Origin of the sequence: Microbacterium sp. NPDC056234 (assembly GCF_042267585.1) — a bacterium.
In the GTDB taxonomy this organism is placed as follows: Bacteria; Actinomycetota; Actinomycetes; order Actinomycetales; family Microbacteriaceae; genus Microbacterium.
In genome coordinates, this window is the sequence record NZ_JBHJTE010000007.1 from 1 (window position 1) to 90,722 (window position 90,722).

The 90,722-nt window shown below is 67.6% G+C and carries 90 protein-coding genes and 1 tRNA gene; 74 read left to right on the top strand and 17 right to left on the bottom strand.

The window, feature by feature from the left end; translation table 11 throughout:
- The 4 genes from ACFCYE_RS16875 to ACFCYE_RS16890 all read right to left on the bottom strand — a co-directional run.
- A partial coding sequence (locus ACFCYE_RS16875; protein WP_376178139.1) for a sugar phosphate nucleotidyltransferase occupies positions 1 to 135 on the bottom strand: 135 nt, incomplete at its 3' end.
- A 94-nt stretch (positions 136 to 229) separates the two neighbouring features.
- Positions 230 to 2,602 (bottom strand): glycosyltransferase, encoded by a 2,373-nt coding sequence (locus ACFCYE_RS16880; RefSeq protein WP_376180611.1) that lies wholly within the window; start codon positions 2,600 to 2,602, stop codon positions 230 to 232.
- Between the two features lie 16 nt (positions 2,603 to 2,618).
- Positions 2,619 to 4,943 carry a glycosyltransferase gene (locus ACFCYE_RS16885; protein ID WP_376180613.1) on the bottom strand — a complete coding sequence of 775 codons (2,325 nt, stop codon included), beginning with the start codon at positions 4,941 to 4,943 and terminating at the stop codon, positions 2,619 to 2,621.
- A 22-nt stretch (positions 4,944 to 4,965) separates the two neighbouring features.
- Entirely contained in the window at positions 4,966 to 6,168 is a 1,203-nt protein-coding gene (locus ACFCYE_RS16890) for a hypothetical protein (RefSeq protein ID WP_376180615.1), read from the bottom strand.
- A gap of 282 nt (positions 6,169 to 6,450) precedes the next feature.
- Here ACFCYE_RS16890 and ACFCYE_RS16895 point away from each other — a divergent pair, with 282 nt between their 5' ends.
- Positions 6,451 to 7,092: a hypothetical protein gene (locus ACFCYE_RS16895; protein ID WP_376180617.1), complete on the top strand. Its 642-nt coding sequence runs from the start codon at positions 6,451 to 6,453 to the stop codon at positions 7,090 to 7,092.
- A gap of 38 nt (positions 7,093 to 7,130) precedes the next feature.
- On the opposite strand, the gene ACFCYE_RS16900 is transcribed toward ACFCYE_RS16895, so the two are convergent.
- Positions 7,131 to 9,464, bottom strand: coding sequence for a glycosyltransferase (locus ACFCYE_RS16900; protein ID WP_376180618.1), 2,334 nt, complete (start codon positions 9,462 to 9,464; stop codon positions 7,131 to 7,133).
- Between the two features lie 38 nt (positions 9,465 to 9,502).
- On the opposite strand from ACFCYE_RS16900, the gene ACFCYE_RS16905 reads away from it, so the two are divergent.
- The 5 genes from ACFCYE_RS16905 (at position 9,503) to ACFCYE_RS16925 (ending at position 15,656) form a co-directional block, all read left to right on the top strand.
- Positions 9,503 to 10,669: a nucleotide sugar dehydrogenase gene (locus tag ACFCYE_RS16905; RefSeq protein ID WP_376180620.1), complete on the top strand. Its 1,167-nt coding sequence runs from the start codon at positions 9,503 to 9,505 to the stop codon at positions 10,667 to 10,669.
- Between the two features lie 113 nt (positions 10,670 to 10,782).
- Entirely contained in the window at positions 10,783 to 11,625 is an 843-nt protein-coding gene (locus ACFCYE_RS16910; protein ID WP_376180622.1) for an ABC transporter permease, read from the top strand.
- A complete protein-coding gene (locus tag ACFCYE_RS16915; RefSeq protein ID WP_376180623.1) occupies positions 11,618 to 13,411 on the top strand; it encodes an ABC transporter ATP-binding protein in 1,794 nt (597 codons plus the stop codon). The genes ACFCYE_RS16910 and ACFCYE_RS16915 overlap by 8 nt, the downstream gene beginning before the upstream one ends.
- Positions 13,412 to 13,476: 65 nt before the next feature.
- A complete protein-coding gene (locus tag ACFCYE_RS16920; protein WP_376180625.1) occupies positions 13,477 to 14,580 on the top strand; it encodes a hypothetical protein in 1,104 nt (367 codons plus the stop codon).
- Positions 14,577 to 15,656 (top strand): glycosyltransferase, encoded by a 1,080-nt coding sequence (locus tag ACFCYE_RS16925; protein WP_376180627.1) that lies wholly within the window; start codon positions 14,577 to 14,579, stop codon positions 15,654 to 15,656. Before ACFCYE_RS16920 ends, ACFCYE_RS16925 begins: the two co-directional genes overlap by 4 nt.
- A 4-nt stretch (positions 15,657 to 15,660) precedes the next feature.
- On the opposite strand, the gene ACFCYE_RS16930 is transcribed toward ACFCYE_RS16925, so the two are convergent.
- Positions 15,661 to 16,629, bottom strand: coding sequence for a glycosyltransferase family 4 protein (locus ACFCYE_RS16930; RefSeq protein ID WP_376180628.1), 969 nt, complete (start codon positions 16,627 to 16,629; stop codon positions 15,661 to 15,663).
- Complete coding sequence (locus tag ACFCYE_RS16935) at positions 16,626 to 17,753, bottom strand: glycosyltransferase (protein WP_376180630.1); 1,128 nt, start codon at positions 17,751 to 17,753, stop codon at positions 16,626 to 16,628. The genes ACFCYE_RS16930 and ACFCYE_RS16935 overlap by 4 nt, the downstream gene beginning before the upstream one ends.
- A 123-nt stretch (positions 17,754 to 17,876) precedes the next feature.
- Here ACFCYE_RS16935 and ACFCYE_RS16940 point away from each other — a divergent pair, with 123 nt between their 5' ends.
- From ACFCYE_RS16940 to ACFCYE_RS17165, 46 genes are all read left to right on the top strand, one after another.
- Positions 17,877 to 20,021 (top strand): hypothetical protein, encoded by a 2,145-nt coding sequence (locus ACFCYE_RS16940; protein WP_376180632.1) that lies wholly within the window; start codon positions 17,877 to 17,879, stop codon positions 20,019 to 20,021.
- A gap of 74 nt (positions 20,022 to 20,095) precedes the next feature.
- Positions 20,096 to 21,841, top strand: coding sequence for a DUF4012 domain-containing protein (locus tag ACFCYE_RS16945; RefSeq protein ID WP_376180634.1), 1,746 nt, complete (start codon positions 20,096 to 20,098; stop codon positions 21,839 to 21,841).
- 64 nt (positions 21,842 to 21,905) lie between these two features.
- Positions 21,906 to 23,417, top strand: a complete 1,512-nt coding sequence (locus ACFCYE_RS16950; protein WP_376180635.1) for a sugar transferase — start codon at positions 21,906 to 21,908, stop codon at positions 23,415 to 23,417.
- 62 nt (positions 23,418 to 23,479) lie between these two features.
- Positions 23,480 to 24,832, top strand: a complete 1,353-nt coding sequence (locus tag ACFCYE_RS16955) for a DUF222 domain-containing protein (RefSeq protein WP_376180637.1) — start codon at positions 23,480 to 23,482, stop codon at positions 24,830 to 24,832.
- Between the two features lie 113 nt (positions 24,833 to 24,945).
- Positions 24,946 to 25,158 (top strand): hypothetical protein, encoded by a 213-nt coding sequence (locus tag ACFCYE_RS16960; protein ID WP_376180639.1) that lies wholly within the window; start codon positions 24,946 to 24,948, stop codon positions 25,156 to 25,158.
- Between the two features lie 711 nt (positions 25,159 to 25,869).
- Positions 25,870 to 26,178 (top strand): 30S ribosomal protein S10, encoded by a 309-nt coding sequence (rpsJ, locus tag ACFCYE_RS16965; protein WP_017201594.1) that lies wholly within the window; start codon positions 25,870 to 25,872, stop codon positions 26,176 to 26,178.
- A gap of 8 nt (positions 26,179 to 26,186) precedes the next feature.
- Positions 26,187 to 26,846 carry a 50S ribosomal protein L3 gene (gene rplC, locus ACFCYE_RS16970; RefSeq protein WP_376180641.1) on the top strand — a complete coding sequence of 220 codons (660 nt, stop codon included), beginning with the start codon at positions 26,187 to 26,189 and terminating at the stop codon, positions 26,844 to 26,846.
- A 2-nt stretch (positions 26,847 to 26,848) separates the two neighbouring features.
- Positions 26,849 to 27,511 (top strand): 50S ribosomal protein L4, encoded by a 663-nt coding sequence (gene rplD, locus ACFCYE_RS16975; RefSeq protein ID WP_376180642.1) that lies wholly within the window; start codon positions 26,849 to 26,851, stop codon positions 27,509 to 27,511.
- Positions 27,508 to 27,831, top strand: coding sequence for a 50S ribosomal protein L23 (rplW, locus tag ACFCYE_RS16980; protein ID WP_376180644.1), 324 nt, complete (start codon positions 27,508 to 27,510; stop codon positions 27,829 to 27,831). The genes rplD and rplW overlap by 4 nt, the downstream gene beginning before the upstream one ends.
- Positions 27,832 to 27,852: 21 nt before the next feature.
- Positions 27,853 to 28,692, top strand: a complete 840-nt coding sequence (gene rplB, locus ACFCYE_RS16985; protein WP_376180646.1) for a 50S ribosomal protein L2 — start codon at positions 27,853 to 27,855, stop codon at positions 28,690 to 28,692.
- A 12-nt stretch (positions 28,693 to 28,704) separates the two neighbouring features.
- Positions 28,705 to 28,986 (top strand): 30S ribosomal protein S19, encoded by a 282-nt coding sequence (rpsS, locus tag ACFCYE_RS16990; RefSeq protein ID WP_018171448.1) that lies wholly within the window; start codon positions 28,705 to 28,707, stop codon positions 28,984 to 28,986.
- 25 nt (positions 28,987 to 29,011) lie between these two features.
- Complete coding sequence (gene rplV / locus ACFCYE_RS16995) at positions 29,012 to 29,410, top strand: 50S ribosomal protein L22 (protein WP_147037973.1); 399 nt, start codon at positions 29,012 to 29,014, stop codon at positions 29,408 to 29,410.
- A complete protein-coding gene (rpsC, locus tag ACFCYE_RS17000; protein ID WP_264156992.1) occupies positions 29,410 to 30,168 on the top strand; it encodes a 30S ribosomal protein S3 in 759 nt (252 codons plus the stop codon). Before rplV ends, rpsC begins: the two co-directional genes overlap by 1 nt.
- Positions 30,168 to 30,587, top strand: a complete 420-nt coding sequence (gene rplP / locus ACFCYE_RS17005) for a 50S ribosomal protein L16 (protein WP_264156993.1) — start codon at positions 30,168 to 30,170, stop codon at positions 30,585 to 30,587. Before rpsC ends, rplP begins: the two co-directional genes overlap by 1 nt.
- Positions 30,587 to 30,901 (top strand): 50S ribosomal protein L29, encoded by a 315-nt coding sequence (gene rpmC, locus ACFCYE_RS17010; RefSeq protein ID WP_376180648.1) that lies wholly within the window; start codon positions 30,587 to 30,589, stop codon positions 30,899 to 30,901. Before rplP ends, rpmC begins: the two co-directional genes overlap by 1 nt.
- Positions 30,901 to 31,224, top strand: coding sequence for a 30S ribosomal protein S17 (gene rpsQ / locus ACFCYE_RS17015; protein ID WP_264156995.1), 324 nt, complete (start codon positions 30,901 to 30,903; stop codon positions 31,222 to 31,224). Before rpmC ends, rpsQ begins: the two co-directional genes overlap by 1 nt.
- Positions 31,221 to 31,589, top strand: a complete 369-nt coding sequence (gene rplN, locus ACFCYE_RS17020; RefSeq protein WP_025102399.1) for a 50S ribosomal protein L14 — start codon at positions 31,221 to 31,223, stop codon at positions 31,587 to 31,589. Before rpsQ ends, rplN begins: the two co-directional genes overlap by 4 nt.
- Positions 31,590 to 31,591: 2 nt before the next feature.
- Entirely contained in the window at positions 31,592 to 31,951 is a 360-nt protein-coding gene (gene rplX, locus ACFCYE_RS17025) for a 50S ribosomal protein L24 (RefSeq protein WP_376180650.1), read from the top strand.
- Positions 31,951 to 32,541, top strand: coding sequence for a 50S ribosomal protein L5 (gene rplE / locus ACFCYE_RS17030; protein WP_376180651.1), 591 nt, complete (start codon positions 31,951 to 31,953; stop codon positions 32,539 to 32,541). Before rplX ends, rplE begins: the two co-directional genes overlap by 1 nt.
- A gap of 129 nt (positions 32,542 to 32,670) precedes the next feature.
- Positions 32,671 to 33,069, top strand: coding sequence for a 30S ribosomal protein S8 (gene rpsH / locus ACFCYE_RS17035; RefSeq protein WP_376180653.1), 399 nt, complete (start codon positions 32,671 to 32,673; stop codon positions 33,067 to 33,069).
- A 6-nt stretch (positions 33,070 to 33,075) separates the two neighbouring features.
- Positions 33,076 to 33,612, top strand: coding sequence for a 50S ribosomal protein L6 (rplF, locus tag ACFCYE_RS17040; protein WP_376180655.1), 537 nt, complete (start codon positions 33,076 to 33,078; stop codon positions 33,610 to 33,612).
- 2 nt (positions 33,613 to 33,614) lie between these two features.
- Positions 33,615 to 33,974, top strand: coding sequence for a 50S ribosomal protein L18 (gene rplR, locus ACFCYE_RS17045; RefSeq protein WP_376180656.1), 360 nt, complete (start codon positions 33,615 to 33,617; stop codon positions 33,972 to 33,974).
- Complete coding sequence (rpsE, locus tag ACFCYE_RS17050) at positions 33,971 to 34,660, top strand: 30S ribosomal protein S5 (RefSeq protein WP_376180658.1); 690 nt, start codon at positions 33,971 to 33,973, stop codon at positions 34,658 to 34,660. The genes rplR and rpsE overlap by 4 nt, the downstream gene beginning before the upstream one ends.
- Positions 34,660 to 34,845 carry a 50S ribosomal protein L30 gene (gene rpmD, locus ACFCYE_RS17055; protein WP_179432942.1) on the top strand — a complete coding sequence of 62 codons (186 nt, stop codon included), beginning with the start codon at positions 34,660 to 34,662 and terminating at the stop codon, positions 34,843 to 34,845. Before rpsE ends, rpmD begins: the two co-directional genes overlap by 1 nt.
- A complete protein-coding gene (gene rplO / locus ACFCYE_RS17060) occupies positions 34,845 to 35,444 on the top strand; it encodes a 50S ribosomal protein L15 (protein ID WP_376180660.1) in 600 nt (199 codons plus the stop codon). The genes rpmD and rplO overlap by 1 nt, the downstream gene beginning before the upstream one ends.
- Positions 35,445 to 35,546: 102 nt before the next feature.
- Complete coding sequence (gene secY / locus ACFCYE_RS17065) at positions 35,547 to 36,869, top strand: preprotein translocase subunit SecY (RefSeq protein ID WP_376180661.1); 1,323 nt, start codon at positions 35,547 to 35,549, stop codon at positions 36,867 to 36,869.
- On the top strand, positions 36,866 to 37,462 hold the full coding sequence (locus ACFCYE_RS17070; protein ID WP_376180663.1) for an adenylate kinase: 597 nt from the start codon (positions 36,866 to 36,868) through the stop codon (positions 37,460 to 37,462). Before secY ends, ACFCYE_RS17070 begins: the two co-directional genes overlap by 4 nt.
- Before the next feature lie 2 nt (positions 37,463 to 37,464).
- Entirely contained in the window at positions 37,465 to 38,292 is an 828-nt protein-coding gene (gene map / locus ACFCYE_RS17075) for a type I methionyl aminopeptidase (RefSeq protein ID WP_376180665.1), read from the top strand.
- A gap of 241 nt (positions 38,293 to 38,533) precedes the next feature.
- Positions 38,534 to 39,202 (top strand): DsbA family protein, encoded by a 669-nt coding sequence (locus ACFCYE_RS17080; protein WP_376180667.1) that lies wholly within the window; start codon positions 38,534 to 38,536, stop codon positions 39,200 to 39,202.
- A 164-nt stretch (positions 39,203 to 39,366) separates the two neighbouring features.
- On the top strand, positions 39,367 to 39,588 hold the full coding sequence (gene infA / locus ACFCYE_RS17085; RefSeq protein WP_005050493.1) for a translation initiation factor IF-1: 222 nt from the start codon (positions 39,367 to 39,369) through the stop codon (positions 39,586 to 39,588).
- Positions 39,589 to 39,653: 65 nt separating this feature from the next.
- Entirely contained in the window at positions 39,654 to 39,770 is a 117-nt protein-coding gene (rpmJ, locus tag ACFCYE_RS17090; protein WP_005050492.1) for a 50S ribosomal protein L36, read from the top strand.
- 135 nt (positions 39,771 to 39,905) lie between these two features.
- On the top strand, positions 39,906 to 40,280 hold the full coding sequence (gene rpsM / locus ACFCYE_RS17095) for a 30S ribosomal protein S13 (protein WP_017829190.1): 375 nt from the start codon (positions 39,906 to 39,908) through the stop codon (positions 40,278 to 40,280).
- Between the two features lie 30 nt (positions 40,281 to 40,310).
- A complete protein-coding gene (gene rpsK, locus ACFCYE_RS17100; protein WP_376180669.1) occupies positions 40,311 to 40,709 on the top strand; it encodes a 30S ribosomal protein S11 in 399 nt (132 codons plus the stop codon).
- 119 nt (positions 40,710 to 40,828) lie between these two features.
- On the top strand, positions 40,829 to 41,818 hold the full coding sequence (locus ACFCYE_RS17105) for a DNA-directed RNA polymerase subunit alpha (RefSeq protein WP_376180671.1): 990 nt from the start codon (positions 40,829 to 40,831) through the stop codon (positions 41,816 to 41,818).
- 34 nt (positions 41,819 to 41,852) lie between these two features.
- Positions 41,853 to 42,365 carry a 50S ribosomal protein L17 gene (gene rplQ / locus ACFCYE_RS17110; protein WP_376180673.1) on the top strand — a complete coding sequence of 171 codons (513 nt, stop codon included), beginning with the start codon at positions 41,853 to 41,855 and terminating at the stop codon, positions 42,363 to 42,365.
- Positions 42,366 to 42,468: 103 nt separating this feature from the next.
- On the top strand, positions 42,469 to 43,254 hold the full coding sequence (locus tag ACFCYE_RS17115; protein WP_376180675.1) for a class I SAM-dependent methyltransferase: 786 nt from the start codon (positions 42,469 to 42,471) through the stop codon (positions 43,252 to 43,254).
- A 182-nt stretch (positions 43,255 to 43,436) separates the two neighbouring features.
- Positions 43,437 to 44,228 carry a sulfite exporter TauE/SafE family protein gene (locus ACFCYE_RS17120; RefSeq protein WP_376180677.1) on the top strand — a complete coding sequence of 264 codons (792 nt, stop codon included), beginning with the start codon at positions 43,437 to 43,439 and terminating at the stop codon, positions 44,226 to 44,228.
- A 91-nt stretch (positions 44,229 to 44,319) separates the two neighbouring features.
- Positions 44,320 to 44,718 carry a hypothetical protein gene (locus ACFCYE_RS17125; RefSeq protein ID WP_376180678.1) on the top strand — a complete coding sequence of 133 codons (399 nt, stop codon included), beginning with the start codon at positions 44,320 to 44,322 and terminating at the stop codon, positions 44,716 to 44,718.
- Positions 44,711 to 46,303 (top strand): ATP-binding protein, encoded by a 1,593-nt coding sequence (locus ACFCYE_RS17130; protein ID WP_376180679.1) that lies wholly within the window; start codon positions 44,711 to 44,713, stop codon positions 46,301 to 46,303. The genes ACFCYE_RS17125 and ACFCYE_RS17130 overlap by 8 nt, the downstream gene beginning before the upstream one ends.
- A 1-nt stretch (position 46,304) precedes the next feature.
- Entirely contained in the window at positions 46,305 to 46,964 is a 660-nt protein-coding gene (locus ACFCYE_RS17135) for a response regulator transcription factor (RefSeq protein WP_376180680.1), read from the top strand.
- 140 nt (positions 46,965 to 47,104) lie between these two features.
- Entirely contained in the window at positions 47,105 to 48,547 is a 1,443-nt protein-coding gene (locus tag ACFCYE_RS17140; RefSeq protein WP_376180682.1) for an SLC13 family permease, read from the top strand.
- A 102-nt stretch (positions 48,548 to 48,649) separates the two neighbouring features.
- Entirely contained in the window at positions 48,650 to 49,852 is a 1,203-nt protein-coding gene (locus tag ACFCYE_RS17145; RefSeq protein WP_376180684.1) for a glycerate kinase, read from the top strand.
- Positions 49,853 to 49,911: 59 nt separating this feature from the next.
- The gene (locus tag ACFCYE_RS17150) at positions 49,912 to 50,358 is read left to right on the top strand and encodes a MaoC family dehydratase N-terminal domain-containing protein (protein ID WP_376180685.1); all 447 of its coding nucleotides are present in this window, start codon (positions 49,912 to 49,914) and stop codon (positions 50,356 to 50,358) included.
- Entirely contained in the window at positions 50,355 to 50,756 is a 402-nt protein-coding gene (locus ACFCYE_RS17155) for a MaoC/PaaZ C-terminal domain-containing protein (protein WP_376180687.1), read from the top strand. Before ACFCYE_RS17150 ends, ACFCYE_RS17155 begins: the two co-directional genes overlap by 4 nt.
- On the top strand, positions 50,756 to 51,892 hold the full coding sequence (locus ACFCYE_RS17160) for a UDP-N-acetylmuramate dehydrogenase (RefSeq protein ID WP_376180688.1): 1,137 nt from the start codon (positions 50,756 to 50,758) through the stop codon (positions 51,890 to 51,892). The genes ACFCYE_RS17155 and ACFCYE_RS17160 overlap by 1 nt, the downstream gene beginning before the upstream one ends.
- A gap of 65 nt (positions 51,893 to 51,957) precedes the next feature.
- Complete coding sequence (locus ACFCYE_RS17165; protein ID WP_376180690.1) at positions 51,958 to 52,353, top strand: VOC family protein; 396 nt, start codon at positions 51,958 to 51,960, stop codon at positions 52,351 to 52,353.
- A gap of 83 nt (positions 52,354 to 52,436) precedes the next feature.
- On the opposite strand, the gene ACFCYE_RS17170 is transcribed toward ACFCYE_RS17165, so the two are convergent.
- From ACFCYE_RS17170 to ACFCYE_RS17180, 3 genes are read right to left on the bottom strand one after another with little or no spacing between them, the layout of a single operon-like run.
- On the bottom strand, positions 52,437 to 53,639 hold the full coding sequence (locus ACFCYE_RS17170) for a pyridoxal phosphate-dependent aminotransferase (RefSeq protein WP_376180691.1): 1,203 nt from the start codon (positions 53,637 to 53,639) through the stop codon (positions 52,437 to 52,439).
- Positions 53,640 to 53,676: 37 nt separating this feature from the next.
- Positions 53,677 to 54,111, bottom strand: a complete 435-nt coding sequence (locus ACFCYE_RS17175) for a hypothetical protein (RefSeq protein ID WP_376180693.1) — start codon at positions 54,109 to 54,111, stop codon at positions 53,677 to 53,679.
- A 20-nt stretch (positions 54,112 to 54,131) separates the two neighbouring features.
- A complete protein-coding gene (locus tag ACFCYE_RS17180) occupies positions 54,132 to 55,595 on the bottom strand; it encodes a PLP-dependent aminotransferase family protein (protein ID WP_376180694.1) in 1,464 nt (487 codons plus the stop codon).
- Positions 55,596 to 55,661: 66 nt separating this feature from the next.
- On the opposite strand from ACFCYE_RS17180, the gene ACFCYE_RS17185 reads away from it, so the two are divergent.
- The gene (locus ACFCYE_RS17185) at positions 55,662 to 56,660 is read left to right on the top strand and encodes an aldo/keto reductase (protein ID WP_376180696.1); all 999 of its coding nucleotides are present in this window, start codon (positions 55,662 to 55,664) and stop codon (positions 56,658 to 56,660) included.
- A gap of 6 nt (positions 56,661 to 56,666) precedes the next feature.
- Here the strand turns inward: ACFCYE_RS17185 and ACFCYE_RS17190 are convergent, their stop codons facing one another.
- The 3 genes from ACFCYE_RS17190 to aceA form a co-directional block, all read right to left on the bottom strand.
- Positions 56,667 to 57,068: a hypothetical protein gene (locus tag ACFCYE_RS17190; RefSeq protein WP_376180697.1), complete on the bottom strand. Its 402-nt coding sequence runs from the start codon at positions 57,066 to 57,068 to the stop codon at positions 56,667 to 56,669.
- A 133-nt stretch (positions 57,069 to 57,201) separates the two neighbouring features.
- Positions 57,202 to 58,851 carry a malate synthase A gene (aceB, locus tag ACFCYE_RS17195; RefSeq protein ID WP_376180699.1) on the bottom strand — a complete coding sequence of 550 codons (1,650 nt, stop codon included), beginning with the start codon at positions 58,849 to 58,851 and terminating at the stop codon, positions 57,202 to 57,204.
- Between the two features lie 73 nt (positions 58,852 to 58,924).
- A complete protein-coding gene (aceA, locus tag ACFCYE_RS17200; protein ID WP_376180701.1) occupies positions 58,925 to 60,277 on the bottom strand; it encodes an isocitrate lyase in 1,353 nt (450 codons plus the stop codon).
- A gap of 124 nt (positions 60,278 to 60,401) precedes the next feature.
- Here aceA and ACFCYE_RS17205 point away from each other — a divergent pair, with 124 nt between their 5' ends.
- Positions 60,402 to 61,844 (top strand): helix-turn-helix domain-containing protein, encoded by a 1,443-nt coding sequence (locus tag ACFCYE_RS17205; protein ID WP_376180702.1) that lies wholly within the window; start codon positions 60,402 to 60,404, stop codon positions 61,842 to 61,844.
- Between the two features lie 16 nt (positions 61,845 to 61,860).
- Here the strand turns inward: ACFCYE_RS17205 and ACFCYE_RS17210 are convergent, their stop codons facing one another.
- Positions 61,861 to 62,958, bottom strand: coding sequence for a substrate-binding domain-containing protein (locus ACFCYE_RS17210; RefSeq protein ID WP_376180703.1), 1,098 nt, complete (start codon positions 62,956 to 62,958; stop codon positions 61,861 to 61,863).
- Positions 62,959 to 63,164: 206 nt separating this feature from the next.
- Between ACFCYE_RS17210 and ACFCYE_RS17215 the strand changes: the two genes are divergently transcribed.
- From ACFCYE_RS17215 to ACFCYE_RS17240, 6 genes are all read left to right on the top strand, one after another.
- Positions 63,165 to 65,069: a DUF2264 domain-containing protein gene (locus tag ACFCYE_RS17215; RefSeq protein WP_376180705.1), complete on the top strand. Its 1,905-nt coding sequence runs from the start codon at positions 63,165 to 63,167 to the stop codon at positions 65,067 to 65,069.
- Positions 65,070 to 65,125: 56 nt separating this feature from the next.
- Positions 65,126 to 66,409 (top strand): ABC transporter substrate-binding protein, encoded by a 1,284-nt coding sequence (locus ACFCYE_RS17220; RefSeq protein WP_376180706.1) that lies wholly within the window; start codon positions 65,126 to 65,128, stop codon positions 66,407 to 66,409.
- A gap of 65 nt (positions 66,410 to 66,474) precedes the next feature.
- The gene (locus ACFCYE_RS17225; protein ID WP_376180708.1) at positions 66,475 to 67,407 is read left to right on the top strand and encodes a carbohydrate ABC transporter permease; all 933 of its coding nucleotides are present in this window, start codon (positions 66,475 to 66,477) and stop codon (positions 67,405 to 67,407) included.
- Positions 67,404 to 68,327 carry a carbohydrate ABC transporter permease gene (locus ACFCYE_RS17230; RefSeq protein WP_376180710.1) on the top strand — a complete coding sequence of 308 codons (924 nt, stop codon included), beginning with the start codon at positions 67,404 to 67,406 and terminating at the stop codon, positions 68,325 to 68,327. Before ACFCYE_RS17225 ends, ACFCYE_RS17230 begins: the two co-directional genes overlap by 4 nt.
- A 2-nt stretch (positions 68,328 to 68,329) precedes the next feature.
- Positions 68,330 to 68,998, top strand: a complete 669-nt coding sequence (locus ACFCYE_RS17235) for a DUF624 domain-containing protein (RefSeq protein ID WP_376180712.1) — start codon at positions 68,330 to 68,332, stop codon at positions 68,996 to 68,998.
- A complete protein-coding gene (locus tag ACFCYE_RS17240) occupies positions 68,995 to 69,978 on the top strand; it encodes a hydroxyacid dehydrogenase (RefSeq protein WP_376180714.1) in 984 nt (327 codons plus the stop codon). The genes ACFCYE_RS17235 and ACFCYE_RS17240 overlap by 4 nt, the downstream gene beginning before the upstream one ends.
- Before the next feature lie 39 nt (positions 69,979 to 70,017).
- On the opposite strand, the gene ACFCYE_RS17245 is transcribed toward ACFCYE_RS17240, so the two are convergent.
- The gene (locus ACFCYE_RS17245) at positions 70,018 to 71,499 is read right to left on the bottom strand and encodes a PucR family transcriptional regulator (RefSeq protein ID WP_376180715.1); all 1,482 of its coding nucleotides are present in this window, start codon (positions 71,497 to 71,499) and stop codon (positions 70,018 to 70,020) included.
- Positions 71,500 to 71,590: 91 nt separating this feature from the next.
- Here ACFCYE_RS17245 and gabT point away from each other — a divergent pair, with 91 nt between their 5' ends.
- The 7 genes from gabT (at position 71,591) to poxB (ending at position 81,518) form a co-directional block, all read left to right on the top strand.
- Positions 71,591 to 72,952 (top strand): 4-aminobutyrate--2-oxoglutarate transaminase, encoded by a 1,362-nt coding sequence (gene gabT, locus ACFCYE_RS17250; protein ID WP_376180717.1) that lies wholly within the window; start codon positions 71,591 to 71,593, stop codon positions 72,950 to 72,952.
- Positions 72,953 to 73,056: 104 nt separating this feature from the next.
- Positions 73,057 to 74,433, top strand: coding sequence for a flavin monoamine oxidase family protein (locus ACFCYE_RS17255; protein WP_376180719.1), 1,377 nt, complete (start codon positions 73,057 to 73,059; stop codon positions 74,431 to 74,433).
- Positions 74,433 to 75,317, top strand: a complete 885-nt coding sequence (locus tag ACFCYE_RS17260; RefSeq protein ID WP_376180721.1) for a universal stress protein — start codon at positions 74,433 to 74,435, stop codon at positions 75,315 to 75,317. The genes ACFCYE_RS17255 and ACFCYE_RS17260 overlap by 1 nt, the downstream gene beginning before the upstream one ends.
- On the top strand, positions 75,317 to 76,861 hold the full coding sequence (locus tag ACFCYE_RS17265; RefSeq protein ID WP_376180723.1) for an APC family permease: 1,545 nt from the start codon (positions 75,317 to 75,319) through the stop codon (positions 76,859 to 76,861). Before ACFCYE_RS17260 ends, ACFCYE_RS17265 begins: the two co-directional genes overlap by 1 nt.
- A 29-nt stretch (positions 76,862 to 76,890) precedes the next feature.
- Complete coding sequence (locus tag ACFCYE_RS17270; RefSeq protein WP_376180724.1) at positions 76,891 to 78,366, top strand: NAD-dependent succinate-semialdehyde dehydrogenase; 1,476 nt, start codon at positions 76,891 to 76,893, stop codon at positions 78,364 to 78,366.
- A 22-nt stretch (positions 78,367 to 78,388) separates the two neighbouring features.
- On the top strand, positions 78,389 to 79,750 hold the full coding sequence (locus tag ACFCYE_RS17275; RefSeq protein WP_376180725.1) for an aldehyde dehydrogenase family protein: 1,362 nt from the start codon (positions 78,389 to 78,391) through the stop codon (positions 79,748 to 79,750).
- A gap of 43 nt (positions 79,751 to 79,793) precedes the next feature.
- Positions 79,794 to 81,518: a ubiquinone-dependent pyruvate dehydrogenase gene (gene poxB / locus ACFCYE_RS17280; protein ID WP_376180727.1), complete on the top strand. Its 1,725-nt coding sequence runs from the start codon at positions 79,794 to 79,796 to the stop codon at positions 81,516 to 81,518.
- Between the two features lie 58 nt (positions 81,519 to 81,576).
- Here the strand turns inward: poxB and ACFCYE_RS17285 are convergent, their stop codons facing one another.
- Both ACFCYE_RS17285 and ACFCYE_RS17290 read right to left on the bottom strand, forming a co-directional pair.
- Complete coding sequence (locus tag ACFCYE_RS17285) at positions 81,577 to 84,375, bottom strand: hypothetical protein (protein ID WP_376180729.1); 2,799 nt, start codon at positions 84,373 to 84,375, stop codon at positions 81,577 to 81,579.
- A gap of 24 nt (positions 84,376 to 84,399) precedes the next feature.
- Positions 84,400 to 86,217, bottom strand: coding sequence for an HSP90 family protein (locus ACFCYE_RS17290; RefSeq protein ID WP_376180730.1), 1,818 nt, complete (start codon positions 86,215 to 86,217; stop codon positions 84,400 to 84,402).
- 154 nt (positions 86,218 to 86,371) lie between these two features.
- On the opposite strand from ACFCYE_RS17290, the gene ACFCYE_RS17295 reads away from it, so the two are divergent.
- From ACFCYE_RS17295 to rplA, 7 genes are all read left to right on the top strand, one after another.
- Positions 86,372 to 86,444: transfer RNA gene (locus tag ACFCYE_RS17295), tRNA-Trp, on the top strand.
- A 40-nt stretch (positions 86,445 to 86,484) separates the two neighbouring features.
- Positions 86,485 to 86,748, top strand: coding sequence for a preprotein translocase subunit SecE (secE, locus tag ACFCYE_RS17300; protein WP_376180731.1), 264 nt, complete (start codon positions 86,485 to 86,487; stop codon positions 86,746 to 86,748).
- Between the two features lie 47 nt (positions 86,749 to 86,795).
- Complete coding sequence (gene nusG / locus ACFCYE_RS17305) at positions 86,796 to 87,815, top strand: transcription termination/antitermination protein NusG (RefSeq protein WP_376180732.1); 1,020 nt, start codon at positions 86,796 to 86,798, stop codon at positions 87,813 to 87,815.
- A gap of 468 nt (positions 87,816 to 88,283) precedes the next feature.
- Positions 88,284 to 88,397, top strand: coding sequence for a hypothetical protein (locus tag ACFCYE_RS17310; protein ID WP_376180737.1), 114 nt, complete (start codon positions 88,284 to 88,286; stop codon positions 88,395 to 88,397).
- 107 nt (positions 88,398 to 88,504) lie between these two features.
- Positions 88,505 to 89,188: a helix-turn-helix transcriptional regulator gene (locus ACFCYE_RS17315; RefSeq protein WP_376180734.1), complete on the top strand. Its 684-nt coding sequence runs from the start codon at positions 88,505 to 88,507 to the stop codon at positions 89,186 to 89,188.
- 141 nt (positions 89,189 to 89,329) lie between these two features.
- The gene (gene rplK / locus ACFCYE_RS17320; RefSeq protein ID WP_376180735.1) at positions 89,330 to 89,761 is read left to right on the top strand and encodes a 50S ribosomal protein L11; all 432 of its coding nucleotides are present in this window, start codon (positions 89,330 to 89,332) and stop codon (positions 89,759 to 89,761) included.
- Between the two features lie 11 nt (positions 89,762 to 89,772).
- Complete coding sequence (gene rplA / locus ACFCYE_RS17325) at positions 89,773 to 90,462, top strand: 50S ribosomal protein L1 (RefSeq protein WP_376180736.1); 690 nt, start codon at positions 89,773 to 89,775, stop codon at positions 90,460 to 90,462.
- Positions 90,463 to 90,722 lie beyond the last annotated feature (260 nt).

Sequence of the window (90,722 nt, forward strand, 5' to 3'; positions counted from 1 at the left end):
ACCCGCCAACATGAGCGTCGACAACGGGTAATAGACCATCGGCTTGTCATACACCGGGATCAACTGCTTGGAAACACCAAGCGTGATCGGATGCAGACGCGTCCCCGAACCCCCCGCAAGAATAATGCCTTTCACAAGCAGTTATCCTCCCACACACATGCAGGCCCAGCTGATCCCGCAAACCTCTCGTCAGGGGCATCGAGCTTGGGAGGTGGTACCAGACCGTCGATCAGAGTCGAAGAAGACGGCGTTTGACAGATTGCACGGTAGGCCGGAGCCATGGTGCGACGTCGAGAGCTGCTCGGACGATAGGGCGTATGCGGTTGTAGATGCGTCTGCGCCACTTCTCAGTGCTTGTGCCGCCGCCGCGTACCTCGTCCCCGGTGGAGCGCAATGCCGGTACTGACGTGCGGGTGGCCGAATACTGTTCTGATAGTTCGATGACGAGATCCACGACCTGCCGGACGCCAGAGAGCGTTGGTTCTGGCGAACGCTCACTGGGCAACGTCCCGGTGACGAGCTGCCGATACATGGCCGTGAAGTCGTGATTGAGCTCACGCTGCGCGGCAGCGATGGAGGCTGCGGACATCTGTGTGTACCTTCGCGGGGCAGCCGCAACAGTTGCGATCAGAGCGGCCAGTCGGCCCGCCTCCTGCTGAGGGACCACCGCCAGTCCGCCGTTGCCGTTAGCCAGCGCGAGCCACGGGAGGTCGTACATCGCCACCGGAAGGCCGCGCGCCTGCGCTTCAGGAATCGTGAGCGGATATCCCTCGATGATGCTCGTGTTCACGAAAATATCTGACGCGTCGATCGCAGCGACCAGGTCGGCGCCGCGTAGCGGACCGATCGCCTCGACTCGGCCGCCAAGGCCACGCTCGCGCGCCAGAGAATTCAACTGCGCCGCACTCATATCCCGCCAGTCAGGACCGATAATCCGAAGGCGGAAATCGACGCCCATGCGATCCAGGTGCTCTGCAACATCGATCAGCTCGGTCACGCGCTTCGTGCGCTGTTGCAGTCTTCCCCACCAGACGAGCTCGACCCGGCGACCCGTCGGCCCAGGTTTCGGCGTGCTGGCGATGCCAGCATTGAGAAGGAGTGACGAAGGCGGGTTCGGCAGGTACGAGACGCGCTGCATCCCACGCAGCTTCCAGAACTCCACGTCGAGTGGTGACAACACCACGAGGTGCGCCAGCAGGGGGAAGTAGTGAGGAGCGCGCTCGAGGCGATCGAGGCCGAGCAGTAGTGAGCGGCCGGCGAAGTTGTGCGACCATCCGATCGTAGGGATGCCCTCTGCTCGCGCAGCGAGGGCGAACGCATGCCACGACGTCGAGTACTGCCACTGGTGATCGATCACGAGATCGATATCATTCCGCCTGCAGATGCCGGCCCACTCAACCAGCGAAGTGCCCAGAGTGTCGGCCGATGTTTCGGCGAAGGCTGCGCCAGCGGGCACGCTGGACAGATCGCTACCTGGCTCCCGTGCTGCGATCGTCACCCGGAAGCCGGCATCCAGCAGCACCCGTGCTTGTGAGATGACGACCCCGGAGATCCCTCCGGTCCGCAGGTGATTCGTCGCCAGAAGCACGTTGCGCGTTGGTCGCGCTGGAAGGTCGATCGCGGCACCGTGCGCCGCGAGTGTGTCGATCGCCTTCGGCCAATGCAGAGCAGTCGACTGCACGATGTCGCTAGCGGATGCGCGTGAATACAAGTCGACGAACATCTCATCGAGCAGATCCGTTCGGGTGTGCTCCGCGAGATAGTGAGTCGTGTATCCGATGATCGCTCGTCGGACGGATGCGTATGTTGTGAGTATCAGTTCGGAGTCGGTGGCCCTGCTGGCGAGCTCACGGACAGCGGACTCAATCGAGTCGATGGACCGGATCGCACCTGCATAGAACGACGCGGTGTCGAGGTCGTGCACCTTTTGACCGCTGCCCCCTCGCCCGAAGTGATAGCGGTATAGACGGTCGGGGATCGATGCGAAGCGGGCTGCCAGCGTTGCGGCGAGGAACGTGATGGGTAGATCGTTGACGCGGGGCAGAACCAGGTCGGACGGCATGAGCGCGTAGGCGTCGAGCAGGAGCCGCGTCTGGAACAGGTACCGCCATAACTGCCCTTGTGCAGGACGGTCATGGGGGAACAACTTGAGTAGCACGTCGCTTCCGGAGAGCGACGAGTGCTTCGGCTGAAGGCGTGATTCGAATGCCCCACCGGACCGGCCGTCGCGGTGCACGACCTCGATGCCGAACTGCACGAGGTCTGCGCCCGTGGCAGTCGCCTTGTCGAGCGCCACTTCCGCCGCGCGTTCTGTGAGCTCGTCGTCACCGTCGAGGAACAGTAGGTGTCGTGCCCTCGCCGCAAGGATCCCGGCGCGCCGGGCTTGAAACGCCGATGCGTTGCGCTCTTGGCGGATCACACGCACGCGCGGATCGCGGGCCCGGTAGCGCTGGACGACTTCGACGGTGTCGTCGGTGGACGCGTCATCCACGACGATGACTTCGATCGCCCGCAGGGTCTGTCCGAGGCAGCTGTCGATGGCGTTGGCAATTGCCTCCGCGTCGTTGAACACGGGAATGACAATCGAGACCAGAGGAGTCACAGGCGTAGGGCTCTCGTTATCGGTGCAGCAGAAGGCGTTTGACTTTGCTCACGACAGGCCGCAGCCACGGGGCCATATCCACGACGTGATGGCCGATCGGCGTCAACTTCTGTTCGACACGCGGACCGAATGTGCGTGGCTGCGCGCGACGTCGAGGTGTGGCGCTGTGTCGCGACGGCGAACGGCCCGCCATGGCCCGTGGTGGTGGGGCACTGTGTTCGGCGAAGAAGACCAGCAGCTCGAGAATCTTGCGCCCGTCTTCGATCGTCGGTTCCGGAGAATACGCTGACGGCAGTTCTCCATGGAGCAACTGTTCGTACAGCTGGGTGAAGTCGAACGAGACCGCGCGGGAAGCGGCCGCAACAGATGCCCTCGACATCGATTCGTATCGTTGGGGATCGGTCGAAAGATCGGCCAGCGCCGCGGCGAGGGAGTCCGGGTCCTGTTGCGGTGTCGTGACGACACCGGCGTTGTCCTGGGTCAGAGACAGCCATGGGAGGTCGTACATCGCTATTGGAAGTCCGCGTGACTGCGCTTCGGGCAGCGTCAGAGGATACCCCTCGATGATGCTCGTGCTGACGAAGACATCGGATGAATCAATCGTTGCAAGGAGGTCGACACCATGCCGCGGTCCCGTGAGCTCGACGCGATCCGCGACGCCGCGTTTTGCGGCGAGATCGAGCAGGCGATCCGCCGTCATGTCCGCCCAGTCCGGGCCGACAATCCGCAGCTGGAAATCGATGCCGAGCCGTTCCAGGGACGCAGCGACTTCCACAAGCTGTGACACCTTCTTGGTGTGTTCCTCGAGGCGCCCCCACCAGACGAGCTCCAAAGGGCGCCCCTGCGGCGCCCGCTTCGCGTCACGCGTTGCGCCTGCTTCCAGCAGGAATGGCGAGGGCGGATTCGGCAGGTAACTGACATGGGGGATGCCGCGCAGCTTCCAGAACGCGACATCCAACGGTGAGAGCACGACGAGATGTGCGAGGGCTCCGAGATGCGTCTTTAACAGGGATTGAAGATCATTGCCGTTGTATGTGGGCCGCCCCGCGAAGTTGTGAACCCACCCGACAGTCGCCGCTCCCGTCGACCGCGCCGCGAGCGCGAACGCCGGCCAATCACGGGAGTAGAGGATCCGATGGTCGATGACGACGTCAACATCGTGGCGCCGACACAATTGCGCCCATTGCGCCACTCGCTGGCGTCGGGTCGTGCCTGTCAGCTGCACGAGGGCCGCGCCCTCCGGAACCAGTGACTCGGCGCTGCCCGGTCTGTGGGTCGCGACAGTCACCCGGTAACCCGCGCCGACGAGCAAGCGCGCCTGTGTGAGCAGGACCCCCGACACGCCACCTGTGGTGAGAACGTTGGTCGTGAGCAGCACACTACGAACAGGAGACTGCCCCAGCTCCCGGCGCTCTCCGTGCGCGGCGAGCAGAGCAAGCGCCTCCGGCGCGAACGCTACGGCTGCCAGGGTCGAATCGAGTTCGTCGATCCTCCTCCGTAGTCGAGCTTGCTCATCCGTCCGTGTCTCGGCGGGGAGAGCGGCGAACGCCGAGAGGGCGTCGGCTACGGCGGTCAGATACCCGGCAGTGTAGGCCTCGAGCAGCGGCTCTGGGTCAGCGCTGGAACGGGCACGCTCGTGCATCGCTATCTCGATGTAGCGGAAAGCATCGACGCGATCGAGCGCGTGACCGAATTGCATGGCATCGGTCCGGGCTACGGGCATTCGGTGAATGTATGCCACCGCGTCAACCGAGGCGTAGATCGTTGCGCACGCGTATGCAAGCAGGACGACCGCCCGATCGTCGATAAGCGCCGCTCCGCCATCGACGGCCTCTGCGTACGCCTGTCGAAGCAACTCCCGGCTGAACAGCGTGCGCCACGTATCCAGACCCGCGGGCGTCTCGCGAGGCACGAGCTTGCGGAGAATATCGGCGCCCTTGAGAGGCCCGGCCACAGGCGCGGACTTCGTGGTCTTGCCATCGGCACGGGTTGTTTCGATCGTGTAACCGATCAATTGGGCCTGTGTGTCATCCGCCTGGCGGCGAAGACGCATCGCAGCGCCTCGATCGAGCGTATCGCCGGCGTCGAGGAACAGGACAAAAGGGGCACGCGACGCCTCGACGCCCGCTCGACGCAACTGCGCCGCGAGTGCGTCCTCCGGCTGGGCGAGCACGGAGATCCGCGGGTCGTCTGCGATTGCGGCCGTGACGGGTGAGGCCTGCGTCGAGTGAACGCACACGATCTCGATCTCCGGGAACGTCTGAGCGAGACAAGATCTCAGGCTGCGGTCGACATCTCCTTCGTCATCTCCGCAGGCGATGATGAAGGAGATGAGGGGCATCGATTTAATCGGCATCAGGTGCTCACCGTCCCGACGCAGCGTTACGATACACGTCGCCGTAGCGTGCGCTAACCGTGTTGGGGTCGCGTGCGTCGAGGTTCGGACTCCCGGTCGGCGGATCAGCGCGCAGCTCTGCGAGCGCGGCCTCGAGTGCGCGGGCAGTCAATTGTCCCGGGTGCCGGCGCACCCAGGATGTCCCGACCTCGTCCGCCAGTGCTCGCGTGCGGACGGAGTCTTCGACGAGGACGGGGCGGTCCAGGGACAGGGCGAGCATCAGGACGCTCTGACCTTCGTACCCCTCGGTGGCCACGACCACCACCAGCTCGGACTGGCTGACTTCGATGACCCGGGCCGCATCCGAGAGCTCCTCGTCGCGAACTGAGATCGCGTCGACATGATCTGCAAGCGTGCGTGCGTACGAGTCCTCCAGCTCGGGTGGGATCTTCCCGGCGATGCGTAATGTCCAGCCCGGCAATTTGGCGACGCTGAACACCTTCAAGGTGGCCTCATATGCAGGATCCAGCACCTCGTTGGCGACGACGAGTACGCGCCCCGCACGAGGCTCTTCGCGGGGGAAACCGAGGAACCGGTCGCGAAGATGGCTGTGGCCGATGAGGATGGGGGACCGGCCATCAGCTGCGGCGGGGGGTATCAGCGTGATTACGCTCGCCGCGGCCTCATCAAGGATGGTCTCCGGCCGTGAGGGTGGCCGGGTCAGCTCTTCTCCGTGAGCGGTGCGCACAAGCGCGATCTTGCGGCGGCGGAGGAGCCTCGTGAAGCGTTTCGCGCGCCGGATGCGTTTACGATCTGAAATCTGTCCGTCGCCGATTACCCGCGCGATGTCGGTCAGATGGACCACGTCGACGCCGTGCGACCGCGACGGGTTCGTATGGAACTTCAATACGACGTCCTCTGGCGCTCGTCCGTTCGAGCCGTCGCCGAGGAGTTGATCCACATAATCGACACGGTGACGTGGCGGCCGCGAGGTTACGAGCACCGTCGGAACGGCGCCTGGTGAAGCGTCCCGTTCGCTCGCTGCCCCGGTCGCGGGAAGTAGCGCGGAGAACACAAAAGCCACCATATAGTGTGGGGTGCCGTGACAGTGAAACGGACCCAGCACGTCTTCGCGCACCTCAGCGGGCAGGATGACAATCTCGGCGACTCGGCGCTGCGCGTCGCCTACCTTGAGGCTCTGCGAGGCCCAGGACGACACGTGCACGTCCATCTCGGTGAAGCGACGGCAGATTACACTGCTGGGTTCGCTGCAGGCCCTGACGTCACGTACTACGCGCGGAGGGCGGACTGGGCCGAAGCCGAGGAGGCTGCGGTGCGACCGGTGCATGCGTTCAATGCCGGTGAGATCAACCCGCGGGCGGGCGGGATATTCCCGGTTCCGCGCCGAGCGGCGGAGTGCGCGCGGGCCCTCGAGGACGGTGGGGCGTTGATTTTCGCCGGGATCGGCATCAAGAACGTCGAGAACCTCGGAGGCGTCGCTTTCGACTCGGTCATGCGCGAAGCGTCGGTGATGTCGTGGCGTGACCAAGGGTCGCGCGATGGTGCCGGATTCGGGGACTTCGCTCCGGACTGGGCGTATTCCGAAGGCGCGCCGGTCGACCAATGGGCACCCGTGATCGAGCGCCCGTTCATCACGGTGACCATGCGGTTCGACCGCCCGTGGCCTGGTGAAGAATGGCTGTCCTCTGTCCGCGCCTTTGCTGTCTCGACCCAGACGCGCATAGTCACGGTTGCGCAAGTGGCACGCGACGCGCCCCGGGCGGTGCGCCTCGCGAACGCGCTCGGCGGTGAGTACATCACGCCGCTGAGCATGCGTCACGACGCGCTCGACGACTACATACGCGCTGTATACAGGCGGTCGCTGGCTGTCATCAGTGACCGCGCGCACGGACTCATCATCGGGGCGACAGAAGGCGCGTACCCGATCGGGTCGGGTAGCGACCCGCACAAAATCTCGCGTCTGCTGACGGCCGTTGGCCTCGGCGGTCTCGTCGGCCGCTATGACGAATTCGATGGGTTCGCAGCGCGGTTCGACGCGCAGCTTCCGTCCCTCGCGCCAGCGGTGAACGCTGCGCGCGCCGATATCGCGGACTTGCGGGCGCACATCCATGCGGCGATGGACGCTGTCGCGTGATATTCGATGAGGTCGCGGCGATGTAGCGAGGATGGACGTCAGCGCGCTCCGAGCCACCCCTTCGCACGGTATGCGAGAGGCTGCAGTCCAGGAATGCGTCGTAGCGTGGCGCGACCGAGCGGCGTTGCCGACTGCCACATCCGAGCACCCCAGGCTCGGGTGTGTGCGGCGCGCATTCCGGCGCTTCCGCCCGCACGTTCGGAGAAGAACACCATAAGACGGAGCAACTGTCCGGCGTCGTCGAGGGTCGGGGGCGGCGAGTACTCAGGTGGGAGCGTCCCCGCGACGACGTCGCGATACAAACGGTCGAAGTCGTGGGCTCCTGCCCGCGCCGCGGCCTCCAAGGACGCCTGGGACAATTGCGCGTATTGATCGGTGTTATTGAGGACGTCAGCGAGCTGAGCGGCAAGTCCCCGAGCGTCACCCTGTGGCACGGCGACGACACCCTGGTTGTTCTGCACAAGAGTGAGCCAGGGCAACTCATACATGAACACCGGCAGTCCACGCGCCTGCGCTTCGGCGATCGTGAGTTGGTACCCCTCGATGATGCTCGTTGAGACGAACGCGTCCGCCCGGTCGATCGCGGCGACCAGGGCCTTGCCATGTAGCGGCCCGACGGCGGAGACCGCGCCACCGACACCGCGACGACGGGCGAGCGCGTTGAGCTTCTTCGCAGTGATGTCGTCCCAGTCCGGGCCAACGATGGTGAGGCGGAAGGGCACTCCGAGAGCGCGCAGTTGCACACCCACTTCGACGAGTTCACGCACTTGTTTCGTGTGCTGCTCCAGGCGCCCCCACCACACCAGTTCCAGCTGCCCGGTCGGGGCCGTTTTCGCTCGCATGTCGCCGGCTGACTCTCGCATCAACGGCGACGGGGGGTTGGGCATATAAGCGACATGCTCTATGCCCCGCAGCCGGAAGTAGGCGACATCCAGAGGTGACAGGGTGACCAGCTGGGCGAGCGTGGGACTGCACCTTTCGATGAACGTCAACCGGTCGTTGCCGTCGTACACGGGACGCGCGACGAAGTTATGCAACCAGCCGATTGTTGAGGCGCCCTCGGCTCGTGCCACGAGCGCGAACTCCGGCCAGGCGTCCGTGTAGAGCACCTGATGGTCAACAATGACGTCGACCTGGTGGGCGCGGCAGATCTCCGCCCACTGCAGCAGCTGTGCGGGCAGTTGACGCGAGGAGAGCTCGACGAACGTGACGCCAGCGGGCAAAGCGCGTATATCACTCCCGGCATTGCGAGCAACGACGGTTACCCGGTAGCCCGCGTCGTGCAGATAGCGTGCCTGCGACGCGAGTACTGCCGAGACCCCGCCGGTACGCAGCGTTGACGTGACAAGCAGGATGCTCTGCACAGTCGTGGGAAGACCTTGCCACGTGGCATGGAACTTAAGAGCCTTCAGCGTCGCCGGATAGAAACGGGCCGCCGCATGCACGATGTCATGGCTCGTGGCGACCGTATGCAGAAGCGCTAGCGCGTCGTCAAGCAGAGACTCATCGCTGTGCTCGACCAGCTGAAAGCACACGTACCCGATAATCGACAGACGCGTCGACGCATAGATCACCTGCAAGAGGTCAGGATCCCGGTGCGCCGCGGCCAGCTGCGTGACGGCCGGACCGATGGAATCGACCGAGGTGATCGCCCCGGTGTAGAACAGTGCACGCTCGACGCTGTCGATGCGGTGACCGCTGGCGCCTCTGCCGAAATGATATCGATAGAGCCTGTCGGGCACTGCCGCATAGCTTGTTGCCAGGGTGGCCGCGAGGAAGAGGATCGGAAGGTCGTTGACGCGCGGAAGCACAAGGTCAACTGGCATCAACGCGTAGGCGTCGCGCAGTACACGTGTCCGAAAGAGGAATCGCCAGAGTTGTCCCTGCGCCGGTCGGTCGATCGGAAAGAGCGTCCGTAGGACCTCGTCGCCGCTGAGCTGTTGCTGTGGCGGTTGCAGCCGCGCCTCGTAGGGGCTGCCGGTTCGCCCGTCGCGTTCGACAACGGTGACGCCGAAGCCGACGATATCTGCATCTGTCGACTGGGCCCGCGCGAGCGCAGTCGCCACGGCATCCGGTGCCAGCTCATCGTCACCATCAAGGAACAGCACGTGATCGGCGCTCGCCGCCAGGATGCCGGTTCGTCGTGCTTGGAACGCCGATAGGTTGCTCTCGTGGCGCACGACGCGGACGCGCTGATCGCGTTTCCTGTAGCGCTCGAGGATGGCCGCGGTGTCGTCGGTCGAGGCGTCGTCGACGCAGACGATCTCGATGTCGACGAGCGTCTGGGCGAGTGCGCTGTCGAGGGCCATCGCGACGGTCGTGTCGTCGTCCGAGACTGGCATGACGATCGTTAGAAGGGGGCGCGGGGTCATCGGAGACGAGTCTATCCGCGGGCCGATAGCCTGTGAGCATGAAGATCGCTATTGCCGGGACCGGATACGTCGGCCTGTCCAACGCCGTCATTCTCGCCCAGCACCACGAGGTATTCGCCGTCGACATCGACCCGGCGAAGGTCGAGATGCTCAGCCGTCGGGTGTCTCCAATCGCCGATGTCGAACTCGAGGACTACCTTTCCACGCACGAACTCGGCCTCACACCGACGCTCGACGTCGACGAGGCCTATCGGGATGCGGAGTTCGTCGTCGTCGCAACACCGACCAACTACGACGAGGTCACAAACTACTTCGACACGTCGTCGGTCGAGGGTGTCATCGAAACCGTTCTCGCGGTCAATCCTGACGCCGCGATCGTGGTCAAGTCGACCGTGCCGGTGGGGTTCACGGCTCGGATGAACGCGGACTACCCGCGGGCGACGATCATCTTCTCGCCGGAGTTCCTGCGCGAGGGGCGTGCTCTGCACGACAACCTGTATCCGTCGCGCATCGTCGTGGGCGACCGCGGCCCGGTCGGCCAGCGCTTCGCCGAACTGCTGCTCGAAGGTGCGATCGCCACGGACGTGCCGGTACTGCTCACCGACGCCACCGAGGCAGAGGCGATCAAGCTGTTCGCCAACACTTACCTCGCGCTGCGAGTGGCGTACTTCAACGAACTCGATACCTACGCGGCGGTACACGGACTCGACACGAAGCAGATCATCGAGGGTGTTGGCCTGGACCCGCGCATCGGGTCGCACTACAACAACCCCTCGTTCGGTTACGGCGGGTACTGCCTGCCCAAGGACACCAAGCAGCTGCTGGCGAACTACTCCGAGGTGCCGCAGAACCTCATCGCCGCGATCGTCGATGCGAACAGCACGCGCAAGGACTTCGTCGCATCGGACATCCTCGCTCGTGAGCCTCGGACCGTCGGTGTCTACCGCCTGGTCATGAAGTCGGGATCGGATAATTTCCGCGCATCTTCGATCCAGGGGATCATGAAGCGCATCAAGGCCAAGGGTATTGAGGTCGTCGTTTACGAGCCCTCGCTCGAGGAGCACGAGTTCTTCCATTCCGAGGTCGTGCGCGACCTCGACGAGTTCAAGGCCCGTGCCGACGTCATCATTGCAAACCGCTCGACCGACGCGCTCGACGACGTCGCGCACAAGATCTACACCCGCGACATCTACGGTCGCGACTGAGTAGGTCGCAAGTGGGCACACGGGCCCGTGCGGTATCATCGTCCGATACGCCCGCCCTGGCGCGGGCGTATCGTGCGCCACGGTAGAGAGATAGAGGATTCCGAATGGGAGCGATGGCTGTGCCCGCGACCGACGGTCTGACCGAGGTGGGGACCCGTCCTCGTCTGGGCGACTATCTCGCGGAAACCTGGCGCATGCTTACTTTTGCGCTGCGGCTCGCCGGTAGCCGCTTGATCTCGGGCTTGTTGCCAAATCGGCTCGGTGTGCTGTGGATCGTCCTAAAGCCGCTTTCGCTTGCGATCGTGTACGGCACCATCTTCTACTTCATCCTCTCCGGTGCAGCTCGTCCGGCGAACTTCGTGCAGTACCTGATCGTCGGGGTGTTCGTCTTCGAGTTCTTCACCGGCTGCTTCGGGAGTGGATCGAAGGCAATTACGAACAACGCAAAGCTCGTGCAGAGTTTCGGGTTCCCCCGAATGCTTCTTCCGATCTCCGTCGTGTTCGAACAGGCGATGCGCATGATCCCGGTGATCCTGCTACTCGGAATCCTCCTGCTCATCTTTGGCGAGCCGATTTCCTGGTCCTGGTTGCTGATCATCCCGATCTTCATGGTCATGGGCGTCTTCAACCTCGGGCTCGCGCTCGTTGTCGCGCGAGTCGCGGTCCGCACGCGAGACATTCAGCAACTGATCCCGATCATCACCCGAATCCTGTTCTACGCGAGCGGCATCTTCTTCGATGTCGACGGCGCGCTCGCCGCCTATCCGACCTTGCTGACGATCGTGCACCTCGTGCCGACGTACGACTTCATCTCTATCGCCCGTGACGTGCTGTTGTCGGGGTACTCCGCCCCGCTGCTTGCGTGGATCGCTGCACCAGCCTGGGCACTGGTGATGATCGTCGTGGGAACGATCTTCTTCTGGCAGGGCGAGCCGAGGTACGGTCTCAGTGACTGATCTTCTGCTCCCCGGTCAGACAGTCGGAGTGCGGGATGACGGTCCCCGCGCGATGATCGTCGCGGAGGACGTGCACGTGAACTATCGCGTGTACGCCTCCGGCAAGCGCATGACGACGCGGGAGTCCATGCTGAGCCTGCGATCGTTGCGGGGTGGACGCGATCTTCAAACCGTTCCAGCTCTACGCGGAGTGACCTTTACCGCGAGCGAAGGCGAATCGATCGGGGTCGTCGGTCACAACGGCTCGGGCAAGTCGACGCTCTTCCGAGCGATGACCGGCCTCATCCCTCCGTCAGAGGGGCGCATCCTGGCTCGCGATCGCCCGGTTCTTCTCGGCGTGAATGCAGCTCTGGTACCCGAGCTTTCGGGCGAGAACAACATCCGACTCGGGCTCTTGGCGATGGGCTTCAGCCCCGACGAGGCGGCGGCGCAGGTCGACGAGATCGCCGACTTCGCCGAGCTGAACGACTTCATCTATCACCCGATGCGCACGTACTCGTCTGGTATGGCAGCGCGGTTGAGGTTCGCGATCGCGTCGGCGAAGGCTCATTCCATTCTTCTCATCGATGAGGCGCTCGCGGTGGGTGACCGGCGCTTCCGCGCGAAGAGCGAGAAGCGCATCGGCGAGCTGCGTGGCAGCGCGGGCCTCGTGATGATCGTCAGCCACTCCGTGGGCTCGCTCAAGGAGACGTGTGAGCGGGTGCTGTGGGTGCACAAAGGCGAGTTGATTGCCGACGGGCCCGCCGCCGACGTCATCGCCGAGTACGTCGCCTGGACCAAGAAGCCCGGAGCTGGTGCCGTCGGCGCCGCTTCCGCGTCGATGCCGCAGACGAAGAACGCCCCAGTCGCTGTAGGGTTTGCCGGAGTTGCCGAAGGAGACGGCGAGCAATCGCCGACAGTGCCCGCCGCGACTGTGCTTCCGGCGACAGCCGTGCCCTCCTCGATATCTGACGAGCCACGCGCCATCGCACGTCGCGAGCGCCACCGCCGAATCGAGCAGCGCCAGCGCAAGCGCAGCTTCCTGCTCATGGCGCTCACCGGTGTCGCAATCCTCCTTGCCGTCGCTGCTGGCGCGATCATCGGTACGCTTGCCAACGCCGCGTCACCTTCGGGCCCCCAGCCTTCGGCTGAGCCCGAGCCCGAGAAGACACCGACCGCAGCCGCGGCTCCTGTGATCACGAGCTTCACCGCCAACGCCACCACTGTGCAGTGTGCTGCGGACGAAGGCGAGGCGCAGGTTCTGCTCAGCTGGCAGATCGACAATGCCGAGACGGTCTCCATCGGGGTGGGTGACGCCCAGGTCGACGCGATCGACCTTCCACTGGCCGCAGCGCTGCCCGACAACATCACCGACCGCGCGGTTCCGTTCGACTGCACGAAGGAAGCAGTCGTGTACACCGTTACCGCGGAGAACGAAGACGGCGTGAGGGTGAGCGTGCCGTACATGGTCACGCGGGTGCTCCCACCCGAGCCCGAAGAGCCCGAGGAGCCCAGGGGCGACGGCAACTCCTCCGACCAGGATTCGCCGCCCCAGGAGTCCGAGCCGGAGCCTGGTGCTGGCACGGGCGCTGATGCAGGTGCGGACGCCGGTGCTGGCGCTGGCGCCGAGGCTGATGCCGGTGCTGACGCCGGCGCGGGTGCTGACGCCGGTGCCGAGACTGGTGCGGACGCGGGTGCTGACGCCGGGGCTGAGGCTGATGCCGGTGCTGACGCTGGCGCCGGTGCTGACGCCGGCGCCGATCCGGGGCCGGTGCTCCCACTGCCCACGCCGTCGACAACGTCCTGACTGTCGCAGGTTCGACGGTCGTGCCGCTCGAGAACGGCCACCGACGAACCGACTAGATTTGCATCATGCGCCGCCGGAATTCGCCCTCATCCCGAGCGCCGCGCGCTACCAGAACTTTCGTCTCTCTCACCGGCCCCGCGGGCAACATCGGTGATGCGCTCATCCGCCGAGAGACGCTCGCCTGGTCGATGGGCACGAGCGACGAACTCGTCGCATACACGGGGGAAGCCCCCGATGTCTGGTTGAGGCAGCTGGGTCTCCCGAGCGGCACGGTCGTGCTGCGTTCCAAGAGCTCGGTGCCGCGTTGGCTCTGGCTTCTCCTGATTGCTCCGCGGCATCCCGTCCTGGTGTTCGAGGCAGGCGAGATCCCTCTTGACCGCGGCAACGGGCTCAGGGAACTCGTCTTCCTCGCCGAGACGATCATCGTCCGACTCAAGGGAGGAGTCGTCGTCCGCCCGCCGCGTGGCATTCGCGCGCCATCGCAGCCCGCCCTCAGCATCCATCGCCTGGCGACCCGCCTGTCGCAGGTGACGCTGTGGCGAGACGCGTCGACGCTGGCGACCGCGCGGACCGGGCGTCTCGCACCCGACATCGGGTTCTCCGCCGGCACCCGCGACGGCCTCGCCTGGAGCGAACGCACCGAACTGCTCGTGAGCCTTCGCGGGGCGCGCCCCCTGCCGGACGCCCAGTGGCTCAGCGCGGTGCGTGAGAGCGCATCGGCCGCCGGCCTCCGCATCCGCACCGTGGTCCAGGTGCGAGAGGACGAGGACCGCGCGCGCGAGCTCGCGGAGCTGCTCGGTGGCGAGTTCGATGCCTGGGGCGACACCGATCCGCTCGTCCACGAGGAACACCTCAGGGAACGCTACGACGCGGCGCAGATCGTCGTCAGCGACCGGATGCACGTCCTCGTGCTCGCAGCGCTGAGCGGTGCGATCCCCGTCGAGTTGGTTCCGCATCCGACGGCGAAGATCACGAATGCCTTCGCAGCCATCGGCCTGGAGGGCATCTCGATGGATGCGACCGCGAGCGATTCGGAGCGCATGAGAGAGGTCCTCATCCCGACGCCGGAGCGCGCGGCAGAGGTGTCTGAACGCGTGAGCGCCGCGGGGGCGGTCCTCGCAGACATCCAGCGGCAGATCCGTGCCGCTGTGCGCAGGGCACGAGCATGACTCAGGCCCGCATCCTCTTCCTCTCGCACAGCCATCCGTTCGGTCCCTTCCGGGTCGGCAGCCACCACTACGCCCGTGTGCTCTCCGAACGCGGAGCGGACGTCGTGCACCTGAGCACTCCGATCTCGCTCGCCCACCGGGTCACGGGACGTGTCAGCCGACAGGACCTCGCCGCCGTACCGCGCCATCCGCAGCGTGAGGCGAACGGCGTGCTGCACATCGTCCCGCGTACGGCCCTTCCTGCGCCGGTGGGAGCCCCCAGGGTCGCGCGGATGCTGGAACGCGCGGGCATCCCCGCCGGCTTCGATGCGGTGCTCATCGATCAGCCGTTGCTCTGGGATGATTCCGTGCGCTCGCTCGCGGAAACGGTGGTCTATCGCCCGACGGATCTCTACCCCGCGGGGGTCAAGAATCGCCTGCAGCAGCAGATCGTGGATGCTGCCGACGGCGTGATCGCCACGTCCGACGAAGTGCTGCGCGGCCTGGGCTCGCTTCGGGTTCCTTCGCTCGTGCTGAGCAACGGGGCGGATGTCGCGCGCTTCGCCCCACCTGTCGGCGCGGACACCGCGCGGGACGCCCGTTGTGTCTACGTCGGAGCGCTCGACGACAGGTTCGACTGGGAGCGTGTCGTCGCCTGGGCGCGTGCGCATCCGCAGGTCCGGTTCGCCATCGCCGGTCCCGAAGCCAGCGCGCCGCACACTGTGCCGGCGAACGTCGAGCTCCTCGGCGCCGTGCCCTACGCCGAGGTCCCGGCTCTGCTGCACACGGCACGCGTGGGACTCCTGCCGCTGTCCGACAACCCGCTCAACGCGGGGCGCAGCCCGATGAAGCTCTACGAGTACCTCGCGGCCGGACTCGCCGTCGTGGCGCGCGAGACGCCCGGCATTCGCGAACGATCCGACGTCGGCATCGAGGTCTACACCAACGAAAGCGACGCGGATGCCGCGCTCGAGCGTGCGCTGCGGCATCCGTCTCCGAACCAGGCGGGCAGGGACGCGGCCGCCGACGCATCATGGGAGCACAGGACGGATGCGCTGCAGGATTTCCTGCGCGCTGTCCGTCGGCGCGCCGAGTAGTGCGTCAACCGGGCATCCGCCCGATCGTCTCCGAGACGATCGCCGCGGTGCGGTCCCAGTCGTAACCCTCGGGCGGATCGACCCGCCGCTGCGCGGAGACGGCGCGGACCAGCGCGTCCGACCACTCGTCCGCGTCGTCAGGCGACGCAACCGACCACCCGCGATCCCCGACGATCTCCGCGACCGATTCGCACCCGCGCCAATGCACGACCGGCACCCCGCACCGGATCGACTCCAAAGCCGGCAGACCGAACCCTTCCAGCTTCGACGGCATCACGGTCGCAGCGGCGCCTCGGTACAGCTCGGCGAGCTGTTCATCGTCGACGCCACTCACCCAGCGCACTCGGGCATCGACGCCGCGGTGCATCGCACGAGCACTCAGGTCGACGATCTCGCGCTCGGGGACGACGGCCACGAGGCGCACGTCGCGCGCTGCGGCGAGGGCGTCGAGGACGACGTCGAGGTTCTTGTGCGCGCGCCCGTTGCCGACGAACAGGAGGTAGGGGTCGGAGGTCGTCAGGGCGTCCGCGCCGGGGCGGAATGCGTCCGAGCACCCGTTGCCCGCGTTGACGATCTCGACGGTGTCGTCGTTGATCCACTCCCGCAGCGCCCGGGCGGAGGTCTCGGACACGGTGAGCACGACACCGGACCTGCGGACCACCGAGCGGACGGGCCCCGCGTAATACGCCGCGAACTTCCAGCGGGCGATGCCCGGCGCCTGCAGCTGGATCAGATCGTGCAGCGTGAGCAGCTGCCTCCGAGCACGCACGAGTGCGCCGTAGCCGGGGGAGTACACCACGGCATCCGCAGCGGACCCCGCGCCGACCGCGCGGAACGAGTCGACGGGGCTGAACGGTGAGCCGTTGAGGCCGAGCGGCTCCCACGGCACCGTCAGCCGCGGGAGGACCTCAGCGGCGTATCGGCCGATGCCGTGCGCGCCGCGGTAGCGGTCATCGACCAGGACGCGCGTCATGCGCGGCTCTCTTCCGGCGCGCTCGTCTCGCCGACCGACTCGGCGGCCCAGGTGCGGATGCGATCGGCGAAGACCTCTTCGGAGAACTTCATCCCCTGGGTTCGGCAGGCATCGGCCGAAACACCGGATGCCGTCTCGACGGCCCTGCGCAACTCATCGCGCGACCAGTGCTCGACGAGCGCTCCGGTGCTGCCGTGCACGATCGTCTCGGCCGTGCCGCCCACCGCGTTCGCGATGACGGGGCGTCCGGCCGCCATCGCCTCGACGGGGACGATGCCGAAGTCCTCGACGGCCGGGAAGACGAGCGCGATACAGCGATTCAGCAGCGCGCGGTACAGCTCGTGACCGGGGGAGCGAACGAAATGGACGCGACCGGGCGCGCGTTCTTCAGCGAACGCGCGCAGGCGGTCCTCGTCCGAGCCCGCGCCCGCCAGGACCACCGGAACGTCGGCGGCGAGTCCGGCCTCGATCACGAGATCCAGCCTCTTATAGGGGATGAACCGGGAGAAGCCGAGCAGGAAGCGGTCCGGAAGGCGCTCGAGGATCTCCTGGTCGCGCTCGTCCGGTTCCGACGGGCCGAGGAAGCCGGCCACGTCGACGGGCGGATGGATCACGGTGCTCTCGCGATGCCACGCCTGGGCGATGCGCTCCTGAACGAACACGCTGTTCGCGGCGATCGCGACGGGCTCCTGCGCCCGCCGTCGATCGAGGCTCTTCAGGGGCGCAGCCACCGCTCTCGCGATCGGCGAGCCGCCGCGCCCGTCGAGCTCGGGATTCCAGATGTACCGCGCGGGGGTGTGCGCGTAGACCAGCTTGGGCGCGTGGCTCGCGGCACCGGCGAATCGCGCGTGGTGCGCGAAGAGGTGGGAGCTGGTGAGGATCCAGTCGGCATCGACGTCGGGGAGGCCTCGCCAGGCGAGGGGCATGAGGGGCAGCGCCGCGGCCTTGTGCCCGCGCAGCGGCGTCCGTGCAAGCCACGTCTCGCCGTCGACGGTGAAGCGCCCTTCGCTGTCGTTCCAGAGGCAGTAACGGGCGGCATCCGGAAACACCCGCGTCAGCGACTCGAAGACGTTCTCGGACCCGCCTCGCCGGGCGAGCCATTCGTGCACCAGGACACCGCTCACGGGGCCGACCCTGCACGAAGAAGCATGCATCGAGTCTAGGGAAGTTCGTCGGCCCGCCGACTCCAGGGTCTGTCAGCTTCGTGCCGGTAGGTTTGATGTGACCACCCGGGGGGAAAGGACACGATGGCTCTGCGCCTGACGAAGAAGACCACGATCATCATCGCGAGTGCGGCGGCCGTGCTCCTGGCCGGAGGAAGCATCGCGACGGCCGCTGTGATCATGTCGCAGCAGCCGGAGCCCCAGGCGAGCCGGACACCCGAGCCCACGCCCGAGGCAGTCGTCACCACCCCGCCACCCGAGCCGCTGGCCGAGGTGCCGGTGACGAACGTCGCACGGGCATCGATCGACGGGTGGACGCTCGCCGACCGCACGGTGGTCGGTGCGGTGCTCCCGGAAGTCGGCGATGCCGCTACGGGCGCCGTGTCGTTGCGAGTGGATGCTCCGGCAGACGACCCCGACATCATCGCCGCCTCCGCTGCCGTCGCTCTCGCGCCCGATACGGATTACACGCTCAGCGTCGCCGTGCGCGTGCTCGAGGAGGAGAAGACCGAGACGGGTGTCCGTCTGGACGTCGCCGGCCAGAGCTTCGCGCTTCCCGAGCTGGACGCGGAATGGGAGACCATCGAGTTCGCGTTCACGACTCCGGCCGATCAGGCCGCCGAATCGTCGATCGACATCGCCCTCTCCGGTGCCGTGCGCGGCCTCGGGGTCGACGACGTCTCGATCACAGCGAGCGGCGGGGAGGAGTTCGTACCCAATGGCTCGTTCGAGGCGGTGCAGACACCCGCGGGCATCGTCAACGATTCGCTCATCATGACGGCGGAGTCCGCGCTTCTCGCCGTCTCGCTCGCGGAGGGTCCTGTGCAGTGGAGTGCGACGTCCACCTCCGGAGGCGACCCGATCACCGGCCAGGCCAGCGTCAGCGGAGCTCTGGCAGGACTACCGCTGACGGGAGTTCCGCAGGGACACTACGCCGTCTCGGTCAGCGATTCATCCGGCCGAAAGATCGATACCAGCGTCGCCGTGATCGACGCCGACAGCTTCTACCTGGCGCAGGATGCGCGCTTCGGGGTCGCGTCCCATGTCGAGAAGGAACCGTTCGCCGGCACGGGGACTCTGGCCGCTGCGCTCGGCTTCGCCGAGGTGCGCAACGACATCTCCTGGGAACGCAACGAGAAGACTCGTGGCGAATACAACTGGGACGAGAACTACGTGCGCGAGTTCTCGCGCATGCACGCCAACGACGTGAAGCTCCTGGGGCTCGTCGTATACGGCAACCGGCTCTACGGCACCAGACGCGCACCGTCCGGAGACGAGTCGATCCAGGCCTACGGCGCCTATGCGAAGGCCGTCGCCGACAGGTTCGACCTGGTCGGTCTCGAGGTCCTCAACGAGTTCAACCATCGCGAGACGGATGTCCCCTGCGGTCAGGGGCCGTCCTGCTACGTGCCGATCGCGCAGTCCGTTCGCGACCACGTCAGCACGGCTTACCCCGACCTCCCGATCGTCACGGGTTCCACGGCGCTGTACGACCGTGACTGGTTCGTCGGATTCTGGCAGGCCGGTGGCATGGCAGTCACCGACGTGGCGAGCTACCACCCCTACGAGTCCTGGATCAATCGCAACGCCGACCTGATCGCCGGAACGGTGCAGCAGTCCTATGCGGACATGCAGGAGGTCACCGGTGAGACCCGGCCGGTGTGGGTCACGGAGATGGGCTTCCCCACGCACCACGACGGTGTCACTGTGCTCGAGCAGGGGCAGATGATGGTGCGCAACGAGACGCTGGCCTTCGCGAACGGCGTCGAGAAGTACTTCTGGTACGACCTCGTCAACGACACGCCCGATCCTGTGGCGGGCGAGGCGAACTTCGGCCTCTACGAGAACCTGCCGCGCGAGGGCGTGCTCGCACTGGCTCCGAAACCGGGAGCCTTCGCCCAGGCCCTCATGATCACGCAGCTGCAGGACAAGGCGTTCGCATCGGACGAGTCCGACGATGCGAGCACGGTGGCGGTGTTCGGAGCCGGTGGCGACGAGACCCGCATCGCATGGGCGAAGGGTGCCGAGGTGCAGCGCAGCTTCGCATCGGACGTCGCGCTGGCGGTCACCGACATGTCCGGCCACACCGAACTGGTCCAGCCCGTGAAGGGCGAGGTCACACTGACCCTCGGCGCGTCTCCGGTCTTCATCACGTCGGAGGCGGATGCTGAAGCGGATGCGCAGGCCGAAGCGGACGCCGAGGCAGAAGCAGAAGCAGAGGCGGAGTGACTGCTCCCGGCTGCGTCCTAAGACGCCGCCGGTAGAATGCACCGGTTCCCTCCCGTATGAAAGGTAAGTCGTCCATGAGCGCTGACAGCAGGCGAGCGCAACGCAGCGACGAGCAAGGCGATCAGAAGACGGACAAGGTCGTTCGACGACGTCGCGTCTGGGTGATTCTCACGCTCGTCGTCATCGCCCTCCTTCTCGCCGTGTGCTGGGTCGGACTGCGCGCCATCACCGTGAAGGACGGGCTGACGAAGAGCCAAGAGCTCATCAGCGACATCCAGAACGGGGGAGACGTCGACAAAGCGCTCCCCGAACTGGCCGAGAACGCCGCCAGTGCGGGAGCTGCGGCATCCGATCCGGTCTGGTGGCTCATGGAGTGGGTTCCCGTGGTGGGGGACAACCTCAGGGGGGTGCGCCTCGCGGCGCAGTCCCTCGACGCTCTGGTCAACGGCGTGGCACTGCCCGTGATGGGTGACGAGGACGACACCGAATCGGTCACGGTGCGGTTGCTCCAGGCGACCGAGGACGAGGGCGACCACATCGTGGAGCTCGCCGACGGACTGGATGCCGTGTCGAACTCTCCCTTCCTCATCTCGGTCGTCCGTGACGGCGTCGAGCAGGTAGACGAAGTGATGTCGGCGGCGGCCCCGATGATCGGCATCATGCCGAAACTGCTCGGAGGAGACGGCGAACGCAACTATCTGCTCGTCTTCCAGAACAATGCCGAGTCGCTCGCCCTCGGCGGCAGCGCGGCAGCGCAGACGCTCGTCAAGGTCGACGGTGGCAAGATCTCGATGGGAGCGCAGGGCAACAGCGGAAGCTATCAGAACGGCGTCGCCGTGGACGTTCCCGTTCCCGACAGCGCCATCCAGCTCTACACGAGCTATCTCGTGGACCACATCAACACGAGCACGAGTCGTCCCGACTTCCCCTCCGCGGCGCAGATCCTGCGCGCCTGGTGGCAGCGTGACATCGCACCGGACGAGGTCGCAGGCGTGATCTCGATCGACCCTCTCGCGCTGCAGCGGATTCTCGTCGCGACGGGCCCGATCGAGCTCGCCTCCGGCGAGGTGCTCTCCTCCGACAACGCCGTCTCGGTGCTGCTGAGCGAGGTCTACGGGCGATGGGACTCCTACAAGGAGCCCGAACTCGTCGACGGGTTCTTCGCCGACACGGCCGCGGCCATCTTCGACACGATCGCCGCCGGCGACTTCGACATCAAGGACATGATGTGGGCGATCACGGAGAGCGCGTCCCACGGCAGCGTCCTCGTCTGGGGCGATGACAAGGAGGTCGCCGACGCGATCGACGGTACCAAGATGAGCGGTATTCTGCCCCCGCACAACAAGGACGTCACCGCGGTCGGCATCTACTTCAACAACAGCAACGGTTCGAAGATCGACTACTTCACCGAGACGGCCACCACGGCGACAGCCGTCTGCGAAGGGGATACGGCGACGTTCACCGCGAACGCGTCGCTCACGCTGCCTTTGACCCAGCGGCAGGCGGAGGCATTGCCCCGCTACGTGCAGAGCATGACCTTCGGCGCCCGCTTCCGTGACTGGATCTTCGTCTACGGCCCTCCGGGTACGACGTTGTCCGATGCGACCTTCAACGGCGACGAGGTCTCGGTGATGCACCGCGACGTCGATGACCTCGGCCGACCGGTCGTCGCGTTCGAAGCGTGGTTCGACCCGGGGGACTCCGTCGACGTCACTGCGACGTTCGTCGGAGCCGGAGGCGACTACGGCCCTCTCGAGGTCCGCACGAATCCGATGGTCAACGGCGAGAAGCCGGTCGTCACCGACGGCTGCTCCGGGTGAGAGGACCTTTCGAACGGCATCCAAGCGGGTACAATGACTCGAGTTCTGGTGTCGTCACAGGGGGGTGAGCGTCGTCGTCGTTCAGCTTGAGCGCGGCAGCTCCGATGTCTCGGGGGAGTCGGGGGAGACCTCTCGGATTCCCGTTCAGAAAGCGCGTCGGGTCGCGTGGCCGCGTCGTTACGCGAGCCGTCTCTTCTACAGCGATGTCGCGGTGCTGGCGATCACACTGGTCGTCGGATGGCTGGTCGCCATCCCCAGCATCACCACCGCCGTGTCGTGGCCGGGTGGTCCTCGCTTCTCCTATACGGCCGCGCTCATCATCATCGGCGTGCTCTGGCTCATCGCCCTCGACGCCACCGACAGCCGCGAGCGCCACATCGTCGGCAGCGGATACATCGAGTATCGGCGTCTCGTCAACGCCTCGATCGCGGTCTTCGCCTTCACCGTCGCGATGGGTTACTTCCTCGGGATGAACCTGTCCCGGGTGCTCGTGGCGGTGATCTTCCCCCTGGGCGTCATGCTCCTGCTGCTGTCGCGCTGGCTGTGGCGCCAGTGGTTGCGTGCCCGACAGAAGAACAAGCAGTATCTGCACCGTGCGGTCGTCATCGGCGAACCGTCGAAGGTCAGGCATGTCACCGGCCAGATTCGTCGTACTCCGGGCAGCGGTTACGAGATCGTCGGGGTCATCACGAACGGTGTCGCTTCCGAGGGAGTGCCGGACATCGACGTGCTCGCCGATATCGCCCATGCCGAGGGGGCTCTCGACGCGGCCAACATCGACGCACTGATCATCGCGGGTTCGGACGACATCGACCCTGAGATGATGCGTCGGCTCGGCTATGCGGTGTCCGATCGCGACATCCAGCTGATCATGGCTCCTGCGCTCACCGACATCGCCGGCCCGCGCCTGCATGCCACTCCGGTCGCCGGCCTTCCGCTCGTGCACGTCGATTTCCCTCGTATGGAGGGGGCGGCCCGATTCCTCAAGCGCACCTTCGATCTCGTCGGATCGACGATCCTGCTGGTGCTGTTCTCGCCGGTCTTCCTGGTGACGGCGATCGCGATCCGCATCGACGGTCCGGGAGGCATCCTGTACCGCCAGGAGCGCATCGGTCGCGGCGGACGGACATTCGGCATGCGGAAGTTCCGATCGATGGTGGCCGACGCCGACGACCAGCTCGCCTCGCTGCTCGATCTGCAGGGCGACGGCACCACGCCGCTGTTCAAGATCAACGATGACCCGCGGATCACCAGAGTCGGGCGATTCCTTCGCAAGCACTCGCTCGACGAGCTGCCGCAACTGGTCAACGTCTTCCGCGGGGAGATGAGTCTCGTCGGCCCTCGACCTCAGCGTGCCACTGAGGTGGCGCTCTACGACGACGTCGCCTACCGGCGTCTTCTCGTGAAGCCGGGGATGAGCGGTCTCTGGCAGGTCAGTGGTCGCTCCTCGCTGTCGTGGGAGGAGACCATTCGTCTCGATCTCTACTACGTCGAGAACTGGTCGCTCATGCAGGACATCATCATCCTGTTCCGCACGGTCCGTGCGGTCATCACCCCGGGCGCGACGGCGCACTGAGTTTCGAATATATCTTTCGAACATCTATTCCCTTTCGGATGCTGGCGGAGTAGTCTGGGGGTATGTCGAAGACGACGCATCTGGATGCTCTGCACGAGGCGGTTTCCCGTCTTGATGCGGTGTGGGCGGATGCGGGGCATGCGAGTGATCTGAGCCGGGCCGGGCTGGTCGCGGCGAACGACGCGTTGGGTGTGCTGCACCGACTCGTGGACGCCCTCGAGACCGAAGTCGCGGCCGGGATCGCCCGGGAGTCGCGCGTCGAGCTCGGCGCCGGTTCGTTGGCGAAGGAGCAGGGGTTCCGCAATGCCGCCCAATTCGTCGCGACGGTGACCGGCCGCTCGACCGGGGAGGCATCGCGGCTGGTCGCGATCGGCGAAGCCACCGCACCTCGAAGCGATCTGCTCGGGGGGCGGTTGCCGGCGAAGTACCCCGCCGTGCGCAAAGCTCTCGGTGCCGGCAGGATCGGCGCGCCGGCCGCCGGACTGATCGTCACGCTGCTGGACCGGGTCGGGGTGAAGATCGGCACCGACCGCATCTTCGAAGCGGAAGCGCTCCTGGCGGAGAAGGCGGCGGGGCTGTCGTTGAACGAGGTCCGGACGCTCGTCACGCGCGCCGAGGCGTTCCTCGACCCGGACGGCGTCGCACCGCGAGAAGAGGCTCTCAGAGCACAGAACTCGCTGGTGATGTTCGAGCGGGACGGGCGTCTGCACATCGATGGTGATGTCGATGTCGCCACCGGCGCGCCCATCAAGGCGGCCCTGGAGGGGTACGTCACCGCGGTGTTCGCGGCCCGGAAGAACACGCTGGACCCGAACGGCCCGGACGCCGATCGCCGCACGGTCGCGCAGATCCAGGCCGACGGGCTCCGCGACATCTGCGCCCACGTCCGCGGGTGCGACGACAGCACCCCCGCTCTCGCCGGCGCGACGGTGATCGTGCGCGTTGCACTCGACGACCTCAGCGACGGCACCGGCTACGGCAGTATCGACGGGATCGACCAGCGGGTCGGCATCGGCACCGTGCGGCGCATGGCCGCCAGCGGGGGTGTCATCCCGTGTGTGCTCGGCGAGGATAGCGAGATCCTCGACTGGGGGCGAGAGAAACGCTTCTTCACCCGGGCGCAGCGCCTCGCCCTGGCCGAACGAGACGGCGGCTGCGCGATGTGCACTCTGCCGCCCTCGATGACCCGCGCCCATCACATCGACTGGTGGGAACGCGACCACGGCCGAACCGACCTCGACCGAGGTGTGCTGCTCTGCGAGAACTGCCACCACCGCATCCACGACAACGGATGGGACATCCGCATCGACGGCACCGGCGTCACGGCCCGCGTCTGGTTCATCCCGCCGCCCCATGTCGACCCGAACCGCACCCCGCGCCTCGGCGGCACCGCCCGCTACAACCTCGCCGCCTGACACGAGCAGTGCATCCGGCCGCCCCCGGCATCCTGACTCTTCCCCTCCCGGCATCCGCCGGACAGAATGGGAGCGTCGGCCGACCTTGCCGGCAACGGATCGAGAGGGATGCAATGGGAATCGATGACGCAGTCAACAAGGGCAAGGACCTCTACGAGGAGCACAAGGACAAGATCGCCGAAGCCGTGAAGAGCGAGCAGGCCGAGGACATCAGCGACAAGGTGCTCGACGGAGTCGCCGACTTCGCCAAGAAGGTCGCACCCGGAGCCGCTGACAAGATCGACGAGATCCGCGACGGAGCCGACAAGGCCGTCGGCAACGAGTAGACACCGAGTTCGGTCAGGGAGCCTCTCTTCACGGAGGGGCTCCCTTTCCGCTACTATCGGGGCAGCCGCCTGGGGACCTTGCGGCTGGGATTGCGAAGGGGTTCGCGATCCCGAACCGCACGGCTGAGCCGTGCACACGACTGGGGAACGATTTTGGGGATCGATGCGTCAACGACGCCTTCTGCGCGTCGCGCGCTGCCGACACGGCAGCCGATCCGCCATGCCTCCGACGGGGATCGGGGCGTCCCTTCGCGCCCCGAACCCCGCGTTCGGCGCGCCCCCTCGCGCTGAACGCATCCCCGCGTGGGGCGAGGCATGGGGATGCCTCGCCCCACGACCTCCCCCTCGGATGCCGGCGCGACACGCCCGGGTTTGCAGAACCGAAATCACCCATGGCACAATAGATAAGTTCCACATTCCTGGGGTGCGCTATGCGTGCCTCGCGGATCACTACCAGGGCAGTGCATAGACGGCGCCTCTTCTAGAGGCAGCAGGGTTCTAGGCCGCGGGTAGAAGAACATCCCCGACACCTCTGCTGAGAGGTTCTGCCGTGCGCCGCGAGGTGCGCGGACTGACAGAAGAACAGTGGTGCGCAGATCGGCTCCCCGGAGCCTGTCGAGTGCCGAGGCGCGAACAGCGTCATCGTGCGTCCAATGCCCCTGAGTCACCCGGCCCAGGACGGTAAGACGCTTAAAGAGAGTGAGCAGACAAATGGCGGGACAGAAGATCCGCATTCGCCTGAAGTCGTATGACCACGAGGTCATCGACACGTCGGCGCGCAAGATCGTCGACACTGTGACCCGTGCGGGCGCAACCGTCGTCGGCCCCGTGCCGCTTCCGACCGAGAAGAACGTCGTGTGCGTCATCCGGTCGCCCCACAAGTACAAGGACAGCCGCGAGCACTTCGAGATGCGCACCCACAAGCGTCTGATCGACATCGTCGACCCGACGCCCAAGGCCGTCGACTCGCTGATGCGTCTCGACCTTCCGGCTGACGTCAACATCGAGATCAAGCTCTGAGGATCGACATGGCTGACATCAACGCAAAGATTTCCAAGGGACTGCTGGGCACCAAGCTCGGCATGACGCAGGTGTGGGATGAGAACGGCAAGATCGTTCCCGTCACCGTCATCGAGCTCGCACCCAACGTGGTCACGCAGGTCCGCACCCCCGAGAAGGACGGCTACAACGCCGTTCAGATCGCTGCGGGTCAGATCGACCCCCGCAAGGTGAACAAGCCCCTTTCCGCTCACTTCGAGGCAGCCGGCGTCACGCCGCGCCGCCACGTCACCGAGATCCGCACGGCGGATGCTGCTGACTACTCGCTTGGTCAGGAGCTCACGGTCGACGGTCTCTTCGAGGCGGGCCAGCTGGTCGACGTCGTCGGCACCAGCAAGGGCAAGGGCACCGCGGGTGTCATGAAGCGCCACAACTTCAAGGGCGTTTCGGCATCGCACGGTTCCCACCGCAACCACCGCAAGCCCGGCTCCATCGGCGCATCGTCGACCCCGAGCCGCGTCTTCAAGGGCATGCGCATGGCCGGCCGTATGGGTGGCGAGCGCGTGACCGTCCTCAACCTCACGGTGCACGCCATCGACGCCGAGAAGGGACTCATGCTCGTCAAGGGCGCCGTCCCCGGTGCGCGTGGCCGCGTCGTCTACGTCCGCAACGCAGTGAAGGGTGCCTGATCATGGCTGACTCGACTCTCGCGCTCGACGTCCTGAAGGCCGACGGCAAGAAGGCCGGCTCCATCGAGCTGCCCGCCGAGCTCTTCGACGTCAAGACGAACATCCCGCTGATCCACCAGGTCGTCGTCGCACAGCTCGCAGCTGCGCGTCAGGGCACCCACTCGACCAAGCGTCGCGGTGAGGTCTCCGGTGCAGGCCGCAAGCCCTTCAAGCAGAAGGGCACGGGTAACGCCCGTCAGGGTTCCATCCGCGCGCCGCACATGACCGGTGGTGGCATCGTCCACGGACCGAAGCCGCGCAACTACGCGCAGCGCACCCCCAAGAAGATGATCGCGGCCGCCCTGCTGGGTGCGCTGAGCGACCGCTTCCGCGGCGAGCGTCTGCACGCAGTCGAGACCTTCGGCATCGACTCCGCTCCTTCGACCAAGACCGCCGCGAGCCTGCTCGCTCAGGTCGCCGGCCCGAAGAACATCCTGGTCGTCACCCAGCGTGACGATGAGGTGACGCTCAAGTCCGTTCGCAACCTGCCGAACGTGCACTGGCTCACCTACGACCAGCTCAACGCCTACGACGTGCTCGTCTCCGACGACATCGTCTTCACCAAGGCCGCGCTCGAGGCGTTCATCGCTTCGAAGACCGGCGCAACCGAGGAGGTCTCGGCATGACCGAGCAGGCAACCGTCCTGACGACCGCTCTCAACAAGGACCCGCGCGACATCATCCTGAAGCCGGTCGTGTCCGAGAAGAGCTACTCGCTCATCGACGAGGGAAAGTACACGTTCCTCGTGGACCCGCGCGCCTCCAAGACTGAGATCAAGCTCGCCATCGAGAAGATCTTCGACGTCAAGGTCGCAGCGGTCAACACGATCAACCGCGTCGGCAAGGCCCGTCGCACCCGCTTCGGCACCGGTAAGCGCAAGGACACCAAGCGCGCCATCGTCAGCCTGAAGTCGGGCACCATCGACATCTTCACGGCAATCGGCTGATCCGGGGGATAAAGGACAATCATGGCTATTCGCAAGTACAAGCCCACGACCCCGGGTCGTCGCGGTTCGTCGGTGGCCGACTTCGCCGAGATCACCCGATCGACGCCCGAGAAGTCGCTGCTGCGTCCCCTGTCGAAGACCGGTGGCCGTAACAACCAGGGCCGCATCACGACCCGTCACATCGGTGGTGGCCACAAGCGCCAGTACCGTGTCATCGACTTCCGTCGCAATGACAAGGACGGCGTCAACGCCAAGGTCGCTCACATCGAGTACGACCCCAACCGCACCGCACGCATCGCACTGCTGCACTACTTCGACGGCGAGAAGCGCTACATCCTCGCGCCGAACAAGCTGAGCCAGGGCGACGTCGTCGAGTCGGGTGCATCGGCCGACATCAAGCCGGGCAACAACCTGCCGCTGAAGAACATCCCCACCGGTACCGTGATCCACGCGATCGAGCTCCGCCCCGGCGGCGGCGCGAAGCTGGCTCGCTCTGCGGGGACTTCGGTGCGTCTCGTCGCCAAGGATGGCGCCTTCGCGCAGCTTCGTCTGCCGTCCGGCGAAATCCGCAACGTCGACGCACGCTGCCGCGCCACCATCGGCGAGGTCGGCAACGCCGAGCAGTCGAACATCAACTGGGGCAAGGCCGGCCGCAAGCGCTGGAAGGGCGTCCGCCCGACCGTGCGTGGTGTCGCCATGAACCCGGTCGACCACCCGCACGGTGGTGGTGAGGGCAAGACGTCCGGTGGACGTCACCCCGTCACTCCTTGGGGCCAGGCTGAGGGTCGTACCCGTCACGCCAACAAGGAAAGCGACAAGTACATCGTGCGTCGTCGTAACGCCGGCAAGAAGCGTAAGTAGGAGTAAGAGAAGATGCCTCGCAGTCTTAAGAAGGGCCCCTTCGTCGACGAGCACCTGCTTCGCAAGGTGGTCGTGCAGAACGAAGCCGGCACGAAGAACGTCATCAAGACCTGGTCGCGACGCTCGATGATCATCCCCGCCATGCTGGGACACACCATCGCCGTCCACGACGGTCGCAAGCACATCCCCGTGTTCGTGACCGAGACCATGGTCGGTCACAAGCTGGGCGAGTTCGCGCCCACCCGCACCTTCCGCGGCCACGTGAAGGACGACAAGAAGGGCCGCCGCCGCTGACGCGGGGGCGATAGAGGAGAGAGAAATGGTGGAGTCCATCGCACGCGTGCGACACATCCGCGTGACCCCTCAGAAGGCTCGTCGTGTCGTCGCGCTCATCAAGGGCAAGCAGGCCCAGGAGGCTCTCGCGATCCTGAAGTTCGCACCGCAGAGCGCCAGTGAGCCGATCTACAAGCTTGTCGCGTCGGCCATGGCCAACGCACAGGTGAAGGCGGATCGTGACGGCGAGTACCTCGACGAGCAGGACCTGTACGTGGCGAACGCCTACGTCGACGAGGGCACGACGCTCAAGCGTTTCCGCCCCCGTGCACAGGGTCGCGCTTTCCAGATCAAGAAGCGCACGAGCCACATCACGGTCGTGCTCTCGACGCCGGAGGTCGCTGCCGCGGCCGAGGGCGACAGCAAGAAGAAGGCGAGCAAGTAATGGGACAGAAGGTAAACCCGTACGGCTTCCGCCTCGGTATCACCACCGACCACGTCTCGCGCTGGTTCTCTGACTCGACGAAGCCGGGTCAGCGCTACGCGGACTACGTCGCCGAGGACATCAAGATCCGTAACCTGCTGAAGACGCAGCTGGATCGTGCCGGCGTCAGCAACATCGAGATCGAGCGGACCCGTGACCGCGTGCGTGTGGACATCCACACCGCGCGCCCCGGTATCGTCATCGGTCGTCGTGGTGCTGAGGCCGAGCGCATCCGTGGTGACCTCGAGAAGCTCACCGGCAAGCAGATCCAGCTGAACATCCTCGAGGTCAAGAACCCCGAGGCCGACGCTCAGCTCGTCGCGCAGGGCATCGCCGAGCAGCTCTCTGCTCGTGTGGCGTTCCGTCGTGCGATGCGCAAGGGTCTGCAGGGCGCTCAGCGCGCCGGCGCCAAGGGCATCCGCATCCAGGTCTCCGGCCGTCTCGGCGGCGCCGAGATGAGCCGTTCGGAGTTCTACCGCGAGGGTCGTGTGCCGCTGCACACGCTGCGCGCGAACATCGACTACGGCTTCTACGAGGCCAAGACCACCTTCGGCCGCATCGGCGTGAAGGTCTGGATCTACAAGGGTGACCTCACCAACAAGGAACTCGCTCGCGAGCAGGCAAACGCGCCCAAGTCGCGCGGTCGTGACGACCGCGGTGGCGACCGTCGCCGTGGCCCTCGCAACGAGGCCCCCGTCGCAGAAGGAGCGTCTGCCTGATGCTTATTCCCCGTAAGGTCAAGTTCCGCAAGCAGCACCACCCGGGGCGCAGCGGCCAGGCAACCGGCGGCACGAAGGTCTCCTTCGGCGAGTACGGTATCCAGGCGCTCACCCCCGCGTATGTGACGAACCGTCAGATCGAGTCCGCTCGTATCGCGATGACCCGTCACATCAAGCGTGGCGGCAAGGTGTGGATCAACATCTACCCCGACCGTCCGCTCACGAAGAAGCCGGCCGAAACCCGCATGGGTTCCGGTAAGGGTTCGCCGGAGTGGTGGGTCGCAAACGTCAAGCCGGGTCGCGTCCTCTTCGAGGTCGCCGGCGTCAGCGAGCAGCTCGCTCGCGAAGCACTGACCCGTGCCATTCACAAGCTGCCTCTCAAGGCACGCATCATCAAGCGCGAGGAGGGCGACGCGTAATGGCGATCGGCACCAAGGAGCTCGCTCCCAGCGAGCTCGACACGTTCGAAGACCAGCGCCTCGTCGAGGAGCTGCGTAAGGCCAAGGAGGAGCTGTTCAACCTCCGTTTCCAGTCGGCCACCGGCCAGCTGGAGAGCCACGGCCGCATCCGCGCCGTCAAGCGCGACATCGCGCGCCTGTACACCGTGATCCGTGAGCGCGAGCTGGGCATCCGTGCGACGCCCGCTCCGGTCGAGGCTCCGGCCAAGAAGGCGTCCAAGGCAAAGGCGAAGAAGGCCGACTCGGCTGACGCGCCGAAGGAGGAGGCCGAGTAATGGCTGAGAAGAAGGCTGCCGTCAAGGCGGACACCGTGGAGCACGGCGAGCACGATGTGCGCGACGCGGACGCTCGCGGTTACCGCAAGTCGCGCCGTGGATACGTCGTCAGCGACAAGATGGACAAGACCATCGTCGTCGAGGTCGAAGACCGCGTGAAGCACCCGCTGTACGGCAAGGTCATCCGCCGCACCTCCAAGGTGAAGGCGCACGACGAGGGCAACACCGCCGGCATCGGCGACCTGGTCCTCATCAACGAGACCCGGCCGCTCAGCGCCACCAAGCGCTGGCGTCTGGTTGAGATTCTGGAGAAGGCCAAGTGATTCAGCAGGAGTCCCGCCTCAAGGTCGCCGACAACACCGGCGCGAAGGAACTGCTCACCATCCGCGTCCTCGGCGGCTCGCGCCGTCGTTACGCCGGCCTGGGTGACACCATCGTCGCGACCGTCAAGGACGCGATCCCTGGCGGAAACGTGAAGAAGGGCGACGTCGTCAAGGCGGTCATCGTCCGCACCAAGAAGGAGACGCGCCGTCCCGACGGTTCGTACATCAAGTTCGACGAGAACGCCGCCGTGATCCTGAAGAACGACGGGGAGCCCCGCGGCACCCGTATCTTCGGACCGGTCGGTCGTGAACTTCGCGACAAGAAGTTCATGAAGATCGTCTCGCTCGCCCCGGAGGTCATTTGATCATGGCGAACATCAAGAAGGGCGACCTGGTTCAGGTCATCACGGGCCGCAAGCAGGACAAGGGCGGCGACCGCGGCAAGCAGGGCAAGGTTCTCGAGGTCATCGTGGCCGAGAACCGCGTCATCGTCGAGGGCGTCAACTACGTCACCAAGCACACGCGCGTCGGCCAGACGCAGCGCGGCACGAAGACGGGCGGCATCGAGACCATCGAGGCTCCCATCCACATCTCCAACGTCCAGGTCATCGACCCCTCGACGAAGAAGCCGACCCGCGTCGGCCACCGCGTCGAGGAGCAGACCAAGGACGGCGTGAAGCGCACCGTCCGTGTGCGTTACGCGAAGAAGTCAGGTAAGGACCTCTGATGAGCACCGACACTGCCGCGCCGGCTGGCAAGATCCAGCCGCGCCTGAAGCAGAAGTACAAGGCCGAGATCCAGCAGAAGCTGCAGGAAGAGTTCGGCTACCAGAATGTGATGCAGATCCCCGGCATCGTCAAGGTCGTCGTCAACACCGGTGTCGGTGAGGCGGCTCGCGACAGCAAGGTGATCGATGGTGCGGTCGACGACCTCACCAAGATCACCGGCCAGAAGCCGATCGTCACGAAGGCCCGCAAGTCCATCGCGCAGTTCAAGCTGCGTGAGGGCCAGGCCATCGGTGCGCACGTCACCCTCCGTGGCGACCGTGCGTGGGAGTTCATCGACCGCCTGGTCTCGCTCGCACTGCCCCGTATCCGCGACTTCCGCGGCCTCTCGGCCAAGCAGTTCGACGGCAACGGCAACTACACCTTCGGTCTCCAGGAGCAGAGCGTGTTCCACGAGATCGATCAGGACAAGATCGACCGCGTTCGCGGCTTCGACATCACCGTGGTGACGACGGCGAAGACGGATGACGAGGGTCGCGCACTTCTGCGTCACCTCGGCTTCCCCTTCAAGTCCGAAGACGCCAAGGCGTGATGCGGTGACGCGGGGAGGGACGCCGCAAGGCGCCCTCCCCGCGTGCCGTACAATTGAAGATTGCGTGCTCATCGCAGGCCGTCTGTCGTGTAACGGCAGCCGGAACCTCATGACTGAAAGAAGAACACAATGACAATGACAGACCCGGTCGCAGACATGCTGACCCGTCTGCGCAACGCGAACTCGGCGCACCACGACTCCGTGACGCTCCCGTCGAGCAAGCTGAAGACGCACATCGCAGAGATCCTCCAGCAGGAGGGCTACATCTCCAGCTGGGAGGTCACCGACGCCCGCGTCGGCAAGAACCTCACGTTGTCGCTCAAGTACGGTCCCAACCGTGAGCGCTCCATCGCCGGCATCAAGCGCGTTTCGAAGCCCGGCCTCCGCGTCTACGCGAAGTCCACGGAGCTTCCGAAGGTCCTCGGCGGCCTCGGCGTCGCCATCCTGTCCACCTCCTCCGGTCTTCTCACCGACCGTCAGGCAGAGCAGAAGGGCGTGGGCGGAGAAGTTCTCGCCTACGTGTGGTGATACGAAATGTCGCGTATTGGACGACTTCCCATCGAGATTCCCGCGGGCGTGACCGTTTCGGTCGACGGCCGTGAGATCGCGGTGAAGGGCCCCAAGGGTGAACTCACCCTCACGGTGGCCAGCCCCATCGAGGTCGCGGTCGAGGAGAACCAGGTTCTCGTCTCTCGCCCCGACGACGAGCGCGAGTCGCGGTCGCTTCACGGCCTGACCCGCACGCTCATCAACAACAACATCATCGGCGTCACCCAGGGCTACACCAAGGGCCTCGAGGTCGTCGGCACCGGTTACCGCGTGCAGCAGAAGGGCAGCTCGGTCGAGTTCGCCCTCGGCTTCTCGCACCCGGTTCTGATCGACCCGCCCGCCGGTATCACCCTGACGGTCGAGGGCAACAACAAGCTCACGGTCAGTGGCATCGACAAGCAGGCTGTCGGCGAGGCAGCTGCGAACATCCGCAAGATCCGCAAGCCCGAGCCGTACAAGGGCAAGGGTGTCCGCTACGCGGGCGAGGTCGTGCGTCGCAAGGCCGGAAAGAGTGGTAAGTAACCATGGCTCTCAAGTCAAAGTCTGACGCCCGCGCGCGTCGTCACGCCCGTCTTCGCAAGAAGATCGTCGGCACCGAGCTGCGTCCGCGTCTCGTCGTGAACCGCTCCGCCCGCCACGTCTTCGTCCAGCTGGTCGACGACAGCAAGGGCCACACCGTGGCCTCGGCATCCACGCTCGAGACCGACGTTCGTGGTCTCGAAGGCGACAAGACCGCCAAGGCCCGCAAGGTCGGCGAGCTCGTCGCCGAGCGCGCGAAGGCTGCCGGTGTTTCCGAAGCCGTGTTCGACCGTGGCGGAAACCGCTACGCGGGTCGTGTCGCGGCGATCGCCGATGGCGCTCGTGAAGGAGGGCTGGCACTGTGAGTGACAACAAGGAGAACGAAGTGACCGAAGCGGCAGCTGCCACTTCCGAGACGGCCGCCGGCACCACGCAGGCCGAGCCGCAGCGTGAAGGCCGCCGCGGCGGTCGTGACCGCAACCAGGGTGGCCGTGACCGCAACTCGCGCGACCGTGGGGACAACCAGTTCCTCGAGCGCGTCGTCACCATCAACCGCGTCTCCAAGGTCGTGAAGGGTGGACGTCGCTTCAGCTTCACCGCCCTCGTGGTCGTCGGTGACGGCAACGGTCTGGTCGGCGTCGGCTACGGCAAGGCCCGTGAGGTGCCCCTGGCCATCTCGAAGGGTGTCGAAGAGGCCAAGCGCAACTTCTTCCGCGTCCCCCGTGTCGCGAAGACCATCCCGCACCCCGTGCAGGGTGAGGCCGCGGCCGGTGTCGTGCTGCTTCGTCCGGCTGCTGCCGGTACCGGTGTTATCGCCGGTGGCCCGGTTCGCGCCGTGCTCGAGTGCGCCGGCATCCACGACGTGCTGTCGAAGTCGCTCGGCTCGTCGAACACGATCAACATCGTGCACGCGACGGTTGCTGCCCTGAAGCAGCTCGAGGAGCCCCGTGCGGTCGCCGCACGTCGTGGCCTCGAGTTCGACCAGGTCGCACCGGCGCGTCTCGTCCGCGCGGAGGCCGAGGCGGCCGCAGCGCAGAAGGTAGGTGCCTGATGGCTGCGCGCCTCAAGGTCACGCAGATCAAGTCCAAGGTGAGCGAGAAGCAGAACCAGCGTGACACGCTGCGCAGCCTCGGTCTGAAGCGGATCGGTGACACCACCGTCCGCCCCGACGACGCGCAGACGCGCGGTTACGTCCGGACCGTCGCCCACCTCGTCAAGGTTGAGGAGATCGACTAATGGCTGAGAAGAACGAAGCCGTCGAGGCTGAGAAGGCCCCCAAGAAGGCTGCCGCCCCCAAGGCTGCTGCCTCGAAGGCCACGGCTGAGAAGAAGGCTCCGGCTGCCAAGAAGCCGGCCGCCAAGAAGCCTGCTGCCAAGAAGGAAGCCGCGACCACGCGTCCCGGCGTCCTGAAGGTGCACCACCTGCGTCCGGTCCCCGGCGCCAACACCGCGAAGACCCGTGTCGGTCGCGGTGAGGGCTCCAAGGGCAAGACGGCCGGTCGTGGCACGAAGGGCACCAAGGCCCGCAACACCGTTCGCGTCGGATTCGAGGGTGGGCAGATGCCGCTGCACATGCGCACCCCGAAGCTGCGCGGCTTCAAGAACCCGTTCCGCGTCGAGTACCAGGTCGTGAACCTGGAGAAGCTCGCCGAGCTCTACCCCAAGGGTGGAGACGTCACCGTCAGCGACCTGGTCGCCAAGGGTGCCGTGCGCAAGAACGAGAAGGTCAAGGTCCTCGGCAACGGGGACATCGCGGTGAAGCTCACCGTCTCGGTCGATAAGGTCTCGGGTTCTGCCGAGCAGAAGATCGTGGCGGCCGGCGGTTCCGTCAAGTAACCACAGCCCAGAGGGGTCGGAGAATTCTCCGGCCCCTCTGTGCGTTACTCTGGTCTTTCGGCCGTCAGCTGTGTCGACGGCGACCTTTCTGGAGGAAATCCCTTGTTTAGCGCCATTGCGCGGATCTTCCGCACGCCCGACCTCCGTCGGAAGATCGGTTTCACACTGGCGATCATCGCCCTGTACCGGTTCGGCTCGCACATCCCGGCTCCGTTCGTGAACTTCCCGAACGTCGAGCAGTGTCTGGCACTCACCTCGGGCACCGAGGGGCTGCTGAGCCTGGTCAACCTCTTCTCGGGCGGAGCACTGCTCCAGCTGTCGATCTTCGCGCTGGGTGTGATGCCGTACATCACGGCGACGATCATCACCCAGCTGCTGCGCGTCGTCATCCCGCACTTCGAGACCCTTCACAAGGAGGGCCAGGCGGGGCAGGCGCGTCTCACGCAGTACACGCGATACCTGACCATCGCCCTGGCACTGCTGCAGTCGACGACTCTCGTCACCGTGGCGCGCAGCGGTCAGCTGTTCGGAACGACCGACGTCGCGGCCTGCCAGAACCTGCTGACCAACGACGTGTGGTGGGCGCAGCTGCTGATGATCATCACGATGACCGCCGGTACCGGCCTCATCATGTGGTTCGCCGAGCTCGTCACCGAGCGCGGCATCGGCAACGGCATGTCGCTGCTCATCTTCACCTCGATCGCCGCGACCTTCCCGTCCGCCATGTGGATGATCTGGGAGGCCAAGGGCTTCGAGGTCTTCCTCCTCGTCCTCGCCGTCGGCATCGTCGTGATGGGACTCGTCGTCTTCGTCGAGCAGTCGCAGCGCCGCATCCCGGTGCAGTACGCCAAGCGCATGGTCGGACGCCGCACCTATGGCGGGACGAACACCTACATCCCGATCAAGGTGAACATGGCCGGTGTGATCCCGGTGATCTTCGCCTCGTCGCTGCTGTACATCCCGATGCTCATCGCACAGTTCAACACGCCGCAGGACGGCTCGGAGCCGGCCGCATGGGTCACGTGGGTCTCGCAGTACTTCACCACCGGTGACCACCCGCTGTACATGGCGGTGTACTTCCTGCTCATCATCGGCTTCACGTACTTCTACGTCGCGATCACGTTCAACCCCGTCGAGGTCGCCGACAACATGAAGAAGTACGGCGGGTTCATCCCCGGCATCCGTGCCGGTCGTCCGACGGCCGAATACCTCGACTACGTGCTGACGCGCATCACCTTCCCGGGATCCATCTACCTGGGTCTGATCGCTCTCATCCCGCTGGTGGCGCTGGCCACCGTCGACGCGAACCAGAACTTCCCGTTCGGTGGTGCGTCGATCCTCATCATCGTGGGTGTGGGTCTCGAGACGGTCAAGCAGATCGACGCTCAGCTTCAGCAGCGCCATTACGAAGGGCTCCTCCGATGACAGCATCCGCACGTCTCCTCATCGTCGGCCCGCAGGGCTCCGGCAAGGGCACGCAGGGTGTTCGCGTCGCAGAGTCCTACGGCATCCCCGTGGTCTCCACCGGCGACATCTTCCGTGCCAACATCAAGAACGGCACCGAGCTGGGCCAGAAGGTCACGTCGATCCTCGACCGTGGCGACCTGGTGCCGGATGAGCTCACGAGCGAGATCGTGCGCGACCGGCTGTCGCAGGAGGACGCCGCGAACGGCTTCCTGCTGGACGGGTATCCGCGCAACGCCGCCCAGGTCACGCACCTCGAAGCGTTCCTGACTGCACGCGGCGAGGCTCTGGATGCCGTGATCCTTCTGGACGTCCCGCGTGAGGAGAGCATCGAGCGGCTGCAGCTGCGGGCTTCGGAGCAGGGGCGCTCGGACGACACGACCGAGGCCATCGCGCACCGTCTGGACATCTACGAGCACGAGACGGCTCCGATCCTGGAGACGTATTCCGAGCGCGGGATCGTCGACCGCATCGACGGCGTCGGCTCGCTCGACGAGATCACCGAGCGCATCTCCGCGGCGCTGGACGCCCGCGGCCTGCGCGTGACGGTCTGAGCGTGTTCCGCCGCTCGATCTACAAGACCCCCGCGCAGCTGCGCGCGATGGTCGAACCAGGACTCATCACCGCGGCATCCCTGGATGCGGCCACGGCGGCGATTCTGCCCGGCGCGACGACGGAATCGGTGGATGCCGCGGCATCCGCCGCCGTCCTCGCCCGCGGCGCGGAGTCCAACTTCAAGCTCGTTCGCGGCTACAGCCACACCACCTGCATCTCGGTCAACGAGCAGGTGGTGCACGGCATCCCGGGTTCTCGGGTGCTCGAGCCGGGCGACATCGTGTCGGTGGACAGCGGTGCGCAGTTCCAGGGCTGGAACGGCGACAGCGCGCGCACGATCGTGATTCCGGATGCGTCGCGGCCTGAGGTTGTGTCTGCGCGGCTCGAACTGTCGCGGGTGACTGAGGGCTCGATGTGGGCCGGCATCGCGGCGATGGCGTCTGCGCGGCACCTCGGAGACATCGGCGCCGCCATCCAGGACTACATCGAGGCGCAGGGGGACTACGGCATCCTGCGCGAGTACGTCGGCCACGGCATCGGACGCAAGATGCACGAAGCCCCCAGCGTGTTCAACTACCGGACACCGGATGCCGGGGCAGAGGTCAAGCCCGGCCTGGTGCTCGCCATCGAGCCGATGGTGACCGCCGGCGGCGAGGCCACGTTCGTGGAGGACGACGACTGGACCGTCTCCACGGTCGACGGCAGCGACGGCTCCCACTGGGAGCACAGCGTCGCCGTGCACGCGGACGGCATCTGGGTGCTGACGGCGGTGGACGGCGGGGCCGCCGGCCTCGCGCCCTTCGGCGTCGTTCCGACCCCCTTCGCGTAGCGCCGGCTTTCCTGCCCGCCGGTCGGCCCTTCGCGTGGTTCGCGCACTCGCGGAGTCGCCGGGGGAGAGCATCAGCCGTGCTGCGATCCTCTGGAGCGGAAGGGGCGGGGCAGGGCGCGGATAGGGGGCTCACAACGGGCGCATAGGATGGGGCGGCAGGATTGTCGTGCGGCGCTGCGCGCGCCGGAAGACTTCGCAGGAGGGCCGCGCGAACGCGCGAGTCCTGAGAGAACGGAACGCAATGGCAGCAGCACAGGGCAAGACCAACTGGTTCGCCATCTGGATCTCGGCCGCTGTGGTCGTCATCCTGGTGGTTCTCGGCGGCCTCGTCGTGTTCCTGAACAACCAGGCCACGGCACCGGGCGCGACGCCGGAGAGCAACGAGATCTTCGATGCGGAGACCGGGGCGATCACGATCGGTGAGGGCGACGACGTCGTCGACGTGTTCGTCGACTTCCAGTGCCCGGCCTGCAAGAACTTCGAGGAGCAGTTCGGGCCTGCGCTGGAGCAGGCAGCAGCGGACGGCGCGATCACGCTTCGCTACCACCCGATCGCCATCCTCGATCGATACTCGCAGGGGACGGAGTACTCGTCGCGTTCGGCAGGCGCTGCCGTCTGTGTGGCATCGACGGCCCCCGAGCTGTACCTCGACTACGCCGCCATCCTGTTCGAGAACCAGCCGGCCGAGAACACGTCGGGTCTGACCACTCAGCAGCTCGCCGACTTCGCCACCGAGGTCGGCGCTGACGACGCGGTTTCGTGCATCACTGACGAGACGTACAAGAAGTACGGTGCCGCTCAGGCGAAGAGCAACGAGATCTCGGGCACGCCGACCGTGGTGCTGAACGACACGAAGCTCGATCTGACCAATGATGCGGACTTCAAGAAGCTGACCGATCTGATCAGCTGACCGGATCGACACGACGGCGGCGCATCCCATTTGCCGGATGCGCCGCCGTCGTCTAATATTGATCTTTGGTGCTTTGCGCCTAGTTCGGCGTGTCCGGCTAAGGCGCGCATCCAACCCATCCATCCACCGCAGATCGGCCGATCTGCAGAAGCGTCAGCGAGTTTATGGCTAAGAAAGACGGTGTCATCGAAATCGAGGGCGTCGTGTCCGAGGCGCTGCCCAACGCGATGTTCCGCGTCGAGCTCACCAACGGACACAAGGTTCTTGCAACGATCTCCGGAAAGATGCGGCAGAACTACATCCGCATCATCCCCGAGGACCGCGTGGTCGTGGAGCTCAGCCCCTACGACCTGACCCGCGGCCGCATCGTCTACCGCTACCGCTGATCGGTCGAGAAGTAACACCCCAGGCATTCACGCCTGCCCGGTGAAGACAGCGAACAGGAAACACAATGAAGGTCAACCCCAGCGTCAAGCCCATCTGCGATCACTGCAAGGTGATCCGTCGTCACGGCCGCGTCATGGTGATCTGCAAGAGCAACCCGCGCCACAAGCAGCGTCAGGGCTGATCACTCTTCTGATCTGACTCCACAACTCAATACACAACAGGCAGGATCAGAACCCACTTCGGTGGGGGACACCTCGGGGCGGAGGCCCGGGCACCGATCCTGCTCCACACCTCCACCACATTTCAGGAGATTCGCATGGCACGTCTTGCCGGCGTCGACATCCCGCGCGATAAGCGCGTGGTGATCGCACTTACGTACATCTACGGCGTTGGCCGTACCCGCTCGGTCGAGATCCTCAAGGCCACCGAGATCGACGAGTCGATCCGCGTGAAGGACCTGAGCGACGACCAGCTCATCGCACTGCGCGACCACATCGAAGGCAACTACAAGGTGGAGGGTGACCTGCGCCGCGAGGTCGCCGCAGACATCCGTCGCAAGGTCGAGATCGGCTCCTACGAGGGCATCCGTCACCGTCGTGGCCTCCCGGTCCGCGGTCAGCGCACCAAGACCAACGCCCGTACCCGCAAGGGCCCGAAGCGCACCGTCGCCGGTAAGAAGAAGGCCCGCTAAGCAGCGGCCAGGGAATAGGAGAAAACTTTCATGGCTGCACCCAAGGCCGCCGCGCGCAAGCCGCGCCGCAAGGAAAAGAAGAACATCGCGCTGGGCCAGGCCCACATCAAGTCGACGTTCAACAACACGATCGTTTCGATCACCGACCCGACCGGCGCTGTCATCGCGTGGGCATCGTCCGGTGGCGTGGGCTTCAAGGGCTCCCGCAAGTCGACCCCGTACGCGGCCGGCATGGCCGCCGAGTCGGCAGCACGTCAGGCTGCAGAGCACGGCGTCAAGAAGGTCGACGTCCTCGTGAAGGGTCCGGGTTCGGGCCGCGAGACCGCGATCCGCTCGCTGCAGGCCGCAGGCCTCGAGGTGGGTTCGATCCAGGACGTCACGCCCCAGGCTCACAACGGCTGCCGTCCGCCGAAGCGCCGTCGCGTCTGATTTCGTTCGAGGATGCCGGTCCCGTCACGGGGCCGGCATCCTCGCCGCAGGTTTCCACAACTCAAGAACCTCACCCACCACATGTCATATAGCGGGCATGTGATCGAAAGGAACACACAGTGCTCATCGCACAGCGTCCCACACTGACCGAGGAAAAGATCGTCGAGAACCGGAGCCGGTTCATCATCGAGCCGCTCGAGCCCGGTTTCGGCTACACCATCGGCAACGCGCTGCGTCGCAGCCTGCTCTCGTCGATCCCCGGCGCTGCTGTCACCAGCATCCGCATCGACGGCGTGCTGCACGAGTTCAGCACCATCCCCGGCGTGAAGGAGGATGTCACCGAGATCATCCTCAACATCAAGCAGCTGGTCGTCTCCAGCGAGCGTGACGAGCCCATCACCGCCTACCTGCGCAAGACCGGCGCAGGCGAGGTCACCGCTGCCGACATCTCGGCTCCCGCCGGTGTCGAGGTGCAGAACCCCGAGCTCGTCATCGCGACTCTGAACGACACCGCGAAGTTCGAGCTGGAGCTCACCATCGAGCGCGGCCGCGGTTACGTGTCCGCCACGCAGAACCGCAACGAGTACGCCGAGGCCGGTCAGATCCCGATCGACTCGATCTACTCGCCGGTCCTCAAGGTCAGCTACCGCGTCGACGCCACCCGTGCTGGTGAGCGCACCGACTTCGACAAGCTCGTCCTGGATGTCGAGACCAAGTCCTCGATCAGCCCCCGCGATGCCGTCGCCTCGGCTGCGAAGACCCTCACCGAGCTGTTCGGCCTCGCCCGCGAGCTGAACGTCGAGGCCGAGGGCATCGAGATCGGCCCGGCGCCGGTGGAGGCCGTCGCCTCCAGCGAGCTGTCGATGCCGATCGAGGACCTCGACCTGTCCGTGCGCTCGTACAACTGCCTCAAGCGCGAGGGCATCAACACGGTGTCCGAGCTCGTCGCCCTGTCGGAGACGCAGCTCATGAACATCCGCAACTTCGGCCAGAAGTCGGTCGACGAGGTGCGCGACAAGCTCATCTCGCTCGGTCTGTCGCTCAAGGATTCGGTGCCCGGTTTCGACGGCGCCCACTTCTACGGCGGCAGCGAAGACGAGTCCTTCTGACCTTCCCGAAATTCTGACCAGGAGTTAGACGAATATGCCTAAGCCCACCAAGGGTCCCCGCCTCGGAGGCGGCCCCGCACACGAGCGCCTGATGCTTGCCAACCTCGCGGCTGCTCTGTTCACTCACAAGTCGATCAAGACGACCGAGACCAAGGCCAAGCGCCTTCGTCCGCTCGCCGAGCGCCTGATCACCTTCGCCAAGCGCGGCGACCTGCACGCCCGTCGCCGGGTGCTGTCGGTCATCGGCGACAAGTCGGTCGTGCACGAGCTGTTCACCGAGATCGCCCCGCTCGTCGCGGACCGCGAGGGTGGCTACACGCGCATCACCAAGGTCGGCAACCGCAAGGGCGACAACGCCCCGATGGCCGTGATCGAGCTCGTCCTCGAGCCCGTCACGCCCAAGAAGAAGGCGGCAAAGGCTGCCCCGAAGGCCGAGAAGGCCGAGAAGGCTGAGAAGCCGGCTGAAGAGGCTCCGGCCGAGGAGACCACCGAGGCTCCGGCCGAAGAGGCTCCCGCCGAGGCTGCTGCCGAGGAGAAGTCCGAGTAAGCATCCGCTTGTTCCCGAAGCCCGCCACCCCGCAAGGGATGGCGGGCTTCGTCGTTCCCGGGCGGAGCTGTGGAAGGATGCCAGGACGGTGAGAGGAGATGCGGTGGCCCATCAGAGCGAGATCGATGAGCGGGTGCGCGTGTACTACGGCGGCCTCTTCGACGAGGATGCCCGCCTGACGACGCGGTCGGCGCAGGGACCGCTCGAGCATCGGCGGACGCAGGAGCTGATCGCCGAGCACATCAGCACCGGCCGCGTCCTGGACATCGGGGGTGGGACCGGCATCCACGCCCGCACTCTGCGCGAGCGCGGTTTCGAGGTCGTCCTCATCGATCCCGTACCCGAGCACGTGACGGCGGCCGCGGCATCCGGGGTCGAGGCGCTGCTCGGCGATGCGCGCAGCCTGCCGTTCGCCGACGGGTCCTTCGACGCCGTCCTCCTGCTCGGCCCGCTCTACCATCTCGCCTCGAGGGAGGAGCGCCTTCAGGCACTGCGCGAGGCGAAGCGCGTCACCCGCGCAGGTGGTTTCGTATTCGCGGCCGCACTGTCGCGCTACGTCGCCTTCGGCGCGAACGTGCTCGGTCGTTCGGTCCGATCGGATGCCGCGCTGCGCGCTCTCTGGGAGCAGGGCGTCCCGCTGGCCGGCGACCGGTTCCCGGCCGGGCACTTCCACACGGCGGAGGAACTCGCCGAGGAGGTGGCCGATGCCGCCCTCGAGGTTCTGGCCGTGCACGGTGTCGAAGGGCCGTCCGGACTCGCGCTCGAGGGTGTGCCCGCCGACCGCACCGACCTGACGGAGGCCGCCCTGGTGCTCGCCCGCGCGACCAGCGCGGAACCAGGCATCAGGGACTTCAGCGCACATCTGCTCGCCGTCGCGCGCGTCGGGTGACCGGCGGGGGCTCGCAGCGACCTCCGCGTGCGCCCGCGACGTTTCACGGACCCGGTGACGTTTCACGGACGAACCGACCGGATCCGTCCGTGAAACGTCACACCATCCGTGTTCCGTCGCGGGTGACCGGCACTCGAGGTGGGACGATCAGGTCGGCGGTCGCCCGGGAGTAGGGTGGATGAGTGACTGACGCTCGGATTCATCGTGGACCCCGGGCGTACGTGTCCTTCATCGTCATCGGCCTGCTGGCGGGACTTCTCTCCGGACTCTTCGGCGTCGGCGGCGGCACCGTCATCGTGCCGCTGCTCGTGCTGCTGCTGAATTTCGACCAGCGCCTGGCGGCCGGGACGTCGCTGGCCGCGATCGTCCCGACCGCCGCGGTCGGCGTCATCTCGTACGCGGTGCACGGGTCGGTGGCGTGGATACCGGCGATCATCCTGGCTGCAGGTGCCGTCGTCGGCGCCCAGATCGGAACGCGCCTGCTGCCGCGGATCTCGCAGACCGCCCTGCGGTGGGGCTTCGTCGGCTTCCTCGTCGTCGTCATCATCATGCTGTTCGTCGTGATCCCGTCGCGCGGCGCCGAGTTCGAGCTGTCCTGGTTCTCGGGAAGCGCGCTCGTTCTGGTCGGCGTCGGCACCGGCATCCTGTCCGGGCTCATCGGCGTCGGCGGTGGCGTCGTGGTGGTTCCCGTGCTGATGCTGGCGTTCGGGACCAGCGACCTCGTCGCCAAGGGCACCTCGCTGCTGATGATGATCCCGACCGCGATCTCGGGCACGATCGGCAATCTGCGGCACCGCAACGTCGACCTGACGGCCGCCGTGACCATCGGCCTCGCCGCCTGTACGACCACGGCCCTCGGTGCATGGCTGGCGACCCTGGTCGACCCGCTCCTCGGCAACATCCTGTTCGCCGCATACCTCGTCGTGATCGCAGTCCAGATGTCGCTCAAGGCCATCCGGGGCCGCAAGCGCTGAGGCACCTGGGGATGCCGGTGGGTGACCGAAAGTGAAGAATCCCTTATGTGAGTCTCATATCCGCCTCACAAAGGGCCACCACGATGGGGTCATGACCTTCTCACGCCGCATCCTCATCCCCAGCCTCATCATCTCGCTGCCGGTGGTCTTCGCCGCGGGAAGCGTCGCGCTCGCGCAGGGGCCCGGTGCTCCGCAGCTGCCCCAGGAATCGGTGGTCGTCGACTTCGCGACGCCGACTCCGACACCCGAGGCTCCGCGTCCCGTTCCGTCGGCCGCCCCGATCGCACCTCCGGCGCCGGCACCGGGTTCGGGTGACGACGATGCCGACGACATCCGCGGCGACGACGGCGCGGGAGATGATGGCGGTGCCGGAGACGATGGCGTCGGAGACGACGGTGGCGCCGGAGACGACGACGGCGACGACGGCGCCGGTGACGACGACGGAGACGACGCAGGCGATGACGACGGAGACGATGGCGACGATGACTGACGCGACGACCGCACCCATCCCCACGGTCGCGGCACCCGCACCCACGGTCGCGGCGCCCGCCCCTCCGGTCGCGGCCCCCGCACCGCCGACCGGACCATCGCGACCCACCAGGAGGCGGATCCGCGCTCTGCCGGCGCGCTGGCGCATCACCGCCTGGATCATCGTGAGCACGGCAGTGACCCTCCTCGCGATCGGCGTGATCGGTCGCAGCATCTTCCTCGCCGACATCGAGCAGTCCGCCAACGCGGACGTCGAGCAGGAGGCACTCGAGTTCCACCGGTTCCTCGACCAGTCGGCTTCGGAGTTCACGTCCGCCGAAGACCTGCTCGCGGACTATCTCGGTCGGCAGTCCGTCCACGCGGGCGAAGTCATCGTCGGCGCCGTCGACGGCAAGCCGGTGGCTCTGGCCAACGGGCTCGTCGAAGGCGAGACGACGATGGGATTCGCCGGCGGTGACGCGCTCGCCATGCGACTGCTCAGCAGCGAGGAGAAATCCGGCACGGTCTCGTCGTCCGAAGCAGGACCGCTGCGCTGGGGGCGCGTGGACTTCACCGCGGGCGACACGGCGGGCGACGCCGACGGCTCGCTGCTGGTGATGCAGTTCACCGAGGCGCAGAGCGCCGCCGTGAATCAGTCGGTCGTCACGATCGCGTGGGTGGCGTTCGCTGGCCTGCTGCTGAGTTCAGGGGTGGCCTGGCTCGTCGCCGGTCAGATCCTCGCCCCGGTCCGCGAGGTGCACCGCGTGGCGCGCGAGATCAGCGAGCATGACCTCACCGCGCGCGTGCCGGTCGAGGGCAACGACGACATCGCGGCCGTCGCCACGACGTTCAATCAGATGCTCGATCGCCTGGAGGGCGTCTACGCCACCCAGCAGCGTTTCGTGGATGACGCGGGGCACGAGCTGCGCACCCCGATCACGATCGTCCGAGGCCATCTCGAACTGCTCAGCGACGACCCGGTCGAGCGCCGCGAGACGCTGCGCCTGGTGAGCGGTGAACTCGACAGGATGAGCCGCATCGTCACCGATCTGCTCGTGCTGGCCCGCGCCGAACAGCCGGACTTCGTCCGCGTCGCCGGATGCGACATCGCCTCGCTCACCCTCGACATCGAGGCCAAGGCGCAGGCGCTCGGCGATCGCCGTTGGCAGCTCATGGAGGTCGCGGAGGGTCAGGCGCGTCTCGACCCGCAGCGCATCACCCAGGCCGTGCTGCAGCTCGCCGCGAATGCCGTCCAGATCACGGAGCCGGAGGCCCGCATCCGCATCGGCTCCCGCTTCGAGGGTTCCGGCCCCGACCGGATGCTGCGTCTGTGGGTGCAGGACGAAGGACCCGGCGTCGCACCGGCGGACGCCGAGCGGATCTTCGAGCGCTTCGTCCGCGGCGGGGCATCGGGGGAGGGCACCATGCCCCGACGCGGCTCCGGGCTGGGCCTGGCCATCGTCCGCGCGATCACCGACGCGCACGGCGGGTCGGCCTGGGTGGACAGCGTGCTGGGTGAAGGAGCCACGTTCGGGCTCGACATTCCGGCTCCGAACGATGCCGACCCCGTCATCCCCCTCGACAACGACCTCGTGAAGGAGGCCTGACATGCGCCACATCCTGATCGTCGAAGACGACCCCTACATCACCTCCTTCGTCCGGCGCGGCCTGCGCACCGCCGGCTATGAGACCTCAGAGGCGACCGACGGCGAGAGTGCGCTGATCCTGGCGCGCACCCGGCAGTTCGACCTCATGCTGCTGGATATCGGGCTGCAGGGGATCGACGGCTTCACCGTCCTCTCGCACCTCCGAGGCGAAGGCATCACCGCCCCGGTCATCATCCTCACCGCACGCGATTCCGTGATCGACACGGTCCGCGGCCTGGAGAGCGGTGCGAACGACTACGTCACCAAGCCGTTCCAGTTCGCCGAGCTGCTCGCCAGGGTGAAGCTGCGCATCGGCGACGGCGAGCAGCGGGTCGCCGGCGCCGTCCTCTCTCACGGAGACGTCACCGCGGACATCCGCACCCGCAGGGTCACCGTCGGTGACGAGTCCGCCGACCTGACATCCCGCGAGTTCTCGCTGCTCGAGGTCTTCCTGCAGCATCCGGGTCAGGTCCTGTCCCGCGACCAGCTGATCGGGCAGGTGTGGGGGATGGATTTCGATCCGGCCTCCAACGTGGTCGACGTGTACGTGCGGGCCCTGCGCAGCAAGATCGGCGCCGGCCACATCGAGACCGTCCGCGGCGCGGGATATCGGTTCCAATGAACACCGCACCGCTGCGCGTCGTCTACGCCACACGTCCCCCGGAGCGGTTCGCGCCGCCGACCCCGCCGGCGCGCCAGCCACGGCCCCCGCGTCAGGCACGGCCCCCGCGCGCCCCACGGCCCCCGCGCGATCGCGTCCGCATGCGGAGCGTGCTCGGTCTCGTCGTGGTCGCGGCCGCCGTGATCGCGCTCGTCGCCGGCTCCCTCGCCTCCCCGGCGGGGGAGAACGGTTCCCCCACGCTGCCGATCGCCGCCACGATCTCGGTCTTCCTCCTCGCCGTCTGGGCGTGGATCTGCACGTCGCTCGATGACACGCTGGTGGCCTTTCTCGCCGCCGTCGCGCTCATCATGATCGGCGTGCTGCCCGCCGAGGACTTCTTCGCCTCGCTGGGCGATGAGACGATCTGGCTGCTGCTGTGCGCCTTCATCATCGCGGCGGGAGTCAGTTCCTCCGGGTTGGCTCTGCGGGGCACCGCCCGGCTGCTGCGCCACGCACGCACGCCGCGTGCGCTGTTCCACCTCACGACCTTCGCACTCACCGTCACGACGTTCGCCGTGCCTGCGACATCGGGGCGTGCCGCTCTGGCCATCCCCGTCTTCACGGCGCTCGCGGTATCGCTGGCCGGCCGGCCGGCGCTCATCAGGGCGCTCTCGCTGCTGTTCCCCACAGTGATCCTGCTGTCGGCCGTCGGCTCGCTCCTCGGCGCCGGCGCGCACGTGATCACCTCGCAGCTGCTGGAGTCCGTCGTCGGTCAGGGCTTCGGCTTCCTCGAGTGGCTGTGGTTCGGCCTGCCGCTGGCGATCGTCTCGTCCCACCTCGCGTGCGAGATCGTCCTGCTGCGGTTCACCACCAGGGCAGAGCGTCGCCACGGCATCCCGAACGTCGTCGCCGACCTCGCGCGCACCGCCCCCACCCCGGTCGACGGGCCGCTCACGCCCATCGAACGCCGCGCCGGTCTGCTGCTCGTCGCCGTCGTCGTGCTGTGGTGCACCGAACCCGTGCATCACATCTCGCCCGCCCTCGTCGCCCTCCTCGGCGCCATCGTCATGGTGTCGCCGAAGATCGGATGCATCACGCTCCCCGTCGCGGTGAAGAAAGTCCCCTGGGCCCTGCTGCTGTTCCTCGCCGCCACCCTCGCCCTAGCATCGGCGCTCACCGCGACCGGCGCAGCCGACTGGCTCGGCACCTGGGCGCTCGGCCCGATGGCGGGACTCGGATCGTCGGCAGGCATCGCATTCGCGGTCGCCGTCATCGCACTCTCGCTGGGCGCGCACCTGATGATCCCCTCGCGTTCCGCGCGTTCGGCGGCGATCATCCCGATGGTCATCGCGCTCGCCCCCGGTCTCGGCGTCGACCCGGCCGCAGCAGCCTTCGCCTCGACGGCGGCCGCCGGTTTCTGCCTCACCCTGCCCAGTTCGGCGAAGCCCGTCGCCATGTTCGCGGATCCCGAGATCGCGCCAGGCGGGTTCCAGCCCCGCGATCTGCGCTCGCTCTCGGCGATCCTCGCTCCCGCGATGTTCCTCCTCGTCGTCAGCTTCTCGTTCTGGATCTGGCCGGCCATGGGGATGCCGCTGCTGCGCTGAGCTCCGCGCACCACCGCATCCCGCCGTTCGCAATTCCTCCCCGTCCACCCCACCGACGTCCGTCGTACCCGGATTCGGGTCCATGCCACTGAAGGAGCACCCATGTCCATCCACATCCCCCAGCGAGTCCTCGTCGCCCCGAGCGGCTTCAAGGAAAGCCTCGACGCCGACGTCGTCGCCCGAGCGATCGCGTCCGGCGTGCGTCGCGTCATCCCGGGAATCCAGGTCGACGAGTTCCCGATCCCGGACGGCGGCGAGGGCACCGCTGCTGCGCTCGCCGCCGCGACCGGTGGCGAACTCATCCCGGTCACCGTCACGGGCCCGGTCGGTGACACCGTCATCGCCCACTACGCACGCCTCGGCGGGACGGCACGCGGCACGGCCGTGGTCGAGATGGCACAGGCCGGCGGGCTGCGTCTGGTCCCGCGCGATCGACGCGACCCCGGTGCCACGACGACGTTCGGCGTCGGGCAGCTGATCGCCGCGGCCCTCGACGCCGGCGCGGAGCGGATCATCGTCGGCTGCGGCGACTCGGGCACCAGCGACGGTGGTGCCGGAGCGCTCGAAGCGCTGGGCGTTCGAGTGCTCGACCGAGAGGGCACGCCGCTGCCCCGCGGCGGCCGGCACCTCATCGATGCGGCAGCCCTGGATCTCGGCCACCTGCACCCGCGGGCCGCGGAGGTCGAGGTCGTCCTGGCCTGCAACATCCACAACGTGCTGTGCGGGCCTCGAGGTGTGGCGCGGGTGTTCGGTCCGCAGAAGGGCGCATCGCCCGCCGATGTCGAACAGCTCTCGGATGCCCTGGACACCTGGGCCGGCGTGCTCGAGCGCTTCGGTCCGCACGGCGGGACGATGGACGTGCGCACGGGGCCGGGCACCGGAGCCTCCGGCGGTCTGGGCGCGGGGCTGTCGGCCGTGCTCGGTGCCCGCCTGGCACCGCGGTTCGAAGTCCTGCTGGACGGCGACCTGCTGCCGCGGAACCTGGACGACCTGCTCGAGAAGGCCGACCTCGTCATCACCGCCGAAGGAGCGATCGACTTCCAGACTCCCCGCGGGAAGGTCCCCGCCGAGGTCGCCATGCGCGCGCGCATCGCCGGCGTACCGGTGCTCGGCATCGCCGGATCGCTCGGCGAGGGAGCTCCTGCCGTGCACGACATCGGGATCGGTGCGATCGCCTCGATCCTCACCGTGCCGATGCAGCTCGAACAGGCCGTCGAGCAGGGCGAGGCGCTGCTGAGGGACGCCGCCGAGCGCAGCATGCGTCTGGTGATGCTCGGCTCAGCGCTCGCCGCACGCGCCGCCTGAGCGGTCTTTCCCCGGCCGACCACAGGGAGTCGGTCGGGGGCGGCCGGTAGGATCGAGGGGTGCCAGTCAACACCGAACTCGTCGGTCGGGAGTTCCCCCCGACCGCCCCTTACCTCGTCGGTCGTGAGAAGGTGCGCGAATTCGCCCGCGCCGTCTTCGCCGATGCTCCGCTGCATACGGACGTGGATGCCGCCCGCGCGCTCGGCTACGCCGACGTGGTCGCCCCGCCGACCTTCGCCATGGTCGTCCAGGACCAGACGCTGCAGCAGCTGCTCAGCGAGCCGGAGTCCGGCATCGAACTGGCGCGCACCATCCACGCCGAGCAGCGCTTCGCGTACACGCGACCGATCGTCGCGGGCGATGAGCTGAGCGGGCGACTCAAGGTCACCGGCATCCGCACGGTCGGCGGCAACGCGATGATCACCAGCGAAGCCGAGATCACGGATGCCGACGGCGCGCACGTCGTCACGGCGACCAGCGTGCTGCTGGTCGGAGCGGGGGAATGATGTCGTTCACTGTCGGAGATGTCATCGCCGAGCGCGACATCCACCTCACGCGCGAATCGCTGGTCCGCTACGCGGGCGCCTCCGGCGACTTCAACCCGATCCATTACCGCGACGACGTCGCCGAGTCGGTGGGCCTGCCCGGTGTCCTCGCGCACGGGATGCTGACGATGGGCATCGCCTCGTCCGTCGTGGTCGCGGCCCTCGGTGACACGGGCACGATCACCGAGTACGGCGTGCGGTTCACGAAGCCGGTCGTCGTCGACCCCGTCGAAGGTGCGGATGTGCACGTGCTCGCCACGGTCGGCGCCGTCGACAAGTCCAGCGCCCGTATCGATCTCACGGTGACCTTCGGCGAGACCACGGTCCTCGGCAAGGCGCAGCTGCGCGTCGCGGTCTGATGCGCGAGGTCTCACCGATCGCGCTCTCCGAGCTGACGACCCTGCGCACCGGCGCAGCACCGGAGCGGATGCTGGAGGCGCGCACGGCCGACGAGCTGGTCGACGCGCTGCACGACACCTGGGCGCGCGGCGACGAGTGGTTCGTGCTCGGTGGCGGCTCGAACCTGTTCGTCGGGGATGAACCGTTCGAGGGCACCGTGATCCGCGTGCTCACGAGCGGTATCGAACGGCTCGAGTCGCCGCACCCCGGCCGCGCCCGCGTTCGCGTGCAGGCCGGTCATGACTGGGACGCCCTGGTCGCCTACACGGTCGAGAACGGCCTCGCCGGCATCGAGGCCATGAGCGGCATCCCCGGTACCGTCGGTGCAGCGCCCGTGCAGAACGTCGGAGCATACGGGCAGGAGATCCAGGAGACGCTCGTCGAGGTCGAGCTCATCGACGAGGGCAGCCGAGAGGTGACGGTCGTCCAGGCATCCGAACTCGGGCTGGGGTTCCGGACGTCCGTGCTCAAGCATCACTACGGCGGAGCGCCGCTGCGGCGTGCGGTCATCCTGTCGGTCACGCTCGATCTCGCGGACGTGGGGGATGCCGGGCGCATCGTCCGCGGCGAGCAGCTGCGCCGCGCGCTCGCGCTGCAGGGTGAAGACCCGGTGCCGCTGGCCTGGGTGCGCGAGCGGATCCTGGCGACGCGTGCCGCGAAGGGCATGCTCCTGAATCCGGACGACCCTGACACGGCCAGCGCCGGCTCGTTCTTCCAGAACGCGATCGTGCCGGAGTCCGTCGCGCGGGCGCTGCCGCCCGAGTGCCCACGGTGGCCGGTCGCCCCCGATCTGGATGCCGTGACGATCATTCCGCTCGGTGCGTACGACGGCACCGTTCCTCCGATCGCTCCGGTCCAGACCGACGTCAAGGTGTCGGCGGCGTGGCTCATCGAGCAGGCGGGGATCTCCAAGGGCTTCAGGCTCCCGCGGTCGCGCGCCGGCGTCTCGACGAAGCACGCCCTGGCGCTGACCAATCGCGGCGGGGCGACGGCGGGCGAGCTCGCCGAACTCGCGCGGTACATCTCCAGCCGGGTGCACGCCGAGTTCGGGTTGCTGCTGCAGCCGGAACCCGTGCTCGTCGGCGTCGATCTCTAGGCGCAGGTCCCGCGGCGTACGAGAGGGCATCGCGGCGGGGGCGCCGCGGGCGTAGGCTCGCGTGCATGCCAGGACTCGTCCCGTATCTGTTCTTCCCCGGCAACGCCGCGGAAGCACTGACGTTCTATCGCGACGTCTTCGGCGGTGACCTGTCGATGTTCAGCTACGCGCAGTTCAGTCGTGTCGACGGCCCGGACGACGCGATCGCGCACGGTGAACTGACCGGTCCCGTCGGGCTGCGCGCCGCGGATGCCGGGCCCGATGAGGATGCCGTGCACATGGTCGGTGCGAGCTTCTCGCTGCTCGGCGCCGCAGAGCCGCCGACCCTCACCCGCTGGTTCGACGCACTCGCCGAGGGTGGAAGGGTCGCCGACCCGCTGCAGAAGCGCCCATGGGGGGACTACGACGGTCAGGTCGTCGATCGCTACGGCATCCGCTGGCTGATCGGATTCCAGGACTGACGTCTCCGCGCCATCCCGGATCGGGAGATGCGCGTGCGATCAGGACGATCTTCTTCCTGATCCGGGCGACCAGCCGCCCGACGTCAGGACGCGAACAGGCGCTGCAGGCGCTGGACGCCCTCGAGGAGCTGATCGTCGCCGAGCGCGTACGACAGACGCAGGTAGCCGGAGGGTCCGAAGGCCTCGCCGGGAACCACGGCGACCTCGGCCTGCTCGAGGATGAAGTCCGCGAGTTCGAGCGACGTCGTGGGGGTGACTCCGCCCCAGGTCCGCCCGAGCAGCCCCTGCACGTCGGGGTAGACGTAGAACGCGCCGAGCGGGTTCGGCACCTTCACGCCGTCGATCTTCGACAGCTCGGACACGATGAGGCGACGGCGGCGGTCGAAGGCCTCGCGGAACTGCTCCGCCTCGGTCTGCGGACCGTTGAGCGCGGCGATCGCGGCCTTCTGCGCCACGTTGTTCACGTTGCTGGACAGGTGCGACTGCAGGTTGCCCGCGACCTTGATCACGTCGGCGGGGCCGACCATCCAGCCCACGCGCCAGCCGGTCATGGCGTAGGTCTTGGCGACGCCGTTGACGAGGATCGTCTGGTTCGCGGCGGCCGGAACGGCCTCGACGATCGAGATCGCCTTGGTGCCCTCGTAGGTGAGGTTCTGGTAGATCTCGTCGGAGATGATCCAGATGCCGTGCTCGACGGCCCATTCGCCGATCGCCGTGGTCTCCTCAGGCGTGTAGACCGACCCGGTCGGGTTCGACGGGGAGACGAACACGAGCACGGTGGTGCGGTCGGTGCGGGCGGCCTCGAGCTGCTCGACCGTGACCTTGTAGTCCTGGTCGGATCCGGCGAACACCTCGACGGGGATGCCGTCGGCGAGGCGGATCGCCTCGGGATAGGTCGTCCAGTACGGCGCGGGCAGCAGAACCTCGTCGCCCGGGTTCACGACCGCCTGGAAGGCCTGGTAGACGGACTGCTTTCCGCCGTTGGTCACGATGACCTGTGACGGCGAGACCGCAAGACCCGAGTCGCGCAGCGTCTTCGCGGCGACGGCCTCGCGCAGTGCGGGCAGACCGGGCGCCGGCGTGTACCGGTAGCTCGCCCGGTCGGCGAGAGCCTCGGCCGCGGCATCCACGATGAACTGCGGCGTCGCGAAATCGGGCTCGCCGGCGGCGTAGGAGATGACCGGCTTGCCCTCGGCCTTCAGGGCCTTGGCCTTGGCATCCACCTTGAGGGTCGCGGACTCGGCGATTGCGGACAGCTTGCGGGAGAGAGGAGCGCGTTCGGTCACGCTTTGAATGCTACCCGCGCGAGGGATGCCGCGTGCGTCAGTCGCTGCAGCACTCGGCGGTGCCGCAGGAATCCGCGTAGCGCCGCCGCGGAGCGGCGGGATCCGTCATATCGACGAGGGAAGAGGCGTCGGGGTGCGTCGGCTCTTCGCCGGCGGAGTTCCAGAGGGTGAAGTGCCACATCCCGCGGTTCTCGTCCGCCAGCAGCCGATCCGGCCCTGACAGCACGAGCACGCGGTCGCGCTCACGATCCGCCCGGAACGGCGTCACGATCTGCGCACGCAGCAGAGCGGGATCGCTGTCATCCGTGTCCAGACGCTCGACGGCCTCGCCCTGCGCATGAAGCGCGGTCGCGAGCGCATCGGCCGCACGGCGGGACCGGTCGTGCTCGGCACCCGCGACGGCGACGAGGCGAGCGCCCGTCGTGTTGTTGTGCAGGAACTCGAGCGCGATGCCCTCCCACGCGTCTGTCATGTGCCAAGGGTACGCCGATGTCACCGGGCGGTCGCCGCCGCTGTCGCCCGCAGCACCCGCGCCAGGGCGACGGCGGCTTCTTCGACCAGCGCGTCGTCGAGATTCCCGTACCCCAGCACGAGCGCCTCGGGAGGTGTCCGTTCGAACGCATAGCGGTGCAGCGGAACCAGGGCGAGCGAGTGCTCGGCGGCCCGATGGGCGACGTCGGCGGCGTTCATGCCCGGCGGGAGCGTGAGCACGAGGTGCATGCCGGCGGCGATCCCTGTCACGGCGAGGCCGCCGAGCTCGTCGCGCAGCGCGCGCAGCTCGCGGTCGATCGCCTCCAGCAACCGGCTGCGTCGACGGCGGAAGCGCATGCGGGCTCTGCGCAGGTGCCGTTCCAGATCCCCCTGGGTGAGGAAGTGCGCGAGCGCCGCCTGATCGACCAGGGACGGTGCGCTCGCTGCCGCCGTCCCGAACCCCGGCGGCAGGACCATCCACCCGATTCCGATGCCGGCCGCAATGGATTTCGACAGCGAGCCGACCAGCGCGACACGATCAGGCGCGAGGCGCTGCAGCGCGGCGACAGGGCGACGGTCGTAGCGGAACTCGGCGTCGTAGTCGTCCTCGATCAGCAGGGCGTCGGCGGCCCGAGCCCAGCCGACGATCTGCTCGCGTCGTTGCGGCGAGAGGGCGGCACCGAGCGGGAACTGATGCGCGGGGGTCAGCAGAGCGGCGCGTGCGCCCGTCCGCCGCGCGGCCGATTCGAGTGCCGTCACGTCGATGCCGTTCTCGTCGACGGGCACCCCGACCGCCGTCAGCCCGGTCTCCTCGGCGACGTCGCGCAGACGGGGCCAGCTCGGGTCCTCCACGAGCAGGTGGCTGTGCCCGCGGCGGCGCAGTTCGCGCGACAGCAGCCGGATGCCGTCGGTCGCGCCGTGCGTGATCACGATGTCGTCCGATCCTGCGGCGACGCGACGCGAGCGGGCGAGGTAGGCGGCGACGGCATCCCGCGCGGCGAGGTAGCCGGCACCGTGGTCGCCCGCGAAGGCCTGGTCGGGAAGGTCGAGCAGCGCGGCGCGCAGTGCCGCGGTCCAGCGCGAGCGGGGGATCGCCCGCAGATCGGGCAGCCCCGGGCGGAGATCGAAACGTGCAGGCGTCGGCGTCGACGTCGACGACGGACGCGCGGCATCCCTGTCGGTCGGAAGGCCGGTCGGAAGGCCGGTCGTCGGCGCGGCCACGGTCGTCGCCGAGCCCGTTGTCGCCTCGAGGACGCCCTCGGCGACCAACTGGCCGTATGCCTCGGTCACCACCCAGCGCGAGACGCCGAGCGTCTCGGCGAGCGAGCGGCTCGGCGGCAGAGCGGCGCCGTGCGGGAGCACGCCGTCGTCGATCGCCTGCCGGAGCGCCTGCTCCAGCCGGTCTCGCAGCGACGAGCGTCCGCCTGTGGTGGAGGAGAGGTCGAGCAGAGTCTCCCACGCGAGAATCGGTCTGGTCTTCTGCATCCTGATTGGAGTGTATAGCCGGACCGATGAATCCGTACCGTTGAGCCATCCCATCGAAAGGACACCATGCGCTACCGCACCCTCTCCAACGGCACGACCTCCTTCGAGGTCTCCACGCTCTGCCTCGGCGCGATGAACTTCGGCACGCGCACCGATCCCGAGACGTCGCACGCGATCCTCGACCGCTTCGTCGAGGCGGGCGGCACCTTCATCGACACCGCGAACAACTACAGCGTGTGGTCCGGCGGCCATGGCCGCGAGAGCGAAGACCTCCTCGGCGGCTGGCTGCGCGATCGCGGAAACCGCGAAAGCCTGCGTATCGCGACGAAGCTGGGCGCCGCGCAGAAGGACCCTGCCAAGCCGCTGTCCACGACGCCGCCGACGAACTACGAGGGCCTCTCCGCCGAGGTCATCCGTCGGCAGGCGCCCGAAAGCGCTCGTCACCTCGGCATCTCGCACATCGACGTCCTCTACGGGCACGTCGACGACCGCGATGTCGACCTCGCCGAGACCGTCGGCGCGTTCGGCGCGCTGCAGCGGGACGGGCTCATCGGCATCGCCGGCATCTCGAACGTCGCCACGTGGCGCGTCGTCGAGGCCAGGGAGGAAGCGCGTCGGCAGGGCATCGCGCCGTACGGCGTGGTGCAGCAGCAGTACAGCTACCTGCAGCCGGCGCCGCGCCTCGGGCGCAACAACTTCGTCACCCCCGGGCTGCTCGACTACGCGGCCTCCACGGGGACGCCCGAACGACCGGCGCTCGCCATCACGGCGTACTCGCCGCTGCATCAGGGGGCCATCGCCCGAAGGGACCAGCCGCTGTGGGGCGGTGTCGACCATCCGACCAGCCGCGCGCGTCGCGACCTGCTGCACGACATCGCCGGCGAGATCGGCGCGACGCCGAATCAGGTCGCTCTCGCCTGGCTGCTGGGCGGTGAAGTGCCGGTGATCCCCGTGATCGGGGCATCCAGCGTGGCTCAGCTGAACGAGGCGCTCGGCGCTGTCGAGCTCGATCTGGATGCCGAGATCCGCGCCCGATTGGATGCCGAATCGGGGGAGAGCCGCTGAGGCCGGTCATCCTGCTCCTGACAGCAGGACGCCGGTGAGGAAGAACGCACCGGCGATCAGCACCACCGCCTGCGGATACACGTAGCACGCCACGCACAGCCCCGCCGCGACGATTCCGAAGACCAGTGGCACAGTGAGCGATGAGTGGTCGGGCGGGGTGCGCCTCGGCATCCGCAACAGCAGAGCCAGCGCGATGATCGGCAGGAGCAGCAGATGCTCCCGCGCGTCGATGATCGCCGTCTCGGTGGGGGTGAGCGCCGAGGTCCCTGTGCTGAGGAAGACCTCGGGCCGAGTGACGAAGATCACGAGGATGCCGATCGACATCACGATGGTCAGGATGCTGAGCACGAGCGAGGAGACCCGACGCATGCGGGCGGCCTCCCGGTACGCGATGGCGATGCTGGACATGCTCGGGAGCGTACGCCGATGCCGCGATGCGCGACGGGGACTGTCCACAGGCCGCGCCACGGCGGCGGAGAGATCCCGTCGATCGGACGGATTCGGGTGAAGACGTCCGACCGACGGGATCTCCGCGACCGCGTCAGTCCGTCTCGACGAGGTGCCTGCTGTACGCGCCGAGCGTCAGGAAGGCCGGGAACTGCGTGCCCAGGGCGACCTCGCGGAACACGTCGGCCGCCTCGTCGAAGCGGTCGCCATCGCGTCGGTCCGTCTCGGCGAGCACATCGGAGATGATCGACTCGACGTACTCGGCAGTGATCGGCGTCCCGTCCTCGGTGGAGCGGTCCTGGTTGATCCACTGCCACACCTGCGAGCGGGAGATCTCCGCGGTCGCGGCATCCTCCATGAGGTTGTCGATCGCGACGGCGCCCAGGCCCCGCAGCCACGCCTCGATGTAGCGGATCGCGACCGAGACGTTGTCGCGCACGCCCTGAGCGGTGATCGGCCGACCTATGTGCAGGTCGAGCAGATCCTCCGGCCGCACGTGCACGTCATCCCGTCGCCGGTCCACCTGGTTCGGGCGCTCGCCCAGCACGGCGTCGAACTCCGCCTGTGCCGTCGGGATGAGGTCGGGATGCGCGACCCAGGTGCCGTCGAAGCCGTCGCCCGCCTCGCGACGCTTGTCGGCGGAGACCTTCTCGATCGCGCGGGCGGTGACCTCCGGATCGCGGCGGTTCGGGATGAACGCGCTCATGCCGCCGATCGCGAAGGCCCCTCGTTTGTGGCACGTCTGCACGAGCAGGTCGGTGTAGGCGCGCATGAACGGCACGGTCATCGTGACCTCGCTGCGATCGGGCAGGACGAACCGCGCCCCGCGGCCGCGGTAGTTCTTGATGATCGAGAAGATGTAGTCCCAGCGGCCGGCGTTGAGGCCGGCGCAGTGGTCGCGCAGCTCGAACAGGATCTCGTCCATCTCGAACGCCGCGGGCAGCGTCTCGATCAGAACGGTCGCCCTGATCGTGCCGTGCTCCAGACGCAGGTACTCCTCGCTGAAGGTGAAGATGTCGTCCCACAGCTTCGCCTCCTCGCTGGATTCGAGCTTGGCGATGTAGAAGTACGGCCCGCGCCCCGCATCGATCAGCGCCTGCGCGTTGTGCAGGAAGTACAACCCGAAATCGACCAGCGATCCGGATGTCGCCATCGACCGACCCGTTCGATCGATGAAGGTCAGGTGCTTCTCGGTGAGGTGCCAGCCACGAGGACGCATGACGATCGTCGGCGTGCGCTGGGCGGTGACCCGGTACTCCTTGCCCTCCGGGCTCGTGTACGACAGCTCGCCCCTGATCGCATCGCGCAGCGACAGCTGCCCGCCGATCACGTTCGCCCAGGTCGGGCTCGTGGCGTCCTCCTGGTCGGCGAGCCAGACGCGCGCGCCCGAGTTCAGAGCGTTGATCGTCATCTTCGGGTCGGTCGGACCCGTGATCTCGACGCGGCGGTCCTCGAGGCCGGGGCCCGCACCGGCGACCCGCCACTCGGCATCCTCGCGGATGTGGGCGGTGTCGTCGCGGAACCGGGGGTCGTGGCCGTTGCCGATCTCGAAGCGGCGGCGCATGCGGTCCGCGAGCCGGTCGTGGCGGCGGTGGGCGAAGCGATGGTGCAGCTCGGTGAGGAAGGCGACGGCATCCGGGGTGAGGATCTCGTCGTAGCGATCGCGCATCGGTCCGGTGATCTGGATGGCCGGACCCTGCAGGATCTCGGTCGGGGTGGTCGGTGGTGCGGTGGGAGTGGTCATGATGTGTTTCCTTTTCGTCGTGGCATGCCGGGAGACATCAGCCGAAGCGGGGGCCCGCGCCCGGAGGCTCGGGTCAGCGCGAAGCGGTGGCCTGCGTGGGCATGGGGTGGAATTGGGCGGCTTCGGTGGAGCCGGCCAGGGCGAGCGTCGCGCTGTCGGGGTTGAGCGCGGTCGAGATGACGTCGAAGTATCCGGTGCCGGCCTCGCGCTGGTGCCTGGTGGCGGTGTATCCGGACGCCTCGGCGGCGAACTCGGCCTCCTGCAGGTCGACGTAGGCGCTCATGGCGCGCTCGGCATACCCGCGGGCGAGGTCGAACATCGAGTGGTTGAGGGCGTGGAAGCCGGCCAGCGTGATGAACTGGAACCTGTACCCCAGCTCTGCCAGTTCCTGCTGGAACGTCGCGATCTCGGCATCCGAGAGATGGCGGCGCCAGTTGAAGCTGGGAGAGCAGTTGTACGCGAGCAGCTTGCCGGGGAACTGCGCGTGGATCGCCTCGGCGAACGAACGCGCGAGCGCGATGTCCGGCTCGCCGGTCTCGACCCACAGCAGGTCGGCGTACGGGGCGAAGGCGAGTCCGCGGCTGATGACCGAGTCGATGCCCGGACGGATCCGGTAGAACCCCTCGGCGGTGCGCTCGCCGGTGGTGAACTGCTGGTCGCGCTCGTCGACGTCGCTCGTGAGCAGATCGGCGGCGAGGGCATCCGTGCGGGCGATGATGACGGTAGGGACGCCGGCGACGTCGGCGGCGAGGCGGGCCGCGTTGAGGGTCCGGATGTGCTGCTGCGTCGGCACGAGCACCTTGCCGCCGAGGTGCCCGCACTTCTTCTCGCTGGCCAGCTGGTCCTCCCAGTGGATGCCGGCGGCACCGGACTGGATCAGCGACTGCGCCAGCTCGTACGCGTTCAGCGGACCGCCGAAGCCGGCTTCCGCGTCCGCCACGATCGGGGCGAGCCAGTCCTGGGTGATCTCGCCCGTGCCGGTGAAGGATTCGGCGTGCTCGAGCTGATCCTGGCGCAGCAGGGCGTTGTTGATGCGGCGGACGACGGCGGGCACCGAGTTCGCCGGGTACAGCGACTGGTCGGGGTAGGTCTGGCCGGCGAGGTTGCCGTCGGCGGCGACCTGCCAACCGGAGAGATAGATGGCCTTGAGACCGGCGCGCACCTGCTGCACGGCCTGCCCGCCGGTGTAGGCGCCGAGGGCCCTGACGTACTCCTCGGTGTGCAGGAGGTTCCAGAGGTTCTCGGCCCCGCGGTGGGCGAGCGTTGACTCCTCGCGGACCGAGCCGCGGATGCGGATGACGTCCTCGGCGGAGTACGTGCGCTCGATGCCGTCCCAGCGGGGGTCGGTGTCCCAGATCTCCTGGAGCTCGGCCGCGGTCTGGACCTGGTCGCCGGCTCGGAGTCCGGTCGGTGCGGTGTTCGTCATGATCTCTCTCCTCCGTGGGATCGGGGTGGCTTGGCATCCACTCTGGGTGAAGATTCGGGATGCTGATGACCGAAGTTGAGGAGAAATTTGTGCGTATTTCTGTTTCTGTGACAGAATCCGCGGCATGGTCGAAGAAGACACCGACGCGCTGACGATCGGACGCCGCATCCGGCAGCTGCGAGCGGCACGCGGCATGACGCTGGAGGCGCTCGCCGCAGCCGTCGACCGCGCACCCAGCCAGCTGTCCATGATCGAGACGGGCAAGCGCGAGCCGAAGCTGACGCTGCTGCAGGCGATCGCCCGCGCGCTGGACACCGGCATCGACGCACTGCTGGAGGGCGAGCCCCTCGACGAGCGCAGCACGCTGGAGATCTCTCTGGAGCGTGCGATGAAGGGGCAGACCTTCCAAGCGCTCGGGATCGAGCCCTTCCGGATCGCCAAGAGCGTTCCGACCGACGCCCTGAAGGCGCTGCTCGCCCTGCACGGCGAGATCGACCGGTTGCGGGACGAGAGGGCCGCGACGCCGGAGGAGGCCCGCCGCGCGAACGTAGAGCTGCGCCACCTCATGCGGCGGCAGGACAATCACTTCGCCGACCTCGAGGCGAAGGCGGCCGAGATCCTCGCCGCCGTGGATCATCCGGGCGGTCCGCTCACCCAGCGCACCGCCTCCGAGATCGCCGCGCATCTCGGGTTCACGCTGCATTATGCAGCCGATCTTCCGCAGACGACGCGCAGCGTCGCCGACCTCGCGAACGGCCGGCTGTATCTCTCCGGCCAGGTGCAGGCCAAGGGGGACGCGCGCACGGCCGTGCTGCAGGCGCTGTCGAGTCGCATCCTCGGCCACGCCGAGCCGCACAGCTATGCCGAATTCCTGCGGCAGCGCGTGGAGACCAACTACCTCACCGGGGCGCTGCTCATCCCGGAGGCGCATGTCGTACCGGCGCTGCAGGAGGCGAAGACCCGCAGGGAGATCTCGATCGAGGACCTGCGGGATGCGTATTCGGTGTCGTACGAGACGGCCGCCCATCGGTTCACGAACCTCGCGACGCGGCACCTCGACATCCCGGTGCACTTCCTGAAGGTGCACGAGTCCGGCACGATCACCAAGGCGTACGAGAACGACGACGTGAACTTCCCGACCGACCGGCTCGGCGCGATCGAGGGGCAGATGTGCTGCCGGCGGTGGACGAGCCGTGTCGTGTTCGATGAGGACGACCGCTTCAACCCGTACTACCAGTACACCGACACCGGCAACGGGACGTACTGGTGCACGGCACGGGTGGAGGCCTCCAGCGAGGGGCTGCACTCGGTCAGCGTCGGTGTGCGGTTCGACGACACGAAGTGGTTCGTGGGGCGCGACACCGGGCACCGCGGCGTCTCGAAGCACTCGGTCGAGGTGTGCTGCCGGCGGGCGCCGGCGGAGCTCGAACAGCGCTGGCGCGAGCAGTCATGGCCGAACGTGAAGACGCCGCGAACGCTGCTCGCGACGCTGCCGACCGGCGCGTTCCCCGGCGTCGACACGACGGACGTGTACGAGTTCCTGGAGGCGCACGCCCCGCGCGCGTGAGCGCCGATCGAGACCGCTACTGCGCGCGCGGCGCTGCGGTGCTGTCGCGGATGATGAGCTGCGGGCTCAGCTGCACGCGGTGCACCGGCCGGTCGGGTCCTCCCATCCGGTGGATGAGCAGGTCGACGGCGCTGCGTCCGACGGAGGCGCGCGGCGGGCTCACGGCCGTCAATGCGGGAGTGAACAGCTGTGCCACCTCATCGTCGTACGCGATGATCGACAGGTCATCGGGGACCGATATCCCGCGGTTCAGCGCGAGATCGACGACCGCCATGGCCTCGGGATCGGAGTGCACGAGCAGGCCGGTGATGCCGGCATCCATCATGGCGTCCAGCGCGGCATTGACCTCGGCGGTGAAATCGGGACTCGCCCGGTCCGGGAGGATCGTGTCCGCGATGCGCGCATCGAGCTGCAGCTCCTTCGCCGCCTGATGCCAGCCCGTCGAGATCTTCCGCGAGGTCGGCGAGTTGCGCGACATCACGAGGCCGACGCGACGATGTCCGAGGCCGGCCAGGTGGCGGGCGGCCAGGATCGCGCCCAGAGCGTGATCCGTGGTCACCGATTCCACGGGGGCGCCGTCGGGGGAGACCCCGTCGCGCTCGACGAAGACGGTGGGGATGCCGGATTCGTGCAGCCATCGGGCGACATCGTGCGAATGCGGGGTGTCGGTGTTCGGCGCGACGATCAGGCCGGCGATGTCCTCGCTCGCGACCAGGCGCTCCAGAACAGGCCGTTCGTCCTGCAGCTCGTACGATGCTCCGCGCAGCACGACCTTCAGTCCGCGGGCTCGTGCCTCGGCCTCCATGCCGCGCACGACGCCCGGCCAGTAGTAGTTCAGCGACGGCACGAGGACCGCGATCGTGCGGTGCTCCGGGGTGCTCGTGTCCGCGGACGCCGCGGTCACGGCGCCCTTCGGGGGCACCGCGCCCCCGTGCACGCGGACCAGCACGCCCTCGCGCTCCATCTGGGCGAGGTCGCGGCGCAGCGTCACCGGCGTCACGCCCAGGTCGTCGACGAGCTGCGAAATGCGCACAGCGCCGTCGCGGGCGAGCGCGTCGATCACGTGCTCGCGGCGCTTCGCCGCCAGCAGGGCGTGCGCGTTGTCGTCGCTCATGCTTTCTCGCCTCTCCACGTTCTTTCTACCGTCATCGACGTCTCTCGCGGGGAATTACGGTGCCGCGAGCCTAAAGCGATCATAACCAAACATAACGAAACGCAATACATCTTGTCGTGTACGAAAAAGATTGCTAATCTGCGAAAGCGGTCATGGATGTCACCCGCTTCCCGAAACGGACCGCCTGCATTTCAAAGGAGAGATCCGTGCCCGAATGGACCCGCACCGACTGGCTGGCCTATGCAGACCGTCTGCTCGCCGGCGCGCGCGTCTGGGCATCCGAGAACTTCGCCCGCATCACGCCGCCCGGAGCGTCCGGCGGCTACGGCCGCGACGTCGACGGTCTGGAGGGCTTCGCCCGGACGTTCCTGCTCGCCGGGTTCCGCATCGCCGGCGCGCGCGGCGAGGGAGTGGACCAGCTCATCGAGGACTACTCCCGCGGCATCGTCGCAGGCGTCGACCCGGCGGCGCCCGACCGCTGGGTGCGCGTGGACGAGCACGCCCAGGCGAAGGTCGAGGCGGCCTCCATCGCGCTCATCCTCGACATGACCCGCCCGTGGATCTGGGACCGACTCGACGCCCTCACGCAGCAGCGCATGATCGACTACCTCGCACCGGTGGTCGGCGACCAGACCTACCCGCAGACGAACTGGGTCTGGTTCCGCCTCGTGGTCCAGACGTTCCTCCGCTCGGTCGGCGGACCCTGGTCGCAGGACGACATCGATGCCGACCTCGCCCGTCATGACTCGTTCGTCCGCGCCGGTGGCTGGCTCTCGGACGGCGACGAGCGCTCCTACGACCACTACGTCGGCTGGGCTCTGCACCTGTATCCCGTGCTGTGGTCGCGCATGCAGGGCGCGGCCGATCTCGCGAACGGTCGCACGGCGGGCGACATCGCTCGTCTGGACGAATACCTCCAGGATGCCGTGGCCCTCGTCGGCGCCGACGGCTCGCCGCTCATCCAGGGCCGCAGCCTCGTCTACCGCTTCGCGGCCGCAGCACCGTTCTGGGCCGGAGTCTTCGCAGAGGTTCCCTCCGTTCCGCTCGGGCAGCTGCGCCGCGCGGCATCCGGCATCGTCTCGCACTTCGCCGACCACGGCGTCCCCAGCGCGGACGAACTGCTCGATCTCGGCTGGCACGGCGAGTGGCGCCGGCTCGCGCAGAACTACTCCGGCACCGGGTCGCCCTATTGGGCCGTCAAGGGGATGCTGGGGATCGCGCTCCCGGCCGATCACCCGGTGTGGGCGGCCGAGTCCGAGCCGCTGCCCGGGGAGAAAGCCGATGAACTGCGCGTCGTCGAGCCGGCCGGCTGGATCATCTCCGCCACGCAGGACGACGGAATCGTGCGCGTCATCAACCACGGCACCGATCACGCTCGCGCGGGCGACCTCGTCGGCGACTCTCCGCTGTACGCACGGATCGGCTACTCCACGGCCGCGAGCCCGCTGCTGAACGGCGACGCGTGGCAGGAGCCGCTGGAGCAGTCGGTCGCCCTCATCCACGCCGATGGCCGCGCCACGCACCGTGCGGGCATGAGCCTGCTCGACATCCGCCGCGAAGGCGATGCCGGGGTCGCGGGGTCCACGGCGCGAGCGCACTGGATCGCCCCGGCGCCCGAACAGGTGCGTCATGGATCCGGCATCACCGGCGACGTCGCGATCGCCGGTGAGGTCACGACCGTCTCGATCGTCCGCGGCGCATGGGAAGTGCGTCTGGTGCGCATCGACGCGCTCGAGCCGAGCGCGGCGCCGGTCGCCCTGCGCATCGGCGGCTGGGCGATCGCCGCGGATGCCGTGGCGATGGATGCCGCCGGGCGGACAGCCCGGGCCGGGGCACGGGGCCGTGTCAGCACGATCATCGCCCTCACGCCGGGCGGAACGCCGAGCGTCGAGGAACGCTTCGAGGCCAGCCCGCTGGGACCCGTCGCCGGTGTCCCCGTCGTCGCCTACGAGCCCGTCACCGACACCTGGATCGCCACCGCCGTCCACCTCGGCGCCGAGAACGCGGCCCTCGAAGCGCCCGCCGTCGCCCTGGAGGGCGACGCCGTCACGGTCACGTGGGCCGACGGCATCCGCACGACGACACGACCGACAGACCACCGGACGGCCTGACCGTCCGGAACCCGACCCATCCCTGGGCCATCGCAATCGCAAAGGAGCAGCACCCCATGAACCGCAAGATCCTCGCCGCCGGCAGCATCGCAGCTGTCGCGGCTCTGACCCTCGCAGGCTGCAGCGGAGACTCCGGAGAGAGCACCGCCGACCCGGACGCACCGGTCACGCTGAGCGTCTCGGCGTGGAGCATCGAGACCACGCCCGAGTTCCAGCTGCTCGCCGACGAGTTCGAGAAGACGCACGACAACGTCAAGGTCGAGCTCAAGGAGTACGACCCGACCGAGTACAACACGCTCGTGACCGCCGACCTCGCCGCGGGATCCGGCCCCGACATCATCACCCAGAAGGAGGTCAAGTACGTCACCACCTTCCAGGAGGGCGGTCAACTGCTCGACGTCTCCGACGTGGCGCTGCCGGACGGCATCGGGGGAGCGAGCTCCTACGAGGTCGATGGGACGGCGTACGCCGTGCCGTACCGCCAGGACTCGTGGGTGCTGTTCTACAACAAGGCGCTGTTCGACGCCGCCGGTGTCGAGCACCCTGATGGCTCGTGGACGTGGGACGACTACGCGACCGCAGCCGAAGCACTCGCGACGGATGCGACCAAGGGCGCCTACCTGCACAACTGGCAGTCCACCGTGCAGGGTTTCGCCAACGCGCAGACCGGCACCGACATCCTCGAGGGAGACTTCAGCAACCTCGAGGACTACTACGCCGACACGCTGGCACTGCAGGATGCCGGGGCGCAGGTCGATTTCAACACCGCCAAGGCCAACCAGCTGACCTACCAGGGCGAGTTCGGCACGCAGAAGGCGGCCATGATGCTCATGGGCACCTGGTACACCGCGACGCTGATCGCGCAGCAGGCCTCCGGCGAGGCGAACGACTTCGAGTGGGGTATCGCTCCGGTTCCGCAGCTCGACGACTCCACCGCAGGAACCGACAACACCCCGGTGACGTTCGGCGATCCGACGGGCTTCGGCATCAACGCGAACATCGATGCGGCCAAGACCGACGCGGCCAAGGCGTTCCTCGAGTTCGCCGCATCCGAGGAGGCGGCGCAGCTGCTCGCCGGCATCGGCATCACCCCGGCGCTGACGAACGATGCGATCGCCGAGACCTACTTCGGCGTGGAAGGCGCACCGACCGACGAGCTGTCCACCTTCGCGTGGGCGACGCACGAGACGCTGCCCGAGAACCCCACCTCGAACAAGACCGCGGCGATCCAGGGCATCCTCGCTGACCTGCACACGGCCGTGATGTCCGGAGCGGAGCAGATCGACGCCGCCATCACGACCGCCGAGGAGCGCGTGAAGAGCGAAGTCGGACTCGACTGATCGAACGGGGACGGTCCGCCGTGCGGGCCGTCCCCGGCACCTCCCTCTTCCACCCAGGAGATGACATGACCACGACAGATGCCCCCGAGGCGCAGGCCCCAGCGCCGCCGCTGAAACGCCGTCGCTCGGCGCTGCGCCGCCGCAACGCGCTGATCGGCTGGAGCTTCATCCTGCCGAACTTCGCCGGGTTCGGGTTCCTGACCCTGCTTCCCGTGCTGATCCTCTTCTACATGGCGTTCACGAACTGGAACGTCTTCGGCAAGGCCGACTGGGTGGGATTCGCGAACTTCCAGAGGCTGATGGGAGACGGCAGCTTCCACATCGCCTTCTGGAACACCATCTACTACTCGGTGCTGCACATCCCGCTGACCATCGTCGTGTCCCTGGGACTGGCCCTGCTGCTGAACAACAAGCTGCGCGGTGTCGCGTTCTTCCGCACCGCGGCGTTCTTCCCCTACATCACCTCGATCGTCGCGATCGCGGTCGTGTGGAACCTGCTCTTCAGCCCGGACTACGGGCCGATCAACGAGATCCTCCGGGCCATCGGCATCCAGAACCCGCCGGGCTGGCTGACGTCACCGGAGTGGGCGATGCCCGCGGTCGTGATCGTGTCGACCTGGCGCGACATGGGCTATTACATGATCCTCTTCCTCGCGGGGCTGCAGACCGTGCCGCGAGAACTGCACGAGGCCGCGCGCGTCGACGGCGCGAGCGTGTGGCAGCGGTTCGTGAACGTCACGCTGCCGTGCCTGCGCCCGACGATGTTCTTCGTCACCGTGATGCTCACCATCAACTCCTTCAAGATCTTCGACCTCATCCTCGTGATGACCGACGGCGGGCCCGGTCAGGCGACGCTGGTGCTGTCGCAGTTCATCTACAAGAAGGGCTTCGAGGAGTCGCAGTTCGGGTACGCATCGGCAGCGGCCGTCGCGCTGTTCTTCCTCTGCATCCTCGTCACGATCGGTCAGTTCCTGTGGAACAAGAAGCGGAGCGCATGATGACTCAGACCGAACTCCTGGTCACCGGGCGCCGCCCGCTGCGCAAGCTGAGCGACCCGGCACCCGCATCGCCGCGCCGCGTCGGGCAGACCTCCACCCGGCGCCGCCTCGGCCGCATCCTCGGCTACCTCGCGCTCGCAGCCTTCGCGATCGGCCTGCTCCTGCCGTTCTTCTGGATGCTGATGAGCTCTCTGAAGACGGCGAACGAGGTCTTCTCGGTCCCCGTCGTGTGGATCCCCGAGACCTTCGTGTGGCAGAACTACATCGACATCTGGACCAAGGCCGACATGCTCACCTGGATCCGCAACACGCTGGTCCTCGCGGTCTCCGTCACCTTCCTGCAGGTGCTGACCGGTTCGTTCGCGGCCTACGGATTCGCGCGCATGCGCTTCGCGGGCCGAGACATCCTCTTCCTCATCTACGTCGGAACGATCGCCGTGCCGTGGCAGTCGTACATGATCCCGCAGTTCATCCTGCTGTCGAACCTCAAGGTGTCCAACACGCTGTGGGCGATCATCCTCCTGCAGGCGTTCGGGGCCTTCGGGGTGTTCCTGATGAAGCAGTACTACGAGACGATCCCTGAGGAGCTCAGCGAGGCCGCGCGCCTCGACGGGCTCAGCGAGTACGGCATCTGGCGTCGCATCATGCTTCCGCTGTCGATCCCCGCCATCGCCAGCCTTTCGCTGTTGACGTTCGTGAACACCTGGAACGACTACCTCGGGCCGCTCATCTATCTGCGAAACCCCGACCTGTGGACCATCCAGCTCGGGCTCAAGAGCTTCGTGAGCAACCTGTTCGACACGAACTACGCGCTGCTGTTCGCCGGCCTGACGATCTCCGTGGTCCCGATCGCGATCATCTTCCTGCTCGGCCAGAAGTACTTCGTCGAGGGCATCGCCACGAGCGGGATGAAGGGCTGATCATGAGACGTGTCTCGCACAGCACCTGGGCGTCGATCCTCGGGGTCGTCTACCTCGGGCTCATGGTGAACTTCCTCGTCCTGCTCGCGGCGGCGCCTTTCGTCGTCCTGCTCCTCACGACCGATCCGATGCACTCCTGGCCGCTGCTCGCCCTGGCCGCTCCGCTGGCTGCGCCGGCGCTGACCGCCGCGTTCTCGGCGTTCCGCGCCAACGCCGAGGGCGAGACGCAGGTCGTCCGGGCGTTCTGGCAGGGCTGGAAGGCCACGTGGCGCACGGCGATGCTGCTCGGCCTCGCCGGCACCGCCCTCATCGTGGTGCTCCTCGTCGATGTCCGAGCGGTCGCCGACACCCCGGCATCCGTCGCGGTCGTTCCGGTCCTCGCGATCCTCACCCTCGTCGCACTCGCCACTGCCCTCGTGGGGCTCGGAGCGCTCGCCGAGGTGCCATCGGCACGGCTGCGCGACGCCGTCAAAGCGGCGCTGTACCTCAGCATCCGGCGCTGGTATCTGACGGCCCTGTCGTTCGCCGTGCTCGCCGTGCAGGTGGCGCTGTTCACGACCATGCCGGCCATCGCCATCGGTCTCACAGCCGCGCCGGCGCTCTACGTCGCGTGGGCGAACAACCGGTACACGCTGCGTCCCGTGCTCGAGATCGCAGAGGTGCGCGCGTGAGCGGTGTCGTGCGCACCGCGATGAGTCCGGACGTGTTCGACCTGCTCTTCGACGAACCGCGGATGCGGCGGCTGAGGTCGCTTTCGACTGCGCCGTCGCTCGTGCTCGGTGACGGGTCGGTCCTCGACACCGAGGTCCTGCTGACGTCGTGGGGCGCGCCACGGTTGGACGCTGCGCTTCTGGACCGGATGCCCGAGCTGCGCGCCGTCGTCCATGCTGCGGGGAGCGTGCAGGATCTCGTGTCCGAGGAGCTCTGGGAGCGGGGGATCATCGTCACCTCCGCCGCCGATGCCAACGCCGTGCCGGTAGCGGAGTTCGCGTTCGCGTCGATCGTGCTCGCGTTCAAACGCGCGTTCGCACACGTCCGCAATCAGGAGCGCGAATCGCTCGGGTGGGGCGACCTCGTCACCTCCCCGGCGTACGGCAGCCTCGGCCGGACGGTCGGCATCGTCGGCTTCTCGCGGATCGGGCGTCGGGTGGTCCCGATGCTGCGAGGGCTGCAGGAGGTCACCGTGCTCGTCGCGGATCCGGTCGTCGATCCGCGCGCGGTCGCCGCGGCCGGCGGTGAACTCGTCTCGCTGCCCGAGCTGCTGCGCCGATCGGATGTGCTTTCGCTGCATGCCCCCGCGCTCCCCGAGACTCGTCACATGATCGGTCGTGCCGAACTCGCAGCCCTGCGCGATGGAGCGACGGTGATCAACACGGCCCGAGGATCGCTGATCGACCACGACGCGCTGTTCGAGGCGTGCGCCGCGGGGCGGATCGACGCCGTCCTGGACGTCACCGATCCCGACCCGCTGCCGATGGACGCACCGTTGCGGCACCTGCCCAACGTCGCCCTTACCCCGCACGTCGCCGGGTCCATGGGCACGGATGTGCGTCGGCTCGCCGACTCCGCGCTCGACGATGTGGAGGCGCTGCTCGCGGGCGGCACGCTGCCCGGCGCGATCACGCGGCGCGACATGCAGGTCAGCGCCTAGCTCTGCCCCGCAGAACCAGACGTCGCGAACCTGCGCTCCTCAGCGCGCGGTCTGCAGCGCGGCCCAGAGCTCGGCGCGCGCCGGAAACGACGACAGGTCCGTGCCGAGCAGCGCGGACGCCTGTGCGATCCGTGCGCGCAGGGTGTGCCGGTGGATCCCGAGGGCCACGGCGGCCTGCTCGAACCGCGCGTCGTGCTGGAGCCAGACCCGCAGGGCCTCCTCCAGACCGTCGTGCGCGCGCAGCGGGGCCAGCCGCGACTCGGCGACCAGCCGCGCCTCGTCGGTCGCGAACGCCGACAGGATGCTCGACGCGATGGTGTCCTCGTACCGCACGGCGCCGGAGCCGCCGTGACGCAGCGCCGCGGTGGCCTGGGCGTGCGCACGCGAGAACGCCGAGTACCCCTCGGCACCTGACACTCCGATCCGGATGCCGAAGCGTTCGGCGATCTCGTCGAAGAGCGCGGTATCCGCAGCGGACACGCACATCACGATGCCGTCCTCCGACGCGGCGCCGAACACGGCGGTTCCGGCGTCGGTGCGCTGCCGCTCCCACCATTCCTCGAGCGCCTCGACCGGGGCATCCGCGTCGGCGACGGCGACCACCATCGGGGTGTGCGGAAGCGAGCCGAGCACTCTTCGCGCCAGGGTCGGATCATCGAGCAGGAGCGACGCGAGCACCTGCGACCGCAGGCGACGTCGACTGCGCGCGAACTGCTCGTTCTGCTCGAGTGCCAGGCCGGCCATCGCGATCACCGAGGTGACGACGGCGCGAGCTTCGGCATCCAGCGACGCCGTCGCGATGGCGATCACTCCGCGCAGGTGCCCGCTGCGCCCGAGGGTGAAGAGCGTGTACGACTGCGCGCCCCGCGTGAGGGACTGCCCCGCCTGGCCCCCGCGCGCGATCAGGTCGGTCGCCCGTTCCGCGAGCGATGCCGCATCCTCCGACGACAGCCGCCCCTGCGGATGCTCGTGCACGAGGACGCCGGCGGCATCGAACATGCCCACCCAGCGCTCGAGGCGTTTCGCGAGCTCGGACAGCGTCGCGAACAGCCCGCGCGGACGCAGCGCGGCCACGGCGAGGGCGCGCTGCGTGTCCAGCGCCCAGGTCCGGCGGGCGTAGGCCTGTGCGGCGATCGCCTCGGAGTGCGCGCGGGCCACCGCGATGAACGGTGTGTCGTACGGCACCTCGAACAACGGCATCCGCAGGTCCAGGCAGGCGGCGATCAATTCGTCGGGGATGCCGGAGCGATGCACCTCGGTTCCGAAGCCGAGACCCACGACCCCGCGTTCGTGCAGGCGTCTGACGTACGCGCGGATGCCGTCGTCATCGTCGAACTGCGCGCCGGTGGTGAGCAGCGCCAGCTCATCGGCGAGGAACGGCGTCGGATCGACGAGGTCTGACGAGTGCACCCAGCGCAGTGGCAGATCCAGAGCGCCGTCGGGCAGCATCTGCTCATCGGAGACGAGACGCAGCCCGAGGTCGGCGCGGCGCAGGAGCGCCCGCAGTGTCGGCTGGTCCACGTCCTTCTCCTATACGTGCTGGCGAAAGCCTCAGACAGATTGTACAGACGGGCGAGTGCGCCCGCTGCGCCGGGAAGCCTACGCTCGCGGCATGGCACTTCTCGACACCGCACCCGTTGCCCCTCCTCTCGGCGGCCCTGACCTCCCGCAGGAGCGCCGACTCGTCACCGAGCTCCCCGGCCCCCGCTCGACCGAGCTGCTGGCGCGCAAGGCGGATGCCGTGCCGGCCGGCGTCGGTCACACCATCCCTGTCGCGGCCGTCGCAGCCGGCGGAGGCGTCGTCGTCGACGCCGACGGCAACTCGCTGATCGACCTCGGCAGCGGCATCGCCGTCACCACGGTGGGCAACGCGCATCCGAAGATCGCCGCGGCGGTCGCCGCGCAGGCGGCGCAGTTCACGCACACGTGCTTCATGATCTCGCCGTACGAGTCGTACGTCGCCGTCGCCGAGGCGCTCAACCGCCTCACCCCCGGCGACTTCGCCAAGAAGAGCGCGCTGTTCAACTCCGGCGCCGAGGCCGTCGAGAACGCGATCAAGATCGCACGCAAGCACACCGGCCGGCATGCCGTCGTGGCCTTCGACCACGGTTACCACGGCCGTACCAACCTCACCATGGCGCTGACCGCCAAGGCGATGCCGTACAAGAGCGGATTCGGTCCGTTCGCCCCCGAGGTGTACCGCGCGAGCGCCTCGTACCCGTTCCGCGACGGACTCAGCGGAGCGGATGCCGCGGCCCGCGCGATCAGCCAGCTGGAGAAGCAGATCGGTGCCGACAACCTCGCTGCGGTCATCATCGAGCCGATCCAGGGCGAGGGCGGCTTCATCGTGCCGGCCGACGGCTTCCTCCCGGCGATCGTCGACTGGTGCCGTGCCAACGGGGTCGTGTTCATCGCCGATGAGGTCCAGACCGGTTTCGCGCGCACCGGCGCGATGTTCGCCAGCGAGCTGTTCGGCATAGAGCCCGACCTGATCACCACTGCCAAGGGCATCGCCGGTGGTCTTCCGCTTGCGGCGGTCACCGGCAGGGCGGACATCATGGATGCCTCGCACGCCGGCGGCCTCGGCGGCACCTACGGGGGAAACCCGATCGCGTGCGCCGCAGCGCTCGCCGCCATCGACATCTTCGAGAACGACGGTGTGATCGAACGCGCCAGGCAGATCGGCGACGTCCTGAAGTCCCGTCTCGCCGAGATCCAGCAGAGCGATCCGCGCGTCGGCGACATCCGCGGACACGGCGCGATGATCGCCGCCGAATTCGTCGACCCGGCGACGAAGGCTCCCGATGCCGCGCTCACCGCCGCCGTCGCGAAGGCGGCGATCGCGAAGGGCGTCATCGTCCTCACCTGCGGCACGTACGGCAACGTGATCCGCTTCCTCCCGCCGCTCGCGATCGGCGACGACCTGCTGAACGAGGGCCTCGACATCATCGCCGAGGCGCTCGCGGCAGCCTAGAACGTCCGGTCGCGGCTCGGATCGGGGGATTTCGAGCTGCGGCCGGCACTTGCGCCGCATCCCTCACGAAGCACCCGAGCACCAGCAACGAAGGAGCTGCACCCATGGCTGAGATCTCACGCGACGTCGTCGTCATCGGCGCCGGAGCCGCCGGACTCACGGCGGCCAACGACCTGCGCAAGGCAGGGCTGTCCGTCGCCGTCCTCGAGGCGCGCGACCGCGTCGGCGGGCGCCTGTGGACCGATGTGATCGACGGCGCCATGCTGGAGATCGGCGGCCAGTGGGTCTCGCCCGACCAGGACGCGCTGATCGAGACGATCGCCGAGCTGGGGCTCGAGACGTTCAGCCGGTACCGCGACGGCGACAGCGTCTACGTCGGCCCGGACGGCGTCGCCCATCGATTCACCGGCGAGATGTTCCCGGTGTCCGCCGAGACCGAGCGCGTCATCGCCGACATCACCGAGCGTCTGGACGCGATGGTCGCCGAGATCGACCCCGACCGCCCGTGGGAGCATCCGAACGCGCAGGAGTGGGATGAGATCTCCTGGGACGCGTGGCTGCGCGCGCAGACCGATGACGACGAGGCGGTGCGCAACCTCGCCTTCGCGACGGGCTCGGCCATGCTCACCAAGCCGACGCATGCCTTCTCTCTGCTGCAGTCGCTGCTCATGGCGGCATCCGCCGGTTCGTACTCGCATCTCGTCGATGCGGACTTCATCCTCGACAAGCGGGTCGTCGGCGGACTGCAGCAGGTGCCGCAGCTGCTCGCCGAGCGCCTCGGCGACGACGTGCTGCTGAACCAGCCGGTGCGCGGCCTCGAATGGGGCGCCTCCGGGGTCGTCGCGACGACCGACGAGCACACCGTGCGGGCGCGGTTCGCGATCCTCGCGCACGCACCCGTCCTGTACAGTCGCATCTCGTTCGTCCCACCGCTGCCGCGCCGCCAGCACCAGATGCATCAGCACATCTCGATGGGCTTCGTCATCAAGGTGCACGCCGTCTACGATCGCCCGTTCTGGCGGGAGGACGGGCTGAGCGGCACGGCCTTCAGCCCGTACGAGCTGTCGCACGAGGCGTACGACAACACGAATCACGACGACGAGCGGGGCACGCTGGTCGGGTTCGTCTCCGACCGCAACGCGGACGGCGTGTTCGAGCTGTCGGCGGAGGAGCGCAGGGAGCGCATCCTCGAATCGCTGTCGCACTACTACGGGCCGGCCGCGAAGAATCCGATCGTCTACTACGAGAGCGACTGGGGCAGCGAGGAGTGGACCCGCGGCGCCTACGCCGCCAGCTTCGACCTCGGCGGACTGCACCGCTACGGCGCCGACCTGCGGACGGCTGTCGGGCCCATCCACTTCGCCAGCAGCGACATGGCCGGAGCCGGATACCAGCACGTCGACGGCGCCATCCGCATGGGCCACCTGGTCGCCTCGAACATCGTCGACGCCAGCCGCATCACCGCGAGCGAGGTCGGCTGATGGCCGGCTCGATCGTCGTCGGCTACACCGCGACGGACTCCGGTGCGGATGCCGCGGCCCTCGGTGCCCGTCTGGCGCAGAGCCTCGGTGCACGCGTGCACCTGGTGATGGTGCTGCCCAACGAGGGCACTCGCAACGCCGCCGTCGCTCCGGAGCGCGCCTACGCCGATCACATCAGGGCGCAGGCGAGGCAGTGGCTCTCGGATGCCGCGTCGACGCTGCCGTCCGACCTCACCCGCACCGGCCATGTGCGCTTCGCCGAGTCGTTCGCCTCGGGGCTCGTGGCCGCCGGCGAGGAGTTCGACGCCCGCGTGATCGTGGTCGGCGCCGCCGGTGGTGCGCTGTTCGGGCGGCATCGCCTGGGCAGCGTCGCCTCAGAGCTGCTGCACTCGTCGACGATCCCGGTCGCGCTGGCACCAGCGGGCTTCGCCCAGCAGGATGATCACGTCGTTCCTCGGGTGACCGCGGCCATCGGCATCCGTCCTGGCGCGGATGCTCTTCTGGGCGAGGCGGCATCCGTCGCGACCGATGCGGGAGTCCCGCTGCGACTGGTGTCGCTGATGTCGTTCGATGTGCCCCCGGGGCTCGACACCGCTGCGATCCGCATCGTCCAGGACGGACATGCGGAATCCGTGCTCGAGAAGGCGGCTGCCGCCGTCCCCGCCGACCTCTCGACCACGATCGAGCAGGCCGCCGGCGACAGCGTCGAGGATGCCGTGGCACACCTCTCCTGGCTGCCCGGCGAGGTCATCCTCGTCGGCTCGTCCCGCCTCGCGCAACCGCGGCGGCTGTTCCTCGGGTCGACCGCGGCGAAGATGCTGCACGAACTGCCCGTTCCCATGATCGTCGTACCGCGCACCCGCGCCGAAGCAGGAGATCGCTGATGACCAGCACCGATCGGGCGATGGGGCCCGAATCCACCGTGACGACCGGGATCTCGCAGAAGGGTCTGCGGGCGGGCGCGGTCGGCGTGATCGGCGCGGTCGTCATCGGCGTCTCCACGATCGCCCCGGCCTATACGCTCACCGCCTCGCTCGGGCCCACCGTCGCCGAGGTCGGCACCCAGGTGCCCGCGATCATCCTGGTCGGTTTCATCCCGATGCTGCTGACCGCGTTCGGCTATCGCGAGCTCAACCGGGTGATGCCGGATTCGGGCACGTCGTTCACGTGGGGCGTTCGCGCGTTCGGGCCGTGGATCGGCTGGATGACCGGTTGGGGCCTGATCGCCGCGACGGTCATCGTGCTGTCGAACCTCGCCGGCATCGCGGTGGAGTTCCTGTTCCTGCTGATCTCGCAGCTCACGGGCAACCCGGGTATCGCGGATCTCGCTTTCGACCCGATCATCAATGTGGTCGTCTGCCTGCTGTTCATGCTGGGGGCGACCCTCGTGTCGTACCGCGACATGCAGACCACGCAGAAGTTCCAGTACGTCCTGGTCGGCTTCCAGGTCGCCGTCCTCGTGGTGTTCGCGGTGGTCGCGATCGTCAAGGCCGTACAGGGCGATGCGCCGGATCCCACCGCCTTCTCGTGGTCGTGGTTCAATCCGCTCGAGGTGCCGACCTTCAGCGCGTTCGCAGCCGGGCTCTCGCTGTCGATCTTCATCTTCTGGGGCTGGGACGTCGTGCTCACCATGAACGAGGAGACCAAGAACCCCGAGAAGACGCCTGGCCGCGCAGCCGTGGTCACGGTCCTGGTGGTCGTGAGCCTGTACCTGCTGATCTCGATCGGTCTCATGATGTTCGCGGGTGTCGGCACGGGGGAGTTGGGGCTGGCGAATGAGGGGATCTCGGCGAACGTGTTCTTCGCGCTCTCCGACCCCGTGCTCGGCCCGCTCGCGTTCCTCGTCTCGCTCGCCGTGCTGTCGAGCTCGGCCGCGTCCCTGCAGTCCACGGCCGTCGGCCCCGCGAGGACGCTGCTGGCGATGGGGCACTACGGCGCCCTTCCGAAGAAGTTCGCCCGGGTCAGCCCGCGGTTCTTCACCCCCGGCTACGCCACGATCGTCTCGGCCGTGGTGGCCAGCGTCTTCTACGCCGTGATGCGCCTTGTGAGCGAGAACGTCCTCACCGACACGATCCTCTCGCTGGGCATGATGATCTGCTTCTACTACGGCCTCACTGCGTTCGCGTGCGTGTGGTACTTCCGCAAGCAGTGGTTCGACTCCGCACGCACCTTCTTCTTCACGCTGTTGTTCCCGCTCGTGGGCGGTTTGATCCTCGCGGTGCTGTTCGTGACGACGCTGGTCGACTCGATCGACCCCGACTACGGCAGCGGATCCAGCCTCGGCGGAATCGGCCTCGTGTTCGTGCTGGGCGTGAGCATCATCGGCGTCGGCATCGTGATCATGATCTGGAACGCGATCCGTCGTCCGGCCTTCTTCCGCGGGCAGACGCTCACGATGGATGCTCCCCCGAGCCTGCGTCGCCGCTGACCCGACCCATGACTGATGAAAGAGAGATGATGATGACCGCTTCCCTCGCCCCGAACGAGCAGGCGCTGCTGGACAGCGTCCCCACCGGCCTGTACATCGACGGAAAATGGCAGGATGCCACCGGCGGGCGCACGTTCGACGTGCACGATCCGGCGACCAACGCCGTGATCCGCTCGATCGCCGACGCGACGCCGGAGGACGGCATCCGCGCTCTGGATGCCGCGGTCGCCGCGCAGGAGGCCTGGGCCTCGACGGCCCCTCGCACCCGCAGCGACATCCTGCGCCGCGCCTTCGACCTGGTGCAGGTGCACAAGGAGGACCTGGCGCTGCTGATGACGCTCGAGATGGGCAAGCCGCTCGCCGAGGCCAGAGGAGAGGTCGTCTACGGCGGCGAGTTCCTGCGGTGGTTCAGCGAGGAGGCCGTGCGCATCTCCGGCCGTTACGGCATCAATCCGGAGGGCACCGGCCGTATGGTCGTCTCGCAGCGTCCGGTGGGTCCGTCGTTCTTCGTCACCCCGTGGAACTTCCCGTTCGCGATGGCCACGCGCAAGATCGCGCCGGCGCTCGCCGCGGGTTGCACGGTCGTCATCAAGCCGCCGGCGCTGACCCCGCTCACCACGATGTTCTTCACGAAGCTGCTGGAGGAAGCCGGGCTGCCCGCCGGCGTCGTGAACGTGGTGCAGACGACCTCGTCGTCGAAGGTGTCCGCACCGATCATCGCCGACCCGCGGCTGCGCAAGCTGTCGTTCACCGGGTCGACCGAGGTCGGCCGCAAGCTCATCGCGCAGGCCGCCGATGGCGTGCTCAGGGTCTCGATGGAACTCGGCGGCAACGCGCCGTTCGTCGTCTTCGACGATGCCGACCTCGACAAGGCGGTCGACGGGGCGATGGCCGCGAAATTCCGCAACATCGGTCAGGCCTGCACGGCCGCGAACCGCTTCATCGTGCACTCGGCCATCGCCGAGGAGTTCGCCGACCGCGTGGCCGAGCGCGTCAAGGCCATGAAGATCGGCCGCGGCACCGAGGAGGGCGTCGCGATCGGCCCGCTCATCGATGAGAACGCCGTCGCCAAGGCATCCGAACTCGTCGGCGACGCGGTCTCCCGCGGAGCGCGCGTCCTCGCCGGGGGCAACGCGGTCGAGGGCGCAGGCACCTTCTACGAGCCGACCGTGATCACCGACGTGGCCGCGGGCAGCGACATCCTCCGGGAGGAGATCTTCGGCCCCGTGCTGGCGATCGCGACGTTCGACTCGGAGGAGGAGGCCGTCCGTCTCGCCAACGACACCGAGTACGGCCTCGTCTCGTACGTGTTCACCGAGGACCTCGCCAGGGGGCACCGGATGATCGACGCGCTCGACACGGGCATGATGGGCCTGAACGTCGGCGTCGTCTCGAACGCCGCCGCTCCGTTCGGTGGCGTCAAGCAGTCGGGTGTCGGCCGCGAGGGCGGTCTCGAGGGCATCCACGAGTACCTGTCCACGAAGTACACCCTGATCCCGAACTGACGACTTCCCGAAAGGACGCATCATGACCGAGTACGCCGTCATCAACCCCGCCACGGGGCAGACCGTCGCCGAGTACGACACCGCGACGGACGCGCAGGTCGAGGATGCCGTGGCGCGCGCCGCCGCCGCAGCGAAGACCTGGGGCGCGACAGCGCCGGCCGAACGAGCCGTCGTCATCCGCCGCATCGCCGAACTGCACCGCGAGCGTCGAGACGAGCTCGCGGCGATCATCGTCCGCGAGATGGGCAAGCCCGTGGCCGCCGCCGTCGGCGAGGTGGACTTCGCCGCCGACATCGTCGAGTTCTATGCCGACAACATCGAGCGCATCACCGCCGATCAGCCGCTGGACATCCTGGGCGATGGCACCGCGGTCATCCGCCGTGCGCCGCTGGGTGCGCTCTTCGGCATCATGCCGTGGAATTTCCCGGCGTATCAGGTGGCGCGCTTCGCCGCTCCCAACCTCGCGGTCGGCAACACGATCATCCTCAAGCACGCGCCGCAGTGCCCGGAGTCGGCGGCGTTCCTCGAGAAGATCTACGGGGATGCCGGCCTGCCGGACGGCGGCTACGTGAACGTGTACGCCTCGAACGACCAGGCCGCGACGATCGTCGCGGATCGCCGGGTGCAGGGCGTCTCGGTCACCGGCTCCGAACGGGCCGGCGCCGCGGTGGCGGAGGTCGCCGGACGCAATCTGAAGAAGGTGGCGCTGGAGCTGGGCGGATCGGACCCGTTCATCGTGCTCTCGACGGACGACATGGATGCCGTGGTGCAGGCGGCGGTCGATGCGCGCATCGACAACAACGGTCAGGCCTGCAACGGCGCGAAGCGCTTCATCGTCGTCGACGAGCACTACGACGAGTTCGCCGCGAAGTTCACGGCGGCGCTGGCAGCCGTGAAGGCCGAGGATCCCACCCTGGAGGAGACCGTCCTCGGCCCGTTGTCCTCCGTCGCGGCAGCCGAGCGACTGCAGGAGCAGATCGACACCGCGGTGGCGCAGGGCGCGACCGTGCTGACGGGCGGTACGCGCGAGGGAGCGTTCTTCGCACCGACCCTGCTCGCCGACGTGACGGACGACATGGACGTCTACCGCGAGGAGCTGTTCGGACCGGCCGGCGTCGTCTACCGCGTCGCCGACGAGGATGCAGCGGTCGCGCTCGCGAACGACACCGCGTTCGGCCTCGGCTCCTACGTGTTCACGACGGATCCCGAGCAGGCCGAACGCGTCGCGAACGGGATCGAGGCGGGCATGGTCTATGTCAACCTCGTGCTGGCGGACAGCCCCGAGCTGCCGTTCGGCGGCGTGAAGCGCAGCGGCACGTCGCGCGAGCTGGGCCTGCTCGCGGCCGACGAGTTCGTGAACAAGAAGCTCATCCGCGTCGCCTGAGCGCACGACCCTGCGCCGTCCTGAGCGGCGTAGGGTCGGACTCATGGCCACTGTCGCTGCGAACATCGTCAAGTCTCTGCACGCCAACGGGATCGACCGTGTGTACGGCATCCCCGGGGACTCCCTGAACGGCTTCACTGATGCCCTGCGCAAGGACGGCTCGATCCGCTGGGTGCACGTGCGCCACGAGGAGACAGCCGCCTTCGCGGCGGCAGCGGATGCCGCGACCACGGGGGAGCTCGCCGTGGTCGCAGGGTCCTGCGGTCCGGGGAACCTGCACCTCATCAACGGCCTCTACGACGCCAATCGCTCGCGCGTGCCCGTGCTGGCGATAGCCGCGCACATCCCGACAACGGAGATCGGCACCGGTTACTTCCAGGAGACGCACCCCCAGGAGCTGTTCCGCGAGTGCAGCGTCTACGTCGAGTACGTCGCGGACCCGCGCCAGATGCCTCGGTTGCTGGAGGTCGCGATGCGCGCGGCCATCGAGCGACGAGGTGTCGCAGTGCTCGTCATCCCCGGTGATGTGGCGCTGGCGCAGATCGAGGACGACCGGGCGACGGTCATCGAACGCGCCCGGCCCGTCATCGTGCCCGGCGGCGCAGAACTCGAGCGGGCTGCGACCCTGCTGAACGCCTCGAAGCGGGTCACGATCCTCGCCGGGGCGGGCGTCGAGGGCGCCCATGACGAGGTGATCGCGCTCGCCGACCGGCTGGGCGCTCCGATCGTGCACGCGCTGCGCGGCAAGGAGTTCATCGAGTACGACAACCCGTTCGATGTCGGGATGACCGGTCTGCTCGGATTCGCCTCCGGCTACCGGGCGATGGAGGCCGCGGACACCCTTCTCGTGCTCGGCAGCGACTTCCCGTACACGCAGTTCTATCCGGACGACGCCACGACGATCCAGGTCGACATCCGCGGCTCGCAGCTCGGCAAACGGCACCCGCTCGATCTCGGTCTCGTCGGCGACGTCCGTGCGACCGTCGATGCGCTGCTTCCGCGCCTGGCGGAGAACACCGACCGCGGCCACCTCGACGACGCCGTCGAGCACTACCGCAGGACACGAGCGAAGCTCGACGAGCTCGCTGTGCCGTCCAAGGGGGCGAATCCGATCCATCCGCAGTATCTCGCGCGGTTGGTGAACGAGCAGGCGGGCGACGATGCGATCTTCACCGCGGATGTCGGTTCTCCGACGGTGTGGGCCGCCCGGTACCTGACCATGACCGAGAACAGGCGCCTCATCGGGTCGTTCACGCACGGATCGATGGCCAACGCGCTGCTGCACGGCATCGGCGCGCAGGTCGCGCATCCCGACCGCCCGGTCATCGCCCTCGCCGGCGATGGCGGGCTCTCGATGATGCTCGGAGAGCTCATCACGCTGACACAGAACCACCTGCCCGTGAAGACGATCGTCGTGAACAACTCCTCGTTGAATTTCGTCGAGCTTGAGATGAAGGCCGCGGGATTCGTGACCTACGGCACGGAGCTGGTCAATCCGAGTTTCGCCGCGATCGCTGAGGCGATGGGGATCTTCGCGCGCCGGGTGGAACGCAGCGACGAGCTGGAGGATGCCGTGCGCGAGGTTCTCGCACACGACGGACCTGCGCTATTGGACGTCGTCACAGAGCGTCAGGAGCTGTCGATGCCGCCCGCGATCGAGGCGGCGCAGGTCAAGGGCTTCGCGCTCTACGCGATCCGCACCGTCATGTCAGGGCGTGGAGACGAACTGCTCGACCTCGCCCGCGCGAACTGGCGCCAGCTGTTCTGAGCGTCCGTCTCCGCCGGGGTCGGCGCGCATCGATGGCAATGCGGGAGGCGGGGGAGCGTCACGCCTCCGCGATCGCGCGTGCCTCCGCTGCTTCGGCGACGCGTCCGAGCGCCTCGAGCACGTCGCCGAGTTCGAGCGCGGCGACCTGGCGCAGCGGCGGGATCTCGACCGCGTGCTCGATCACGGTGCGGTAGATCGCAGCGGCATCCTCGCCTCGCTCGCTTCCTGCGAGCACACGCGCGGCGAACAGCTCTGAGCCTCCTGCTGCTCCGGCATCGCCGAGCGCGACGAATCCGTCCGCGGCGGTGAGGGCCGCAGCCACCGCCTCATCGACGCGGCCCATGCTCGCGAAGGCGCGAGCCCGTGAGTCGGTGACGTCCGCGAGCAGCCAACCGGCATCGTGCTGCGTCGCGAGCACGGCGACCTCGTCGAACAGGCCGAACGCGCGCTCGTCCTGCTGCCCCGCGTATGCCTGCCCGAGGTTGTGCAGCACATCGCTGAGCGCGCCGACAGCGTCCGGACTCCGGCGGATGATCTCCGCGGCGCTCTCCAGCAGCGCGATCGCGTCCTCGTGCTCGTCGAAGCGCGCGAGGATCTTCGCCTGCTCGCAGAGGGCCATGGCCTGATCAGGACCCTCCTCAGCGGCGCCGAACAACTCGGCGCCGTAGCCGAACGCGCCGACGGCCTGACCGAACTCTCCGGACGCGGCCAGCGAGCGAGCGAGCATCATGACCGTCATGGCGCGCGATCCGTCCGGGACCTCGGCTTCCTCCTCGCGGCGCAGCACGTCTCCGAACAGCTCGGCCGCTTCAGCGGCGTCGCCCGCTGAGAGCATGGCTCGAGCGAGGCGGAAGTCGATGCCGGACAGGTCGCCGCCCTCGCGTCCGACGAGGTGAGCGGCGGTCCGGTAGCGGGTCACAGCCTTGTCGGCGTCACCTGCGTCCTCCCAGAGTGCACCGGCGAGCAGGTGAGTCGCGGCCAGGGCCCCGTCTGCGCCCAGCCCGGCGAGCAGACGGCACGTCTCATCCGCGTCCGTCGCACCTGCGGCGAAGTTGCCCTGGCCGCCGCGGATGCGCGCACGGATCTCGAGGGCTCGAGCGCGATGCCCCTCGCCGAGGCTCTGCTCCGCCAAGAGGCGGTCGAGATGCCCGAGTGCGCGCTCGAGGCGTTCGCTCTGCAGCAGTGCGAACACGGCCAGCAGACTCGTGGAGTGCACCTGACGCGTATCGTCCGCCTCGGCGAATCCGCGGTGCGCGCGTTCGGCGAGATCGAGCGCGGCGTCGTACTCCTCGGCCTTCAGATGCAGCGAGGCGCGGCTGATCGCGAGGTCGCCGCGCGACCGGGGCGGCAACGCCGAGTCATCGGCCAGCTCGCGCTCGAGCGCGGCGACGGCATCCGGTGCGGCGTCCCCGAAAGTCGCCAGCTGGAGGCGCTCCTCGAGGTCGGCCTGAATGCCGTCGCCGGCGGTGCGCAGCGCCGCGATGCGGTCGGGCAGCGCGGACCTCGCCTCCTCCAGCCGGTCGCCGGCGACGAGGACCGCGACGCGCACGGAGTGCAGACGCGCCAGCTTCTCGGCATCCGTCACGCCGAAGGCATGCGTCAGAGCCGCCAGCGTCTCGGCCTCCGCGCCGTAGTCGGCCAGCTCGACCACGCGGTCGAACCAGGCCTCGGCGTCAGCGGGGAACGCGGCTGAGACGGGCTCGACGAAGGCATCCGAACGGATCGGGACCTCGAAGCTCGTGTCGGCGAGCCCGCGGAGCCGGCGCAGGCGCTCGGCGTGAGCGTCGCCGCCGTCGCGCGCGTCGAAGTCCTCGCCGATGCGCTGTGCGGCCGCCCAGCAGGCGGCGGACAGCGCGGCAGCCGACCAGACACCTTCGTGCGGGCCGAAGAACGGCAGCAGGGCGGCGCTCTCCGCGCCGCGCACAGGCGTCTCGCCGTGCCCTGCGGCCGTGACGCGATCCAACGCGAACGCGAATGCGCCGAGAGCGGTGAAGTGGGCATCCACGTTCAGGCCGTCGTGCGCGAGCCAGGGCAGGTGGCGTTCCACGAGCGAAAGGGCGCGGGCCTCGTTGCCGCTCACGGCGCAGAAGACGATGTTGTTCGCGACGATCGTGAGGTTGTCGGCGTTGTCCTTGGCAAGACGGTAGCTGCGCAGATGCGCGGTCTTGGCCTCATCGAGGCGCCCCGCGCGCAGGTACGGCAGCAGCACGCGGGAGAGAGCGTGCTCGGGCTCCTCGCCGCAGGAGAAGCCGCCCTCGATCATCTCCTCGACGAGGCGGATGGCCTCCGCATCGCGATCCGTGTCCACGAAGAAGCCGGCGATCTGGCTGCGACTGCAGGCATCGCAGTGGCTGTGCTCGTCGCGCGGAGTGGCCTCCAACTGCACGCGCAGCTTCTCGGCATCCTCGATGCGCCCGGCCTCCCAGGCATCCTCGAAACGCGCCGTGAGCACACCGCTCATGCCGAGTCCGGCCTGGCGGTAATGCGCCTCCATGTCGTCGAGCACGGCGGTGATCTGGTCCTGCGAGAACGCGGGGGACGAGCGCAGCGCCGAGGCCATCCACTTGAACTGCCACATCAGATCGGCGCCGCCGTTGTCGATATCAGCCGGGAAGCGGTTCGGGTCGGCGTCGTGGTGAGCCAGGCACCAGGCGAACGAGTTCAGCATCACGTCGGTCGCGCCGCCCATGTTCGCCGAGGCGGTCTGGCGCATCCGGATCTGGTATTCGAGGCGATCGTCGCCGATCTCCTGGGCCAGTGCCACCGCCTGCGCCACCAGGGACTGCTCAGCGGGGCCCCATGGTGTGCGATCGATCTCCTCGAGGAGCTGCTGGAACTGCTTCTTGGGACGTGCCATGGGAATCCTTCTGCGGTGCGGCGTTCAGCGGGCGTCGTCGATCGTGTCGACGTCGAGGCCGGCGGAGAGCGAGACGAGGTCCGCGAGTGCGGTGGTCATGAGCGTGCGATCGGCATCGGAGAGGGGGTGGTGGCCGGCCAGCAGCGCCTGGATGTAGAGCAGCTGGACGGTGCGGGAGAAGACGGCCTCGTCATGGACCCCCGTCAGCGAACGGACGACGCGGTTGGACCAGTTCAGGCACAGGCGCGCGCGCAGATCCTCCTCCCTGCCGACCGAGAGCGTGTCGTCGATGCGGGCGAGCACACCGCCCCACAGTGCTCCGGTGATGCCCTTCGTCCGGTTGCGATCCGCCGAACGCAGCACCTCGGGGTCGGCGACGTACAGGCCGGGCAGCGCGGACTGGTCGATCGATCGCACGACGACGGAGCAGTCGGATGCCGCGAGCACGACGCCGGCCCGATCCTCCAGCGCGACGGCGGCTGCGCGATCGTCCAGCGGCGGCGGATCCAGGCGGTCGAGCTCGCCGGTGACGTCGACCTTCTCGACCGTCACGTGCGGGTACAGGTCCGGGATCAGGCGGACGAGGTCGGCGTCGTAGAGATACCCGCCGTTGACCAGCACCTCTGCGCTCGGGGAGATGCCGGCGACCTGACGGAACTCGTCGACGGTCTCCGCGTATCGCAGGTGCCCGAACCGCTCGACGAGGTCGCCGATGCGCATGCTCCCGTGCGTGGTCTCGACCGTCAGCCAGCGGGTGATGAACGCCGCGAGCTCGTCGTCGTGACGGACGAGGGATTTGAGTCCGACCTCGTGGATCGCGACGAACTGGGCCAGGCGGTGCGGTTCGCGCAGGCCGAGCTCGAGGATCCAGCGCCGGATGCCGGCTCCGAGCTGCTCTCTGACCCGCTCCAGCGCGGCGTCCTCGACGAGCGATTCGCGGCTCGCCGTCGGCGCGAGACCGGTCGAGTCGATGACGGCTCTCACGAAGAACGCCCATTCGGGCAGGACATCGTCGGCGCGCTCGGACAGCAGCATCCGGCCCAGGTACATGCGCGTCGCCTGGCGGGAGCCGGGAGGAGGCGCGAAAGGCAGCACGTAGGCGAGGCCGCGGGTTCCGGTGGCGGGCTCCGTCAGCTCGATCGCATCCAGCGGAGACGCGCCGAGCAGATCCCTGCCGTACTGCACCGCGGCATCCGGGTCGCTCCTGGCATCCAGGAACGGAGCCGGACGTGTGATCTCCTCATCGCCGGCAGAGGTCTCCAGCACCACGCGCACCGGAAGGAACTCGCCGAACACGGTCGCCAGTTCGCGCACGGCGGCGGGGCGCAGCAGATCGTCCGCATCGAAGCGCGGAATCAGGTGCACGCTCGTGCCGATCGGAAGGTCTTCGTCGAGCTCGGCGACCTGGAAGGTGCCGTCCGAACTGCCGGTCCATTCCACACTCGCGCCGCCGCGCGCGCTGCGCGAGCGGATCACGATGGTGTCGGCGACCATGAAGCAGCTGAGCAGGCCGATCCCGAACTGGCCGAGATAGTCGCTGCGCGGAAGATCGAAGATGTCGCGCTTGGAGCTGCGCCCGACGGTCGCCAGGAGCTCCGCGACCTCGGTCGCGTTCAGGCCGACGCCGTCGTCGCGCACAACGAACTCGCCGGATGCCTCGGTGAGCGGCGTGATGCGGATCGTGCCGCCGGCGCCATCGACCTCGGAGCGCGCCGTGATGGCATCCCTGGCGTTCTGGAGGAGCTCGCGCAGATACACTCGAGGGCTCGAGTAGATGTGCCTGCTCAGCAGATCCACGACACCCCGCAGATCGACCTGGAACTGCTGGATGTCCCCGTGCAAAGCGCCCTCCCTCGACCGACTGACGAGCCTAACAGGCGGGGGTCGGTTCGCCGGGGCCCGCCGGATGCCCTACACTGGTGAGGCAGTTGTCTGCATTGTTTCGCCGTGCCCACGGGTGCAGAAGCGATGCGGATCCAGGGGCCATACGGTCTCTAGGGCGGTAGCTCAATTGGCAGAGCAGCGGTCTCCAAAACCGCAGGTTGCAGGTTCGATTCCTGTCCGCCCTGCGCGTCAGCGCCACGCTGGCACACGAAAGGTACATTCAGGATGGATCAGGACGAACCGCGCGGCGAAGTCGTCGCGGCAGGCGGCGCAGCGAGTGTCAAGAAACTCGGCTTCTTCGGCCGTATCGCGCTGTTCTTCCGTCAGGTCATCGGCGAGCTCCGCAAGGTCGTCACACCGACGCGCAAGGAGCTGTTCAAGTTCACCGGTGTGGTCCTCGTCTTCGTGGTGATCGTCATGGCCTTCGTCTACGGCCTGGACACCGCCTTCTCGTGGCTGACGGCTCAGGTCTTCGGGGTTCCGCAGTAAGAGCCCCAATCCCGCGGTTCGCGCCGCAGTGAATGGAAAGAAACAACGTGTCTGAACGATATTCCGACGACGCCGACTGGGCGACCGCAGCGGAGCAGTCCAGCGAGGACGACGAAGCCCAGGAGGGCAACGTCCTCTCCGCGCAGGAGGCCTCCGTCGTTCCAGCCGAGCATGTCGCCCTGCATGTCGAGGGCGATGACCAGGAGGACGACGACACGGATGACGACATCGACATCGACGACCCGGAGGCGGACGCGATCGTGAACGACGCTCTCAACTTGGATGAAGCAGCCGAATCAGAGGCAGCAGCCGAGGTCATCAACGACTCGGTGGCCGAAGAAGTGGCCGACCGTGAGGCGGCCGAAGCCGAAGAGGTCGCTCCCTACGACGGCCCCGACGTGAACGGCGACGAGGACGGCGCGGCCGTCGACGGCGACGAGGAGGCGGACCCTTACGAGGAGTTCCGTCTGGACCTGCGCATGCTGCCTGGCAAGTGGTACGTGATCCACTCCTACGCCGGGTTCGAGCGCAAGGTGAAGGCCAACATCGAGCAGCGCAAGTCGACGCTCGAGGTCGAGGACGACATCTACCAGGTCGAGGTCCCGATGGAGGACGTCGTCGAGATCAAGAACGGCCAGCGCAAGATGGTCACCCGAGTGCGCATCCCCGGCTACGTGCTGGTGCGGATGGAGCTCAACGAGGACACCTGGTCGGTCGTTCGCCACACGCCCGGTGTCACCGGCTTCGTGGGCAACGCTCACAACCCGACACCGCTGCGCTTCGAAGAGGCCTTCAACATGCTGAAGTCCCTCGTCGAGGTCAAGGACATCCCGACCGCGAAGAACGTCCAGTCCAAGGGCGGCGTCGCCGTGGCCCGTCCGGTCGCCGCAGAGGTCGACTTCGAGATCGGCGAGACCATCACGATCAAGGAGGGCTCGTTCGCGGGTCTTCCCGGTTCGATCAGCGAGATCAAGCCGGAGAGCGGCAAGCTCACCGTGCTCGTCTCCCTCTTCGAGCGCGAGACCCCGGTCGAGCTGTCGTTCGACCAGGTCACGAAGATGCTCTGACATTCGTCTCAGCAGAACGGCCGTCCCTTTCGGGGCGGCCGTTCTCGTTTGAGGACAGGATGCCGGTCAGCCGGCGTGCTGCGCCGCCCAGTGCGGGCTCTGGATCAGCCCGAGCAGATTGCCGAACGGGTCGCTGACCGATGCAGACCACCAGCCCTCTCCGCGCTGGGTGATCGGATCGAACACGGTCGCACCGAGTCCGATGAGTCGATCGACGCTCACCTGGATGTCGTCGACATGCATGCTGATCAGCGCGCCCCCCGGTTGTGAGAGCGCGGGGCGGAAGCGCGCGTCCATGAGCGCGAATTCGTCTTCGTCGTCGCCGAACCGCCATTCGGCGTACTGCGCGGGGCCCTGTTCGGGGCGGACGAAAGAGGGCGTCGCATCGAACACCGCGGTGTAACAACCGATCGCCTGATCCAGGCGCTGCTTCTTCTTCAGGGGCGCCCGCAGATCACCGCTGCCGAACTGGCGGCCGAGCTCGAAATCTCCGTGCCCACCGCACGCCGGGACCTCGAGGCCCTGGCGATGTCCGGCATCCCCTCTACCCGACACGAGGACGAGGCGGCGGGTGGCGTCTGATCGGCGGCGCGCGCACCGACCTGACCGGACTCACGGAGGGTGAGGCGACCGCTCTGCTGGTTGCGATCGCTCAGAGCACCGGATCCGACTCCGAGCGCGTCGCCGCGGTGCGCAAACTCGTTCGTGCGGTGCCGGAGTCGTTCCGCGACGGTGCGCTGCGCGTGGCGGCGGCGACCGTCAGGGACATGCCATGGGGAGAGGCGGATGATCACGCGGCGGCGACCGACCGCGCGGAGCTCCAACGAGCGATCGCTCGCACGCGGCAGGTGCGCATCGAGTACGACGGACAGCGCGGCCGGTCGGAGATCGACATCGTCCCGCTCGTCGTCGGCAGCCGCGGACCGACGTGGTATCTGCTCGCGGCCCCGCCGCTCGAGGACGGAATCGCCGACCTCACGCGTGTGCGCACGTACCGCCTCGACCGAATCCGCGCCCTGCGGACCCTGTCTTCTCGGGGAGGACCTCCTGACGACTTCGACAGCGGTCGCGCGTGGGCGGATGTGGTCCAGCGCGTCGAAGAGATGCGTGGGACGGTGCGCGCCGTGGTCGTCGTGCAGCACTGGGCCGTGCGCGCTCTGTGCGATCGCTTCGGCGCTCAGGCCAGGATGCTGGATCCGGATGCCGAAGGCGCAGCCCGCGTGGAGGTGAGTGCGCACGCCATCGACGCGCTGGCCGAGCAGCTGGCGGGCTGGGCCGGTGCCGCCGAAGCAGTCGAACCGCCCGAGGTGCGCGCAGCGCTGCGGGCGCTGGGGGAGCGGATCGTCGCGCTTTACCCGGCGGACATCGTGTGAGCGCAGCACTCGATCCGATCAGGTAGACTTGGCTGGTTTGTGTGCCGCTTTCGGCGTGCGCGCAGGCGACCACAGCCCGGAGATGCCGGGTCTGTGGGAGAAGCGGATGCTCAGGCATCCGATTCGATGAAAGGAAAGAGAATGGCACCGAAGAAGAAGGTGACCGGCCTGATCAAGCTTCAGATCAACGCCGGTGCAGCCAACCCGGCGCCGCCGATCGGCCCCGCGCTCGGTCAGCATGGCGTCAACATCATGGAGTTCTGCAAGGCGTACAACGCCGCGACCGAGTCGCAGCGCGGCAACGTCATCCCCGTGGAGATCACCGTCTACGAGGACCGCAGCTTCACGTTCATCCTGAAGACCCCGCCGGCCGCGGAGCTCATCAAGAAGGCCGCAGGCCTTCAGAAGGGCTCGTCCACGCCGCACACGGTCAAGGTCGGCAAGATCACGAAGGACCAGGTCCGTCAGATCGCCGAGACCAAGCAGGCTGATCTCAACGCGAACGACATCGAGGCCGCCTCGAAGATCATCGCCGGCACCGCCCGTTCCATGGGCATCACGGTCGAGGGCTGAGGAGAATAATCATGGCTACCAAGTCCAAGGCTTACAAGGCTGCCGTCGAGAAGATCGAGGCAGACCGTTTCTACACTCCCGCTGAGGCCGTCGCCCTGGCCAAGGAGACCGGCTCTGCGAAGTTCGACTCGACCGTCGAGGTCGCGCTGAAGCTCGCGGTCGACCCGCGCAAGGCCGACCAGATGGTGCGCGGCACCGTCATCCTGCCGCACGGCACCGGAAAGACCGCCCGCGTCATCGTGTTCGCCACCGGCCCCGCGGCCGAGGCTGCGATCGCGGCCGGCGCGGATGAGGTCGGCGGCGCCGAGCTCATTCAGAAGGTCGCCGACGGCTGGACCAACTTCGATGCGGCCGTCTCCACCCCTGAGCTCATGGGCCAGGTCGGTCGACTGGGCAAGGTGCTGGGTCCGCGTGGCCTGATGCCGAACCCGAAGACCGGAACGGTGACGCCGAACCCGGCGAAGGCCGTCGAGGAGATCAAGGGCGGAAAGATCGAGTTCCGCGTCGACAAGCACGCCAACGTGCACTTCGTCGTCGGCAAGGCGTCCTTCACCACCGAGCAGCTCAACGAGAACATCGATGCAGCGCTCGAGGAGATCGTGCGTCTGAAGCCGTCGAGCTCGAAGGGCCGCTACATCCAGAAGGGTGCGGTGTCGACCACGTTCGGCCCCGGCATCCCGCTGGACGTCAACGCCATCTGAGTCGACGACTCGCATCTTCGAAGGGCCTCCGCTCCGGCGGGGGCCCTTCGTCGTACTCCTGGATGCCGGCGATGAAGGCGAGGACGGATGCCGCGGGCCCCCGGAATCCGGCGCGACACGCCATGGGATCGCCCAGATTTGCCCGACCCCCGGATCCCGCGTAAGTTATTACTTGTTCGCCCCACAGGGAAGCGGAAAGGCCGAGTGCCTCACCCCCCTCAAGTGGAGAACCACCCCCGATTCCTTCTCTCTCTTGAGAG

Coding starts and splice junctions, on each gene's coding strand:
- ACFCYE_RS16885 (WP_376180613.1), bottom strand. CDS start 4,943: ATGCCCCTCATCTCCTTCATCATCGCCTGCGGAGATGACGAAGGAGAT.
- ACFCYE_RS16890 (WP_376180615.1), bottom strand. CDS start 6,168: ATGGACGTGCACGTGTCGTCCTGGGCCTCGCAGAGCCTCAAGGTAGGC.
- ACFCYE_RS16895 (WP_376180617.1), top strand. CDS start 6,451: ATGCGCGAAGCGTCGGTGATGTCGTGGCGTGACCAAGGGTCGCGCGAT.
- ACFCYE_RS16900 (WP_376180618.1), bottom strand. CDS start 9,464: ATGACCCCGCGCCCCCTTCTAACGATCGTCATGCCAGTCTCGGACGAC.
- ACFCYE_RS16905 (WP_376180620.1), top strand. CDS start 9,503: ATGAAGATCGCTATTGCCGGGACCGGATACGTCGGCCTGTCCAACGCC.
- ACFCYE_RS16910 (WP_376180622.1), top strand. CDS start 10,783: ATGGCTGTGCCCGCGACCGACGGTCTGACCGAGGTGGGGACCCGTCCT.
- ACFCYE_RS16920 (WP_376180625.1), top strand. CDS start 13,477: ATGCGCCGCCGGAATTCGCCCTCATCCCGAGCGCCGCGCGCTACCAGA.
- ACFCYE_RS16925 (WP_376180627.1), top strand. CDS start 14,577: ATGACTCAGGCCCGCATCCTCTTCCTCTCGCACAGCCATCCGTTCGGT.
- ACFCYE_RS16930 (WP_376180628.1), bottom strand. CDS start 16,629: ATGACGCGCGTCCTGGTCGATGACCGCTACCGCGGCGCGCACGGCATC.
- ACFCYE_RS16940 (WP_376180632.1), top strand. CDS start 17,877: ATGGCTCTGCGCCTGACGAAGAAGACCACGATCATCATCGCGAGTGCG.
- ACFCYE_RS16945 (WP_376180634.1), top strand. CDS start 20,096: ATGAGCGCTGACAGCAGGCGAGCGCAACGCAGCGACGAGCAAGGCGAT.
- ACFCYE_RS16955 (WP_376180637.1), top strand. CDS start 23,480: ATGTCGAAGACGACGCATCTGGATGCTCTGCACGAGGCGGTTTCCCGT.
- ACFCYE_RS16960 (WP_376180639.1), top strand. CDS start 24,946: ATGGGAATCGATGACGCAGTCAACAAGGGCAAGGACCTCTACGAGGAG.
- rpsJ (WP_017201594.1), top strand. CDS start 25,870: ATGGCGGGACAGAAGATCCGCATTCGCCTGAAGTCGTATGACCACGAG.
- rplC (WP_376180641.1), top strand. CDS start 26,187: ATGGCTGACATCAACGCAAAGATTTCCAAGGGACTGCTGGGCACCAAG.
- rplD (WP_376180642.1), top strand. CDS start 26,849: ATGGCTGACTCGACTCTCGCGCTCGACGTCCTGAAGGCCGACGGCAAG.
- rplW (WP_376180644.1), top strand. CDS start 27,508: ATGACCGAGCAGGCAACCGTCCTGACGACCGCTCTCAACAAGGACCCG.
- rplB (WP_376180646.1), top strand. CDS start 27,853: ATGGCTATTCGCAAGTACAAGCCCACGACCCCGGGTCGTCGCGGTTCG.
- rpsS (WP_018171448.1), top strand. CDS start 28,705: ATGCCTCGCAGTCTTAAGAAGGGCCCCTTCGTCGACGAGCACCTGCTT.
- rplV (WP_147037973.1), top strand. CDS start 29,012: ATGGTGGAGTCCATCGCACGCGTGCGACACATCCGCGTGACCCCTCAG.
- rpsC (WP_264156992.1), top strand. CDS start 29,410: ATGGGACAGAAGGTAAACCCGTACGGCTTCCGCCTCGGTATCACCACC.
- rplP (WP_264156993.1), top strand. CDS start 30,168: ATGCTTATTCCCCGTAAGGTCAAGTTCCGCAAGCAGCACCACCCGGGG.
- rpmC (WP_376180648.1), top strand. CDS start 30,587: ATGGCGATCGGCACCAAGGAGCTCGCTCCCAGCGAGCTCGACACGTTC.
- rpsQ (WP_264156995.1), top strand. CDS start 30,901: ATGGCTGAGAAGAAGGCTGCCGTCAAGGCGGACACCGTGGAGCACGGC.
- rplX (WP_376180650.1), top strand. CDS start 31,592: ATGGCGAACATCAAGAAGGGCGACCTGGTTCAGGTCATCACGGGCCGC.
- rplE (WP_376180651.1), top strand. CDS start 31,951: ATGAGCACCGACACTGCCGCGCCGGCTGGCAAGATCCAGCCGCGCCTG.
- rpsH (WP_376180653.1), top strand. CDS start 32,671: ATGACAATGACAGACCCGGTCGCAGACATGCTGACCCGTCTGCGCAAC.
- rplF (WP_376180655.1), top strand. CDS start 33,076: ATGTCGCGTATTGGACGACTTCCCATCGAGATTCCCGCGGGCGTGACC.
- rplR (WP_376180656.1), top strand. CDS start 33,615: ATGGCTCTCAAGTCAAAGTCTGACGCCCGCGCGCGTCGTCACGCCCGT.
- rpmD (WP_179432942.1), top strand. CDS start 34,660: ATGGCTGCGCGCCTCAAGGTCACGCAGATCAAGTCCAAGGTGAGCGAG.
- rplO (WP_376180660.1), top strand. CDS start 34,845: ATGGCTGAGAAGAACGAAGCCGTCGAGGCTGAGAAGGCCCCCAAGAAG.
- ACFCYE_RS17070 (WP_376180663.1), top strand. CDS start 36,866: ATGACAGCATCCGCACGTCTCCTCATCGTCGGCCCGCAGGGCTCCGGC.
- ACFCYE_RS17080 (WP_376180667.1), top strand. CDS start 38,534: ATGGCAGCAGCACAGGGCAAGACCAACTGGTTCGCCATCTGGATCTCG.
- infA (WP_005050493.1), top strand. CDS start 39,367: ATGGCTAAGAAAGACGGTGTCATCGAAATCGAGGGCGTCGTGTCCGAG.
- rpmJ (WP_005050492.1), top strand. CDS start 39,654: ATGAAGGTCAACCCCAGCGTCAAGCCCATCTGCGATCACTGCAAGGTG.
- rpsM (WP_017829190.1), top strand. CDS start 39,906: ATGGCACGTCTTGCCGGCGTCGACATCCCGCGCGATAAGCGCGTGGTG.
- rpsK (WP_376180669.1), top strand. CDS start 40,311: ATGGCTGCACCCAAGGCCGCCGCGCGCAAGCCGCGCCGCAAGGAAAAG.
- rplQ (WP_376180673.1), top strand. CDS start 41,853: ATGCCTAAGCCCACCAAGGGTCCCCGCCTCGGAGGCGGCCCCGCACAC.
- ACFCYE_RS17125 (WP_376180678.1), top strand. CDS start 44,320: ATGACCTTCTCACGCCGCATCCTCATCCCCAGCCTCATCATCTCGCTG.
- ACFCYE_RS17130 (WP_376180679.1), top strand. CDS start 44,711: ATGACTGACGCGACGACCGCACCCATCCCCACGGTCGCGGCACCCGCA.
- ACFCYE_RS17135 (WP_376180680.1), top strand. CDS start 46,305: ATGCGCCACATCCTGATCGTCGAAGACGACCCCTACATCACCTCCTTC.
- ACFCYE_RS17140 (WP_376180682.1), top strand. CDS start 47,105: ATGCGGAGCGTGCTCGGTCTCGTCGTGGTCGCGGCCGCCGTGATCGCG.
- ACFCYE_RS17145 (WP_376180684.1), top strand. CDS start 48,650: ATGTCCATCCACATCCCCCAGCGAGTCCTCGTCGCCCCGAGCGGCTTC.
- ACFCYE_RS17155 (WP_376180687.1), top strand. CDS start 50,355: ATGATGTCGTTCACTGTCGGAGATGTCATCGCCGAGCGCGACATCCAC.
- ACFCYE_RS17160 (WP_376180688.1), top strand. CDS start 50,756: ATGCGCGAGGTCTCACCGATCGCGCTCTCCGAGCTGACGACCCTGCGC.
- ACFCYE_RS17165 (WP_376180690.1), top strand. CDS start 51,958: ATGCCAGGACTCGTCCCGTATCTGTTCTTCCCCGGCAACGCCGCGGAA.
- ACFCYE_RS17175 (WP_376180693.1), bottom strand. CDS start 54,111: ATGACAGACGCGTGGGAGGGCATCGCGCTCGAGTTCCTGCACAACAAC.
- ACFCYE_RS17180 (WP_376180694.1), bottom strand. CDS start 55,595: ATGCAGAAGACCAGACCGATTCTCGCGTGGGAGACTCTGCTCGACCTC.
- ACFCYE_RS17185 (WP_376180696.1), top strand. CDS start 55,662: ATGCGCTACCGCACCCTCTCCAACGGCACGACCTCCTTCGAGGTCTCC.
- ACFCYE_RS17190 (WP_376180697.1), bottom strand. CDS start 57,068: ATGTCCAGCATCGCCATCGCGTACCGGGAGGCCGCCCGCATGCGTCGG.
- aceB (WP_376180699.1), bottom strand. CDS start 58,851: ATGACCACTCCCACCGCACCACCGACCACCCCGACCGAGATCCTGCAG.
- aceA (WP_376180701.1), bottom strand. CDS start 60,277: ATGACGAACACCGCACCGACCGGACTCCGAGCCGGCGACCAGGTCCAG.
- ACFCYE_RS17205 (WP_376180702.1), top strand. CDS start 60,402: ATGGTCGAAGAAGACACCGACGCGCTGACGATCGGACGCCGCATCCGG.
- ACFCYE_RS17210 (WP_376180703.1), bottom strand. CDS start 62,958: ATGAGCGACGACAACGCGCACGCCCTGCTGGCGGCGAAGCGCCGCGAG.
- ACFCYE_RS17220 (WP_376180706.1), top strand. CDS start 65,126: ATGAACCGCAAGATCCTCGCCGCCGGCAGCATCGCAGCTGTCGCGGCT.
- ACFCYE_RS17225 (WP_376180708.1), top strand. CDS start 66,475: ATGACCACGACAGATGCCCCCGAGGCGCAGGCCCCAGCGCCGCCGCTG.
- ACFCYE_RS17230 (WP_376180710.1), top strand. CDS start 67,404: ATGATGACTCAGACCGAACTCCTGGTCACCGGGCGCCGCCCGCTGCGC.
- ACFCYE_RS17235 (WP_376180712.1), top strand. CDS start 68,330: ATGAGACGTGTCTCGCACAGCACCTGGGCGTCGATCCTCGGGGTCGTC.
- gabT (WP_376180717.1), top strand. CDS start 71,591: ATGGCACTTCTCGACACCGCACCCGTTGCCCCTCCTCTCGGCGGCCCT.
- ACFCYE_RS17255 (WP_376180719.1), top strand. CDS start 73,057: ATGGCTGAGATCTCACGCGACGTCGTCGTCATCGGCGCCGGAGCCGCC.
- ACFCYE_RS17260 (WP_376180721.1), top strand. CDS start 74,433: ATGGCCGGCTCGATCGTCGTCGGCTACACCGCGACGGACTCCGGTGCG.
- ACFCYE_RS17265 (WP_376180723.1), top strand. CDS start 75,317: ATGACCAGCACCGATCGGGCGATGGGGCCCGAATCCACCGTGACGACC.
- ACFCYE_RS17270 (WP_376180724.1), top strand. CDS start 76,891: ATGATGACCGCTTCCCTCGCCCCGAACGAGCAGGCGCTGCTGGACAGC.
- ACFCYE_RS17275 (WP_376180725.1), top strand. CDS start 78,389: ATGACCGAGTACGCCGTCATCAACCCCGCCACGGGGCAGACCGTCGCC.
- poxB (WP_376180727.1), top strand. CDS start 79,794: ATGGCCACTGTCGCTGCGAACATCGTCAAGTCTCTGCACGCCAACGGG.
- ACFCYE_RS17285 (WP_376180729.1), bottom strand. CDS start 84,375: ATGGCACGTCCCAAGAAGCAGTTCCAGCAGCTCCTCGAGGAGATCGAT.
- secE (WP_376180731.1), top strand. CDS start 86,485: ATGGATCAGGACGAACCGCGCGGCGAAGTCGTCGCGGCAGGCGGCGCA.
- rplK (WP_376180735.1), top strand. CDS start 89,330: ATGGCACCGAAGAAGAAGGTGACCGGCCTGATCAAGCTTCAGATCAAC.
- rplA (WP_376180736.1), top strand. CDS start 89,773: ATGGCTACCAAGTCCAAGGCTTACAAGGCTGCCGTCGAGAAGATCGAG.